82 protein-coding genes and 1 pseudogene are annotated in these 90,508 nt (G+C 72.9%); 55 read left to right on the top strand and 28 right to left on the bottom strand.

Going from position 1 to position 90,508, the window contains the following annotated elements; genetic code table 11:
• Nucleotides 1–89: 89 nt before the first annotated feature.
• On the bottom strand, nt 90–653 hold the full coding sequence (locus AB0L29_RS05465) for a YceI family protein (RefSeq protein ID WP_365823592.1): 564 nt from the start codon (nt 651–653) through the stop codon (nt 90–92).
• Nucleotides 654–754: 101 nt separating this feature from the next.
• Here AB0L29_RS05465 and AB0L29_RS05460 point away from each other — a divergent pair, with 101 nt between their 5' ends.
• The gene (locus AB0L29_RS05460; protein WP_365823590.1) at nt 755–1,618 is read left to right on the top strand and encodes a helix-turn-helix domain-containing protein; all 864 of its coding nucleotides are present in this window, start codon (nt 755–757) and stop codon (nt 1,616–1,618) included.
• Between the two features lie 175 nt (nt 1,619–1,793).
• On the opposite strand, the gene AB0L29_RS05455 is transcribed toward AB0L29_RS05460, so the two are convergent.
• Together AB0L29_RS05455 and AB0L29_RS05450 are read right to left on the bottom strand one after the other, a co-directional pair.
• Entirely contained in the window at nt 1,794–2,702 is a 909-nt protein-coding gene (locus AB0L29_RS05455) for a carbohydrate kinase (protein ID WP_365823589.1), read from the bottom strand.
• Nucleotides 2,699–3,748 carry a LacI family DNA-binding transcriptional regulator gene (locus tag AB0L29_RS05450; protein ID WP_365823587.1) on the bottom strand — a complete coding sequence of 350 codons (1,050 nt, stop codon included), beginning with the start codon at nt 3,746–3,748 and terminating at the stop codon, nt 2,699–2,701. Before AB0L29_RS05450 ends, AB0L29_RS05455 begins: the two co-directional genes overlap by 4 nt.
• A gap of 214 nt (nt 3,749–3,962) precedes the next feature.
• Between AB0L29_RS05450 and AB0L29_RS05445 the strand changes: the two genes are divergently transcribed.
• Nucleotides 3,963–4,382, top strand: a complete 420-nt coding sequence (locus AB0L29_RS05445) for a Rieske (2Fe-2S) protein (RefSeq protein ID WP_365823585.1) — start codon at nt 3,963–3,965, stop codon at nt 4,380–4,382.
• A gap of 56 nt (nt 4,383–4,438) precedes the next feature.
• Here the strand turns inward: AB0L29_RS05445 and AB0L29_RS05440 are convergent, their stop codons facing one another.
• Both AB0L29_RS05440 and AB0L29_RS05435 read right to left on the bottom strand, forming a co-directional pair.
• Entirely contained in the window at nt 4,439–5,386 is a 948-nt protein-coding gene (locus AB0L29_RS05440; protein ID WP_365823583.1) for a hypothetical protein, read from the bottom strand.
• 228 nt (nt 5,387–5,614) lie between these two features.
• On the bottom strand, nt 5,615–5,782 hold the full coding sequence (locus AB0L29_RS05435; RefSeq protein WP_365823582.1) for a hypothetical protein: 168 nt from the start codon (nt 5,780–5,782) through the stop codon (nt 5,615–5,617).
• Nucleotides 5,783–6,114: 332 nt separating this feature from the next.
• Here AB0L29_RS05435 and uvrC point away from each other — a divergent pair, with 332 nt between their 5' ends.
• From uvrC to pgi, 12 genes are all read left to right on the top strand, one after another.
• Nucleotides 6,115–8,181, top strand: a complete 2,067-nt coding sequence (gene uvrC, locus AB0L29_RS05430) for an excinuclease ABC subunit UvrC (protein WP_365823580.1) — start codon at nt 6,115–6,117, stop codon at nt 8,179–8,181.
• Entirely contained in the window at nt 8,178–9,179 is a 1,002-nt protein-coding gene (rapZ, locus tag AB0L29_RS05425; protein WP_365823578.1) for an RNase adapter RapZ, read from the top strand. The genes uvrC and rapZ overlap by 4 nt, the downstream gene beginning before the upstream one ends.
• Nucleotides 9,176–10,243 (top strand): uridine diphosphate-N-acetylglucosamine-binding protein YvcK, encoded by a 1,068-nt coding sequence (gene yvcK / locus AB0L29_RS05420; protein ID WP_365823576.1) that lies wholly within the window; start codon nt 9,176–9,178, stop codon nt 10,241–10,243. Before rapZ ends, yvcK begins: the two co-directional genes overlap by 4 nt.
• Complete coding sequence (gene whiA / locus AB0L29_RS05415) at nt 10,234–11,223, top strand: DNA-binding protein WhiA (protein WP_365823574.1); 990 nt, start codon at nt 10,234–10,236, stop codon at nt 11,221–11,223. Before yvcK ends, whiA begins: the two co-directional genes overlap by 10 nt.
• Nucleotides 11,224–11,376: 153 nt before the next feature.
• Entirely contained in the window at nt 11,377–14,331 is a 2,955-nt protein-coding gene (locus AB0L29_RS05410) for a M14 family zinc carboxypeptidase (protein ID WP_365823572.1), read from the top strand.
• A gap of 224 nt (nt 14,332–14,555) precedes the next feature.
• Nucleotides 14,556–15,563, top strand: coding sequence for a type I glyceraldehyde-3-phosphate dehydrogenase (gene gap, locus AB0L29_RS05405; protein WP_365823570.1), 1,008 nt, complete (start codon nt 14,556–14,558; stop codon nt 15,561–15,563).
• Nucleotides 15,564–15,699: 136 nt separating this feature from the next.
• Nucleotides 15,700–16,911: a phosphoglycerate kinase gene (locus AB0L29_RS05400; protein WP_365823568.1), complete on the top strand. Its 1,212-nt coding sequence runs from the start codon at nt 15,700–15,702 to the stop codon at nt 16,909–16,911.
• Nucleotides 16,912–16,917: 6 nt separating this feature from the next.
• Nucleotides 16,918–17,694, top strand: a complete 777-nt coding sequence (gene tpiA / locus AB0L29_RS05395; protein WP_365823566.1) for a triose-phosphate isomerase — start codon at nt 16,918–16,920, stop codon at nt 17,692–17,694.
• Between the two features lie 101 nt (nt 17,695–17,795).
• Nucleotides 17,796–18,026 carry a preprotein translocase subunit SecG gene (gene secG, locus AB0L29_RS05390; protein WP_365824058.1) on the top strand — a complete coding sequence of 77 codons (231 nt, stop codon included), beginning with the start codon at nt 17,796–17,798 and terminating at the stop codon, nt 18,024–18,026.
• Nucleotides 18,027–18,236: 210 nt separating this feature from the next.
• Complete coding sequence (locus AB0L29_RS05385) at nt 18,237–18,572, top strand: RNA polymerase-binding protein RbpA (RefSeq protein ID WP_360744526.1); 336 nt, start codon at nt 18,237–18,239, stop codon at nt 18,570–18,572.
• 135 nt (nt 18,573–18,707) lie between these two features.
• Entirely contained in the window at nt 18,708–19,976 is a 1,269-nt protein-coding gene (locus AB0L29_RS05380) for an MFS transporter (protein WP_365823564.1), read from the top strand.
• Between the two features lie 75 nt (nt 19,977–20,051).
• Entirely contained in the window at nt 20,052–21,704 is a 1,653-nt protein-coding gene (pgi, locus tag AB0L29_RS05375; protein ID WP_365823562.1) for a glucose-6-phosphate isomerase, read from the top strand.
• Between the two features lie 176 nt (nt 21,705–21,880).
• On the opposite strand, the gene AB0L29_RS05370 is transcribed toward pgi, so the two are convergent.
• From AB0L29_RS05370 to AB0L29_RS05360, 3 genes are read right to left on the bottom strand one after another with little or no spacing between them, the layout of a single operon-like run.
• Entirely contained in the window at nt 21,881–24,163 is a 2,283-nt protein-coding gene (locus AB0L29_RS05370; RefSeq protein ID WP_365823560.1) for an FtsX-like permease family protein, read from the bottom strand.
• A 56-nt stretch (nt 24,164–24,219) separates the two neighbouring features.
• The gene (locus AB0L29_RS05365) at nt 24,220–24,972 is read right to left on the bottom strand and encodes an ABC transporter ATP-binding protein (RefSeq protein WP_365823558.1); all 753 of its coding nucleotides are present in this window, start codon (nt 24,970–24,972) and stop codon (nt 24,220–24,222) included.
• Nucleotides 24,969–25,484: a PadR family transcriptional regulator gene (locus AB0L29_RS05360; protein ID WP_365823556.1), complete on the bottom strand. Its 516-nt coding sequence runs from the start codon at nt 25,482–25,484 to the stop codon at nt 24,969–24,971. Before AB0L29_RS05360 ends, AB0L29_RS05365 begins: the two co-directional genes overlap by 4 nt.
• Nucleotides 25,485–25,606: 122 nt before the next feature.
• Between AB0L29_RS05360 and AB0L29_RS05355 the strand changes: the two genes are divergently transcribed.
• From AB0L29_RS05355 to AB0L29_RS05335, 5 genes are all read left to right on the top strand, one after another.
• The gene (locus AB0L29_RS05355) at nt 25,607–26,878 is read left to right on the top strand and encodes an ABC transporter substrate-binding protein (protein ID WP_365823554.1); all 1,272 of its coding nucleotides are present in this window, start codon (nt 25,607–25,609) and stop codon (nt 26,876–26,878) included.
• Nucleotides 26,879–27,057: 179 nt separating this feature from the next.
• Nucleotides 27,058–28,695, top strand: a complete 1,638-nt coding sequence (locus AB0L29_RS05350; RefSeq protein WP_365823552.1) for a glycoside hydrolase family 13 protein — start codon at nt 27,058–27,060, stop codon at nt 28,693–28,695.
• Nucleotides 28,696–28,738: 43 nt separating this feature from the next.
• Nucleotides 28,739–30,064, top strand: a complete 1,326-nt coding sequence (locus AB0L29_RS05345) for an ABC transporter substrate-binding protein (RefSeq protein ID WP_365823551.1) — start codon at nt 28,739–28,741, stop codon at nt 30,062–30,064.
• A 1-nt stretch (nt 30,065) separates the two neighbouring features.
• On the top strand, nt 30,066–31,424 hold the full coding sequence (locus AB0L29_RS05340) for an ABC transporter permease subunit (RefSeq protein ID WP_365823549.1): 1,359 nt from the start codon (nt 30,066–30,068) through the stop codon (nt 31,422–31,424).
• On the top strand, nt 31,421–32,260 hold the full coding sequence (locus tag AB0L29_RS05335) for a carbohydrate ABC transporter permease (protein WP_365823548.1): 840 nt from the start codon (nt 31,421–31,423) through the stop codon (nt 32,258–32,260). Before AB0L29_RS05340 ends, AB0L29_RS05335 begins: the two co-directional genes overlap by 4 nt.
• A gap of 77 nt (nt 32,261–32,337) precedes the next feature.
• Here the strand turns inward: AB0L29_RS05335 and AB0L29_RS05330 are convergent, their stop codons facing one another.
• Both AB0L29_RS05330 and AB0L29_RS05325 read right to left on the bottom strand, forming a co-directional pair.
• Complete coding sequence (locus tag AB0L29_RS05330) at nt 32,338–33,192, bottom strand: NmrA family NAD(P)-binding protein (RefSeq protein WP_365823547.1); 855 nt, start codon at nt 33,190–33,192, stop codon at nt 32,338–32,340.
• Nucleotides 33,189–33,617, bottom strand: a complete 429-nt coding sequence (locus tag AB0L29_RS05325; RefSeq protein WP_365823546.1) for a nuclear transport factor 2 family protein — start codon at nt 33,615–33,617, stop codon at nt 33,189–33,191. Before AB0L29_RS05325 ends, AB0L29_RS05330 begins: the two co-directional genes overlap by 4 nt.
• Before the next feature lie 115 nt (nt 33,618–33,732).
• On the opposite strand from AB0L29_RS05325, the gene AB0L29_RS05320 reads away from it, so the two are divergent.
• Complete coding sequence (locus tag AB0L29_RS05320; protein ID WP_365823545.1) at nt 33,733–34,326, top strand: TetR/AcrR family transcriptional regulator; 594 nt, start codon at nt 33,733–33,735, stop codon at nt 34,324–34,326.
• Between the two features lie 83 nt (nt 34,327–34,409).
• Here the strand turns inward: AB0L29_RS05320 and pgl are convergent, their stop codons facing one another.
• From pgl to tkt, 5 genes are read right to left on the bottom strand one after another with little or no spacing between them, the layout of a single operon-like run.
• The gene (pgl, locus tag AB0L29_RS05315; protein WP_365823544.1) at nt 34,410–35,195 is read right to left on the bottom strand and encodes a 6-phosphogluconolactonase; all 786 of its coding nucleotides are present in this window, start codon (nt 35,193–35,195) and stop codon (nt 34,410–34,412) included.
• Nucleotides 35,192–36,301, bottom strand: coding sequence for a glucose-6-phosphate dehydrogenase assembly protein OpcA (opcA, locus tag AB0L29_RS05310; RefSeq protein WP_365823543.1), 1,110 nt, complete (start codon nt 36,299–36,301; stop codon nt 35,192–35,194). The genes pgl and opcA overlap by 4 nt, the downstream gene beginning before the upstream one ends.
• Nucleotides 36,298–37,821 carry a glucose-6-phosphate dehydrogenase gene (gene zwf / locus AB0L29_RS05305; protein WP_365823542.1) on the bottom strand — a complete coding sequence of 508 codons (1,524 nt, stop codon included), beginning with the start codon at nt 37,819–37,821 and terminating at the stop codon, nt 36,298–36,300. The genes opcA and zwf overlap by 4 nt, the downstream gene beginning before the upstream one ends.
• A 4-nt stretch (nt 37,822–37,825) precedes the next feature.
• Complete coding sequence (tal, locus tag AB0L29_RS05300) at nt 37,826–38,944, bottom strand: transaldolase (protein ID WP_365823540.1); 1,119 nt, start codon at nt 38,942–38,944, stop codon at nt 37,826–37,828.
• A 34-nt stretch (nt 38,945–38,978) separates the two neighbouring features.
• On the bottom strand, nt 38,979–41,066 hold the full coding sequence (gene tkt, locus AB0L29_RS05295; RefSeq protein WP_365823538.1) for a transketolase: 2,088 nt from the start codon (nt 41,064–41,066) through the stop codon (nt 38,979–38,981).
• 413 nt (nt 41,067–41,479) lie between these two features.
• Between tkt and AB0L29_RS05290 the strand changes: the two genes are divergently transcribed.
• The 3 genes from AB0L29_RS05290 to AB0L29_RS05280 all read left to right on the top strand — a co-directional run bounded on the left by AB0L29_RS05290 (nt 41,480) and on the right by AB0L29_RS05280 (nt 44,111).
• Nucleotides 41,480–42,433, top strand: coding sequence for a heme o synthase (locus tag AB0L29_RS05290; protein ID WP_365823536.1), 954 nt, complete (start codon nt 41,480–41,482; stop codon nt 42,431–42,433).
• 94 nt (nt 42,434–42,527) lie between these two features.
• Entirely contained in the window at nt 42,528–42,860 is a 333-nt protein-coding gene (locus AB0L29_RS05285; RefSeq protein WP_365823535.1) for a hypothetical protein, read from the top strand.
• 111 nt (nt 42,861–42,971) lie between these two features.
• Nucleotides 42,972–44,111 carry an amidohydrolase family protein gene (locus tag AB0L29_RS05280; protein WP_365823533.1) on the top strand — a complete coding sequence of 380 codons (1,140 nt, stop codon included), beginning with the start codon at nt 42,972–42,974 and terminating at the stop codon, nt 44,109–44,111.
• Nucleotides 44,112–44,330: 219 nt separating this feature from the next.
• Here the strand turns inward: AB0L29_RS05280 and AB0L29_RS05275 are convergent, their stop codons facing one another.
• The 3 genes from AB0L29_RS05275 to AB0L29_RS05265 all read right to left on the bottom strand — a co-directional run bounded on the left by AB0L29_RS05275 (nt 44,331) and on the right by AB0L29_RS05265 (nt 47,108).
• Nucleotides 44,331–45,338 carry a COX15/CtaA family protein gene (locus tag AB0L29_RS05275; RefSeq protein WP_365823531.1) on the bottom strand — a complete coding sequence of 336 codons (1,008 nt, stop codon included), beginning with the start codon at nt 45,336–45,338 and terminating at the stop codon, nt 44,331–44,333.
• Nucleotides 45,339–45,417: 79 nt separating this feature from the next.
• Nucleotides 45,418–46,134 carry an ABC transporter permease gene (locus AB0L29_RS05270; protein ID WP_365824056.1) on the bottom strand — a complete coding sequence of 239 codons (717 nt, stop codon included), beginning with the start codon at nt 46,132–46,134 and terminating at the stop codon, nt 45,418–45,420.
• A 50-nt stretch (nt 46,135–46,184) separates the two neighbouring features.
• Nucleotides 46,185–47,108, bottom strand: coding sequence for an ABC transporter ATP-binding protein (locus AB0L29_RS05265; protein ID WP_365823529.1), 924 nt, complete (start codon nt 47,106–47,108; stop codon nt 46,185–46,187).
• A gap of 232 nt (nt 47,109–47,340) precedes the next feature.
• On the opposite strand from AB0L29_RS05265, the gene AB0L29_RS05260 reads away from it, so the two are divergent.
• The 10 genes from AB0L29_RS05260 to AB0L29_RS05215 all read left to right on the top strand — a co-directional run bounded on the left by AB0L29_RS05260 (nt 47,341) and on the right by AB0L29_RS05215 (nt 55,471).
• A complete protein-coding gene (locus tag AB0L29_RS05260) occupies nt 47,341–48,081 on the top strand; it encodes an ArsR family transcriptional regulator (RefSeq protein ID WP_365823527.1) in 741 nt (246 codons plus the stop codon).
• Nucleotides 48,078–49,499, top strand: a complete 1,422-nt coding sequence (gene sufB, locus AB0L29_RS05255) for a Fe-S cluster assembly protein SufB (protein WP_365823526.1) — start codon at nt 48,078–48,080, stop codon at nt 49,497–49,499. Before AB0L29_RS05260 ends, sufB begins: the two co-directional genes overlap by 4 nt.
• A gap of 87 nt (nt 49,500–49,586) precedes the next feature.
• A complete protein-coding gene (gene sufD, locus AB0L29_RS05250; RefSeq protein WP_365823524.1) occupies nt 49,587–50,813 on the top strand; it encodes a Fe-S cluster assembly protein SufD in 1,227 nt (408 codons plus the stop codon).
• Nucleotides 50,810–51,130 carry a non-heme iron oxygenase ferredoxin subunit gene (locus AB0L29_RS05245; RefSeq protein ID WP_365823522.1) on the top strand — a complete coding sequence of 107 codons (321 nt, stop codon included), beginning with the start codon at nt 50,810–50,812 and terminating at the stop codon, nt 51,128–51,130. Before sufD ends, AB0L29_RS05245 begins: the two co-directional genes overlap by 4 nt.
• 7 nt (nt 51,131–51,137) lie before the next feature.
• Nucleotides 51,138–51,902, top strand: coding sequence for a Fe-S cluster assembly ATPase SufC (gene sufC, locus AB0L29_RS05240; RefSeq protein ID WP_365823520.1), 765 nt, complete (start codon nt 51,138–51,140; stop codon nt 51,900–51,902).
• The gene (locus tag AB0L29_RS05235) at nt 51,899–53,155 is read left to right on the top strand and encodes a cysteine desulfurase (RefSeq protein ID WP_365823518.1); all 1,257 of its coding nucleotides are present in this window, start codon (nt 51,899–51,901) and stop codon (nt 53,153–53,155) included. Before sufC ends, AB0L29_RS05235 begins: the two co-directional genes overlap by 4 nt.
• A 10-nt stretch (nt 53,156–53,165) precedes the next feature.
• Nucleotides 53,166–53,618 (top strand): Fe-S cluster assembly sulfur transfer protein SufU, encoded by a 453-nt coding sequence (gene sufU, locus AB0L29_RS05230; RefSeq protein ID WP_365823517.1) that lies wholly within the window; start codon nt 53,166–53,168, stop codon nt 53,616–53,618.
• Nucleotides 53,615–53,950: a metal-sulfur cluster assembly factor gene (locus AB0L29_RS05225; protein ID WP_365823515.1), complete on the top strand. Its 336-nt coding sequence runs from the start codon at nt 53,615–53,617 to the stop codon at nt 53,948–53,950. Before sufU ends, AB0L29_RS05225 begins: the two co-directional genes overlap by 4 nt.
• Nucleotides 53,951–54,131: 181 nt before the next feature.
• On the top strand, nt 54,132–55,121 hold the full coding sequence (gene dapD, locus AB0L29_RS05220; RefSeq protein WP_365823513.1) for a 2,3,4,5-tetrahydropyridine-2,6-dicarboxylate N-succinyltransferase: 990 nt from the start codon (nt 54,132–54,134) through the stop codon (nt 55,119–55,121).
• A 125-nt stretch (nt 55,122–55,246) separates the two neighbouring features.
• Nucleotides 55,247–55,471 (top strand): hypothetical protein, encoded by a 225-nt coding sequence (locus AB0L29_RS05215; protein ID WP_365823511.1) that lies wholly within the window; start codon nt 55,247–55,249, stop codon nt 55,469–55,471.
• A gap of 76 nt (nt 55,472–55,547) precedes the next feature.
• Here the strand turns inward: AB0L29_RS05215 and AB0L29_RS05210 are convergent.
• A pseudogene (locus AB0L29_RS05210) lies at nt 55,548–55,655 on the bottom strand (4-hydroxy-tetrahydrodipicolinate synthase); the annotation flags it as partial.
• A gap of 75 nt (nt 55,656–55,730) precedes the next feature.
• Between AB0L29_RS05210 and AB0L29_RS05205 the strand changes: the two are divergent.
• Genes AB0L29_RS05205 through AB0L29_RS05190 form a run of 4 tightly spaced genes read left to right on the top strand, consistent with a single transcriptional unit; the run spans nt 55,731 to nt 57,474 of the window.
• On the top strand, nt 55,731–55,916 hold the full coding sequence (locus AB0L29_RS05205; RefSeq protein WP_365823509.1) for a hypothetical protein: 186 nt from the start codon (nt 55,731–55,733) through the stop codon (nt 55,914–55,916).
• Nucleotides 55,913–56,662, top strand: a complete 750-nt coding sequence (locus tag AB0L29_RS05200; RefSeq protein WP_365823507.1) for a hypothetical protein — start codon at nt 55,913–55,915, stop codon at nt 56,660–56,662. Before AB0L29_RS05205 ends, AB0L29_RS05200 begins: the two co-directional genes overlap by 4 nt.
• Before the next feature lie 54 nt (nt 56,663–56,716).
• Nucleotides 56,717–56,953 (top strand): hypothetical protein, encoded by a 237-nt coding sequence (locus tag AB0L29_RS05195; protein WP_365823505.1) that lies wholly within the window; start codon nt 56,717–56,719, stop codon nt 56,951–56,953.
• 23 nt (nt 56,954–56,976) lie between these two features.
• The gene (locus AB0L29_RS05190; protein ID WP_365824054.1) at nt 56,977–57,474 is read left to right on the top strand and encodes a DUF3618 domain-containing protein; all 498 of its coding nucleotides are present in this window, start codon (nt 56,977–56,979) and stop codon (nt 57,472–57,474) included.
• 138 nt (nt 57,475–57,612) lie between these two features.
• Here AB0L29_RS05190 and AB0L29_RS05185 read toward each other — a convergent pair whose 3' ends face one another.
• On the bottom strand, nt 57,613–58,563 hold the full coding sequence (locus AB0L29_RS05185; protein WP_365823503.1) for a YihY/virulence factor BrkB family protein: 951 nt from the start codon (nt 58,561–58,563) through the stop codon (nt 57,613–57,615).
• Between the two features lie 112 nt (nt 58,564–58,675).
• Between AB0L29_RS05185 and AB0L29_RS05180 the strand changes: the two genes are divergently transcribed.
• Complete coding sequence (locus tag AB0L29_RS05180) at nt 58,676–59,380, top strand: hypothetical protein (protein WP_365823501.1); 705 nt, start codon at nt 58,676–58,678, stop codon at nt 59,378–59,380.
• Nucleotides 59,381–59,431: 51 nt separating this feature from the next.
• On the opposite strand, the gene AB0L29_RS05175 is transcribed toward AB0L29_RS05180, so the two are convergent.
• Nucleotides 59,432–61,270, bottom strand: a complete 1,839-nt coding sequence (locus AB0L29_RS05175; RefSeq protein WP_365823500.1) for an endonuclease/exonuclease/phosphatase family protein — start codon at nt 61,268–61,270, stop codon at nt 59,432–59,434.
• A 304-nt stretch (nt 61,271–61,574) separates the two neighbouring features.
• Here AB0L29_RS05175 and AB0L29_RS05170 point away from each other — a divergent pair, with 304 nt between their 5' ends.
• Nucleotides 61,575–63,017, top strand: coding sequence for a hypothetical protein (locus tag AB0L29_RS05170; protein WP_365823498.1), 1,443 nt, complete (start codon nt 61,575–61,577; stop codon nt 63,015–63,017).
• 384 nt (nt 63,018–63,401) lie between these two features.
• Nucleotides 63,402–63,995 (top strand): helix-turn-helix domain-containing protein, encoded by a 594-nt coding sequence (locus tag AB0L29_RS05165; protein WP_365823496.1) that lies wholly within the window; start codon nt 63,402–63,404, stop codon nt 63,993–63,995.
• Nucleotides 63,996–64,066: 71 nt separating this feature from the next.
• On the opposite strand, the gene AB0L29_RS05160 is transcribed toward AB0L29_RS05165, so the two are convergent.
• From AB0L29_RS05160 to AB0L29_RS05130, 7 genes are all read right to left on the bottom strand, one after another.
• The gene (locus tag AB0L29_RS05160; protein WP_365824052.1) at nt 64,067–65,302 is read right to left on the bottom strand and encodes a TerD family protein; all 1,236 of its coding nucleotides are present in this window, start codon (nt 65,300–65,302) and stop codon (nt 64,067–64,069) included.
• A gap of 332 nt (nt 65,303–65,634) precedes the next feature.
• The gene (locus AB0L29_RS05155; RefSeq protein ID WP_365823494.1) at nt 65,635–66,624 is read right to left on the bottom strand and encodes a zinc-dependent alcohol dehydrogenase family protein; all 990 of its coding nucleotides are present in this window, start codon (nt 66,622–66,624) and stop codon (nt 65,635–65,637) included.
• Nucleotides 66,621–67,487 carry a carbohydrate ABC transporter permease gene (locus AB0L29_RS05150; protein ID WP_365823493.1) on the bottom strand — a complete coding sequence of 289 codons (867 nt, stop codon included), beginning with the start codon at nt 67,485–67,487 and terminating at the stop codon, nt 66,621–66,623. The genes AB0L29_RS05155 and AB0L29_RS05150 overlap by 4 nt, the downstream gene beginning before the upstream one ends.
• Nucleotides 67,484–68,434 carry a sugar ABC transporter permease gene (locus AB0L29_RS05145; RefSeq protein WP_365823491.1) on the bottom strand — a complete coding sequence of 317 codons (951 nt, stop codon included), beginning with the start codon at nt 68,432–68,434 and terminating at the stop codon, nt 67,484–67,486. The genes AB0L29_RS05150 and AB0L29_RS05145 overlap by 4 nt, the downstream gene beginning before the upstream one ends.
• On the bottom strand, nt 68,431–69,801 hold the full coding sequence (locus AB0L29_RS05140) for a sugar ABC transporter substrate-binding protein (protein ID WP_365823489.1): 1,371 nt from the start codon (nt 69,799–69,801) through the stop codon (nt 68,431–68,433). Before AB0L29_RS05140 ends, AB0L29_RS05145 begins: the two co-directional genes overlap by 4 nt.
• A gap of 107 nt (nt 69,802–69,908) precedes the next feature.
• Nucleotides 69,909–70,691 carry a DeoR/GlpR family DNA-binding transcription regulator gene (locus AB0L29_RS05135; RefSeq protein ID WP_365823487.1) on the bottom strand — a complete coding sequence of 261 codons (783 nt, stop codon included), beginning with the start codon at nt 70,689–70,691 and terminating at the stop codon, nt 69,909–69,911.
• 324 nt (nt 70,692–71,015) lie between these two features.
• A complete protein-coding gene (locus tag AB0L29_RS05130; RefSeq protein WP_365823486.1) occupies nt 71,016–71,825 on the bottom strand; it encodes an NAD(P)-dependent oxidoreductase in 810 nt (269 codons plus the stop codon).
• 260 nt (nt 71,826–72,085) lie between these two features.
• Here AB0L29_RS05130 and AB0L29_RS05125 point away from each other — a divergent pair, with 260 nt between their 5' ends.
• From AB0L29_RS05125 to AB0L29_RS05055, 15 genes are all read left to right on the top strand, one after another.
• Nucleotides 72,086–73,027, top strand: a complete 942-nt coding sequence (locus tag AB0L29_RS05125; RefSeq protein WP_365823485.1) for a 5-dehydro-4-deoxyglucarate dehydratase — start codon at nt 72,086–72,088, stop codon at nt 73,025–73,027.
• Nucleotides 73,024–74,187 carry a hypothetical protein gene (locus AB0L29_RS05120; protein ID WP_365823483.1) on the top strand — a complete coding sequence of 388 codons (1,164 nt, stop codon included), beginning with the start codon at nt 73,024–73,026 and terminating at the stop codon, nt 74,185–74,187. Before AB0L29_RS05125 ends, AB0L29_RS05120 begins: the two co-directional genes overlap by 4 nt.
• 316 nt (nt 74,188–74,503) lie before the next feature.
• Entirely contained in the window at nt 74,504–75,121 is a 618-nt protein-coding gene (locus tag AB0L29_RS05115) for a TIGR03086 family metal-binding protein (RefSeq protein WP_365823481.1), read from the top strand.
• Nucleotides 75,122–75,569: 448 nt separating this feature from the next.
• Nucleotides 75,570–76,238 (top strand): GntR family transcriptional regulator, encoded by a 669-nt coding sequence (locus AB0L29_RS05110; protein WP_365823479.1) that lies wholly within the window; start codon nt 75,570–75,572, stop codon nt 76,236–76,238.
• Nucleotides 76,235–77,143: a dihydrodipicolinate synthase family protein gene (locus AB0L29_RS05105; protein ID WP_365823477.1), complete on the top strand. Its 909-nt coding sequence runs from the start codon at nt 76,235–76,237 to the stop codon at nt 77,141–77,143. The genes AB0L29_RS05110 and AB0L29_RS05105 overlap by 4 nt, the downstream gene beginning before the upstream one ends.
• Nucleotides 77,140–78,891 (top strand): L-arabinonate dehydratase, encoded by a 1,752-nt coding sequence (gene araD / locus AB0L29_RS05100; RefSeq protein WP_365823475.1) that lies wholly within the window; start codon nt 77,140–77,142, stop codon nt 78,889–78,891. The genes AB0L29_RS05105 and araD overlap by 4 nt, the downstream gene beginning before the upstream one ends.
• Nucleotides 78,892–79,013: 122 nt before the next feature.
• Nucleotides 79,014–79,946, top strand: coding sequence for a sugar ABC transporter permease (locus tag AB0L29_RS05095; RefSeq protein WP_365823473.1), 933 nt, complete (start codon nt 79,014–79,016; stop codon nt 79,944–79,946).
• A complete protein-coding gene (locus tag AB0L29_RS05090; protein WP_365823471.1) occupies nt 79,943–80,842 on the top strand; it encodes a carbohydrate ABC transporter permease in 900 nt (299 codons plus the stop codon). The genes AB0L29_RS05095 and AB0L29_RS05090 overlap by 4 nt, the downstream gene beginning before the upstream one ends.
• 193 nt (nt 80,843–81,035) lie before the next feature.
• Nucleotides 81,036–82,208 (top strand): Gfo/Idh/MocA family oxidoreductase, encoded by a 1,173-nt coding sequence (locus tag AB0L29_RS05085; RefSeq protein WP_365823469.1) that lies wholly within the window; start codon nt 81,036–81,038, stop codon nt 82,206–82,208.
• The gene (locus AB0L29_RS05080) at nt 82,205–83,047 is read left to right on the top strand and encodes a PmoA family protein (RefSeq protein WP_365823467.1); all 843 of its coding nucleotides are present in this window, start codon (nt 82,205–82,207) and stop codon (nt 83,045–83,047) included. The genes AB0L29_RS05085 and AB0L29_RS05080 overlap by 4 nt, the downstream gene beginning before the upstream one ends.
• Nucleotides 83,044–84,588, top strand: a complete 1,545-nt coding sequence (locus AB0L29_RS05075) for a family 43 glycosylhydrolase (protein ID WP_365823465.1) — start codon at nt 83,044–83,046, stop codon at nt 84,586–84,588. Before AB0L29_RS05080 ends, AB0L29_RS05075 begins: the two co-directional genes overlap by 4 nt.
• Before the next feature lie 408 nt (nt 84,589–84,996).
• The gene (locus AB0L29_RS05070) at nt 84,997–86,355 is read left to right on the top strand and encodes a sugar ABC transporter substrate-binding protein (protein WP_365823463.1); all 1,359 of its coding nucleotides are present in this window, start codon (nt 84,997–84,999) and stop codon (nt 86,353–86,355) included.
• A 186-nt stretch (nt 86,356–86,541) separates the two neighbouring features.
• The gene (locus AB0L29_RS05065) at nt 86,542–87,822 is read left to right on the top strand and encodes a pectate lyase (RefSeq protein ID WP_365823461.1); all 1,281 of its coding nucleotides are present in this window, start codon (nt 86,542–86,544) and stop codon (nt 87,820–87,822) included.
• 215 nt (nt 87,823–88,037) lie between these two features.
• The gene (locus AB0L29_RS05060; RefSeq protein ID WP_365823459.1) at nt 88,038–89,165 is read left to right on the top strand and encodes a pectinesterase family protein; all 1,128 of its coding nucleotides are present in this window, start codon (nt 88,038–88,040) and stop codon (nt 89,163–89,165) included.
• Complete coding sequence (locus AB0L29_RS05055; protein WP_365823457.1) at nt 89,159–90,250, top strand: dienelactone hydrolase family protein; 1,092 nt, start codon at nt 89,159–89,161, stop codon at nt 90,248–90,250. The genes AB0L29_RS05060 and AB0L29_RS05055 overlap by 7 nt, the downstream gene beginning before the upstream one ends.
• Nucleotides 90,251–90,508 lie beyond the last annotated feature (258 nt).

Below are 90,508 nucleotides of genomic sequence, written 5' to 3'. Positions count from 1 at the left end.
TGCGACCCCGCCCCCCCCCCCCGGGCGCCCCCCCCCCCCCCCCCCGGGGCCCCCCCCCCGCGTCGCCGTCCTGCCGGGCGTCCTTCCCGTCAGCCGTTCTTCGGCGCCACGAACTGCATGTCGAGCTGGATCTTCACCACGTCCCCGAGCAGACCGGGGGCGAAGTCCAGCCCGAAGTCGCTGCGCCGGATCTCACCCGTCGCCTCGAACCCGGCGTGCCGGCTGCCGTCCATGGGCACGTCGACCAGCCCGCCGAACTCCACGGCGAGCGTCACCGGGCGAGTGACGTCGCCGATGGTCAGCTCGCCCTCCATCGTCCAGTCCTCACCCTCCCCCGAGACGCGGGTGGAGCGGTAGGTCATCGTCGGGCGCCTGTCGACGTCGAGCAGGTCGGAGGCGCGCACGTGCGCGTCCCGGTCGGCGTTGCCGGTGTCGATCGAGGCCAGGTCGACGGTCGCGGACACCCGGACGTCCTCGGCCCTCTCCCCGACGGACAGCTCGGCCTCCACCCCGGTAAAACGCCCCCGCACCTTGGCGATGCCCAGGTGGCGGATGGTGAAGTTCACGGCGGAGTGCAGCGGGTCCAGGGCCCAGGTCCCCGGGGCGAGCGGCAGGGTGGTGGCGGTGGTGGCGGTGGTGGTGTCGTTCGTCATGCCCACCACCCTGAGGGCCCCGCAGCCCGTGAGGGAGACCGGCCCGAGCCTGGTAGTGACAGGGACACCCTTCCCGTGTACGGGCGTTGTACGTTCGGCGGGTGAGCGACAACGAGTTGGGCACCTTCCTGCGCACCTGGCGCGAAGCCGTCACCCCCGCCGAGGTCGGTCTGCCCACCGGTCCCCGGCGCCGCACCCCAGGCCTGCGGCGCGCCGAGCTGGCCACGCTCGCCGGCATCAGCGTCGAGTACCTCACCCGGCTCGAACAGGGCCGCGACCGCCACCCCTCCGCCCAGGTGCTCGGCGCCCTCGCCGACGCGCTGAACCTCTCCCTGCGGGACCGGATGCTGCTGCGCCGGCTGACCAAGGAGGCCGACGGCGGCGACCCGCTGATCTGCGCGGCGGCCCCGCCGCTCAGCCGCACCGCGCGCCCCACCGTCTTGGCCGTACTGGACCGCCTGGAACCCGCCCCCGCCGTCGTCCTCAACTGGATCGGCGACGTCCTCGCCCACACCACGGGGTACGAGCGGCTGGCCGGCCCGATCGGACTGCTGGACGCCGAGCGGCCCAACCTGCTGCGGTACCTGTTCACCGACGAGCGGGCCCGCCGCGCCTACCCGGACTGGGACCGGGTGGCCGACGACCTGGTCGCCCAGCTCCGGCACGAGGTCCCCCTGCGCGATCCCTACGTCGCCGAACTGGCCGACGAGCTGACGGTGACGGCGGGGGCGGAGTTCACCGACCGGTTCGCCGACCTGGCCGTGGCCCCGCGGCGGGTCGGCTCCCAGCGCATCGAGCATCCCGAGGCCGGCCCGTTGCGGCTGCTGCACGAGACGCTCGCCCTCCCCGAGGACGGCCAGCGCGTGGTCGTGCACCTCCCCGCCGACGACGCCACGGCCACCGCCCTGGACCGCCTCAACGGCCGCCGCCCGGGCGCGCTGCGTGCGGTGGGGGAGGCGGGCTGACCCATCGCGCGGCAGGCCGGGCCGTGCGGCACGTGCCCTGCCCGGGCGATCCGGTCCTCCTGGGACAGCGGACCCCGTCCGTGACCGCCGGCACACCTCGCGCCGGCCCCGGCCGTGCCGAGGCTGGCCGGGGCCGGCCAGCCTCGACCAGGCCCGGCCCGCGGCAGGTCCGGGGTCAGCCGTTCAGCTCGTGCGCGTACGGCGGCTCCGCCCCCGCGCGCGAGCAGGTGATCGCCGCCGCGCGTGCCGCGAAGCCCAGCAGCCCCGCCCAGCCGTCCGCGTCCAGCGCGGCCACCGCCCGCTCGCTGAGGGCGTCCCGCACCGCCAGCCCGTGCAGCAGTGCCGCGTTGACCGTGTCGCCGGCGCCGATCGTGTCCACGACCTCGACCCGCTCGCCCGGCACCCGGTACACGCCGCCGTCCCGTGTGAAGGCGGTCAGCCCGTCACCGCCCTGGGTGATCACGACCGCTGCCGGGCCGGCCGCCAGCCACTCCTGGGGCGTGCCGCCGAGCCACTGGGCGTCCTCCGCGGACAGCTTCAGCAGCGTCACCGACGGCAGCCAGCTCTTGAACCGGGCCCGGTAGGCGTCCGGGTCCGGTATCAGCCCGGCCCGGATGTTGGGGTCCAGCGCCGTGAACACGCCCTGCGCGGCCGCGGTGCGCATCATCTCCTCGTACGCGCTCGCCCCCGGTTCCAGCACGAGCGAGCAGGTGCCGAAGGAGATCGCGCGGGTGCCGGCCGGCAGCGCGGCAGGAGCCGTGAACAGCCGGTCGGCCGTCCCCTCCACGTAGAAGGAGTACGCGGCGGAGCCGTCCGTTCCGACCGAGGCCACGGCCAGCGTCGTCGGCTCCGGACCGCGCTGCACGCAGGAGACGTCCACGCCGGTCGCGCGCAGCCGGTCCAGGAGCGCCTCGCCGAAGGCGTCGTGCGACACCCGTGAGCAGAAGGCGGCGCGGGAGCCGAGCCGGCCCAGCGCCACCGCCGTGTTGTACGGGCCGCCGCCGAGCGCCGGCTTCAGGTCGGCCAGGGCACCCGTGCCCTGCGGTACGAGGTCGATGAGTGCCTCACCGGCGACGACGATCATGCGGACGTTCCTCTCTGGAGTCGCTCCGGCTGGTCGGGGCAGCCGCACGAGCTGCGGTGGACGAAGGCGCAGGGCAGCCGCACGGTCCGGGCGGGCCGGTCCGGCTCGGCGAGGCGGTCCAGCAGCACCTGGACCGCCCTGGCGCCGATGTCCCTGCTGGGCTGGGCGATCGCGGTGAGGCGGGGCGAGAACAGGTCCGCCCAGGTGAAGTCGTCGAAGCAGCACAGCGCGATGTCGTCGGGCACCGACAGGCCGCGGTCGCGCAGGGCCCGCAGCGCGCCGATGGTCATCGCGTTGTTGGCGGTGACCAGCGCGGTCGGCGGCGCAGCGAGGGACAGCAGGGCGGCGGTGGCCTGTTCGGCGCCCGCCGTCCGCGAGTCGCCGTGCGCCAGGAGCCGTGCGTCGAACGGCAGCCCGGCGGCCGTCAGACCCTGCCGGTACCCGGTGATCCGCTCCCGCGTGGTGCTCAGGCCGGGCCGTCCCGCCACCAGCCCGATCCGGCGGTGACCGAGGCCGGCGAGGTGGGTGACCAGCCGGGCCGTCGGCCCGGTGTTCTCGGCGCAGACCTGGTCGAGGCGCGGGGCGCCGTCCGCCGGGACGTCGACCAGCCGGTCCAGGAGCACGGCCGGTACCGCGTGCCGCCCGAGGTAGGCCAGGAGCCCGCGCGGATCGGCGGAGGGCGCGACGATCATGCCGTCCACACGGCGCTCGTGCAGGAGCTGGACGACCGTGCGCTCGTGCTCGGGATCGTCGTGCGGATCGGCGATGAGCAGGCTGTAGCCGTGCTCCAGGGCGCAGGCCTCGACGCCCTGGAGGATCTCCGTGAAGTACGGGTTGCTGATCGCCGACACGGCGAGCCCGATGGACCGGGTGCGGGAGGTCACCAGGGAGCGGGCGAGAGTGTTCGGGGTGTAGCCGAGCGCCTCGACGGCGTCCAGGACGGCCCGGCGGGTGTGCGGCAGCACCGGCCGCGTGCCGTTCAGCACGTGCGAGACGGTCGCCACGGAGACACCGGCGCTCCGGGCGACGTCGGCCATGGTGGCCATACCGCTCCCTCCTCCCGCTTGTCCCACTGCTCGTCCGGTCGTCCGGCTGCTCGTCGGCGCTTGCCGACTGGCCGGGACCGTACCGCATCCGGACGCGGACGTAAACGCTTACGCAAGCGTTTACGCCTCCCCGGCGCCCATTGACCCGCCCTCATCCGGAACGATCGCCGCCGGTATCGTCGGCACGCACCGCCGTCCGACCCGTGGAGACCCCATGCCCGGCCGACCCGTCGCGAGCCGCCGTACCGTCCTTCGAGGAGTGGCCCTCACGCCCGTCGCCGGGCTCGGTGCCACCGCCTGCTCACCCGGCGAAACCGGGCCCGCGCGGCCGACCGCGCCCGTCGACCTCGGGGCCGAGAGCGAGGTCCCCGAGGGAGGCGCCAGGCTGTACCGGGACCACAACGTCGTCGTCAGTCGGGGCGGGGACGGCACCCTCACGGCGTACAGCACGATCTGCACGCACGCGCGGTGCCCCGCCAACAGGCTGGAGGGGACGACCCTGATCTGCCCCTGCCACGGCAGCGAGTTCGACGCCACCACCGGCGAGGTCCTGCGGGAGCCGGCCACCGTCCCGCTGGCGAAGCTGCCCGTGCGGGTGAGCGGCGGCCGCATCGTCGCGGGACCGGACGCCTGACGCGCCCCGGCCGGGACGCCCCGCCGCCAGGGGCGCCCCGCGCCGGGACGGTCCGCTCACTCCCAGTCCCAGGCGATCCCGAGGAAACCGGACCGCACCCGTGGTTCGACGAGGTGCACCGAACAGTGCCGTCCGCTCAGCGCCAGCTCCTGGTGCCCGGTGCGCGGCGCCGCCGCCGAGTGCTGGGCGAACCGGTGACAGCGCGCCGGGAGCGCCCGCGCGTCGAAGCGCACCTGGAGCGCGTACTGACCGCCCGCGGAGCCGAACCCGCGCACGTACTCGTGCGCGACGCCGACGGTGCCGTCCTCGACGCCGTAGCGGAAGAGGAACGTCTCTCCGGCCCGCAGCCGGACATCGAAGAGCAGCTCGGCCACGAGCACTCCGGTGCCGTGGTGGCTGCGGACGCGTCCGGTGCGGCAGTTGTCCAGCGCGTGCACCGTCATGCGCTCCGGCGCCGAGCCGGGGTCGCCGTGGTGGACGGCCACGAAGCGGTCGACGCCGTCCCGGTGGGCGCGCACGATGTGGTGCGACTCGCGCTCCGCCAGCTCGCGGCGGGCCCCCACGCGGACCCGCTCGTGGTGCCCCAGCGTGTGCAGCCCCCCGTCCGGCGGGCAGTCCAGCTCGGCCAGCAGCCGCTCCAGGACGCCCGCGGCCTCCAGAAGGGAGCGGTAGGACCGGGCCGCGGGCCGCTGCCCCGCCGGCTGCTCCCCGGAGTCGGCGAGCAGCCGGATCAGGGACTCCTCCGGCAGGCGCAGGATCTCCTCCAGGGCCCGGACGGCCCGCAGCGACTCCGGGCGCCGGGGGCGCCGGGCGCCCTGCTGCCAGTAACTCAGGCTCGTGACGCCGACCCTCACGCCACGCCGCGACAGGTGGTGCTGCACGCGCTGCAACGGCAGTCCGCGGGCCGCGATCGCGGCCCGCAGGGCGACGTGGAAGGGGCCGCCACGCAGAGCCGAGTCCAGGTCCGCGGCGGCGGAGTCCGCGTGCTGTGCGGCGTGCGGCATGCGGGGGCCTCTCCGTGAAGGTCGACGACGGCTGGTCGGGCCGTTCGCACAGGTCGCCCGGGAGCGGCCGCCCCGCCGGCGCGGAGTGGGTCCTCCCCTGTGCACGCCGTCGTCCCGGGGTCCCGAGTCCCCCCGCATTGAAGCGCGTTGACGCAGCCCCGACAACACCGGGGACCCGACGGCGGCCTGCCCCTGCCGCCGTCCCGCCCCGGAGCGCGAGCCGCGCTTCTAGGAGTGCTCCGTGTCGTCCCGCCCCTCCGGCCGCGGGCGGAGGCGCTTGGCGCGCACTACGTCGGGGTCGCGCGGGTCGAGGGCTTCGCGCAGCGCGAAGGGCTCGTCCGTGTACCGGCGGGCACGGACCGGCCGCCGTGGTTTCTCGATCCGCATCCGCCGCATCCGAGCCGTCCTTCCGCCGGGACCGGCCGCTTCACCCCGAAGCGGCCGGTCCGCACCGACACCCTGTGTCCACCCCGTCACGCACGGCGCCCCAGGACGCCGATGTGCCGTCGTGGGTAGCGTCGTTCCCGCTTCCGCACGGGCGTAACCCCTAGGACGCGGGCGGGCTGCCGGGAGAACGGCACGGCGTGCGGGGCGGGAGGACCGACGGGGATCACGGACCGGGGGCGCCGGACCGGCCGGGTGACGCCGCCGCCCGCCCCCGCCGGGCGTCCCGGCGCACCGCCCAAGGGCCCGCCGGACTGTCGGTCCCCGCCAGTAGGGTGTGAGTCATGGCCGACCCCTCCAGCTACCGCCCCAAGCCGGGAGAGATCCCCGACTCGCCGGGGGTCTACCGGTTCCGTGACGAGCACCGCCGCGTGATCTACGTCGGAAAGGCGAAGAGCCTGCGCCAGCGCCTGGCGAACTACTTCCAGGACCTCGCAGGCCTGCATCCGCGCACCCGCACGATGGTCACCACGGCCGCGTCCGTGGAGTGGACGGTGGTCTCCACCGAGGTCGAGGCGCTGCAGCTGGAGTACTCCTGGATCAAGGAGTACGACCCCCGGTTCAACGTCAAGTACCGCGACGACAAGAGCTACCCCTACCTCGCGGTGACGATGAACGAGGAGTTCCCGCGCGTGCAGGTGATGCGCGGCCACAAGAAGAAGGGCGTGCGGTACTTCGGGCCGTACGCGCACGCGTGGGCGATCCGCGACACCGTCGACCTGCTGCTGCGCGTCTTCCCCGTCCGTACGTGCTCGGCCGGCGTCTTCAGGAACGCCGCCCGCACCGGCCGCCCCTGCCTGCTCGGCTACATCGGCAAGTGCTCCGCGCCCTGCGTCGGCCGGATCGGCGCCGAGGAGCACCGCGCGCTCGCCGGCGAGTTCTGCGACTTCATGGCCGGCCGCACGGGCACCCACATCCGCCGCCTGGAGCAGGAGATGACCCGGGCGGCCGAGGAGATGGAGTACGAGCGGGCCGCCCGGCTGCGCGACGACATCGAGGCCCTGAAGAAGGCCATGGAGAAGAACGCGGTGGTGCTCGCCGACGCGACCGACGCCGACCTGATCGCGGTCGCCGAGGACGAACTGGAGGCGGCCGTCCAGATCTTCCACGTACGCGGCGGACGCGTGCGCGGCCAGCGCGGCTGGGTCACCGACAAGGTCGAGGAGATCACCACCGGCGCCCTCGTGGAGCACGCCCTGCAGCAGCTCTACGGCGAGGAGACCGGCGACGCCGTCCCCCGCGAGGTCCTCGTGCCGGCCCTGCCCGACCCCGTCGAGCCCGTCCAGGAGTGGCTCGCCGGGCGCCGCGGCTCGGGCGTCTCCCTGCGCGTCCCGCAGCGCGGCGACAAGAAGGCCCTCATGGAGACCGTGCAGCGCAACGCCCAGCAGGCGCTCGCCCTGCACAAGACCAAGCGCGCCTCCGACCTGACCACCCGCTCGCGTGCCCTGGAGGAGATCGCCGAGGCCCTCGACCTGGACAGCGCCCCGCTCAGGATCGAGTGCTACGACATCTCGCACCTGCAGGGCGACGACGTGGTGGCCTCCATGGTCGTCTTCGAGGACGGGCTGGCCCGCAAGAGCGAGTACCGCCGCTTCCAGATCAAGGGCTTCCGCGGCCAGGACGACGTCCGCTCCATGCACGAGGTGATCACCCGCCGCTTCCGGCGCTACCTCGCCGAGAAGGAGAGGACGGGGGAGTGGGCCGACGACGGGGACGGCCCCCTCGCGGACGGCCTCACCGAGGAGGACGGCCGCCCCAGGAAGTTCGCCTACCCGCCCCAGCTCGTCGTCGTCGACGGCGGCGCGCCGCAGGTCGCGGCGGCGCGGCGGGCCCTGGACGAGCTCGGCATCGACGACATCGCCGTGTGCGGCCTCGCCAAGCGCCTGGAGGAGGTCTGGGTGCCCGGCGACGACGACCCGGTCGTCCTGCCCCGCACCAGCGAGGGCCTGTACCTGCTGCAGCGCGTCCGGGACGAGGCCCACCGCTTCGCGATCACCTACCAGCGCACCAAGCGCGCCAGACGCCTGCGCTCCAGCCCCCTGGACGACGTCCCCGGGCTGGGCGAGACGCGCAAGCAGGCGCTGCTCAGGCACTTCGGCTCGCTGAAGAGGCTGCGGTCCGCGACGGTCGACCAGATCTGCGAGGTCCCGGGCATAGGCCGCAAGACGGCCGAGACCGTCGCCGTGGCCCTCGCCCGGGCGGCCCCGGCCGCGCCCGCCGTGAACACGGCGACCGGAGAGATCATCGACGACACGGACGACACGGACGACGGGGCACCCGGGGTGACAGGTGTCCCGGGGGAGCCCGTACCCGCGGGCGCCCCGGAGGAACGACGGGGGCAGGAGACATGACCGAGCACGACACACGGCCCACCGCAGGGCGGGACCCCGCACCCGGGGAGACCCGCGAGGACCGGGCCCAGCACGCCGTCCACGACAACGGAGCACAGGTGAGTACGGGCAAGGAAACAGCCGGGGTGCCCGAGGCGGCCATCCCCGAGCTGGTGATCATCTCCGGCATGTCCGGAGCCGGGCGGTCCACGGCCGCCAAGTGTCTGGAGGACCTGGGCTGGTTCGTCGTCGACAACCTGCCGCCCGCGCTGATCCCCACCATGGTGGAGCTCGGCGCCCGCTCCCAGGGCAACGTGGCCAGGATCGCGGTCGTCGTCGACGTCCGCGGCCGCCGCTTCTTCGACAACCTGCGCGAGTCCCTCGCCGACCTCGACGGCCGGGGCGTCACACGGCGGATCGTCTTCCTGGAGTCCTCCGACGAGGCCCTGGTGCGCCGCTTCGAGTCGGTGCGCCGCCCGCACCCCCTGCAGGGCGACGGCCGCATCGTCGACGGCATCGCGGCCGAGCGGGAGCTGCTGCGCGAGCTGCGCGGCGACGCCGACCTGGTGATCGACACCTCCAGCCTCAACGTCCACGAGCTGCGCGCCAAGATGGACGCCCAGTTCGCCGGCGAGGAGGAGCCCGAGCTGCGGGCCACCGTGATGTCCTTCGGCTACAAGTACGGCCTGCCGGTCGACGCCGACCTCGTCGTCGACTGCCGCTTCCTGCCCAACCCGCACTGGGTCCCGGAGCTGCGCCCGTACACCGGCCTGAACGAGGAGGTGTCGGCGTACGTCTTCAACCAGCCCGGCGCCAAGGAGTTCCTGGACCGGTACGCCGAGCTCCTGCAGCTCGTTGCCACGGGCTACCGTCGGGAGGGCAAGCGCTACGTGACGATCGCCGTCGGCTGCACGGGCGGCAAGCACCGCTCCGTCGCCATGTCGGAAAGGCTCGCCGCCCGGCTCGCGGCCGAAGGCGTGGAGACGGTGGTCGTCCACCGGGACATGGGACGCGAATGACAGGACGTACTCCGCGGCTGAGCGGGCTGCGCCGGGTGGTGCACGAGGGGCGCGGCGGCCGGCCCGCCGAGTCCCGGGGCGGCAGACCGCGCCGCCGGGGCACCCAGCCCAAGGTCGTCGCCCTGGGCGGCGGCATGGGGCTGTCCGCCTCGCTCGCCGCGCTGCGCCGGATCACCGGCGACCTCACCGCCGTCGTCACCGTGGCCGACGACGGCGGCTCCAGCGGGCGCCTGCGCGACGAGCTGGGCGTCCTGCCGCCCGGCGACCTGCGCAAGGCGCTGGCCGCGCTGTGCGGCGACGACGACTGGGGCCAGACCTGGGCCCGGGTCATCCAGCACCGCTTCCAGTCCCGGGGCGAGATGCACGGCCACGCGGTCGGCAACCTGCTCATCGTCGCCCTGTGGGAGCAGCTCGGCGACCACGTCCAGGCCCTGGACCTGGTCGGCCGGCTGCTGGGTGCGCACGGGCGCGTGCTGCCCATGTCGGCCGTGCCGCTGGAGCTCCAGGCCCTGGTCAAGGGCCACGACCCGGACCGGCCGGACGACATCGGCACCGTCCGCGGACAGGCCAACGTCGCCCTCACCCCCGGCGAGGTCCAGTCCGTGCACCTCGTGCCGCACGACCCGCCCGCCGTCCCCGAGGCGGTGGCCGCCGTCCTCGACGCGGACTGGGTGGTGCTCGGCCCCGGATCGTGGTTCTCCTCGGTCATCCCGCACCTGCTCGTGCCCGAACTGCTGGACGCCCTCACCCAGACGAAGGCGCGCCGGGTACTCTCCCTGAACCTCGCCCCGCAGCCAGGAGAAACCGAGGGCTTCTCCCCGCAGCGTCATGTGGAGGTTTTGGGACGACACGCCCCTAAACTCGCCCTGGACGTGGTGCTGGCCGACGAGGCCGCCGTGCCCGACCGTGCCTCGCTGACCGAAGCCGCCAAGCGGCTGGGCGCCGCGGTCGAGCTGGCGCCGGTGGCCCGGACCGACGGGACTCCGAGGCACGACCCGGAGCTGCTGGCCGCCGCGTACGACCGTATTTTTCGTATGCATGGAAGGATCGGCCCATGGCGATGACGCCAGCGGTGAAGGACGAGATCTCCCGGCTCCCCGTCACCCGGACCTGCTGCAGGAAGGCGGAGGTCTCCGCCGTCCTGCGGTTCGCCGGCGGCCTCCACCTGGTGAGCGGGCGCATCGTGATCGAGGCGGAGCTGGACACCGCGATGGCGGCCCGGCGCCTCAAGCGGGACATCCTGGAGATCTTCGGCCACAGCTCGGAACTGATCGTGATGGCGCCCGGCGGACTGCGGCGCGGTTCGCGCTACGTCGTGCGCGTCGTGGCGGGCGGTGACCAGCTGGCCCGGCAGACCGGTCTGGTCGACGGCCGGGGCCGCCCGATCCGCGGCCTGCCCCCGCAGGTGGTCTCCGGGGCGACGTGCGACGCCGAGGCCGCCTGGCGCGGCGCCTTCCTGGCCCACGGCTCGCTCACCGAGCCCGGCCGTTCCTCCTCCCTGGAGGTGACCTGCCCGGGCCCCGAGGCCGCGCTCGCCCTGGTCGGTGCCGCCCGCCGGCTGTCCATCGCGGCCAAGGCCCGCGAGGTGCGCGGCGTGGACCGGGTCGTCGTCCGCGACGGCGACGCGATCGGCGCCCTGCTCACCCGGCTCGGCGCCCACGAGTCGGTACTGGCCTGGGAGGAGCGCCGGATGCGCCGCGAGGTGCGCGCCACGGCGAACCGGCTGGCCAACTTCGACGACGCCAACCTGCGCCGCTCCGCCCGCGCGGCCGTCGCCGCCGGCGCCCGCGTCCAGCGCGCCCTGGAGATCCTCGGCGACGACGTCCCCGAGCACCTGGCCGCCGCCGGCCGGCTGCGCATGGAGCACAAGCAGGCCTCCCTGGAGGAGCTGGGCGCGCTCGCCGACCCGCCGCTGACCAAGGACGCCGTCGCCGGGCGCATCCGCCGCCTGCTCGCCATGGCCGACAAGCGCGCCTGCGACCTCGGCATCCCCGGTACGGAGGCCAACCTCACCGAGGAACTGGCCGACAACCTCGCCGGCTGACCCGACACGCTCTCAAAACGCCGGTGCCGACGCCCGATCGGGTGATCGGCACCGGCGTCGTGCGTGTCGGTGAAGCGCCCTTGACTCGACCATGAACTGTCATGAGCCTGGCATTCAGTTCGCTGCCGTGGCGAACCCACGCAAGGGGAGTTCATGAGACGAAGAGCGAGATCGATCCTCGCCGTCGGCGCGCTCCTGCTCGGCGGAGCCGGCCTCGCGCCCGTCGCCCGGGCGCAACCGGGGCCTTCCGGCGGACCGGACGCGGAGGAGGTCCGGGTCTTCCGCGCCGACGTCACCCAGCAGCAGGTTCCCCTGCTGCTGGCGGCCGGCCAGGACGGTCACGAACTCGGTGAGCAGGTGCCCGACAAGGGCACGGCCACCGTCGAGGTCCACCTCACCGGGCGGCAGGCGAAGAAGCTGGAGAAGCAGGGCGTCGACCTTACCGAACACAGGCTGTCCGCCAGAGCCGAGGCCCGCGTGGAGGACGCCGCCGAGGGCGTGTTCCGCCCCTACGGCGGAAAGGGCGGCCTGAAGGAGGAGATCCTCCGGACCGCCCAGGAGAACCCCGGCCTCACCAAGGTCGTCTCCATCGGCACGACCGTCAAGGGCCAGGACATCCTCGCCCTGAAGCTCACCAAGGGCGCCAAGAGGTCCGAGGACGGTTCCAAACCCTCCGTCCTGTACCTGTCCAACCAGCACGCGCGCGAGTGGATCACGCCGGAGATGACCCGGCGCCTGATGCACCACTACCTGGACAACTACCGGACCGACAAGCGCGTCAGGAAGATCGTCGACTCCACCGAGCTGTGGTTCGTCCTGTCCGCCAACCCCGACGGCTACGACCACACGTTCACCGGCGACGACAACCGCCTGTGGCGCAAGAACCTGCGGGACGTCAACGGCGACGGCGTCGTCGGCACGGGCGACGGCGTCGACCTCAACCGCAACTTCGCCTACAAGTGGGGCTACGACGACGAGGGTTCGTCCCCCCACCCCACCAGCCAGACCTACCGCGGCGCCGCTCCCAACTCCGAGCCGGAGACCCGGGCGCTGGACGCCTTCGAGAAGCGGATCGGCTTCACGTACGGCATCAACTACCACTCCGCCGCCGAACTCCTCCTGTACGGCGTGGGCTGGCAGGTGGCCACGCCCACCCCGGACGACGTCCTCTACCGGGCGCTCGCCGGCACGCCCGGCGCCCCGGCGATCCCGGGCTACCACCCGCAGCTCTCCTCCGAGCTGTACACCACCAACGGCGAGGCGGACGGGCACGCGGCGAACGTCAACGGCATGGCGATGTTCACGCCGGAGATGTCGACCTGTCAGACCGCCTCGGAGGCCGACCCGGACGACGAGTGGAAGGCGTCCGACTGCCGCTCCATCTTCACGTTCCCGGACGACGAGAAGCTGATCCGGCAGGAGTTCGCCAAGAACGTCCCGTTCGCGCTCTCCGTCGCCGAGACCGCCTCCCACCCCGACCGGCCGTCCTCGGCCGTCGGCCTGGACGCCGCCGACTTCACCCCGGCCGCGTTCCCGGTGTCGTACTCCCGCGGCGCCGGCCAGGAGGTCTCCGTCGTCGTCCGCAAGGCGGTGCGCGACAAGGAGCTGAAGTACCGCGTCGACGGCGGCCGCGTGAGGGGCGCGGCGCTCAGGCCCTGGAAGGGCGGCGAGACGTTCGGCGGTGAGGACGACCTCTACTTCGGCGAGTACCGGGCCGAGGTCGGGGACGGCGAACCCGGTGACGAGGTCGAGGTGTGGTTCACCGGCAGGACCGGGAGCGGCAGGAAGGTCTCCAGCGGGCACTTCACGTACACCGTGGCCGAGCGGCCCCGCGCGGACGTCCTCGTGGTCGCCGAGGAGGGCGCGACCGCCGCGCAGGCGCAGACGTACGTCGACGCGCTCGGGGCCGACGGCCGCAAGGCGGTCGTCTGGGACGTCGCCGAACAGGGCGCGCCCGACGCGCTCGGCGTGCTGAGCCACTTCGGCACCGTCGTCCACTACACGGGCGCGAGCGTCCCCGGCGTCGCCACCCAGCTCCGGCTGCGGGCCTTCCTCAACGAGGGCGGCAAGCTCGTCGAGGCGGGCGAGCAGGCCGGCGGCAGCGTCGACCTCGGCGGCGGCACCCTGTCGGACGACTTCGCCCAGTACTACCTGGGCGCCTACACCCGGACCTCCACCCCGGGGGCCGGCGGCTTCACCGGTTCCGGGAAGCTCGGCGGCTTCACCGGCGCGCTCGGCGACGCGCCCGGCAACCCGCTGGACGAGGCCGGCACCTACGGCGTCACCTCCGACGAACTGCCCGCCGACCGGTTCCCGCAGTTCGCCAGTGCGGGCGCGGGCCGGTTCGCCGGGACGGCCGACCCGTACGGGCCCTACGCGGGCGCCTCCATGGCCGCCGCCGTGCACACCGACGACGCCTACAAACGCCTCACCCGCACCATCGACCTCACGGGGGTGAGCGCGGCCGACGAGCCGGCCCTGCGCACCCGGCTGCTGTGGGACACCGAACCCGGCTACGACCACGCGCTGGTCGAGGCCCGCACGGCCGGGGCCGACGACTGGACCACCCTCCCGGAGGCGGGCGGCGCCACCGGCACCGCCGTCCCGCGGGAGTGCTCGGCCGGGTTCTACGTCGGTGAGCACCCCTGGCTGAAGCGCTACCTGACCGTCACGCGGGACGGCTGCACCGCGACCGGCACCACCGGCGCGTGGCACAGCCTCACCGGTGCCTCCGGCGGCTGGCAGCAGGTGAGCTTCGACCTGAGCGCCTACGCGGGCAGGACGGTCGAGGTCTCCCTCGGCTACGTCACCGACCCGGGCACCGGCGGCCGCGGCGTCCTCGCCGACGACGCCTCGCTCGTCATCGGCGGCACGGCGAGGGAGACCGAGGGCTTCGAGACCTCCCTCGGCGCCTGGAAGCCGGCCGGACCGCCCGCGGGCAGCCCGGCCGTACTGAAGGACTGGACGCGCACCGGAGCGCTGTTCCGCACCTACGGAGCGGTCACCACGGACGACACCGTGCTGCTGGGCTTCGGCCTGGAGCACGTCCCCTCCGCGGCCGGCCGGAAGGCGCTTCTCGCCAAGGCGCTCGCGGCCTTGGAGGAGTGACCCCGCCGGTCAACCTCCGCTGACCTCCCGTAGCGAGAACGAGTGATCAGGCCCTCCGGTCCGGGCGGTCCGCACCCTACTGACGGGTACGGACCGCCCTGCCGGGTATGGGACATCTCGATGTCACTCCCGGGCCCCCGGGGAGGTAGGGTCGGGGGTGGTCGGGGACATCCCATACAGCTCGCCGGCATCCTGAGCCGGCGTACCAACGAGGAGATCGGTTCGTGACGATCCGCGTAGGCATCAACGGCTTTGGCCGCATCGGTCGTAACTACTTCCGCGCGCTGCTGGAGCAGGGTGCAGACATCGAGATCGTGGCTGTCAACGACCTGGGTGACACCGCGACCACCGCCCACCTGCTGAAGTACGACACCATCCTGGGCCGCCTCAAGCAGGAGGTCTCGCACACCGAGGACACCATCACCGTCGACGGCAAGACCATCAAGGTCCTGTCCGAGCGCAACCCCGCCGACATCCCGTGGGGCGAGCTGGGCGTCGACATCGTCATCGAGTCGACCGGCATCTTCACCAAGAAGGAAGACGCCGAGAAGCACATCGCCGGCGGGGCCAAGAAGGTCATCATCTCCGCCCCGGCGAAGAACGAAGACGTCACCATCGTGATGGGCGTCAACCACGACACCTACGACGCGGCCAACCACCACGTCATCTCCAACGCCTCCTGCACCACCAACTGCGTGGCGCCGATGGCCAAGGTCCTCGACGAGAACTTCGGCATCGTCAAGGGCCTGATGACGACGGTGCACGCGTACACGAACGACCAGCGCATCCTGGACTTCCCGCACAAGGACCTGCGCCGCGCGCGTGCCGCCGCCGAGAACATCATCCCGACCACCACGGGTGCCGCGAAGGCGACCGCGCTGGTGCTGCCGCAGCTCAAGGGCAAGCTGGACGGCATGGCCATGCGCGTCCCGGTCCCGACCGGCTCGGTCACCGACCTCGTCGTCGAGCTCTCCCGCGAGGTCACCAAGGAAGAGGTCAACGCCGCCTTCCAGAAGGCCGCCGAGGGCGAGCTGAAGGGCATCCTCGAGTACACCGAGGACCCGATCGTCTCCTCCGACATCGTCAACGCCCCGGCGTCCTGCACCTTCGACTCCTCCCTGACCATGGTCCAGGAGGGCAAGAACGTGAAGGTCATCGGCTGGTACGACAACGAGTGGGGCTACTCCAACCGCCTCGTCGACCTCACGGTCTTCGTTGGCGACCAGCTCTGATCGAATAGAGCGGGCCTCGATGTGAGGGCAGGGCTCGGGCAGCGCACGGCAGCGCTGCCCGAGCCCTGACTCGCGTGCGAGCCCTGTTCGATCACGAGCGCTTCCGAGCGATCACGAGTCCTCTCCAGGAGTCCCCATGAAGACGATCGACGAACTCCTCTCCGAAGGCGTCGCGGGCAAGCGTGTCTTCGTCCGCGCCGACCTCAACGTGCCGCTCGACGGCACCACCATCACCGACGACGGCCGCATCCGCGCCGTGCTGCCCACCGTCAAGGCCCTCGCCGACGCGGGCGCCCGCGTGATCGTCGCCTCGCACCTGGGCCGCCCCAAGGGCGCCCCGGACCCGGTCTTCTCGCTCGCCCCGGCAGCCGCCCGCCTCGGCGAGCTCCTCGGCACCGACGTCGGGTTCGCCGAGGACACCGTCGGCGAGTCCGCCACCTCCACGGTCTCCGCCCTCGCCGACGGCCAGGTCGCCGTCGTGGAGAACCTGCGCTTCAACCCGGGGGAGACGAGCAAGGACGACGCCGAGCGCGCCGCCTTCGCCGACCGGCTGGCCGGCCTGGCGGACGTCTACGTCGGCGACGGCTTCGGCGCGGTGCACCGCAAGCACGCCTCGGTCTTCGACCTGCCCAAGCGCCTGCCGCACTACGCCGGATACCTCATCACCACCGAGGTCGGCGTCCTGAGGAAGCTCACCGAGGACGTCCGGCGGCCCTACGTCGTCGCGCTCGGCGGCGCCAAGGTCTCCGACAAGCTCGCCGTCATCGACCAGCTGCTCGGCAAGGCCGACCGCCTCCTGATCGGCGGCGGCATGGCCTACACGTTCCTCAAGGCCAAGGGCTACGAGGTCGGCAGGTCCCTCCTGCAGGAGGACCAGATCCCGGCCGTCCAGGAGTACATCGAGCGCGCCGAGAAGACCGGAGTCGAGCTGGTCCTGCCCGTCGACGCGCTGGTCGCCGCCGACTTCCCGGACCTGAAGACCAAGGCTCCGGCCCACCCCACGACCGTCGCCGCGGACGCCATCCCCGCCGACCAGGAGGGGCTGGACATCGGCCCCGAGACCCGCAAGCTGTACGCCTCGAAGCTCGCCGACGCCGCCACCGTCTTCTGGAACGGTCCCATGGGCGTCTTCGAGCACCCCGACTACGCCGAGGGCACCAAGGCGGTCGCCCAGGCCCTCCTCGACGCCCCGGGCTTCACCGTGGTCGGCGGCGGCGACTCCGCCGCGGCCGTCCGCACCCTGGGCTTCGACGAGCAGGCATTCGGCCACATCTCGACCGGTGGCGGCGCCTCCCTCGAATACCTCGAGGGCAAGACGCTCCCCGGCCTCGCCGCACTGGAGGACTGACCCCGCATGACCACTCGCACGCCGCTGATGGCGGGCAACTGGAAGATGAACCTCAACCACCTCGAGGCCATCGCGCACGTCCAGAAGCTCGCCTTCGCCCTCGCGGACAAGGACTACGAGGCCGTCGAGGTCGCCGTCCTGCCGCCCTTCACCGACCTGCGCTCCGTGCAGACCCTGGTCGACGGTGACAAGCTCCGCATCAAGTACGGCGCCCAGGACATCTCGGCGCACGACGGCGGTGCCTACACCGGCGAGATCTCGGGCCCGATGCTGGCCAAGCTGAAGTGCACGTACGTGGTCGTCGGCCACAGCGAGCGCCGCCAGTACCACAACGAGACCGACGAGATCGTCAACGCCAAGGTCAAGGCCGCCTACAAGCACGGCCTGACCCCGATCCTGTGCGTCGGCGAGGAGCTGGAGGTCCGCGAGGCGGGCCACCACGTCACGCACACGCTCGCCCAGGTCGAGGGCGGCCTGAAGGACCTCCCGGCCGAGCAGGCCGAGTCGGTCGTGATCGCCTACGAGCCGGTGTGGGCCATCGGCACCGGCAAGGTCTGCGGCGCCGAGGACGCCCAGGAGGTCTGCGCCGCCGTCCGCGGCAAGATCGCCGAACTGTACTCCCAGGAGGTGGCCGACAAGGTCCGCATCCAGTACGGCGGCTCGGTCAAGTCCGGCAACGTCGCCGAGATCATGGCGCAGGCCGACATCGACGGCGCCCTGGTCGGCGGTGCCTCGCTGGACGCGGACGAGTTCGTCAAGATCGTGCGCTTCCGTGACCAGTGAGTAGGCCGTAGACGCGATCCGTCGTACCCTTGCGGGGTCCAGCAGTGCGCTGGGCCCCGCGTCGTCCGTCAGAATCCGAGGAAGTTGGTCCAGCCGTGATTATGGGGTTCTCGATCGCCCTGATCGTCTTCAGCCTGCTGCTGATGCTGCTGGTGCTGATGCACAAGGGGAAGGGCGGCGGCCTCTCCGACATGTTCGGTGGCGGCATGCAGTCGTCCGTCGGCGGCTCCTCGGTCGCCGAGCGCAACCTCGACCGGATCACCGTGGTGATCGGTCTGCTGTGGTTCGCGTGCATCATCGTGCTCGGCATCCTGATGAAGGCGAACAACTGATCCGCACGGACAATCCGCACGCATTCGCACGTAAGGCCCCATGTTCGGTACGCGCAGCTGAGCGCGGCCTATCATGGGGCTTGCGTCTGGATGTGGGGGGCGGTAACTCCAATCACTGGACGCGCGTTGGGCCTTACGTAGACTGAGGCGCTCGCGGCGAAGCGGAACGCCGACTCGCTTCGCGGCACCATCACGCAGGGAGTTACGACCGTGGCAAGTGGCAACGCGATCCGGGGAAGCCGGGTCGGGGCGGGGCCGATGGGCGAGGCCGAGCGCGGCGAGTCCGCGCCGCGGCTGCGCGTCTCCTTCTGGTGCTCCAACGGGCACGAGACACAGCCGAGCTTCGCCAGCGACGCGCAGGTGCCCGAAACCTGGGACTGCCCCCGCTGCGGCTTTCCGGCCGGGCAGGACCAGGACAACCCGCCGGACCCGCCGCGCACCGAGCCCTACAAGACGCACCTGGCCTATGTGCGGGAGCGGCGCAGCGACGCGGACGGCGAGGCGATCCTCGCCGAGGCGCTCGCCAAACTGCGGGGTGAGATCTAGGAGTTGAGCGATCGGCCGGGCTGCGAAAGACACCTGGCCGGAGCCGTTCCCCGCGCCGCCCGCCGGCCGGCCGCGGACCGATTGTCAGTGGTGCCCTCTACGGTTTGTGCATCGGGCGGACCGTGAGGGGGAGTTGTGGCGACGGTGGACACGGCTGCTGCGGCCGCGCCCGCATGGCGCGGGGGGTTCGGCCGGCTGTGGAGCGCGGACGTCCTGTCCGGCTTCGGTGACGCGTTACGCACCGCCGCCCTGCCCCTGCTGGCCGTGACACTGACCGACGAACCGCTGCTCGTCGCGTCCGTCACCGCCTGCGGCCATCTGCCCTGGCTCGTCTTCGGTCTGCTCGGCGGCGCCCTCGCCGACCGCGTGGACCAGCGGCGCGCCATGTGGATCGTGGACACCGTACGCGGGCTGCTGGTCGCGGGCTTCGCGGTGGCCGTCGCGCTCGGGCAGGCCTCGATCGCCCTGCTCGCCGTGCTGGCCTTCACCCTCACCACCCTGCAGACCCTGTTCGACAACGCCTCCACCGCCCTGCTGCCCGCCCTGGTGGGCCGTGCGGCGCTCGGCAGCGCCAACGCGCGCCTGATGACCGGCCGGCGCATCGCGGGCGGTCTGCCGGCCGGGGCCCTGGTGCCGCTGCTGCTGGCGGCGGGGGCCGCCCTGCCCTTCGCCGTCGACGCCGTCACCTTCCTCCTGGCCGCCGCGCTGGTCGCCTCCCTGCGGACCCGCGCGCCCGGGCGGAAACCGGGACCGGCGGGCAGCACCCTGCGCCGGGAGATCGCCGAAGGGCTGCGGACCCTGGCGCGGGACCGGGTGTTGCGCGGGCTGTGCGCGGCCACGGCCCTGTGCAACATCGGCATGGGTGCCCTCGTCGCCACCCTCGTGGTCCTGGTGACCGACTGGCTGGACGCCGGCAACGCGGGATACGCGGCGGCCATGACCGCGTACACCGTCGGCGGCCTCGCCGGCGGAGCGGCCAACCGCCGGTTCGCCGCCCGCCTGGGGCAGCTGCGGGCGGTGCTCGTCGCCGGCGTGGTGCAGGTCGCCGCGCTCGTCGTGACGGGTTCGGTCCGTACGCTCGGGGCGCTGGTGGCCGCCATGGCCGTCTTCGGCTTCATGGGCATGGTGTGGAACGTCAACACGACCACGCTGATGCAGCAGCGCAGCCCCGCCGCGATGCTGGGCCGGGTCGCCTCGGCCCACCGGACCCTGTCGGTCGCCGGGGCGCCCGCGGGCGCGCTGCTCGGCGGGGCCGCCGCCACCGCCTGGGGGGCCAACACCCCGGCGCTGCTCGCGGCCGCGTTCTTCGTGCTGTCCGTCGCCGTGCTGATACCCGCGGGCCGGCCGGACGTACCTGTTGTCGTGCCGGACGACGGCGCCACGACAGCTCACGTCCACCGCTGATCAATTAGGTTGGGACCGGCAGCGGGGCAGGTACGCAGCAGTACAGGCAGGCAAGGAAGAAGGCTGAAGTCCGAGATGAACGCAGACGGCCGTACCAGGCTCAACCAGATGCCCGAGTGGACCGCTCTGGCCAAGCACCGCGAGGAGCTCGGCGAGGTGCGACTGCGCGAGCTGTTCGCCGCCGACCCCGGCCGCGGCACCGCGTACACACTCCGGGTCGGTGACCTCTACGTCGACTACTCCAAGCACCTGGTCACCGACGAGACGTTGCGGCTGCTGCGCGAGCTGGCCGCCGCCACCGACGTGTTCGGGCTGCGCAACGCCATGTTCCGCGGCGAGAAGATCAACACGACCGAGAACCGCGCCGTGCTGCACACCGCCCTGCGGGCGCCCCGGGACGCGGTGATCGAGGTCGACGGCGAGAACGTCGTGCCGGGCGTGCACGCGGTCCTCGACAAGATGGCCGACTTCGCCGACCGGGTCCGCTCCGGTGCGTGGACCGGCCACACCGGCAAGCGCATCCGCACCGTCGTCAACATCGGCATCGGCGGCTCCGACCTGGGCCCGGCGATGGCCTACGAGGCGCTGCGCGCCTACACCGCGCGGGAGTTGACCTTCCGCTTCGTGTCGAACGTGGACGGCGCGGACCTGCACGAGGCGGTCCGCGACCTGGACCCGGCGGAGACGCTGTTCATCATCGCCTCCAAGACCTTCACCACCATCGAGACGATCACCAACGCCACCTCCGCACGCACCTGGCTGCTGGACGCGCTCGGCGAGGAGGCCGCCGTCGCCAAGCACTTCGTCGCGCTGTCGACCAACGCGGAGAAGGTCGCCGGGTTCGGCATCGACACGGCCAACATGTTCGAGTTCTGGGACTGGGTCGGCGGCCGCTACTCCTACGACTCCGCGATCGGCCTGTCCCTGATGATCGCCATCGGCCCGGACCGCTTCCGGGAGATGCTCGACGGCTTCCGCATCGTCGACGAGCACTTCGCCAACGCCCCCGCCGAGGCCAACGTGCCGCTGCTGCTGGGCCTGCTGGGCGTCTGGTACGGCAACTTCCACGGCGCCGAGTCGCACGCGGTGCTGCCCTACTCGCACTACCTGTCCAAGTTCACCGCCTACCTCCAGCAGCTCGACATGGAGTCCAACGGCAAGTCGGTGCGGCGCGACGGGCAGCCGGTGGACTGGCAGACCGGGCCGGTGGTGTGGGGCACGCCGGGCACCAACGGGCAGCACGCCTACTACCAGCTCATCCACCAGGGCACCAAGCTCGTCCCGGCGGACTTCATCGGCTTCGCCGAGCCGGTCGCCGAGCTGAGCGACGGACTCAGGGCGCAGCACGACCTGCTGATGGCGAACTTCTTCGCGCAGACGCAGGCCCTCGCCTTCGGCAAGACGCCGGAGGAGGTGCGGGCCGAGGGCGTGCCCGAGGAGCTGGTGCCGCACAAGACGTTCCGGGGCAACCACCCCACCACGACCATCCTGGCCACCGAGCTGACCCCGTCGGTGCTCGGCCAGCTCGTCGCCCTCTACGAGCACAAGGTGTTCGTGCAGGGCGCGATCTGGGACATCGACTCCTTCGACCAGTGGGGCGTCGAACTCGGCAAGGTGCTCGCCAAGCGCGTCGAGCCCGCCCTGACCGAGGGCGCCGAGGTGCCCGGCCTCGACCCGTCCACGGCCGCCCTGGTGGCCGCGTACCGGGAGCTGCGCGGCCGGCGGTGAGGGACCGGGCCGGGAGGCGGGCGGGGCGCCGTCCGCTTCCCGGGCACCCCCGGCGATCACGACAGCCGTGTCCCGGGGCAGGACGACGCGGCCCCTCACACGGCAGTCGGCCGGACCGCGAAGCCGCCGGTCGCCCGCCGTACCGGCCGCCCGGCGGACGAGCGGTCGCCAGCCGCTCAGGCGACCGCCGTCAGCGTGTCGGCGAGGCGGCGGCGGGCCGCGCGTGTCGCCGGCAGGGCGGCCAGGGCACAGGCACCCAGTACGGCGGCCGTACCGAGGAGGAGCAGGAGAGTGGGGGAGGGGCCCTGGGCGATCCCCGCGCCGATGCCGCTCGAACGGCCCTGGGCGTCGATCAGCCAGCGGGCCAGGGGCAGGCCGAGGGCCGTGGCGGCGAGCACGGCGGCCAGGGTCGTGCAGCCGGTGGCCGTGACCGTGATCGCGGTGATCTGGCGGGGGGACAGGCCGATCGCCTTCAGGGCGAGCAGGTCCCGTTCGCTCTCGCGGACGGCGCCGCCGATCGCGGTCAGCAGCTCGATGAGGCCGATGAGGGCGAGGACGGCGATCAGGCCGACGACGACACCGCGCAGCGGGGAGAGACCGTCGGCCGGGTTGGTCACGGGGTGCACGTCCAGGTGGCCGCGGCCGGCCGCGGCCAGGCGCCCGGCGACCTCGTGCGGGTCGGCGCCGGGGTCCAGGCGGACCTGGTGAAGGGTGGGGCGCAGACCGGGATCGTTCTCGCGGAGGGTGTCCAGGGAGGTGGAGACGACCCGGCCGGCGTTCTCCGGCTCGATGCTGCGGCCCACGATGTGCAGGATCTGCGGCCGGTCGCCGACGGTCATCCGCACCCAGTCGCCGACCCGCACGTCCAGCAGGTCCAGCAGCCCCTGCCCGGCCACCGCCTCGTCGGGCCCGCGCGCGGGGCGGCCCTCGGCCAGGGTGTAGGGGTAGGGCTCCTCGCGGGTGCCGAGGCCGCGCAGGGCGATGGTCGCCGTCTGGCCCGGGACCAGGGCGGCGACCTCGACGCCCGGGTAGGCGGCGGCGACCTGCGGGTCGCGCTCCAGCAGAGTGCGGGCGTCCCGGTCGCTCAGACCGGCGTCGGCGTGGACCGACAGCGCGGTCGGCAGGCCCATCTGCTCGGGCCTGCCGTGGAAGCGGTCGATGGTGGTCCACGCGCTCATCGCGACCACGATCAGCAGCAGCGGCAGGGCCAGCCGGGCGACCGTGGCCAGCGACCGGGGGCGGCGCGTGAACGCCTTGTGCCAGCCCAGGACCAGCGCGGGCGGCACCCGCGTCCCCAGCGCCCGGCGTGCCGCGCCGGACAGCCGTCCGCCCGCCGGCGCCGCGGGCCTGGGCACCGGCACCGGCGGCACCCGGCCCGCCCGCCAGGCCGCCAGCCCGGTCGTGGCACCGATGAACAGCACCGCACCCACCGGCACCGCGAACAGCGCCACCGTCTGTCCGGGCAGTCCCTGCCACACGCCGACCGCATCCCCGAGCCGCCCCGGGATCCGGCTGCCCAGCGCCTCGGTCAGCGCGGCGGCGGCCACCGCGCCGAGCAGGGCGTACGCCAGGTGCTGGAGCAGGAAGACGCGGACGACCTGGCCGGGCGTGAAGCCGATCGCCTTCAGGACGGAGATGTCCCGCAGGTGGCCGCGGATGCGGGTGCCGATCGCGCCGTGCACGGCGAACCCGGCGGCGGCCAGCGCGCCCAGCCCGAACAGGCCCAGCACCTGCCCGAGCAGCCGGGTGTCGCCCTGCGCCTCGGCCCGGGCCTGCTTCCAGGTGGAGACCTCGTCGATCGCTCCGGCGCCCAGCACGGTCACCGCGCGCTGGACGGCGTAGTCGGTGTCGTCGGGGTCGGTCAGGCGCAGCCCGATCACCTGCCCGCCGGGGTCGGGCACGGCGGAGGGCAGGGTCCAGACCAGCCCCGGCTGCTCGCCCGGCCGGTAGCGCGGCTCGGCGCTGTCGGCGATGCCCACGACGGTCAGCCGCCGCGCGGTGCCGGGCAGGGTGAGCGGGTCGCCGGGCTGGGCGAGCAGCGCGCGGGCCAGCCGGCTCTCCAGGACCACGCCGTCCGGGGCCGCGGGGTCCAGCCAGTGCCCGGAGGTGAGCAGCGGGCGGCCGACCCGGGGCCGGTGCGGGGTCCCGCGCAGTTCGGCGGAGGCGCGGCTGCCGCGCGAGGCGACGGCGGCCGAAGCGGTGGGGTAGGGGCCGGCGACGGACTCGACGCCGTCCAGCGAGGCCAGTCTGCCCGCGTCGGCGGCGGCGTCGGTGTGCAGCCAGACGTGCGCGCCGCGCGCCTGGGTGAAGACGCGCTGCCAGGGGTTGGTGGCATACCCGAACAGGGCGGCGGCGAGCAGCAGGGACACGACGATGCCCGCGGTGGCGAGGACGAGGAACAGCGCCTCGCCGCGGTGCGTGCGCAGATCGGAGTGCGCCCAGCGCAGGGTGGCTCGCACGGCGTCAGCCCCTGCCCCTCGGCGCGTGGACGGCGCGCTGGTCGTACACCCGCATGTCAGTCCCTGAGCTCCAGCACCCCGGACGTCCCGGAGCGGCGCGGCGGCGTGCCGCCGTCCAGGTGCGCGTCGTCGGCGATCCGCCCGTCGAAGAAGCTGATCACCCGGTCCGCGGCGCTCGCCAGCCGGGCGTCATGGGTGACCAGCAGGATCGTCTGGCCGCGCTGGTGGAAGCGGGACAGCAGCCGCATCACCTCGCGGGTGCCCTTGCTGTCCAGGCTGCCCGCGGGCTCGTCGGCCAGCAGCAGCGGCGGATGGTTGACCAGGGCCCGGGCGAGCGCCACCCGCTGCTGCTCGCCGCCGGACAGCTCGCCGGGCATGCCGCGTTCCTTGCCGGCGAGGCCCAGCTCGGCCAGCAGCCGCTCCCGCTCGGCGCGCGCCCGCTTCGGCGGGACCCCGGCGAGCAGGGCGGGCAGCTCCACGTTGTCGGCGACGGACAGGTTCGACACGAGGTTGAAGAACTGGAAGACGATGCCGATGCGCTTCCTGCGCTCCACGGACCAGCGGGCCTCGCTCCAGGCGTCGGTGCACTCGCCGTCCAGCCAGATGCTGCCGCCGTCCGGCCGCTGGAGCCCGCCGAGCAGGTGCAGCAGCGTCGACTTGCCGGCGCCGGAGGGGCCGGTGACGGCCACGAACTCGCCTCGCGTCACCGACAGGTCGACCCCGCGCACGGCGGGGACGGGCGCGCCCTCGCCGTGGTGCGTCTTGACCAGGCCCCGGGCGCGCAGCACAGGAGCGGAACCCTCGCTCACTCCAGCTCCTCCAGCTCTTCCTGGCACCGCTCCAGCCAGTCGAGGTCGGCCTGCAGGTGCAGCATCGCGCCCTCGATCAGCAGATGGGCGATGCGGTTGTCCCGGTCTTCGGCGGCGGCCAGCTTCGACAGCTGCCGCATGGTGTTCAGGTACTGGCGCCGCTGCTTGTTGATGAGGGCGATCTGGTCGGCGAGACCGGTCTGCGGGGCGAGGGCCAGTTTCATGAAGAACTCGTCCCGTACCCGCGGCTCGTCCTCGGGCTCCTCGAACCAGGTGCGCAGCGCCTCACGCCCGGCGTCGGTGAGGTGGTAGACCTTCTTGTTGGGCCGGCTGGACTGCTCGACGTCCTCGCCCTCGATCAGCCCCTGCTTCTCGAGGCGGCCGAGGGTGACGTAGACCTGGCCGACGTTCGGCTGAGGGTACGCGGAGCCCAGCAGTTGCTCAAGGTCCTGCTTGAGCTCGTAGCCGTGGGCCGGGCCGCGGGCGAGGAGTGCCAGGAGGGGCAGGCGCACGCGTGCAGTCCTCCTGTCCTCGTATATGTGTGCCAGGCCCTAGTATCGCCCATACCTAACAGGTATACATGGCCTCTGACCCCGGGCGACGGCGCCCGTGGCCGGTGTACAGGGAGGAACCTATGCGGTGGATACGTGCCGCGGGTAGGGGCCTCCTCGTTCTCGTGGTGGTCCTGGCCGGTTACGTCGCCTCCGGCGCCCAGGCGCGGGAGGGCGCCGAGGGCGGGCGCGGGCCGCTCACGCTCGCCACCGCCGGGGACCTCACCGGCTATCTCGGGCCCCTCCTGGAAGGCTGGAACCGCGCTCACCCCGACGAGCGGGTCACCCTCGTCGAGCTGCCCGACTCCGCCGACGAGACCCGTGCGCAGATGGCCACCGACCTGCGCGGCGGCGACCGCAGCCGCTTCGACGTCCTCAACATCGACGTCAACTGGACCCCGGAGTTCGCCGCGGCGGGCTGGATCCGGCCGCTGCCCCGCGACCGCTTCCCCCTCGGCGCCTTCCTGCCGCCGGTCGTCGGCACGGCGACCTACGCCGGCCGGCTCTACGCCGTCCCCTACGTCACCAACGCCGGCCTGCTCCTGTACCGCAAGGACGTCCTGGCCAAGGAGGGCCTCCCGCCGCCGCGCACCTGGGCCGAACTGGAGCGGCAGGCCAGGACCGTCGCCCCGGAGTACGGGCTGGACGGCTACGCCGGCCAGTTCCTGCCGTACGAGGGCCTCACCGTCAACGCGGCCGAGGCCGTCTACTCGGCGGGCGGCACGATCCTCGGCGACGAGGGCGAGCGCGTCACCGTCGACTCCGCGGCGGCCCGGGAGGGCATCGGGTTCCTCGCCCGGGGCGTCCGCGAGGGCTGGATACCGAAAGAGGCGCTGACGTACAAGGAGGAGGAGTCCAAGCAGGCCTTCCAGGACGGCCGGCTGCTCTTCCTGCGCAACTGGCCGTACGCCTACGTCGGCGCCTCCGCCGAGGGCTCGCGGGTCGCCGGGAAGGTCGGCGCCGTACCGCTGCCGGGGCCGGACGGGCCGGGGACGAGCGTCCTGGGCGGCTCCAACCTGGCCGTCAGCACGCACGCGCGGCACCCCGACTCGGCCGCGCGTCTGATCGCGTACCTGACCAGCGAGCGCGTCCAGCGCCAGGTCCTCACGCGCGGCGCCCTGCCGCCCGTACGGGCCGCGCTGTACGACGATCCCGGGCTGGTGCGGAAGTTCCCCTACCTGCCGACGCTGCGCGAGAGCGTGCTCGCCGCCGCCCCGCGCCCCAAGAGCCCGCACTACGGCCAGGTCAGCCTGGCGGTGCAGGCGGTCGTGCACGACGCGATGACCGGGCGGCAGACGCCCGAGGCCGCGGTGCGGCGGCTGGCGCGCGAGCTCGCCGCGATCTCACGCCGCTAGACCCTTCCTGGTTACCTGTTAGGTAACACGGACGTCTCATCTAGGCGCGAAGTGTCCGTATAGGTCCGCATATTGCCTGGTCAACTCCTGGAAAGCTTCTGTACGTTCATTGACACCCTCGCGACACCCCTACTTAACATGCATGCATAACCACTAGCACGCACAGACAGGTCGACGGGGTGAGTCTCAAGCGCATCGGCACCCACCACTGGTGGCGCGACGCAGTGATCTACCAGGTGTACGTCCGCAGCTTCCTGGACAGCACCGGTGACGGCATCGGCGATCTCGCCGGAGTCCGTGCGGGGCTGCCGTACCTGAAGAAGCTCGGCGTCGACGGGATCTGGCTGAGCCCCTTCTATCCCTCGCCGCAGCACGACCACGGCTACGACGTCGCCGACTACTGCGACGTCGACCCGCTCTTCGGCGACCTCGCCGAGTTCGACCTGCTGATCGCCGCCGCCCGCCGGCTCGGCATCAAGGTGCTGCTGGACATCGTCCCGAACCACTGCTCCAGCGAGCACCCCTGGTTCCGCGAGGCGCTCGCCTCGCCGCCCGGCAGCCCGGCCCGCGCCCGCTTCCACTTCGCCGACGGCCGCGGCCCCGGCGGCAGCGAGCCGCCCAACAACTGGCACGCCATGTTCGGCGGTCCGGCCTGGAGCCGGGTGACGGAGGCCGACGGGCGGCCCGGCCAGTGGTACCTGCACATGTTCACGCCCGAGCAGCCGGACTGGAACTGGCGCAACCCCGAGATACCCGCCGAGTTCGACCGGATCCTGCGCTTCTGGCTGGACCGGGGCGTGGACGGCTTCCGCATCGACGTCGCCGCCGGCCTGTTCAAGCACCCCGGCCTGCCCGACTCCCCGGACCCCGAGGCCGACGCCCGCACCCGCGACTCGGTCAACCCGCTCGCCTGGAACCAGCCCGAGGTGCACGACGTGTGGCGCCGCTGGCGTTCCCTCTGCGAGGAGTACGCCGCCCGCGACGGCCGCGAGCGCCTGCTGGTCGGCGAGGTGTCCGTCCCCAACGCCCGCGAGCACGCGAAGTACGTCCGCCCGGACGAGCTGCACCAGGCCTTCTTCTTCGACCTGCTCAGCGCCCCCTGGGACCCGGACGCCTTCCGCAAGGTCATCTCCGAGGCCATGCAGGACATCGCCGGCACGGGCTCCACGGTCACCTGGGTCCTCAACAACCACGACCAGGTCCGCACCGTCACCCGCTACGGCGAACCCACCCCGCAGGGCAGCGGCCTCGGCGCCGCCCGGGCCCGGGCCGCCGCTCTGCTGATGCTGGCGCTGCCCGGCGCCGCGTACATCTACCAGGGCGAGGAGCTGGGCCTGCCCGAGGTCGTCGACCTGCCCGACGACGTGCTCACCGACCCGATCTTCCGCCGCACCGGCAGCCGGGCCCGGATCCGCGACGGCTGCCGGGTGCCGCTGCCCTGGTCGGGCCAGGCCTCCCCGTTCGGCTTCACCTCCGGCGCGCAGAGCGCCAAGCCGTGGCTGCCGCAGCCGGAGTACTTCGCCGAGTACGCCACCGACCGGGCCCTGGCCGACACCCGCTCCTTCTGGCACCTGTACCGCGACGGCCTCCAGCTGCGCGCCGCGCTGCCCCAGCTGGGCGAGGGCACGCTGCGCTGGCTGGACACCCCGCCCGGCGTCCTGGCCTTCGTCCGCGGCGACGACCTGGTGTGCGCCGTGAACTTCGGCACCGCCCCCACGCCCGCGCCGGTCCCCGGCACCCCGCTGCTGTCCAGCGGCCCCTGCGAGCCCGGGGTGCTGCCCGGCTCGACGGCGGCCTGGTGGATCGGCGACAGCTGAGCCCGTCCACGTCACCTCCCCACCCACCGAAGGGACATCAACGATGATGCGACGACGTACCACCCTGCTCACGAGCTGCACCGCCCTGGTCCTGGCGCTCGGCGCGACCGCCTGCGGCGGCGGCCCGGTCACGGCCGGCGGCGGCGACAAGGCGCTCGGCGGCCAGACGGTCACCGTGGCCGGTGTCTGGTCCGGCACCGAACAGAAGAACTTCCAGAAGGTGCTGGACGCCTTCACCGAGAAGACCGGCGCCAAGACGCAGTTCGTGTCCACCGGGGACAACGTCTCCACCGTCATCGGCAGCAAGATCGAGGGCGGCAACGCCCCCGACGTCGTGATGGTCCCGCAGGTCGGCGTGTTGAAGCAGTTCGCGAAGAACGGCTGGCTCAAGCCGCTGTCGAAGAAGACCCAGCAGGCGGTCGACGCCAACTACGCGGGCGTCTGGAAGGACTACGGCAGCGTCGACGGCACGCTGTACGGCCTGTACTTCAAGGCCGCCCACAAGTCGACCGTCTGGTACAGCCCCGACGCCCTCGCCCAGGCGGGCGTCAAGCCGCCGAAGACGTACGACGAGATGCTGAAGGCCGGGCGGACCGTCTCCGACTCCGGGCTCGCCGCCTTCTCGGTCGCCGGGCAGGACGGCTGGACGCTCACCGACTGGTTCGAGAACGTCTACCTCTCCCAGGCCGGGCCCGAGAAGTACGACGCCCTCGCCGCGCACGAGCTGAAGTGGACCGACGCCAGCGTGGTCGAGGCGCTCACCACGCTCGGCAAGCTCTTCAAGGACAAGCAGCTGATCGCGGGCGGTCAGAAGGGGGCGCTGAACACCGACTTCCCGGGCTCGGTGGAGAAGGTGTTCGGGCCGAAGGCCGAGGCCGGCATGGTCTACGAGGGCGACTTCGTCGCCGGCGTCGCCAAGGACCAGTTCGGGAAGAAGATCGGCGAGGACGCCGACTTCTTCCCCTTCCCGGCGGTGGACGGCGGCAAGGCGCCGGTGGTCAGCGGCGGTGACGCGGCCGTCGCCCTGAAGGACGGCAAGAACCAGAAGGCGGCCCAGGCGCTCCTGGAGTACCTGGCGACGCCCGAGGCCGCGGCCGTGTGGGCCGAGGCGGGCGGCTTCCTGTCCCCGAACAGGAAGCTCGACCTCGCCTCCTACGGAGACGACGTCACCCGTGCCACCGCCGAGTCGCTCGTCGCGGCCGGGGACTCGGTCCGCTTCGACATGTCCGACCAGGCCCCGGCGGCCTTCGGCGGCACCAAGGGCGCCGGCGAGTGGAAGCTGCTGCAGGACTTCCTGCGCGACCCGTCGGACCCCAAGGGCACCGCGGCGAAGCTGGAGGCCGCGGCGGCGAAGGCGTACCGGGGCTGACATGGCAGCGACGCTCGTGAAAGAGGCGAGCCCTCCGGCCGCCGCTGGTGCCGGCCCCGCCCGGCGCCCGCGGCGGCGCGGACGGATCATCGCCGTGCTGTTCGTGCTCCCCGCGCTCCTCCTGCTGGGCGCGCTGGTCGTCTACCCCGTCCTCTTCTCCGTCGGCCGCAGCTTCTTCGACGCCTCCGGCACCCGGTTCGTGGGCGGCGAGAACTACGCCGAGATGTTCCGGGACCCGGCCACGCTCAAGGCCATCCGCAACACGGCCGTCTGGGTCGTCGTCGCGCCGACCCTGCTGACCGGCCTCGGCCTGATCCTGGCCGTCCTGGTGGAGAAGGTCCGCTGGGCCACCGCCTTCAAGCTGCTGCTGTTCATGCCGATGGCGGTGTCCTTCCTGGCCGCCGGGATCGTCTTCCGGCTCGCCTACGACGAGGACCCGGACAAGGGCGTGCTGAACGCCGCCGTGGTCTCCGTCCACGACGCCTTCCAGGGCACCTCCTCCTACCCGACGGCCCGGGCCCGCGACGGCCAGGGGCTGACGAAGGAGGCGGACGGCTCGTACCGGACGAGCGCGGCCGTGTCGCCCGGGGACGCGGTGGCGCTGGGCCTGGTCGGCGTCCAGCCCAGGGACCTGCCCGGCGGCGCCGAGTCCGCGTACCCGGCCGCCACCCGGAAGGCCGGCTCCGGTGAGCTCCGCGGCGTCGTCTACCTGGACTTCACCCCCGGCGGCGGAGGGGAGCAGGGCAGGGTCGACCGGCGGGAGAGCGGCCTGCCGGAGATGAAGGTGGAGGCCGTGCGCGACGGCAGGACGGTCGCCTCGACGACCACCGCGTCCGACGGCTCCTTCCGCTTCGGGGACCTCGCCGACGGCTCGTACACCGTCAGGCTGCCCGCCTCGAACTTCGCGCCGCCCTACGAGGGCGTCTCCTGGCTCGGCCCGACGCTCGTCACCCCGGCGATCATCGGCGCGTACCTGTGGATCTGGACCGGCTTCGCCATGGTGCTGATCGGAGCGGGCCTGTCGACCCTGCCGCGGGACGCGCTGGAGGCGGCGCGGATGGACGGGGCGAACGAGTGGCAGATCTTCCGCCGGATCACGGTCCCGCTGCTCGCCCCGGTGCTCACGGTCGTCTTCGTGACCCTCGTGATCAACGTGATGAAGGTCTTCGACCTCGTCTACATCATCGCGCCCGGGCCCGTGCAGGAGGACGCGACCGTCCTCGCGACGCAGATGTGGCTGGTGTCGTTCGGCGGCGGCAACAACCAGGGGCTCGGCAGCGCGCTCGGTGTGCTGCTCCTGCTGCTGGTGGTCCCGGCCATGGTCTTCAACGTCCGCCGCTTCCGAAGGAGTCAGCGATGAACGCCGTCCGGCGCCACCTGGGCAACGGGGTCGTGCAGGCCTTCCTCGTCGTGGTCGGCCTGGTGTGGATGACACCGCTGGCGGGGCTGCTGCTGTCCTCGCTGCGGTCCGCCGAGGACACCGCGAAGGGCGGCTGGTGGACGGTGTTCACCAGCCCCGGCCAGCTGTCCTTCGACAACTACTCGGCGCTGCTGGAGAACGCGGGCATCACCCAGGCCTTCTGGAACACGGTGCTGATCTCGGTGCCGACGACCGTGCTGGTCGTCGTCGTCGCGGCACTCGCCGGGTACGCCTTCGCGTGGCTGGACTTCCCCGGGCGGGACGCGATCTTCCTGCTGGTGGTGGCGCTGCTGGTGGTGCCCGTCCAGATCGGCCTGCTGCCGGTCGCCAAACTCTTCGGCCAGCTGGGCCTGTTCGGCACGATCCCGGGCGTGGTCCTCTTCCACGTGGCCTACGGCCTGCCCTTCGCGGTGTTCCTGCTGCGGAACTACTTCGCCGAGATGCCCAAGGAGATGCTGGAGGCCGCCCGGATGGACGGCGGCAGCGAGTGGCGCATCTTCACCCGGCTGGTGCTGCCCGTGGGCCGGCCGGCGATCGCCTCGCTGGCCATCTTCCAGTTCCTGTGGGTGTGGAACGACATGCTGGTGGCGCTGCTGTTCGCGGACAGCTCCTCCCAGCCGCTGACCGTGGAACTCCAGTCGCAGATCCGGCAGTTCGGCAGCAACATCGACGTGCTGGCCCCCGGGGCGTTCGTGTCGCTGATCGTGCCGGTGGTGGTGTTCTTCGCCTTCCAGCGGCACTTCGTGCAGGGCGTGATGGCGGGGTCGGTGAAGTAGCCGGGGTTCCGGGCCGCGCCCGCCGGGCTTCCGGGCCGCCGTCCGCCGGGTCGGCGGGCGGCGGCCCGGACCGCCGTTCAGGCTGCCGTCCGCAGCGCCACGGCCCGTTCCACATGGGCCCGGAAGCTGCGCGGCGGACGCCCCAGGAGGCGCTGGACGGTGTCGGTGACGCGGTCCTCGGCCCCCTCGGCGATCGCCCGGTCCAGGCCGGCGAGCACGGCGGCGAACTCGGCGGGCATGTCCAGTGCCAGGCGCTCGCGCATCTGCTCGTACGTCAGTTGCCGGTGGGTGACGCTGCGCCCGGTCACCTCGGTGAGGACGGCGGCGACGTCGCCGTAACTCAGGGCCTGCGGACCGGTGACGACCAGGTCGGTGTCCGGGGAGCGGTCGGCGGTCAGCGCGTGCGCGGCGACGGCCGCGATGTCGTCGGCGTCGACGAAGGCCACCCGGCCCTCGCCCGTCGCGGTCGTGATCGTGCCCTGCTCGCGGATGGCGCGCGCGTGCATGTGGTCACCGGTGAAGTTCTGCATGAACCACGACGGCCGCAGGACCGCCCACTCGTCGAACAGGGCGGGCAGGGCCTGGTGCACCTGTCCGACCGCCGGACCCCCGGCCGGGATCGCCGAGGAGCTCAGCAGGACGGCCCGGCGCACCCCGGCGGCCCGGGCCCGCTCCAGGAACGGCAGCATGACGGCGGCCGGGTCCGCGCAGGCGAGCGGCGGGACGAGGTAGACGCGGTCCGCGTCGCCCAGGGCCGCCTCGTGGGTGGAGGCGTCGTACCAGTCGAAGCGCACGGCCGCGGCACCCGCGACGGGGACGGCGCGGCGGCTCGCGGCCCTGACCCGGTGCCCTTCCGCGGTGAGCAGGGAGGTCACGCGGCTGCCGGTGGTCCCGGTGGCGCCGACGACCAGCGTGGCGGCGGAGTCGGTCACCGGTCGCTCCCCGCGAAGTCGGCCGCGCCGTCCCGGGGGACGGCGAGCGGGTTCCAGTAGTCGCGGTAGTGCGTGATGCGGCCGTCGGAGACCGTCACGACGGCGATGTACGTCATGTCGTAAGGGTCTCCGGTCTTCACCAGCCGCCCGACCCCGCGCATCTCGACCACGACGGTCCGCGGATCGTCGGTCCGGTGGATCTTCAGGTCGGGAACGTCCTGGAGATCGATGTGCTCGGGCCAGGCCCGCATGTACGCGGCGACGGCGGCCTTGCCCTCCAGCCGCTTCGGCCACCCTTCGGGCGCGAAGGGGAATTCGAAGACGCCGTCGTCGTCCCACAGGTCGACCCAGGCGGGGATGTCCTTCTCGAGCAGCAGCCGCAGGCCGTGGCGGTAGAGGTCGGCCGGTTGCGTGGGCGTGGTCATGGTTTCCCTCCGATACGATGCGGACCAGTGGTCCGCTTGACCAATGATACGGACTCGCGGTCCGTTTAATCAAGATGCGGACCCGTGGTCCGTTTGAATGGATCGGAGGAGACCCGTGCCCGAACGCAAGCCCCGGGCGGACGCCCTGCGCAACCGCGAGGCCGTCCTGGCGGCGGCCGACCGCCTCTTCGCCGCGTGCGACCGCCCCGAGGACGTCACCATGGCCGACATCGCGGCCGCGGCCGGCGTCGGCAAGGGCACCCTCTTCCGCGGCTTCGGCGACCGCACCGGCCTGATCCGCGCGCTCTACGAGGCCCGCCTCGAACCGGTCCGCCGGGCCATCACCGACGGCCCCCGCCCGCTGGGACCGGACACGCCCCCGGCCGAGCGCGTCCCCGCCCTGCTGGACGCCGTCCTGTGCTTCAAACTCGACCACCGGCACCTGTCACTGGCGCTGGAGGGAACGGGCTCCGACAGCCCCTACCGCGCGGAACACTACGACTGGTGGCACGCCACCCTGCGCGACGTGGTGGAGCAGCTGCCCGGCTTCCCCGACGGCGACTTCACCGCGCACGCCCTGCTCGCGGCCGTCCGCGCCGACCTCGTCGACCACCTGGCCGGCCGGCGGCAGATGTCCCGCGAGCGCCTCCGGGCCGACCTGGCCGCCTTCACCGCCCGCGTGCTGGGCGGAGGGGACCCCACGCCGTGAGGGCGGGAACGCGAAGCGGCCGGACGGTCCGGGGATCTGCCCGGACCGTCCGGCCGCTGCCGGCGTTCAGCCCGCCTCGGCGCTCACGCGGACGCCGGTGGATACAGCGACCTCGGCAACCGCGAGGCCGCCGCCGCGTCCAGCAGCCACAGGGTGCGGGCACGGCCGTACGCGCCCGCCGCCGGGGCCTGGATCTCACCCGCGCCCGACAGGGCGATCGCCGCGGCCCGCGCCTTGTCCTCGCCGGCCGCCAGGAGCCACACCTCGCGTGCGGCGCGGATGGCCGGGAGCGTGAGGGTGATCCGGGTCGGCGGGGGCTTGGGCGCACCGCGGACGCCGACCACCGTGCGCTCCGTCTCCCGGACGGCCGGGAGCTCGGGGAACAGCGACGCGACGTGCGTGTCCGGGCCGACGCCCAGCATCAGGACGTCGAACACCGGCACCGGGCCGTGGTTCTCGGGACCCGCCGCCCGCGCCAGTTCGTCCGCGTACGCGGCCGCCGCCGCGTCCACGTCCTTGCCGTACGGGCCGTCCGAGGCGGGCATGGCGTGCACGCGCCCGGGATCCAGCGGCACCGCGTCCAGCAGCGCCTTGCGGGCCTGCGTGACGTTGCGCTCCGGGTCGCCCTCCGGGAGGAAGCGCTCGTCCCCCCACCACAGGTCCAGCCGCGACCAGTCGACGGCGTCCCGGGCGGGCGCGGCGGCCAGCGCGGCCAGCAGGCCGTTGCCGTTGCGGCCGCCCGTCAGGACCACGGACGCCGAACCCCGCGAGGCCTGCGCGTCCACGATCCGCGTGATCAGCCGGGCCGCCGCGGCCTGCGCCATCAGCTCCTTGTCGCGGTGCACGACCAGCTGCGGTGCCGTGCTCACTTCGACGCCGCCTTCCGCACCGGCTCCGGCGTGGGCGCCTCCTGCTTCACCGGCTCCTCCGCCGTCGCCTCCTGCGCGGGTGCTTTCGCAGCGGCCTCGACGGGATGAGGGACCGCGACCGGTTCGGCGTCACCCGGTTCTCCTTTGGGCGCCGCCTCCCGCGGCTCCCCGGGAGCCGCGTCGGTCCTCAGCCGCTCCACCCCGTACCGCAGCGCCGAGGCGTACGTGTCGTCCGGGTCCAGCCGCCGCAGCTCCTCCGCGATCAGCTCGGCCGTGTCACGCCGCTTGAGCGCCACCGCGCGGTCGGGCTGGCCCTGGATGGAGAGGGTGGCCAGGGAGCCGTCGGCGCGGTCCAGGGTGATCGGGCCGCAGTCGGTGTCCATGCGGACCGCCGTCAGACCGGGGCCGCCGGACAGCGAGCGCTTCACCGGGACGTCCAGGCGGTCCGCGAGCCACATCGCCAGCAGCTCGCAGCTCGGGTTGAACTCCTCGCCCTCCACCTCGACGGCCTTCACCTGGCAGGTGACCTGGTCCAGGGCCGCGGCCAGCATCGAGCGCCAGGGCGTGATGCGGGTCCACGACAGGTCCGTGTCACCGGGGGTGTAGGCCTTGGCCCGGGCCGCCAGCTCGCGGACCGGGTGCTCCGAGGCGTAGGTGTCGGTGACGCGGCGCTGGGCGAGGGCGCCCAGCGGGTCGCTCGCCGGGTCGAGCGGCGCGTTGACCGGCCACCACACCACCACCGGGGCGTCCGGCAGCAGCAGCGGCAGCACCACCGACTGGGCCTGGTCGACCACCTCGCCGTACAGCCGGAGCACCACCGTCTCGCCGGTGCCCGCGTCCGCGCCCACCCGGACCTCCGCGTCCAGGCGGGACTGCGTGCGGTCGCGGGGCGAGCGCGAGACGCGCTTGACGACCACGAGCGTGCGCGAGGGGTGCTCGTGCGCGGCGTCGTTCGCGGCCTTCAGCGCGTCGTAGGCGTTCTCCTCGTCCGTCACGATGACCAGCGTGAGCACCATGCCGACCGCCGGTGTGCCGATCGCCCGGCGGCCCTGCACCAACGCCTTGTTGATCTTGCTGGCCGTGGTGTCCGTGAGGTCTATCTTCATGGCCGGCGCCAGCTCCGTCCGTCTCGCTCGAGCATTTCGTCCGCCTCGACGGGGCCCCAGGTACCGGCCTGGTACCGGGCGGGCCTGCCGTTCTTGTCCCAGTACTCCTCGATCGGGTCGAGGATCTTCCAGGACAGCTCGACCTCCTCGGTGCGCGGGAAGAGGTTCGAGTCGCCGAGCAGGACGTCGAGGATGAGCCGCTCGTACGCCTCCGGGCTGGACTCGGTGAAGGACTCGCCGTAGGCGAAGTCCATGGAGACGTCCCGGATCTCCATCGAGGTGCCGGGCACCTTGGAGCCGAAGCGGACGGTGACGCCCTCGTCGGGCTGGACGCGGATGACGATCGCGTTGGAGCCCAGTTCCTCGGTGGCCGTGGTGTCGAACGGGGAGTGCGGGGCGCGCTGAAAGACGACCGCGATCTCGGTGACGCGGCGGCCCAGGCGCTTGCCGGTGCGCAGGTAGAAGGGGACGCCCGCCCAGCGGCGGTTGTCGATGTCCAGCTTGATCGCGGCGTAGGTGTCGGTCTTGGAAGCCGGGTCGATGCCCTCCTCCTCCAGGTAGCCGACGGCCTTCTCGCCGCCCTGCCAGCCGGCCGTGTACTGGGCGCGCACGGTGTCGCGGCCCAGGTCCTTGGGCAGCCGCACGGCCCCGAGCACCTTGGTCTTCTCCGCGGCCAGCGCGTCCGCGTCGAAGGAGGCCGGCTCCTCCATCGCGGTGAGCGCCATCAGCTGCAGCAGGTGGTTCTGGATGACGTCCCGCGCGGCGCCGATGCCGTCGTAGTAGCCGGCCCGGCCGCCGATGCCGATGTCCTCGGCCATGGTGATCTGCACGTGGTCCACGAAGGACCGGTTCCAGATCGGCTCGAACATGGTGTTGGCGAAGCGCAGCGCCAGGATGTTCTGGACGGTCTCCTTGCCCAGGTAGTGGTCGATGCGGAAGACCTGGTCCGGGGCGAAGACCTCGTGCACGATCGCGTTGAGCTCCTCGGCCGACTTCAGGTCGTGCCCGAAGGGCTTCTCGATGACCGCGCGCCGCCAGGAGCCGTTCTTCTGGTCGGCCAGCCCGTGCTTCTTCAGCTGCTGGATGACGACCGGGAACGCGGACGGCGGCACCGAGAGGTAGAAGGCGAAGTTGCCGCCCGTGCCCTGCGCCTTGTCCAGCTCCTCGATCGTCGAGCGCAGCCGCTCGAACGCGTCGTCGTCGTCGAAGGTGCCCTGCACGAAGCGCATGCCCTGGATGAGCTGCTGCCAGACCTCCTCGCGGAAGGGGGTGCGGGCGTGCTCCTTGACCGCGTCGTGGACCTCCTGCGCGAAGTCCTCGTTGGCCCACTCGCGGCGGGCGAAGCCGACGAGCGAGAAGCCCGGCGGCAGCAGACCCCGGTTGGCGAGGTCGTACACGGCGGGCATGAGCTTCTTGCGTGACAGGTCGCCCGTGACGCCGAAGATGACCAGACCCGACGGCCCCGCGATACGCGGGAGCCGTCGGTCGGCGGGGTCACGCAGCGGGTTGCCGCTCGACACCTGTTCAGCCCTCCGAGGGGGCGAGGCGCTTCAGCTCGGCCTCGGTCGACTTCAGCAGCTCGTCCCAGGACGCCTCGAACTTCTCGATGCCCTCGTCCTCCAGCAGCTTCACCACCTCGTCGTACTTGATCCCCAGCTTCTCGACGGCGTCGAGGTCGGCCCGGGCCTGCTCGTACGTGCCGGCCACGGTGTCGCCGGTGATCTCGCCGTGGTCCTCGGTGGCCAGCAGGGTGGCCTCCGGCATGGTGTTGACCGTGTTCGGCGCGACCAGCTCGGTGACGTACATCGTGTCGCTGTACGCCTTGTCCTTCACGCCGGTGGAGGCCCACAGCGGACGCTGCTTGTTGGCGCCCGCCTTCTCCAGCGCGCTCCAGCGGTCGGAGGAGAAGACCTCCTCGTACGCCTGGTAGGCCAGGCGCGCGTTGGCGATGGCGGCCTTGCCGCGCAGCGCCTTGGCCTCGTCGGTGCCCAGCGCGTCGATCCGCTTGTCGATCTCGGTGTCGACGCGGGAGACGAAGAAGGACGCCACGGAGTGGATCTGCGAGAGGTCCAGGCCCTTCTCCTTGGCCTTCTCCAGGCCGGAGAGGTAGGCGTCCATCACCTTGCGGTAGCGCTCCAGCGAGAAGATCAGCGTGACGTTGACGCTGATGCCCGCGGCGATCGTCTCGGTGATGGCCGGCAGGCCCGCCTCGGTGGCCGGGATCTTGATGAGGGTGTTCGGGCGGTCCACCAGCCAGGCCAGCTGCTTGGCCTCGGCGACCGTGGCCCGGGTCTTGTGGGCCAGGCGCGGGTCGACCTCGATCGACACACGGCCGTCCTGGCCGCCGGTGGCGTCGAAGACCGGGCGCAGGATGTCGGCGGCGTCGCGGACGTCCGCCGTGGTGATCATGCGGATGGCCTCTTCGACCGTCACCTCGCGGGCGGCGAGGTCGGCGAGCTGCCGGTCGTAGCCGTTACCCTCGGAGATCGCCTTCTGGAAGATCGTCGGGTTGGTGGTGACGCCCACGACGTGCTGCTGGTCGATCAGCTCGGCGAGGTTGCCGGACGTGATCCGCTTGCGCGACAGGTCGTCCAGCCAGATCGCGACGCCCTCCTCGGAGAGGCGCTTGAGTGCGTCTGTCATGGAAATTCCATCTCCTACGTGTCGTATGTGAGCGTCAGCGCCGGGCGGCGGCGATCGATTCCCTCGCCTTGTCGGCGACGTTCTCGGCGGTGAAGCCGTACTCGCGGAAGAGCACCTTGCCGTCCGCGGAGGCACCGAAGTGCTCCAGCGAGACGATGCGGCCGGCGTCTCCCACGTACTTGTGCCAGGTGAGGCCGATCCCGGCCTCGACCGCGACGCGCGCCCTCACGGACGGCGGCAGGACGCTGTCCCGGTACCCCTGGTCCTGCTGCTCGAACCACTCCACGGACGGCATCGACACCACCCGCGTGGGCACGCCGGCGCTCTGGAGCTGCTCGCGCGCCTCGACGGCGACGTGCACCTCCGAGCCGGTGGCGATCAGGATCACCTCGGGCTCGCCGCCCTCGGCCTCGAACAGCACGTAGCCGCCCCTGGCCGCGTCCTCGTTGGGTTCGTACGTCGGCACGCCCTGGCGGGTGAGGGCCAGACCGTGCGGCTGTCCCTTGCCGAACTCCTTCGTCCAGCGCCTGAGGATCTCGCGCCAGGCGATCGCGGTCTCGTTGGCGTCGGCCGGGCGCACGACGTTCAGGCCGGGGATGGCGCGCAGGCTGGCCAGGTGCTCGACGGGCTGGTGGGTCGGGCCGTCCTCGCCCAGGCCGATGGAGTCGTGCGTCCACACGTACGTCACCGGCAGGTGCATCAGCGCCGACAGCCGCACCGCGTTGCGCATGTAGTCGGAGAACACCAGGAACGTGCCGCCGTAGATGCGGGTGTTGCCGTGCAGCGCGATGCCGTTCATCTCCGCGGCCATGGAGTGCTCGCGGATGCCGAAGTGGATCGTGCGGCCGTACGGGTCGGCCTCCGGCAGCGGGTTGTCCGCCGGCAGGAACGACGAGGTCTTGTCGATCGTGGTGTTGTTGGAGCCCGCGAGGTCGGCGGAGCCGCCCCACAGCTCGGGGATCACCGCGCCGAGCGCCTGCAGGACCTTGCCGGACGCGGCGCGCGTGGCGACCGCCTTGCCGGGCTCGAAGACCGGGATCTTCTCCTCCCACCCCGTGGGCAGCTCGCCGGTCGCGACGCGGTCGTACTCGGCGGCGCGCTCGGGGTTGTTGTCCCGCCACTGCTGGAAGGACTTCTCCCACACGGCGCGGGCCGCCTGGCCGCGCTCGACCGCCTTGCGGGTGTGGGCGATGACCTCCTCGGACACCTCGAAGGTCTTCTCCGGGTCGAAGCCGAGGACGCGCTTGGTGGCCGCGACCTCGTCCTCGCCGAGCGCCGAGCCGTGCGCGGCCTCGGTGTTCTGCGCGTTCGGGGCGGGCCAGGCGATGATCGAGCGCATCGCGATGAACGACGGCCGGTCCGTGACCGCCTTGGCCCGCTGGATCGCCTCGAAGATCGCCTGCGGGTCGAGGTCGCCGTTCTCCTTCGGCGCCACGCGCTGCACGTGCCAGCCGTAGGCCTCGTACCGCAGGGCGGTGTCCTCGGAGACGGCCGTCTCGGTGTCGCCCTCGATCGAGATGTGGTTGTCGTCCCACAGCAGGATCAGGTTGCCGAGCTTCTGGTGCCCGGCCAGCGAGGACGCCTCGGCGGAGATGCCCTCCTGGAGGCAGCCGTCACCGGCGATGCAGTAGACGAAGTGGTCGAACGGGGACTCGCCGGGGGCGGCCTCCGGGTCGAACAGGCCGCGCTCGTAGCGGGCGGCCATCGCCATGCCCACCGCGTTGGCGACGCCCTGGCCCAGCGGGCCGGTGGTCGTCTCCACGCCCGTGGTGTGGCCGTACTCCGGGTGGCCGGGGGTCTTCGAACCCCAGGTGCGGAAGGACTTCAGGTCGTCCAGCTCCAGGCCGAAGCCGGCCAGGTACAGCTGGGTGTAGAGGGTCAGGGACGAGTGTCCGGCGGACAGCACGAAGCGGTCGCGCCCGACCCAGTCGGCGTCCGACGGGTCGTGCCGCATCACCTTCTGGAAGAGGGTGTAGGCGGCAGGCGCCAGGCTCATCGCCGTACCCGGATGGCCGTTGCCGACCTTCTGTACGGCGTCGGCGGCCAGGACGCGCGCGGTGTCGACGGCCCGCTGGTCCAGCTCGGTCCATTCAAGGTCTGTGGTGGTCGGCTTGGTGCTCACCCTGGGTCAGGGCTCCTCTCCACATGTCGGATGCCGGTGACTGCGCCCACCGGCTGCCGGCCTTCTGACGTCGGCCGGCCGCTGTCGAGCCTACCCCCGGAAGCACGTGCGTCTTCGTGCGTCGTCCCAGACTGGCGGGCCTCTTCGGAATGCGCCTCCCGGCCGGGGCGTACCGCGTTCGACACCTGAATACGGACCCGCTCATCCGGGTGCTCAATCGAGCTCCGGCGCGCCCGTCGGAAGCCCCTCCCGCCGGTGTCGCCGCAGCCCGTCGCGCCCTTGCCGCGAAGGCCCCGCCAACACGACCCCACCCCCGCGGATGTCCGGGTCTGGGCAACGTCTACAGTGGCGTGGTACGCGCGAGCCTTTACCGGCCATTCACACGGGAGGCTCGCTGGGATGTCTCTGTAGGGGTGTGCGTGACGGCCGTTGAATCCCGTCCAGCGGGGGTGCTCGGGACCAGTGAGCGCCCGACCCACCGGCCGTTCGGGGCCCGAGTCAAGGCGTTCGTGGCTCTCACCAAGCCGCGGATCATCGAGCTGCTGCTGATCACCACCGTCCCGGTGATGTTCCTCGCGCAGCAGGGCGTTCCCGACCTGACGCTGGTGCTGCTCACCTGTGTCGGCGGATACCTCTCCGCGGGCGGCGCGAACGCGCTCAACATGTACATCGACCGCGACATCGACGCGCTGATGGACCGCACCGCGCAGCGCCCGCTGGTCACCGGCATGGTCAGCCCGCGCGAGTGCCTGGCCTTCGGCATCGCGCTGGCGGTCGTCTCGACCCTGCTGTTCGGCCTCACCGTCAACTGGCTGTCGGCCTGGCTCGCCCTCGGCGCGCTGCTGTTCTACGTCGTCGTCTACACGATGATCCTCAAGCGCCGCACCTCGCAGAACATCGTCTGGGGCGGCATCGCCGGCTGCATGCCGGTGCTGATCGGCTGGTCGTCCGTCACGAACTCGATGTCCTGGGCGCCGGTCGTCCTCTTCCTCGTGATGTTCTTCTGGACGCCGCCGCACTACTGGCCGCTGTCCATGAAGGTCAGGGAGGACTACGCGCGCGTGGGCGTGCCGATGCTGCCGGTCGTCGCCTCCAACAAGGTCGTCGCCCGGCAGATCGTCGTCTACAGCTGGGTGATGGTCGCGGTCTCGCTGCTGCTGACCCCGCTCGGCTACACCGGCTGGTTCTACACCGCGGTCGCGCTGGCCGCGGGCGGCTGGTGGCTGTGGGAGGCACACGCCCTGCAGAACCGGGCGAAGGCCGAGGTCACGGGCGTGAAGCTGAAGGAGATGCGGCTGTTCCACTGGTCCATCACCTATGTGTCGCTGCTGTTCGTGGCGGTGGCGGTGGACCCCTTCCTGCGCTAGAAGTCCCCGCGGTCCCGTGCCGGGCGGGGTGCGTGGCCAAGGCCACGCACCCCGCCCGTCGCCGTTTGATCTACCCGTCGGTAGCATCCTGGTCATGGCAGACACGCAGCAGGTCGACCCGAAGGCCGAGCGCACGGCGGCCCGGCTCGCCAAGCAGATCAGCTCCTTCTCCAAGGCGCACGGAGGGGCCGAGGGCCAGGTGGCCCACCTCGGGCAGCGCGGCGCCCGGATCGTGCTCGTCGGCGCGGACGGCGGCTGGGGCGACCTGGTGGCGCCCTCCTGCGAGATCGCCGAGAAGGCGGTGGAGAAGGCCGGCATCACCCGCCACGAGGCCTTCGACGGCGAGTTCGCGGCGAGGGTGAGGACCGGACCGTACGAGTGGAGCCGCATGGCGGGCATCCAGGTGGGCGGGCCGAGGAACGGCTGACGCCCGCCCGTCGACCGGGAGAGGCGCGTCAGGCCAACACCTGGCACCCGGTTCACCCGTTAGGTCCTGCAGGAGGCCGTAGAGGCGCAGGGTCCGTCACGGGGAGCCCGGATGATCGAAACGCCGTCCCTCGTGGACCAGTACTGCCACGGCGTGCTGCGCACGGAGCTGGGCCTGGGCACCTTCGAGGCCCAGCTGGCCCGCACCGAGGGCCCGCCCGCGCCGGGCACGACGCTGTTCGACACCCAGACCGGGTTCGCCGTGCGCCGCTGGTGCCCGCCGCTGCTCGGCCTGGAACCGCACTGCCCGCCCGCCCGCTATCTGGCCCGGCGCCGCGAACTGAGGGTCCCGGAGTCGGGCCGCAGGCTGCTGCGCGGCAGCGGCATCACGACCTACCTGGTCGACACCGGCCTGCCCGGCGACCTCACCGGCCCCGCCGAACTGGCCTGCGCCGGGGCCGCCGAGGCGCGCGAGATCGTCCGCCTGGAGCCGCTGGCCGAGCAGGTCGCCGACACCTCCGGCACGGTCGGGTCGTTCCTGGCCAACCTCGCCGAGTCGGTGCACGCGGCCGCCGCGGACGCCGTGGCCTTCACGTCCGTGGCGGGCGTACGGCACGGCCTGGCGCTCGCGCCGGAGCCGCCGGGGCCGGGGGAGGTGCGGGGCGCGGCCGGCCGGTGGCTGGCCGGGCGCGGGGCCGGCGGGGAACTGAGCGACCCGGTGCTGCTGCGGCACCTGCTGTGGACCGCGGTCGCCTCGGGCCTGCCCCTGCAACTGCACGCGGGCCTCGGCGCGCCGGGGCCGCGCATCGACCGCACCGACCCGGTCCTGCTGACCGACTTCGCCCGGGCCACGGCGGGCCTGGGCACCGACCTGGTCCTGCTGCACGGCTACCCGTACCACCGCCACGCCGCCCACCTCGCCGGCCTCTTCCCGCACGTCCACGTCGACTCGGGCGCCGCCCTGGTCCGCGCCGGCGCCCGCGCCGCGACCGTCCTCGCGGAGATCCTGGAACTGGCCCCCTTCGGCAAGATCCTCTTCTCCACCGGCGCGCGGGGACTGCCGGAGCTGCACGTGGTCGGGGCGTGCCTGTTCCGCGAGGCACTGGGGCGGGTCCTCGGCACCTGGGTCGCCGAGGGCGCGTGGTCGCTGCCGGACGCCCAGCGGGTGGCGCAGATGCTGGCGGCGGGGAACGCAAGGCGGGTGTACGGGCTCAGCCGGGCCCCCGGCCCGGCGGACCTCCGGCCCCGCTAGGACCTGTCGTCCCGGGACAGCACTACTGGGGTCTTTCGGTTCGGATCAGGCCGGGCTCGCGGGGCCCTCGCGGGGCCCGGCACCGCGCCTCGCCGCGTCGTCGCCGGCTGCCGGGGCTTTGCCACGGCGCCCTCCTCCGCCTCACGACGCACGGCACCGGACCCCGCTCCCTGATCCGGCCCGATCCGCCCTGATCCGCCCTGATCCGAACGGAAGACCCTATGCCGTCGCCGGCGTGGCCTCGGCCGCGGAGTCCGGGACGGCGGCCACCGTCCGGGAGCGTTCGCGCAGCGACAGGAGCACCCGCAGCACCCAGATCCACATCACGGCCGAACCGAGCATGTGCAGACCGACCAGGATCTCGGGGAGGTCGGTGAAGTACTGGACGTAGCCGATGGCGCCCTGGGCGAGCAGGATCAGGAAGAGCTCCCGGGTGCGGCTCAGCGGGTCCCTCGGCGCGTCCACCGCCTTCAGCACGAACCACAGCGCGAAGGTCAGCGTCACCACGATCCACGCCAGCACGGCGTGCAGCTTGCTCACCGTCTCCCAGTCGACCGGCATCCGCTCGACCTCACTGGAGTCGCCCGCGTGCGGGCCCGCGCCGGTGACGACCGTGCCGACCAGGATCAGCAGCACGGCGGCCGCGACCAGGAACCACACCAGCTGCTGCACGGACCGGCCGACCAGCGGGCGCGGCGCCGCGTCGCCCTCCCCCGTGCGCTGCCACATCACCGTGGCGACCGCGATCAGCGCCGACGTCGCCACGAAGTGCGCCGCGACCGTGTACGGGTTGAGGCCCACCAGCACCACGATGCCGCCGAGCACCGCGTTGCTCATCACGATCCAGAACTGCGCCCAGCCCAGCCGGGTCAGGTCGCGCCGGTACGGCTTTTGCGAGCGCGCGGCGACGATCGCCCAGCCGACGGCGGCGCACAGCACGTACGTCAGCAGGCGGTTGCCGAACTCGATCGCGCCGTGGACGCCCATCTCGGCGGTCGAGGTGAGCGAGTCGTCGGTGCACTTCGGCCAGGTCGGGCAGCCCAGGCCCGAGCCGGTGAGCCGTACGGCACCGCCGGTGACCACGATGATCACCGACATCACGAGCGAGGAGAGGGCCGCCCGCCGGACCGTCCGGGGGGCCGGGGTCCAGCGTTCGGCGATGAAGGCGAGCGGGTTGCGCAGGGCCGCCACGGCGTCGGCGCGGGTCACGTTTGGCACGCGCTCCATGGTAGGCGGCGGCTTGTGCACGCGTTCACGAGGGTCGCCCGGCCCCGCTCCCGGCCCGGTCGCGCGAGCGCGCGTGACCTCACTCCCAGCGGAAGAACCGCCCGGCGGCCGCCAGTCCCGCGACCGCCCAGACGGCCAGGATGCCCAGGTCGCCCCAGGGCACGCCGGCCCCGTGCTGCAGGACGTCCCGCAGGCCGTCCGACAGCGCCGAGACGGGCAGCAGGCCCAGCACGTCCTGCGCGCCGGAGGGGAACTTGTCCAGCGGCACGACGATCCCGCCGCCGACGAGCAGCAGCAGGAAGACGAGGTTCGCGGCGGCCAGCGTCGCCTCGGCCTTGAGCGTCCCCGCCATCAGCAGCCCCAGTCCCGAGAAGGCCGCCGTCCCCAGGAGCAGGAGCAGCAGCACGGCGAAGGGGCCGCCGTGCGGCGACCAGCCCAGGGCGAAGGCGATCGCCGTCAGCAGGGCGATCTGGAGCACCTCGGTGACCAGCACCGACAGCGTCTTCGCGGTCATCAGGCCCCAGCGGGGGAGCGGGGAGGAGGCCAGGCGCTTCAGCACCCCGTACCGGCGCTCGAAGCCGGTCGCGATGGCCTGCCCGGTGAACGCCGTCGACATCACCGCGAGCGCGAGGACGCCCGGCGCGAGGAAGTCCACCGCCTCGCCCGCACCGGTGTCCACGATGTCCACCGTGCTGAAGAGCACCAGCAGCAGGGTCGGGATCACCACCGTCAGCAGCAGCTGCTCGCCGTTGCGCAGCAGCATCCTCGTCTCCAGCGCCGCCTGGGCCGCGATCATGCGGGGGAGGGGCGCGGCACCCGGCTTCGGGGTGAACGTACCGGTGGCGGTCACGAGCGCAGCTCCTTGCCGGTGAGTTCGAGGAACACGTCCTCCAGGGTGTGCCGCTCCACCGAGATCCTGTCCGGCATCACCCCGTGCTGGGCGCACCAGGACGTGACCGTCGCGAGCAGTTGCGGGTCGACCTTTCCGGTCACCCGGTACGAACCCGGGGCCAGCTCGGCGGCCGAGCAGTCGGCGGGCAGGGCCTTGAGCAGCGAGCCCACGTCCAGGCCCGGCCGGCCGCCGAAGCGCAGCGTGTTCTCGGCGCCGCCGCGGCACAGCTCCTCCGGGGAGCCCTGGGCGATGACCCGGCCCGCGTCGATGATGGCCACGTCGTCGGCGAGCTGCTCGGCCTCGTCCATGTAGTGGGTGGTGAGGATGACGGAGACGCCGTCGGCGCGCAGGTCGCGCACCAGGTCCCAGGCGGCGCGGCGGGCCTGCGGGTCCAGGCCGGCGGTCGGCTCGTCCAGGAACACCAGTTCCGGGCGCCCGACCACGGCCATCGCCAGCGCGAGCCGCTGCTGCTGGCCGCCGGACAGGCGCCGGTACGCCGTACGGCCGCAGGAGCCGAGCCCGAGGCGTTCGACGAGCGCGTCCACGTCGAGCGGGTGGGCGTGCAGCCTGGCGACGTGGCGGAGCATCTCGTCGGCCCGCGCGCCCGAGTAGACGCCGCCGGACTGGAGCATCACGCCGATCCGGGGCCGCAGCTCGCGGGAGTCCCTCACCGGGTCGAGGCCCAGGACGCGCACCGTGCCGGAGTCCGGCCTCCGGTAGCCCTCGCAGGTCTCGACCGTGGTCGTCTTGCCCGCCCCGTTGGGGCCGAGCACGGCGGTCACGCCCGGGCGGGCCACCAGGTCGAGCCCGTCCACCGCGGTCTTCGTGCCGTACCGCTTCACCAGGGCCTGGACCTGGACCACGGGCTCACTTCGCATGGTCCAGAGTCTAGGGACGCGGGCAGGGGTGCGGGCGGGCGGGTTCGGGAACCGCTCCTTCCGGGGCCGGTGGGCCGACGGTGGGCCCGGCTCGTCGGACGGCCGCCGCCGGACCGGTCGGTCAAAGATCGTTTCCGCAGGTCACCTTAGGTATGCCTAAGTGACGCACGGCACCATCGGGTGATCCGGACGCCGCTTGCCCGGCCCGAAGGAATTACGCAACAATGGCGTTGTGAAAAACGTCGGCGCGGCCCCTCAGGAGGAACTCGCGACCGGGGAGCGGTCCACCCGCAACCGGGTCGCGCGGTCGATCCTGGACCACGGGCCGTCGACCGTCGCCGAGCTCGCCGAGCGGCTGGGCCTCACCCAGGCGGCCGTACGCCGGCACCTGGACGCCCTGGCCGCCGACGGTGTCGTGGAGGCCCGGGAACGCCGGGTCTACGGCGCGCGCACGCGCGGGCGGCCCGCGAAGGTGTTCGCGCTGACGGACTGCGGGCGCGACGCCTTCGACCAGTCCTACGACAAGCTCGCCGCGGACGCGCTGCGCTGGATCGCCGAGCGCGAGGGCGGCGGCGAGGCCGTCGCCGCCTTCGCCCGCGCCCGCATCGCCGCCCAGGCCGGCGCCTACCGCAAGGCGGTCGAGGCGGTCGCCCCGGAGAAGCGGGCGGAAGCGCTGGCGAAGGCCCTGAGCGCGGACGGGTACGCTGCTACGGCGCGCAGCGCGCCCCACCCCCAAAAGGGCGAGCAGCTCTGCCAGCACCACTGCCCGGTCGCCCACGTCGCCGAACAGTTCCCGCAGCTGTGCGAGGCCGAGACGGAATTCTTCGCCGAGCTCCTCGGCACGCACGTGCAGCGGCTGGCGACCATCGCGCACGGCGACGGCGTCTGCACGACGTTCATCCCGAAGGCGTCGCACACCCCGAAGACCACCCACAACGCATCTGCAAGCACGGCCGGGAGGAACCCCGCATGACTCTCCCCACGGAGACTGCCCACCCCGAGCTCGAGGGCCTGGGCAAGTACGAATACGGCTGGGCCGACCGGGACGAGGCCGGTGCGTCGGCGCGTCGCGGCCTGGACGAGGACGTCGTCCGGGACATCTCCGCGAAGAAGAGCGAGCCGGAGTGGATGACCAAGCTCCGCCTCAAGGGCCTGCGCCTGTTCGAGAAGAAGCCCATGCCGAACTGGGGCTCGGACCTGTCGGGGATCGACTTCGACAACATCAAGTACTTCGTGCGCTCCACGGAGAAGCAGGCGGAGTCCTGGGAGGACCTGCCCGAGGACATCAAGAACACGTACGACAAGCTCGGCATCCCCGAGGCGGAGAAGCAGCGCCTGGTGGCCGGTGTCGCCGCCCAGTACGAGTCCGAGGTCGTCTACCACCAGATCCGCGAGGACCTGGAGGAGCAGGGCGTCATCTTCCTGGACACCGACACCGCGCTGAAGGAGCACCCGGAGCTCTTCAAGGAGTACTTCGGCACCGTCATCCCGGCCGGCGACAACAAGTTCGCCGCGCTGAACACCGCCGTGTGGTCCGGCGGCTCCTTCATCTACGTGCCGCCGGGCGTGCACGTGGAGATCCCGCTCCAGGCCTACTTCCGCATCAACACGGAGAACATGGGCCAGTTCGAGCGGACCCTGATCATCGTCGACGAGGGCGCCTACGTGCACTACGTCGAGGGCTGTACGGCGCCGATCTACAAGTCGGACTCGCTGCACTCCGCGGTCGTCGAGATCATCGTCAAGAAGAACGCCCGCTGCCGCTACACGACCATCCAGAACTGGTCGAACAACGTCTACAACCTGGTCACCAAGCGCGCCGTGGCCTACGAGGGCGCGACCATGGAGTGGATCGACGGCAACATCGGCTCCAAGGTGACGATGAAGTACCCGGCCGTCTACCTGATGGGCGAGCACGCCAAGGGCGAGACCCTGTCCATCGCCTTCGCGGGCGAGGGCCAGCACCAGGACGCCGGCGCCAAGATGGTCCACATGGCCCCGAACACCTCGTCCAACATCGTCTCCAAGTCGGTGGCGCGCGGCGGCGGCCGTACCTCCTACCGCGGTCTGATCGAGATCGGCGAGGGCGCCCCGGGCTCCAAGTCCAACGTGCTGTGCGACGCGCTGCTCGTCGACACGATCTCCCGCTCGGACACCTACCCCTACGTGGACGTCCGCGAGGACGACGTGTCCATGGGCCACGAGGCGACCGTCTCCAAGGTCTCCGAGGACCAGCTCTTCTACCTGATGAGCCGCGGTCTGAGCGAGGACGAGGCGATGGCGATGATCGTGCGCGGCTTCGTCGAGCCGATCGCCAAGGAGCTGCCCATGGAGTACGCGCTGGAGCTCAACCGGCTGATCGAGCTGCAGATGGAGGGCGCGGTCGGCTGACCACCGGCCAGGGGCGGCCCGGGCGCCGCCCCGCCGCCCCCTGCCCAGCCCCTTCTCACGCAACGGAAAGCGAGCACTACGACAGCCATGGCTGAGGCTCAGAACTCCCCTACCTCCGGCGTCGCCACGGCGGGGGGACCCCCACCGGTCGGCTCCACGACCGCCGGTGCCATCGCGGTCGCCGCCGAGGCGGACTCGACCGTCGCCACGCGCATGAGCGCGCCGGCCTCCTTCGACGTGGCGGACTTCCCCGTCCCGCACGGCCGCGAGGAGGAGTGGCGGTTCACGCCGCTGGAGCGGCTGCGCGGCCTGCACGACGGCACCGCCGTCGCCACCGGCGAGGGCGTGAAGGTCGAGGTCCAGGCCCCCGAGGGCGTCACCGTCGAGACGGTCGGCCGCGACGACGCGCGGCTGGGCAGGGCGGGCACCCCGGTGGACCGCGTGGCCGCCCAGGCGTACTCCGCCTTCGAGAAGGCCTCCGTCGTGACCGTGCCGAAGGAGACCGTCCTCACCGAGCCGATCCGCATCGCGGTGCACGGCCGGGGCGGGACCGCCTACGGCCACCAGGTGATCGAGCTGGGCGCCTTCGCCGAGGCCGTCGTCGTCATCGACCACACCGGTGACGCGGTGCTCGCCGCCAACGTCGACTACCTCCTGGGCGACGGCGCCAAGCTGACCGTCGTCTCCGTCCAGGACTGGGACGACAAGGCCGTGCACGTCGCCCAGCACAACGCCCTCGTGGGCCGCGACGCCTCCTTCAAGTCGGTCGTCGTGACCTTCGGCGGCGACCTGGTCCGGCTGCACCCGCGCGTGACGTACGCCGGTCCCGGCGGCGAGGCCGAGCTGTTCGGCCTGTACTTCACCAACCGGGGCCAGCACCAGGAGCACCGCCTCCTGGTCGACCACAACGTCCCGCACTGCAAGTCCAACGTCGTCTACAAGGGCGCCCTCCAGGGCGACCAGGCGCACGCGGTGTGGATCGGCGACGTGCTCATCGAGGCCAGGGCCGAGGGCACCGACACGTACGAGATGAACCGCAACCTGGTCCTCACCGACGGCGCCCGCGTCGACTCGGTCCCCAACCTGGAGATCGAGACCGGCGAGATCGTCGGCGCCGGCCACGCCTCCGCCACCGGCCGCTTCGACGACGAGCAGCTCTTCTACCTCATGGCCCGCGGCATCCCGGAGTACGAGGCCCGCCGCCTGGTGGTCCGCGGCTTCTTCGCCGAACTGGTCCAGCAGATCGGCGTGCCGGACATCGAGGAGCGCCTGATCGCCAAGATCGAGGAGGAGCTGGAGGCGTCGGTCGGATGACGTCCTTCGTACGCGCCTGCGGAGTGAGCGAGCTGGAGGAGGACACCCCGAAGCGGGTGGAACTCGACGGCACGCCCGTGTCCATCGTGCAGACCGGGGGCGAGGTGTTCGCGATCCACGACATCTGCTCGCACGCGAACGTCTCGCTGTCGGAGGGCGAGGTCGACGACTGCCACATCGAGTGCTGGCTGCACGGCTCGCGCTTCGACCTGCGCTCCGGCAAACCCGACGCCCTTCCGGCGACGCGTCCCGTCCCCGTATACCCCGTCAAGATCGAAGGGGACGACGTGCTCGTCTCCCTCACCCAGGAGTCCTGAGGCACCCATGGCAACGCTTGAAATCCGAGACCTGCACGTCACCGTCGAGGTCGAGAACGGCACTAAGGAGATCCTCAAGGGTGTCGACCTGACCGTGAAGCAGGGCGAGACGCACGCCATCATGGGCCCCAACGGCTCGGGCAAGTCGACCCTCGCCTACTCCCTCGCGGGTCACCCCAAGTACACGATCACCGGCGGCACCGTCACCCTCGACGGCGAGGACGTCCTGGAGATGTCCGTCGACGAGCGCGCCCGCGCCGGCCTGTTCCTCGCCATGCAGTACCCGGTCGAGGTCCCCGGCGTCTCGGTCTCCAACTTCCTGCGCACCTCCGCCACCGCCATCCGCGGCGAGGCCCCCAAGCTGCGCACCTGGGTGAAGGAGGTCCGGGAGGCCATGGAGCGCCTCAACATGGACCCCGCCTTCGCCGAGCGCAACGTCAACGAGGGCTTCTCCGGCGGTGAGAAGAAGCGCCACGAGATCCTCCAGCTGGAGCTGCTCCGGCCGAAGGTCGCGATCCTCGACGAGACCGACTCCGGCCTCGACGTCGACGCGCTGCGGGTCGTCTCCGAGGGCGTCAACCGGGTCCGCGAGACCGGCGAGGTCGGCACCCTGCTGATCACGCACTACACGCGCATCCTGCGCTACATCAAGCCCGACTTCGTCCACGTGTTCTCGGCCGGCCGCATCGTCGAGTCCGGCGGCGCCGAGCTCGCCGACAAGCTGGAGGAAGAGGGCTACGAGGCATACACGAAGGGTGGCGTATCCGCGTGACACAGCTGCCGGGCCTCCTCGACACCGAGGCGATCCGCAAGGACTTCCCGATCCTCGACCGGGTGCTCCACGACGGCAAGAAGCTCGTGTACCTGGACAACGCGGCGACCTCGCAGACGCCGCGCCAGGTCCTCGACGTGCTCAGTGAGTACTACGAACAGCACAACGCCAACGTGCACCGCGGCGTGCATGTGCTGGCCGAGGAGGCCACGGCGCTGTACGAGGGCGCGCGGGACAAGGTCGCGGAGTTCATCAACGCGCCCAGCCGCGACGAGGTGATCTTCACCAAGAACGCCTCGGAGTCGCTGAACCTCGTGGCGAACATGCTGGGCTGGGCCGACGAGCCCTACCGCGTGGACTCCGAGACCGAGATCGTCATCACGGAGATGGAGCACCACTCCAACATCGTGCCGTGGCAGCTGCTCGCGCAGCGCACGGGCGCGAAGCTGAAGTGGTTCGGCCTGACCGACGACGGCCGCCTCGACCTGTCGAACATCGACGAGGTCATCACGGAGAAGACGAAGATCGTCTCCTTCGTGCTGGTGTCCAACATCCTGGGCACGCTCAACCCGGTCGAGGCGATCGTGCGCCGTGCCCAGGAGGTCGGCGCGCTGGTCTGCGTCGACGCCTCCCAGGCCGCTCCCCACATGCCGCTGGACGTGCAGGCCCTGCAGGCCGACTTCGTGGCCTTCACCGGCCACAAGATGTGCGGCCCGACCGGCATCGGCGTGCTCTGGGGCCGCCAGGAGCTGCTGGAGGACCTGCCGCCGTTCCTCGGCGGCGGCGAGATGATCGAGACGGTGTCGATGCACTCGTCGACGTACGCGCCCGCCCCGCACAAGTTCGAGGCGGGCACCCCGCCGATCGCGCAGGCGGTCGGCCTGGGAGCGGCGATCGACTACCTGAACGCGATCGGCATGGACAGGATCCTCGCCCACGAGCACGCGCTCACCGAGTACGCGGTGAAGCGGCTGGCGGAGGTCCCCGGCCTGCGGATCATCGGCCCCACGACGGCCGAGGACCGCGGCGCGGCCATCTCCTTCACCCTCGGCGACATCCACCCGCACGACGTGGGCCAGGTCCTCGACGAGCAGGGCATCGCGGTCCGCGTCGGCCACCACTGCGCGCGGCCGGTCTGCCTCAGGTACGGAATTCCCGCGACCACGCGGGCGTCGTTCTATCTGTACTCCACGCCGGCCGAGATCGACGCGCTGGTCGAGGGGCTGGAGCACGTACGGAACTTCTTCGGCTGAAGGGCTGGTCGTGAAGCTTGACTCGATGTACCAGGACGTCATCCTGGACCACTACAAGAACCCTCACGGGCGTGGTCTGAGGGATGGCGACGCCGAGGTGCACCATGTGAACCCCACGTGCGGCGACGAGATCACGCTGCGCGTGAAGTACGAGGGCACGACCGTCGCCGACGTCTCCTACGAGGGCCAGGGCTGCTCCATCAGCCAGGCGAGCGCCTCCGTCCTCAACGAGCTGCTGGTCGGCAAGGACCTGTCCGAGGCGCAGAAGATCCAGGAGACCTTCCTGGAGCTGATGCAGTCCAAGGGCCGGATCGAACCCGACGACGCGATGGAGGACGTCCTGGAGGACGCGGTCGCGTTCGCCGGTGTCTCCAAGTACCCGGCACGGGTCAAGTGCGCGCTGCTGAGCTGGATGGCGTGGAAGGACGCGACCGCCCAGGCCCTCGAAAGGAAGACGGCATGACCGACACCGCTGAGATGAAGCCGGTCTCGGAGGAGGAACTCCGCGAGGCCCTGATGGACGTCGTCGACCCCGAGCTGGGCATCGACGTCGTCAACCTCGGCCTGATCTACGGCATCCACATCGACGGGGACGCGAACATCGCCACCGTCGACATGACCCTGACGTCCGCGGCCTGCCCGCTGACGGACGTCATCGAGGACCAGGCCAGGTCCGCCACGGACGGCCTGGTCAAGGAACTCCGCATCAACTGGGTCTGGATGCCGCCGTGGGGCCCTGACAAGATCACCGACGAGGGGCGGGAGCAGCTCCGGGCGCTGGGCTTCAACGTCTGAGACCCCCTCGTACGGCCCTGCGGCGGCCCCCGGCCTGACACGGCCGGGGGCCGCCGCCGTCCCCGGGCGCGGACCGGTGCCGTGGCGCGCAAGGGCACCACCGGGCCGGGCCGCCGCCCGGCACATGAGACGTGCCGCCACCGGTTCGCACCCGCGGGCGGCGTCACGTTAGGTTGCCCTCATGACCGACACGACTGCTCCTCGCACCACCGGCGCCGTGGCCGCCGGCCTCGCCACGATCGCCGCCGACGGCACCGTCCTCGACACCTGGTTCCCCGCGCCGGAACTCGTCGCCGAGCCCGGCCCCTCCGGCACCGAGCGGCTGTCCGCCCGGCAGGCCGCGGAGCTGATCGGCGCGGGCGCGACCGCGGCGATCGGCCCGGACGCCCGCCGCGGCGTCGAGGTCGTGGCGGTCCGCACGGTCATCGCCTCGCTCGACGACAAGCCGATCGACACGCACGACGTCTACCTGCGCCTGCACCTGCTCTCGCACCGCCTGGTCAAGCCGCACGGCCAGAGCCTGGACGGCATCTTCGGCCTGCTGGCCAACGTCGCCTGGACCTCGCTCGGCCCGGTCGCCGTCGACGACATCGAGAAGGTCCGCCTCAACGCCCGCGCCGAGGGCCTGCACCTCCAGGTGACCTCGATCGACAAGTTCCCGCGCATGACGGACTACGTCGTCCCCAAGGGCGTCCGCATCGCCGACGCCGACCGGGTCCGCCTCGGCGCGCACCTCGCCGAGGGCACCACCGTCATGCACGAGGGCTTCGTCAACTTCAACGCGGGCACCCTCGGCACGTCGATGGTCGAGGGCCGGATCTCCGCCGGTGTCGTGGTCGGCGACGGCTCGGACATCGGCGGCGGCGCCTCCACGATGGGCACGCTGTCCGGCGGCGGCAACGTCATCATCTCCATCGGCGAGCGCTGCCTGGTGGGCGCCGAGGCGGGCGTCGGCATCGCGCTCGGCGACGAGTGCGTCGTCGAGGCCGGCCTGTACGTCACCGCCGGCACCCGCGTCACCCTGCCCGACGGCCAGATCGTCAAGGCCCGGGAGCTGTCCGGCGCCTCCAACATCCTCTTCCGCCGCAACTCGGTCACCGGCACGGTCGAGGCCCGGCCGAACAACGCGGTCTGGGGCGGTCTGAACGACGTGTTGCACAGCCACAACTGACCAGCCCGGCGGCCCCGGCCGGCACGTAAGGATGATCCGGCGTGACCTCGCGGTGGTTCGGTCCGATGAACAGGTGGACGTGGTGTCCGATCAGACGCCGAACCGACCGGACGAAGGGCTGGGACATGAGGAACGAGCGGACGAGGGCCGTGGCGCGGTGGCTGACCGGGGCGGGTGCCGCCGCGGTGGTGTGCTGGCTGCCGGCGGGGACCGCGCACGCCGACGAGACCAACACCGCCTCGCACAACGGTCCGCGGATCGGCCTGGTCAACGTCGGCCAGGTCGACGACCCGATGGAGGACGTGCTGGAGCACACGCTGCTGTTCGGCGACGGCTACCGCTGGGGCTGAGCCGCCGCACCGACGGGCCGGGGCCCGTACCGCGCACCCGCGGTACGGGCCCCGGCCCGTGTCCGCTCGGCCCCCGCGCCGTGCCGCCCGCGCCGAAGGCCTCCGGGACGGCCCGCACCCGGTCCGGGACCACGTTCGCGACCGCGCTGACGCAGTCGGCCCCGCCCACCGCGTACAGGGCGAGGCCGCGTTCTGCCGGCGGCCGCCCGCCGGGGGCGGCGGGCCGCCCTGTGTGCAACCCGGTCCCGGATGGGTCACCATGGCCATGACGGTCACCGAACGACGGCATGTCATGGGAGGCGTCATGAAGCTCGGCAAGGCACTGGCCACCGGGGTCGCGCAGGAGCAGGAGCAGCCGCAGGCCCACGAGGAAGAGCCCGGCATCCCCGCCGAGGACCGGCGGACCGAGGCGGCGGCGCCCGAAGAGGCTCCGGTCCCCCGATGAGGCTGCGGCTCCCGCAGGAACGCCCGACGGAGCCGCCGACCGGATACAAGATCGCCCACCCGGTGCTGTCCCAGGACGGCACCCGGGCCGGGTTCACCGGTGTGTCGCTCGGCGGCGCGCTGCCGTACGGAGTCCTGGCCGACGCGTCCTGCGTCTACGGGCTGCGGCACAGGGCACCGCACCGCCGCTGCGACTGCGGCTTCCACTGCGTGCACGACCGGTCGGCGGCCGAGGCGCTGCTGTGCACGGCCGGCCACCGGACCGCCGTGCTGCTGGAGGTCGCGGTCCTCGGCTCCTACATCCGCTTCGAACGCGGGTTCCGCTACGCCCGGCAGCGGGTGCGCAGCGTGACCGTCGGACCGTGTGCCTGCGGTGCGGCGGCGGTGGCCCTGGCCGACGCCGGCTGGGGGCGGCCGGGCTGGCGGGCGCTGGCGCCCTCCTGCGCGGGGTGCCTGCGGGGACGGGCGTCGGTGTCGCCGGCCGGGTTCGCGCGGCTGGCGGGGGACGGGGTGCGGGTGGTGCCGGCGCGGACCGGGCCCGCGGGGAGCGTGGCCCGGGACGGTACGGGGCCCGCGGGGAGCGTGGCCTGGGACGGTACGGGGTCCGGTGGGGCGGACACCGGTGAAGGGTTCGGGGTCGCGGAGCTCGTCGCCGAGGCGGCTCTGCTGCAGGCCCGGCTCGACTGGTTCCAGACCCAGCTGGCCCGGTTGGGTGAGCGTGGACCCGGCGGGGCCGCGCAGGGGTAGCCGGGGCGGGGCCCGGGTACCCGGCCGGTCCGGACCGAGAGGAGGCGGAACGCCGTGACCCGGAGCACGTACGACGGGGCCGTTCACGACGGGCGCCACCGCGTGGGCGAGCCCTTCGGGCAGGCCGCGGAACAGCCCTCCGGGCCCGGACGGCAGGAAGTGGCGCTCGCGCCGGCCGGCACGGCGGTGGTGACCGGCCGGAGCCGGCCGCGCCGCACCTCCCTTGCCCGGGCAGGCCGTCGCGGCATCGAGGCCGACGTCGAGGAGATCAGGGAAGGGACGCATCGATGACGGACGCGACGGGCCCGGACGCGATGAGCGGGGGCGCGACGAAGGGCGGCGGTCCGGCCGGGCAGGCCGGGGCCGGTGGGGCCAAGGGCCCCGACGAGTTGCAGCAGCAGATCGAGCGGACGCGCAGCGACCTCGGCGACACGGTCGAGGAGCTGGCGGGGAAGATGGACGTGAAGGGCCGGGCGCGGGCCCGGGCCGCCGACCTCAGGGACAAGGCCGGGGCGATGACGGTGCAGTTGCGCAGCAGCGCGGCGCAGGCCGGTCACACCGTGCAGGACAAGGCGGCGCAGGCGGGCCACCGCGTGGAGCACGGCGTGACCGCGCCGGTGCGGACCGTCGTGCGGGCCGGGAGGCGTCATCCACGATCGGTGCTGGTCGCCGGGGTGGCGGCGGGCGCGGCGGTCGTCGCGGCGGGGGCGCTGCGGTGGCGGCACGCTGTGTACGCCGGGTACGGCAGGTACGCCGGGCACGGGGTGTACGGCAGGTACGCCGGGTACGGGCGGCACCGCCGGCGCCGCTGACCCGTGTGGTGCGGCCCCGGCCGGGTGTGACCGGCCGGCCGGGGCTTCGACGTGCGCGGGTGCCCGCGGCGACGGGGTGCCCGCGGCGGCCCGGGCGGGGTGGCCCGGCAGCCGTCCCGCACCGCCTCGGGGCGGGGGTCAGTGCCCCTTCGCCGCACGGAGCCGCGGGGGCCACTTCCGGGTGTCCCGCGGCTCCACGTACGGTTCCTCCGTCGGGGGACGCCCGTGGGCGATCGCCCGTTCCCGGGCCAGTTCCGCGTCGAACTCCAGGCCCAGCAGGATCGCCAGGTTGGACAGCCACAGCCACACCAGGAAGACGATGGCGCCGGCGAGGGTGCCGTACGTCCTGTTGTACGTGCCGAAGTGGGCCGCGTAGACGGCGAAGCCGGCGGAGGCGACCAGCCAGATCACCGTGGCCAGGACGCTGCCCGGGGAGATCCAGCGGAAGCCGCGGCCGCGGACGTTGGGGGCCGCCCAGTACAGCAGGCCGATCATCAGGGCCACCAGGAGCAGCAGGACCGGCCACTTGGCGACGCCCCACGCCGCGATCGCCGCGTCGCCGAGACCGATCGCCGTGCCCGCCCGCTCGGCCAGGGGGCCGGTGAACACCACGATCAGGGCGCTCGCGGCGAGCATCAGCATCAGGGCCACGGTCAGCACCAGGCGCAGGGGTGTGAGCTTCCAGACCGGGCGGCCCTCCGGCAGGTCGTAGACCGCGTTGGAGGTGCGGATGAACGCGGCGACGTAGCCGGATGCCGACCACAGCGCGAAGAGCAGGCCGAGGACGGCCAGGACGCCGCCCGTGCCGCCGCTGTCGCCCAGCTGGACCACCGCGTCGTGCAGGATGTCCCTGGCCGGGCCCGGCGCCAGGTCCCCCGTGTTGTCGAGGATCCTGTCCGTGGCGCGCCGTCCCACCACGCCCAGCAGGGAGACCAGCACCAGCAGGGCCGGGAACAGCGACAGGACGCCGTAGTACGTCAGCGCGGCCGCGCGGTCGGACAGTTCGTCGTCCAGCAGCTCCTTGAACGTGCGGTACGTCACCGCCCGCCACGACCGTGCGGGCAACCGGCTGGGGCCGTCCTTGTCCATGACCAGGAGGGTGTCCCGAATTCCCGTGCGCAATCTCCCACTTGACCTGAATCTCGGTTGAGGTCGCACGGTGGTGGATGCACGTGTTCGTCATCGAGGAGCGGAGGTACGAATGACCCGCCGTACGACCGAACATCCCGACCTCACCGACGCCCGGGTCCTCGCGCCCTTCTTCAGCACCTGGCGGGTGGGCACGCCCGAGCGGCAGCGGGAGACCGTCGAGGCGATCGGGCGGACCTGGGAGCGCCGGCCGTGGCCCACGGACGACCTGGCGGGGTATCACATCTACGCCGGGCACGACGGATCCACCCTGATGCACTACTCGCAGTGGAGGAGCGAGCAGGGGTACGAGTCGTTCGTGAAGGCGCACCGGCAGGAGCGGGTCGACGAGATCGACACCGCGGTGCCGGGCATCGAGCGGGTCAGGATCGACCGGTACCGGCGCTACCGCAGCCGCGAGCGCGCGGTGGACGACGCCCGTGTGCCGGGGCTGATCATGGCCGTGCGCATCGACTTCGAGGAGGGGGCGGCCGAGGAGCGGCGCGACTGGGTGGACCTCGTGCTGAAGGCCCTGGCCGACGACCCCGAGGGGCACCGCGGGATGATCTCGGCCCACTTCCACCTCAGCACCGACGGCAGCCACGTCCTGAACTACGCCGAGTGGGAGAGCGCCCGTGCCTACGACGAGGCGTGGGAGGCCCCGGGCGAGGGCATCGGGTCGCCGACCGGGCTGTGGGACCGGGTGCGGACCCATCCGGGGGTGCGGGCGTTCACCGGCCACCGGTACACGCACGCCCTCGGGCTCGTGCCCGGGTGACAGCCCGGCGGGGCCGGCCGGCCGCGGCGGCCGGCCGGCCCCGGGCGTGCGCTACGGGCGGAAGCGCAGGACCTGCGGGTCGTGGTCGCTGATCTGGTCGTGGAACTCCGCGTTGATGTGCACGCTGTCGTAGTCGAGGCCGCAGCCGCGGCGGATCGAGGGGCTGACCAGGATCTGGTCGAGGACCTGGCTGTTGCCCTGGTACGTGTAGCTGTACCGCTCGCTCCTGGGCAGCGACTTGACCGCCGACCACAGCTCGCCGTCGCCCTCGAGGATCTTCGCGGTCTCGGAGAACTCGAAGTCGTTGATGTCGCCGAGGGCGATGACGTCCGCGTTCTTCTGGACGGCGAGGACGTCCCCGACGAAGGCGTTGACCAGGGCGGCCTGTTGGTGGCGCTGGGTCTCCGAGCTGCGGGCCGGGGGCTGGTACTGCGAGGTCAGGCCCTGGTCGCCGCCCTTGGAGTTGAAGTGGTTGGCGATCACGATGACCGTGCGGCCGCGGAAGACGAACTCGCCGGCCAGCGGCTTGCGGCTGTTCTTCCAGGCCTCCTCGGCCGGGGCGACGCGCCCGGGCGAGACGGTCAGGGCCGCCCTGCCGCGCACCCGGGTCACGCCGACGGCCGTGGTGGCGTCACCGCCCGCGCGGTCGGTGAAGGAGACCCGCTGCGGGTTGAAGAGGAACACCTGGCGGATGTTGCCGCCGGGCTCGCCGCCGTCCGCGTCGTCGGCGGGGTCGATGCCGCGCCAGTCGTAGCGTGGGCCGCCCGCCGCCACGATCGCCTCGATCAGCCCGCCCACCGTCCGGCCGGCGGTGACCACGCCGTCGTCGGTGGCGCCGTTGTCGTCCTGGATCTCCTCCAGGGAGACGATGTCGGGCGACTTCAGGTTGTCCACGATCGCGGCGGCGTGCGCGGCGAAGGTGTCGTCGGAGGGGTCGAGGTTCTCGACGTTGTAGGTCGCCACCGCCAGCTCGCCCTGCTTCTGCCCGCGGGTCGTCTCGCGTTCCAGGCCGCCGCTTTGCAGGGCGCCGAGCTCGTTCGCGACGAGGGTGTAGCCGCCGAACTGGTTGTAGTCCAGCGGGCCCGCGGTGGTGCCGGTGAGGGTGTCGCCGACGTTCGCCTCCGGGAAGCCGGCGGCCGGGCCGAGGGACTGGACCTGCAGGCGGCCGGTGTTCTGGGCGTCGTAGGAGCCGTAGACCGTGCCGCCGCGGCGGCTGGGGTTCTCCCGCGGCTTCACCGTGACCCACAGCTCGGTGTACGGGTCGGTGGCGCCGACCACGCGGGCGTCGGCGACCCGGACGTTCATGCCCTCCAGGGACTCGTAGAAGTCGAGGGCGTACCGGGCCGGCCGCAGGCGCAGGCCGTTGACCGAGCCGTTCGCGGCCGGGTCGCCGGACGGGGTGTAGGCGTCCGGGACGGACCGCGCGTCCACGGCCGTCGCCGCGGGGACGGGGTGGCCGCCGGAGACGACCGTGAACGTCGGCCGGGTGATCTCGGTCAGCGACTGGTTGCCGGAGGAGGCGCCGCCGGGGACGTACTCCGCGACCGTGCCGGAGACCGCGACCAGGTCGCCGACGGCCACGCCCTTCGGCGCCGAGTTCGTGAAGACGAAGACGCCCTCGCTGGTGGCCGGGTCGGCGTCCGGGGCCGGGTCCTGGATCCAGAAGCCCTTCGACGAGCCGTAGGTGCGGATGCCGGTGACGACGCCGGTCACGTCCGTGACCTGCTGGCCGGCGTAGGGCGATGTGCGGGTGCTGCCCTGGATGTCGTGGACGCGCACGGAGTCGGCGTGCGCGGGCGTGGGGAGGACGACCAGCTGGGTGGCCGCCGCCGCGGAGCACACGGCGGCGACGGTGAGCGCGGCGAGGCGCGCGGACGACTTGCTCGGCAAGGGAGTTCCCTCCGGGGACGTGACGGACGCCGGGACGGGGGTGGAGCCGGACGGTGGGAGCCGCGCCCTGTGGTGCGGCGCGGCGTGCGTAGGAAGACGGTGGACGCCGGACGGTGCGTGGGGTGATCCGGTGAACAGGTGTCCGCCGACTTCTACGCGCGTCAATCTCCAGCTTGGTCCGGCCACTTGTCAAGGTTCGGGCCAGGTACGTCCACCCACGGGGAGATGAAGCGGGCGGCATGGGTGGAAACCCGTCTAGGCTGAGCGGGCGAGTCGTACGAAGGCGTCCTAGGAGAAACAGCCGATGTCAGACAGCTCCCCCCTGCCGCCGGTGCTGCTGCACCCCGAAGCGGAGCTGGCGCGCGACGCCCTGTCCACGCCCCTGCTCTCCCGGGCCGCGCGGCTGGCCCGCTGGGCGGGCCCGGACACCCGGGTCGACGCCGGGGGCGGGCTCGTCGACGAGCAGCTGCCGGCGGCGGCCGAGGCGCTCGGTCTGAGCGGGGAGGACGCCGAGGCGTACGCGAGCGAGGCGTGGCGGGTCGCCGTGGACACCGGCCTCGTCGAGGTCGTCGACGAGGAGGAGGGCACCGTGGCGGCGGGCGGGGACCTCGCGCTGCTCACCGAGGGCTCGCCGCAGGACGTCCTCGGGGTGTGGCTGGGCGCCCTGGAGACCGTGCTCGCCGACGCGAGCGTGCCCGGCCTGGAGGGCCTGGCCGACGCGGTCGCCGCCGGCGGGAGCGGCCTCTCCTCCCTCGGCTGGGACCCGGAGGCCGAGGCGGAGTTCCTCGACGGGGTGCTCGGGAACCTCTACCTGCTCACCGTCGGCGGGGAGGCGCCCGGCGGGGCGCCGGTGCCGCTGCCGGCGCTGGCCGCGTCGGTGATCGTCCCCAGCGGCATGGGCGAGCCCACCAACGACGTCCTGGAGCAGGTGTCGGACGCGATGATGCGGCTGGACGAGCAGTTCCGGATGCTGGAGCCGGTGGGGCTCGTGGAGTACCAGCCGGTCGACGAGGCGCTGATGGCGGAGGCCGACGGCACCGGCTCCGCCGCGGCGGAGCCGGCCGCGCCCGTCGACGACACCGACGTCTCCCGCTACGGCATGGTGCGGCTGACGCCGCTCGGGCTGTACGGGCTGCGCTCCCGGCTGCTGGAGGCCGGGTTCGAGGCGCCCGCGGTCGGGGACCTCGCCGACAAGGGGGCCGACGCGCTGCTCGACGGCACGGCCGCGTTCCCGCCGGCGGTGGCGCAGGCCGAGACCGAGCAGTGGCTGGCGCGCCGCGAACCCCTCGCCGCGGTACGGGAGTTGCTGGCGGCGGCGCGCGGCTCGGACGCCGGTGCTCCGCTGCGCCGGCTGCGCTGCCAGCAGGCGCTGTCGCTGGTCGGCGCGTCGGCCGAGCCGGCGCTGCGGGAGGTCCTCGACGACGCCGAACTGGGCGGGCTCGCACGGGTGTGGCTGACCGAGCACGGGGCGTCCGACGTACCGGCGCCCTCCCAGGAGATGGTCTTCTGGCTGACCGTCGACACGCTCGCCGCGCAGCTCGCCGCCGAGGGCAACTCCGAGGAACTGCGCGCGCTGGCGCAGGGGCTGGCCCGGCAGCACAGCGGGTTCTTCGACACCGTCTGGCGGGTCGATCACCCGGCCACGGCGGAGGTGCTGGAGGCGATGGGGCGGCTGCACCCGGACAAGAGGATCGCGAAGGAAGCGCGGAAGGCGGCGTTCAAGGCGCGCTCCCAGCAGGGAGGGTGAGAGGGCGCCCGCGTCCGGGACGCCGGCGTTCCGAGGCCGCCGAAGCGCCGCGGGAGCCGAACGGCCGGACACGGCGCGGTGCCCGAAGCGGTGATCGACTCGCTCGCCCGTCCCGCGGCACGCGCTCCTGGAGGGCGGTCGCCCCGCGGGCGGCGGACGCGGACCTCGTCGCGTCCGGACGGACGGTGCCCCTGCCCGAGGCCACCCGGGACGCCGGCCGGCCCGGAGCGGGCGGGGCCGCCCGGGCCGGGCCTGGCCCGCACCGCGAGGGGGGCGCGGGCCACGCCCCGCACCCGCCCACCGGTGTGCCCCGGTGTCCCGCCTGCGCCGCCGGCGTCCTCGATAACATGCGGGCAAGGGCCCCGGTGTGCGAGGAGTTGCTGGATGACGCGGGTCAGGGCCATGCGCGCGGACGCCCGGCGCAACCACGACCGGTTGCTGAGGGCGGCGGTGGAAGCCTTCGCCGAGCACGGGGAGGGCGCCTCGCTCGACGACATCGCCAAGCGGGCGGGGGTCGGCTCCGGCACGCTGTACCGGCACTTCCCGACGCGCCGGGCACTGCTGGAGGCCGCGTACCTCGACCGGATCGAGGCGGTCGCGGCGCGCGCCGACGAGCTCGCCGCACGACTGCCGCCCGGTGCGGCGCTGCTGGAGTGGCTGACCGAACTCGCTGCCGGGATGATCCAGGTCCGCGGGCTGAAGGCCCTGCTCGGCTCGGCCGTGACGGACGCCGGCCCGGCCGCGGCCCCGGCCTGCGGCGACTGCGTGAAGAGCGCGGCGGCGCGGCTGGTCGGGGCGGCACAGCGGGAGGGGACGCTGCGGCCCGACGTCGACCCGGTCGACGTGCTGCGCCTGGCCCACGGCGTGGTCACGGCGTCGGAACTGGCGGACGGGGAGGGCCGGCACATCCGCCGGTATCTGACGTTGCTGACGGAGGGGTTGCGGCCGGGCGCCGGGCACCGCGCGCCGGGCGCCTGAACGCCGGGCGCCCCCGGGCGGGGGCGCCTTCGGGATCGTACGGGCGCCGCGGCACCCCGGCCGCCGTCCCGCTACAGCGCCTGGGCGGCCGGCTTCACCATCCCGCGGACCGTGCGCGACTTCACGAAGTCGCCCATCGCCGTCATCTCCCACTCGCCGGAGAACTGCCGGATGAGCTTGGCCATCATCACGCCCGTCTGCGGCTCGGCACTGGTGAGGTCGAAGCGGACGAGCTCCTCGCCGGTGGTGCCGTCGAGCAGCCGGCAGTAGGCCTTGGCCACCTCGGTGAACTTCTGGCCGGAGAAGGAGTTGACCGTGAAGACCAGGCCCGTGACCTCCTGCGGGAGACGGCCGAGGTCGACCGTGATCACCTCGTCGTCTCCGCCGCCCTCGCCCGTGAGGTTGTCGCCGGAGTGCCGGATCGCGCCGTTCACGATCTGCAGCTTGCCGAAGTAGCAGCTGTCGATGTGGTTGCGCTGCGGGCCGTAGGCGATGACCGAGGCGTCCAGGTCGATGTCCTTGCCGCGGTACGCCGGTTCCCAGCCCAGGCCCATCCTGATCTGGGAGAGCAGCGGACGGCCGCCCTTGATCAGGGAGACGGTCTGGTTCTTCTGGAGGCTGACGCGGCCCTTGTCGAGGTTGATCTTCCCGGTGCCGGCGCCGGGAGCGGCGGCGGGCGCGGCCGGGGAAGCCGCCGGGGCGGCGGAAGGCCGGACGGCGGCCGGGGGAGGGGTGGCCGGCCGGGGCGGAGCGACCGGCTGCGAAGGGGCGGCCGGCTGGGAAGGGGCGGCCGGCTGGGGGGCGGCCGGGGCCGGTTCCTCCACCGTGACGCCGAAGTCGGTGGCGATGCCCGCCAGGCCGTTGGCGTACCCCTGGCCGACGGCGCGGGCCTTCCACTGGCCGTTGCGCAGGTAGATCTCGATGATCACCAGAGCGGTCTCGGAGCCGAGCCGCGGGGGCGTGAAGGTGGCCAGGACGGACTGGTCGTCCGCGTTGCGGACGGTGGCCGTCGGCTCGATGCCCTGGAAGGTCTGCCCCGGGGCGTCCGGGCTCGCGGTGACGACGATCTTCTCGATGCCGGGCGGGACGGCGGTCGTGTCGACCGTGATCGCGTCGGGGGCCGTGCCGCCGCCCGGGCGGTACGTCACGCCCGGGCCGGCCGGCTGGTTGTAGAAGATGAAGTCGTCGTCGGAGCGCACCTTGCCGTCGGCGGTGAGCAGCAGGCCCGATACGTCGAGCCGCACCGGGGCGGCGACGTCCACCGTCACGCGGGCGGCGGACAGGGGGATGTTCGAGCCGGGGGTCATAGCTGTCATGCAGGGTGAACGAGCGGGGCCGTTTTACCGTTCCCTTACCCTGCGCCCGATCGGGCCGGCGCCGGCCGTGAGGACGGCCGGCGCCGGAGGTCCCGGCCCCCGTGCGAAACCGTGCCGCGCGGGGGCCGGGAGGGGCCGCGGGGCGGCCGTGGCGGGCGATGCGGACGGTGCCGCCCGCGTGGACCGCGCAGGCGGCACCCTGGGGAGGGGCATGCCCGCGACGGCAGGGACGGGGGCTGCGGGAGCGGACACCACGCGGTGCCCGCTCCCGCAGCCCCGCCCGTCCCGTCCTCGAGGGCCCGCGCCCCGCGGCGCGGACGCGCCTAGGGCACGACCACGATCTTGCGGCCCACCCCGGCCGCGAACTGCTCCAGCGCCTCGGGGTAGCGCTCCAGCGGCACGCGGTCGCTGATGAAGACCTCGGGATCCAGCACCCCGTTCGCGAACAGCTCCGCCGCCCGCTCGAAACTGTGCAGGACCGCCATCGAACCGGTGATGGTGATCTCCTGGTTGTAGATGCGGTACGGGTCGATCGTCACGCGCGTCGCGTAGTCGGCGACCCCGAACTGCAGGAACGTTCCCGCCTTGGCCACCCGCTCCAGGCCGTCCTGGATCGCCGCCGCGTTGCCGGTCGCGTCGACGACCACGTCCCAGCCCTGCGGGCGGTCCAGCTCGTCCGCGCTGGTGGCCGACGCCGACACGCCCAGCCGGCGGGCCGTCTCCAGCCGTGCCGGGTTGACGTCGACCACGTCCACGCTGGCCGCGCCCGTCCGCTTGGCCAGCTCCAGCATCATCAGGCCCATCGTGCCGGAGCCGTAGATCAGCACGTGCGCGCCCAGGCGGGAGTTGAGCACGTCGTAGCCCCGCACCGCGCAGGACAGCGGCTCCACGAGGGCCGCGTCCTGGGTGCGGACGTGCTCGGGGAGCTTCACGCAGTTCGCCACCGGGGCCAGCGCGTACTTCGCCGCGCCGCCCGCCGTCGTCACGCCGATCGCCGCCCAGCGCTCGCACATGTTGTTGTGGCCGTCGCGGCAGTAGCGGCACTCGTAGCAGTACAGGGACGGGTCCACCGCGACCCGGTCGCCGATCGCCAGCTCCGTGACCTGGGTGCCGACACCGACCACCTCGCCCGCGAACTCGTGCCCCGGCACGATCGGCAGCTTCGGGGCGAACTCGCCCTGGAGGATGTGCAGATCCGTCCCGCACAGTCCGCAGGCCGCGACCTCGACGACGACCTCGCGCGGCCCGGGCGTCGGGTCCGGGACCTCGGCGACGACGGCCCGGCCCACGGACTCGATGACGGCGGCCTTCATTTCACGGCTCCCAACGACAGGCCCTGGACGAGTTTGTCCTGGGCGGCGAACCCCGCGGCGAGCACCGGCAGGGAGATGACGAGCGACGCGGCGCACACCTTCGCCAGGAACAGGCCCTGGCTGGTGATGAAGCCGGTCAGGAAGACGGGGGCGGTCTCGGCGACGACGCCCGTGAGGACCCGGGCGAAGAGCAGCTCGTTCCAGCTGAAGATGAAGCAGATCAGCGCCGTCGCCGCGATCCCGGGCAGGGCGATGGGGGCCACCACGCGCCACAGGATCGTCGGCAGTTTCGCGCCGTCGATCTGCGCCGCCTCGATGATCGCGGTCGGCACCTCGGAGAGGAAGGACTGCATCATCCACACCGCGATCGGCAGGTTCATGGCGGTGTAGAGGATGACCAGCGTCCAGACGTTGTCGAGCAGGCCGGCGTTCTTGGCGAACAGGTAGATCGGCAGCAGGCCCGCCACCAGCGGCAGCATCTTGGTCGACAGGAAGAAGAACAGGACGTCGGTCCACTTCTTCACCGGCCGGATGGACAGCGCGTACGCGGCGGGCAGCGCGAGGAGCAGCGTCAGCAGCGTGGAGGCGACCGAGGCCGTCGCCGAGTTGATCAGGGGCGGCCAGGGGCTGGCGCCGCCGTTCAGCCCGAAGAACTGGCGGTAGCTGTCCAGGGTGAGGGAGGCGGCGAGGGAGGGCGGGTTGGTCGCCGCGTCCGCCTCCGAGTGGAAGGACGTCAGGACCATCCACAGCAGGGGCAGCACGAACAGCAGGCCGGCCAGCCACGCGGTGACCCCCACGGCGGCGCCCCGGAGCCGTCCGCCGGGCCGGGTGCGCCGCGGGGCGGCGGTGGTGAGAGTGGTCATCCGCGGGACGCCTCCTCACGGAACAGGGACGACACCACGCGCAGCGCGAAGGTCGCCAGGACGATCGAGCCGATGACGACGATGACGCCGGCCGCCGAGGCGAGACCGTTCTCGTGCGCCTGGTAGAAGGTCTGGTAGATGGTGTACGGCAGGTTGGCGGTGCCCAGGCCGCCGGAGGTGATGGTGTACACCGCGTCGAAGTTCTGCACGATGTAGATCGAGCCGAGCAGCACGCCCAGTTCGAGGTAGCGGCGCAGATGCGGCAGGGTGATGTGGACGAACACCTGCCAGTCGCCGGCGCCGTCCATCCGGGCCGCCTCGACCAGTTGCGGGTCGCGGCTCTGCAGTCCGGCGAGCAGGATCAGCATCATGAACGGGGTCCACTGCCAGATCAGCGAGGCCTCGACCGCCGCCAGCGGCATCTCGGAGATCCAGTCCGGCTGGGGCGCCCCGTCCCCTCCGATCGCGTGCAGGATGCCGTTGAACAGGCCGTACTCGGGGTTGAACAGCACGTGCTTCCACAGCAGCGCGGCGGCGATCGGCACCAGCAGGAAGGGCGCGATGAGCATCGTGCGCACGGCGGCCCGGCCCCGGAAGCGGCGGTCCAGCAGGAGCGCCAGCAGCAGTCCGAGCACCAGGCTGACCAGCACCACCGTGACGGTCAGCAGCACGGTCGTCCACACGGACTTGCGCAGCTCGGGCGTGCTGAGGACCTCGGAGTAGTTGGCGAGGCCGGCGAAGTGGCGCTGGTCCGGGTACAGCGCGTTCCAGTCGTAGAACGAGATGACCAGGGTCGCCACGAAGGGCAGCTGCGTCACCGCGATCATGAAGATCAGGGCGGGCAGCAGGGGGGCACGGGTGGCCCACGCGCGCAGGCGGCCCGGCGGCCGGGCCGCCTGCCGCGCGGGGGCGGCGGCGACCCGGGCGGGGGGAGTCGTGACGGTCATGATTCCTCGTACTTCTCGGCGACGGCCTCGGCGAGCCGCTGCGCCTTCTTCAGCGCGCTGTCCACGGACTGCCGGCCGGCGATGGCGGAGCTGATCTCCTGGGAGACCTTGGTGCCCAGGTCGGTGAACTCGGGGATGCCGACGAACTGGATGCCGGGCGCGGGCCGGGGCTGCACGCCCGGGTTCTCCGGCTTGGCGCCGGCGATGGCGTCCCGGGTGACGTCCGCGAAGGCGCCCGCCTCCTTGCGGTACTGCGGGATGTCGTAGGTCGACGCGCGCTTGCCGGCCGGCACGTTGGCCCAGCCGATCTTCTCGCCGACGAGCTTCTCGTACTCCTTGCCGGAGGCCCAGGAGATGAACTTCCAGGCGTTCTCGGCGTTCTTGGACGCCTTCTGGACGCCCCAGGCCCAGGTGTAGAGCCAGCCGGAGCTGTCGGTCTTCTCGACCGGGGCCGGGACGTAGCCGATCTTGCCCTTGACCGGGGAGCCGTCGGCCTCCAGGGAGCCGGCGCCCGCCGTGGCGTCGTACCACATGGCCGTCTTGCCCTGGGTCATGTTGTTCAGGCACTCGGCGTAGCCGGCCTGGGCGGCGCCCGCCTCGCCGTGCTTGCGGACCAGGTCGACGTAGAACTGCGTGGCCTCCTTGAACTCCTTGGAGTCCAGCCGCGCCGTCCAGTCCTTGTCGAACCAGGTGCCGCCGAAGGTGTTGACCACCGTGGTCAGCGGGGCCAGGACCTCGCCCCAGCCGGGCAGGCCGCGCAGGCAGATGCCCTTCATGCCGGACGCGGACCCGTCCACCTTCGCCGCCAGGTCGGCGACCTGCTTCCAGGTGGGCTTGGCGGGCATGGTCAGGCCCTCCTTCTCGAAGACGTCCTTGCGGTACATCAGGAAGGAGGACTCGCCGTAGAAGGGCTGGCCGTAGAGCTTGCCGTCCTCGCCGGTGAGGGCCTGCGTCATCGGGGGGAGGATGTCGTCCTGGTCGAAGGCGGTGTCCTTCTCGACGTAGGAGTCCAGGGAGTGGAGCCACCCGTTCTTGGCGTAGATCGGGATCTCGTAGTTGCTGAGCGTGGCGACGTCGTACTGGCCCGCCTGGTTGGCGAAGTCCTGGCTGATCTTGTCCCGGACGTCGTTCTCCGGGAGGACGGTGAAGTTCACCTTGATCCCGGTGTCCTTGGTGAAGTGGTCGGCGGTGAGCTTCTGCAGCTCCACCATCTGCGGGTTGTTCACCATCAGGACGTTGAGGGAGTCGCCGCCGGAGGAGGCGGACCCGCCGGCGCCCGAGCAGGCGGTGAGCAGCGGGGTGAACAGCGTCCCTACGGTGGCCACGGCGATCAGGGTGCGTGGCGCTCGTCGGCTCTGGGGTCGCATGCGGTGCTCCTGGATATATGCGGATAAAGGGGACTGTCGCGGGTGGGAGGGGTCTTCGAGGGGGTGTCCGGATCCGTGTGTGCGGTGCGCCGTGGCCGGCCCGGGCCTCAGACGCGGATGACCTGGGGTCCCAGGAGGGAGTAGCGGTGGGCTTCGGCCGAGGGCAGCAGCGTGCTCGTGACGATCGCCTCCAGCGCGCCGACCTCGGCGAACCGGCAGAAGCTGACCGCGCCGAACTTGGTGTGGACACCTGCGAACACGGTGCGCCGCGCGGATCGGATGGCCTGCGCCTTGACCTCGCTGACGGCCGGGTCGGGGGTGGTGAGGCCGTGTTCGCGGGAGATGCCGTTGGCGCCGATGTACGCCAGGTCGATGACGAAGCCGGCGAGCATCTTCGTGGTCCAGTGGTCGACCGTCGCGAGGGTGCCGGAGCGGACCCGGCCGCCCAGCAGCAGGACGCTGGCGTTCTCGGCCTCGGCGAGCGAGCCCGCGACCGGCAGGGACGCGGTGACCACGGTCAGCGGCCGGTCGCGCGGCAGGGCCTCGGCGATGAGCTGCGGGGTGAAGCCCTCGTCGACGAAGACCGTCTCGGCGTCCCCGATCAGCTCGGCCGCGGCGGAGGCGATCCGGCGCTTCTCGGGCACGTGGCTGGTGGCGCGGAAGGAGAGCGTCGTCTCGAAGCCGGCGCTCTCCACGGGGTAGGCGCCGCCGTGGGTGCGGCGGAGCAGGCCGTGGTCCTCCAGGACGCGCAGGTCGCGCCGTACGGTCTCCTTGGCCACGCCCAGGTCGTCGGCGAGCGCGGTGACGTCGACCGAGCCGCCGGCCCGCGCGAGACGCAGGATCTCGCGCTGGCGTTCCTCGGCGGTCCTCACCGTCTTCGCCGTCGTCATCGCCGACACCCGCTCCCTGACGTGATCCGGGCCCGTCCGCCTCCGGGGCGTCCGAGCCGATGCTGCCCGTTCGGGCCCGGTGGGGCCCGTGGGGGAAGTTCTACAGCGGAGATGCGGTGCTGACCAGGTCTGTTGCGAAGTCGATGCTGCCCGTTTCTGCCCGTTCTGCTGAAGGGGGGCCCGTCTGGGACCTGCGATACCGTGGGTCGGTGCGTGAGATCGGGCATCGCGGATGCCCGAATGCGGGAGCGGGCGGGCCCGTTTGCTGCCCGCCCGCTCCCGCGAACGCTCGTTTTCCGCCGTCCCGGCCGGATCGGTGCCGGGTCAGTGGGGCCAGATCGGCGGGTCGGTCACGAAGTGTCCGCCGAGGCGGGCGTGCGCCGGGTTCCCGGGGTCCAGCTCCCCCTGCTCGGCGACGAGTTTTCCGGCGTACGGCTCGGAGTCGTCCTGCGGCTCGTAGCCGAGCGCCCGGGCGGAGGACAGGTCCCACCACAGGCGGGTGTTGGCGGAGGAGCCGTAGACGACGGTGTGGCCGACGTGCTCGGCGGTCAGGGCGGCGTGGAAGAGGCGGGCGCCGTCGGCGGGGCTCATCCACACCGAGAGCATGCGCACGCTGGTCGGCTCGGGGAAGCAGGAGCCGATCCGCACGGAGACGGTCTCCAGGCCGTGCTTGTCCCAGTAGAGCTGGGCGAGGTCCTCGCCGAAGGACTTGGACAGGCCGTAGAAGGTGTCGGGGCGGCGCGGGGTGTCGACCGGGATGAGCGGGTCGCCCTCCCGGGGGCGCGGGGTGTAGCCGACCGCGTGGTTGGAGGAGGCGAAGACGATGCGCCGCACGCCCTCCTCGCGGGCCGCCTCGTAGAGGTGGTAGGTGCCCTCGATGTTCGCCTTGAGGATCTTCTCGAAGGGGGCTTCCAGGGAGATGCCCGCCAGGTGGATGATCGCGTCGACGCCCCGGACGGCCTCGCGCACGGCCTCCCGGTCGGCGAGGTCGGCGGTGATCGCGTCCGGTTCGCCCTCGACGGGCCGCAGGTCGAACAGGCGCAGCTCGTAGCCGTACCCGGGGAGCAGGTCCCGCATCAGGGTGCCGAGCCCGCCGGCGGCGCCGGTGAGCAGAACGGTGCGGGGAGCGGGCATCCTCGGGTCTCCTTGACTCGGCGGTGACTCGGCGGTGACTCGGCGGTGTGCACCTGGACGGTTGTGCATATGAGTGCACCGCATTCATATGCGTGGACACGGTAGGGAGCCGTGGCGTGACCCGTCAAGAGTGCCGTCCGGGCGGTGAATCCGCTGGTGTGTCGCGAGTGGGCCCGCTTGACCGGCCTCGCGGTGGCACCTTAGCGTGAACGTGTTCAGAAATATAGACGCAGATCATGAATATGGAACCGGGAGAGCCCGTGACGCCAGCCCCTCTCGCCGCTCGACTCCGTATCCCCAGCGGGCCGCTGTTCTTCCCGGTCACCGCCTACGGCCCCGACGGCTCCGTGGACCTCGACGTCTGCCGCACCCACGTGAGGCGCGGGATCGAGGCCGGTGCCGCCGCCGTCTTCGCCTGCTGCGGCACCGGGGAGTTCCACGCGCTCGCCCCCGAGGAGTTCCAGGCGTGCGTACGGGCGGCCGTCGAGGCGGCCGAGGGACGCGTACCGGTCGTCGCGGGCGCCGGATACGGCACCGCGCTCGCCGTGCACTACGCCCGCCTCGCCGAGGAGGCCGGGGCGGACGGGCTGCTCGCCATGCCCCCGTACCTCGTCGTCGCCGCGCAGGAGGGGCTGCTGCGGCACTACCGGCAGGTGGCCGCCGCGACCTCCCTGCCGGTCGTCGTCTACCAGCGCGACAACGCCGTGTTCACCCCGGAGACCGTCGTCGCGCTGGCCCGCACCGACGGGATCGTCGGACTCAAGGACGGGCTGGGCGACCTGGAGCTCGTGCAGCGGATCGTCAGCGCCGTCCGCACCGAGGCGCCGGGCGACTTCCTCTACTTCAACGGACTGCCGACCGCCGAGCAGACCCAGCTCGCCTACCGCGGCATCGGCATCACGCTCTACTCCTCCGCCGTGTTCTGCTTCGCGCCGGAGATCGCCGTCGCCTTCCACCAGGCCCTGGAGGCCGGGGACGAGACCACCGTCCGGCGGCTCCTGGACGGCTTCTACCGGCCGTTCGCCGACCTGCGCGCCCAGGGCCGCGGCTACGCCGTCTCCCTGGTCAAGGCGGGGGTACGGCTGCGCGGGCTCGACGTGGGCGAGGTGCGGCCCCCGCTGCACGAGCCGGCCGAGGACCATGTCAAGCAGCTCGCCCAGGTGATCGAGCGCGGGTACGCGCTGCTGGAGGAGGCCCCGTGAAGGCGTCGGCGTTCGTCTATCCCTGGGACGTCGACGGGGACCCGGAGGCACCCGGGCGGATCGCCGCGCTCGGCGTGGCACAGGTGACGCTCGCCGCCGCCTACCACTCCACGCGCGCGCTGACGCCCCGCCACCCGCGCCACCGGGTCGTCACCGCCGAGCACGCCGCCGTGCTGTACCCGGCGGACGAGCGCTGGGACGGGCGGACGCTCCGCCCGTACCCGGCCGGCGACTGGGCGCCCGGGGACGCCTTCGGCGCGGCGGCCGGCGCGCTCGCGGACGCCGGTCTGGAGGTGCACACCTGGGTCGTGCTCGCGCACAACTCCCGCCTGGGCGCCGAGCACCCGCACACCTCGGTCGTCAACGCCTACGGCGACCGCTACCCGTGGGCGCCCTGCATCGCGCAGCCCGCCACCCGCGCCTACCTCGTCGACCTGGCGGCGGAGGCGGCGGTACGGCCCGGCGCGCGCGGCACCGAGCTGGAGTCCCTCGGCTGGTACGGCCTCCAGCACCTGCACGCCCACGACAAGACCGGCGGGGTCGGCCTCGGGGACGCCGGGCAGTACCTGATGTCCCTGTGCTTCTGCCCGGACTGCGGGCAGGGCTACGGCCGGCACGGCCTGGACGCGGGCGAGCTGGCCGCCGCCGTACGCGCCGCGCTGGAACCGGTGTGGCGGGGGGCGCCCTCCGACGGGGGCTGGACGGGCGTCGAGAAGCTCCTCGGGCAGACGAGGGCCGCCGCCACGCGCGCCTGGCGCGACGAAACGGCCCGCACCCTGCAGGAGGCGGCCGTGCGCGCGGTGCGCGAGGCCGCGCCCGAGGGGTTCCAGGTGCTGCTGCACGCGGACCCGGTGTCGTACCACTGCGGCGCGAACGCCGGCGTCGACCCCGCGCACATCCTGTCCGTCGCGGACGGCGTCGTCGTGCCCTGCACGGGCGGCGCGCAGGCGCTGACGCCGTTCGCGCGGCAGGGCCGCGCGGCGGCCGTCATCGCCGCGAACCTCACCGTCGTCTCCGGCATGGGCGGCAGCCCGGGCACGCTCGCGGCGGACGCGGCGCGGGCCCGCGGGCTCGGCGCCACCGAACTGCGGCTGTATCACGCCGGGCTGGCGTCGGACGGCGACCTGGAGGCGGTGCGCGCGGCACTCGCCGGACTCTGAGACCCCCGCGGCAGCGGGCGGCCGTCACCGGCAGGGCCAGGCCGAGGACCACCGGCACGGGCCGGTGGCCGGCCGGTTCCACCGCGGCCGCCCCCGGCCGGCGGCGGCCCGCGGGCGGCCCGGGCCCGTCCTCCCGTGCGCGCGGCACGGTCCGGGTGCCTTGGCCCGGGTGCTTGTCGTGCCCGTTCGTTGTGGTGCCGAGGGCCCGGGGCGGGGACCGGTCGATTCCGATGGAGACGGGCACCCCGGCCGATGAGTTCCGCGGACGCCGTCGGTCTGTCCTTCAGGAGCCCGCCTTTTTTCTGAGGAGCAGCGGATGACCGGCACCACCGACACCACCAGCACCACCGGCACGATCCTCGACCTCGGACCGCAGGCGGCGATCGTGGCGCGCCTCGCCGCGGCCGTCGCCGACGAGCGGCTGGCGGACGCGACACCCTGCCCGCGGTACGCGGTGCGCCACCTGCTGGGCCACCTGGCCGGGCTGGCCGTCGCCTTCCGCGACGCCGGGCGCAAGGACCTGGGCCCCACGACCGACACCAGCCCGGACACCACCGTCCCGGACGTCGGACCGGGCTGGCGCGAGGAACTGCCCAGGGTCCTGGAAGAACTGGCCGGGGCGTGGCGGGACCCGGCCGCCTGGACCGGCACGACCCGCGCCGGGGGCGTGGAGCTGCCCGGCGAGGTCGCCGGCGCCGTCGCGGCCGACGAACTGGTCGTGCACGGCTGGGACCTGGCCCGCGCGACCGGGCAGGACTACGAGCCCGACCCGGCCGCGCTCCGGGCGTCGTACGCCTTCCTGGCGGCGGCCGTCGCCGATCCCGGCCGCGACGACATCTTCGGACCCGTCGTCCCGGTCCCGTCCGGCGCGCCGCTGCTGGACCGGGTGCTGGGGCTGAGCGGCCGGGACCCGGGCTGGACGCGGCCCGTGTGAGGCGGGGCGGCGGTACCTTCGCGAAGTTGCGGTGGCACAGCAACGTCGGGAGTCCGGGGCGGGCTCGTGCACGGCGGGCCCGCCCCGCCCGTCCCCCTCCCGCGCCAAGCCCCGGCCGGATCCGCCCGCCCCGTCGGCCCGCTCCCGTGCAAGACCGGCACCGGCACACGTCGCGAAGGCGAACGGGATCCGCGGGCCCGCCCGAGGCGCGGGGGCGCCGGCCCGCCCCGCCCCTCCGCGCGGCCCCGCCCCGCCCCTCCGCGCCGGTCCCGCGCGGCGCGGCCGGCCGGCGACCTCGACTTCCTCCGTCGGAGGCATTGACGAAGCACGGAGCCGCTCCTACGGTCGTCGCGTCGTACTTCGTACGTCATATATGAGACGCGATACATGAGATCGGATACACGTGATCCGACCTGCTGACGTGATCCACGAGATCCGAGAGGCGCGCATGACCTCTGTGCCCACGCCGATCCCCTCCCGCACGCAGTTCGTGCTGGAGGAGATCAAACGCCGCATCCTGACCGGGCGCCTGACGCCGGGCCAGGCCCTGGTCGAGACCGAGCTCGCCGCGCAGTTCGGGGTGTCCAAGACCCCGGTGCGCGAGGCGCTGAAGACCCTGGCCGGCACCGGACTGGTCGTGATGAGCCAGTACAAGGGCGTCACGGTGCGCATGGTGGACGCCGACATGGCGCGCGAGGTCTACGACGTGCGGCTGCTGCTGGAGCCCGAGGCGCTCAGGCGCGCCGTGCGCCGCGGGGCTTCCCTGGACGCGGCCCGCTCCGCGCTGGCCCGGGCCGACGCGGCCACCGACACCGCCGAACGCTCGCTCGCCAACCGGGAGTTCCACCGCGCCCTGTACCTGCCGTGCGGCAACCCGCTGCTCGGCCGGATGCTCGACGAGGTCCGCGACCAGGCCGCCCTGGTCTCCGCCGTCGCCTGGGCCGCCGACCCGTCCTGGGAGCGGGAGGCCGGCGAGCACCGGGAGATCCTGCGGCTCGCCCTCGACGGGGACGCGGACGGCGCGGCGCGCGCCCTGCACGCCCACATCGCGTCGTTCGTCGAGCGGGCCTTCCCCTCCGCGCAGGCCGGGCCCCGGGGAGAGGACGGTCCGGCATGACGACGACGTTCGAGACCCAGCGCACGGCCCTGGCCGACGTGGTGGCCATCCCGGTCACCCCGTTCGCCGAGGACGGCTCGGTCGACCGGGACACCTACCGGACCCTGCTGCGCCGTCTCCTCGACGGCGGCATCACCACCCTCACCCCGAACGGCAACACCGGCGAGTTCTACGCCCTCACGCCCGAGGAGCGCCGCCTGGTCACCGAGCTGACCGTCGAGGAGGCCGGCGACCGGGCCGTGGTCCTGGCCGGCGTCGGGCACGACGTACCCACCGCGGTGGCCTCCGCCCGGCACGCCCGGCGGCTCGGCGCGCAGATGGTGATGGTCCACCAGCCCGTCCACCCGTACGTCTCCCAGGCCGGCTGGGTCGACTACCACCGCGCCATCGCCGAGGCCGTTCCCGAGCTCGGTGTCGTCCCCTACATCCGCACCGCGCAGCTCACCGGCGCCCGTCTCGCCGAACTCGCCGACGCCTGCCCGAACGTCGTCGGCGTGAAGTACGCCGTCCCGGACGCGGCCAGGTTCGCCGCCTTCGCGCGGGACGCGGGACTGGACCGGTTCGTGTGGGTCGCCGGGCTCGCCGAGCCGTACGCCCCCTCCTACTTCTCCGCGGGCGCCACCGGCTTCACCTCGGGCCTGGTGAACGTCGCCCCGGCCGTCTCGCGGAACATGATCGACGCGCTGCGCTCCGGCGACTACCCGGCCGCCATGAAGGTCTGGGAGCAGATCCGCCGCTTCGAGGAGCTGCGCGCCGCCAACGGCTCCGCCAACAACGTCACCGTCGTCAAGGAGGCACTCGCCTCGCTCGGGCTGTGCCGCCGCGAGGTCCGCCCGCCGAGCAAGCCGCTGCCCGAGACCGAGCGCGCCGAGGTCGCCGCCATCGCCGCCGGGTGGTCCATATGACCGGTGCGACTCCGCCGCGCAAGCGCCCCGAGGAGCTCAGGAGCCACCAGTGGTACGGCAGCGGCGTCGCGTCGGGGCTGCGCTCCTTCAGCCACCGCGCCCGCACCCGCCAGCTCGGCTACCTGCCCGAGGAGCACCTCGGCAAGCCCGTCGTCGCGATCCTCAACACCTGGTCCGACATCAACCCCTGCCACGTCCACCTGCGCGAGCGCGCGCAGGCCGTGAAGCGCGGGGTGTGGCAGGCCGGGGGCTTCCCGCTGGAGTTCCCCGTCTCCACCCTCAGCGAGACCTTCCAGAAGCCGACCCCGATGCTCTACCGCAACCTCCTCGCCATGGAGACCGAGGAACTGCTGCGGTCGTACCCGGTCGACGGCGCCGTACTGATGGGCGGCTGCGACAAGTCCACGCCCGCCCTGCTCATGGGGGCCGCGTCCGTGGACCTCCCGGCCGTCTTCGTCCCGGCCGGCCCGATGCTGCCGGGCCACTGGCGCAACGAGGTGCTCGGCTCCGGCACCGACATGTGGAAGTACTGGGACGACCGCCGCGCCGGCCTCATCGGCGACTGCGAGATGCAGGAACTGGAGAGCGGCCTGGCGCGCTCGCCCGGGCACTGCATGACGATGGGCACGGCGTCCACGCTCACCGCCGCCGCCGAGGCGCTCGGCGTGACCGTCCCGGGTGCCTCCAGCATCCCGGCCGTCGACTCCGGACACGACCGGATGGCCGCCGCGGCGGGGCTCAGGATCGTCGAACTGGTCCACCGGGACCGGAAACTGAGCGACATCCTCACCCCGGAGGCCTTCGAGGACGCGGTGACGACCGTCCTCGGCCTCGGCGGCTCGACCAACGCCGTGATCCACCTGATCGCCATGGCGGGCCGCGCGGGGGTGAAGCTCACCCTGGACGACTTCGACCGCATCGCGCGCACGGTCCCGGTGCTGGCCAACGTACGGCCCGGCGGACGGACGTACCTCATGGAGGACTTCCACTTCGCGGGCGGCCTGCCCGGGTTCCTCTCCCGGATCCCGGACCTGCTGCACCTGGAGCGGCCCACCGTCTCGTACGACACCCTGCGCGAGCAGCTCGCCGGTGCGCGGGTGCACGACGACGACGTGATCCGGCCCCGGGACAACCCGGTCGCGAGCGAGGGCGGGGTCGCCGTGCTGCGCGGCAACCTGTGCCCGGACGGCGCGGTCATCAAGCACATCGCCGCCGAGCCGCACCTGCTGAGGCACACCGGCCCCGCGGTCGTCTTCGACGACTACCGGACGATGCAGCGGACCATCAACGACCCCTCGCTCGGCATCACCCCCGAGCACGTGCTGGTGCTGCGCAACGCCGGCCCCAAGGGCGGTCCGGGCATGCCCGAGTACGGGATGCTGCCCATCCCCGACCACCTGCTCAGGCAGGGCGTGCGGGACATGGTCCGCATCTCCGACGCCCGGATGAGCGGCACCAGTTACGGCGCGTGCGTGCTGCACGTGGCGCCCGAGTCGTACGTCGGCGGACCGCTGGCGCTGGTGCGCGACGGAGACCTCATCACCCTGGACGTCGAGGCCCGCACCCTGCGCCTCCACGTGGACGACGAGGAGCTCCGGCGGCGCAGGGCGGCGTGGACGCCGCCGCCCACGCGCTACGAGCGCGGCTACGGCGCGCTCTACAACGACCAGATCACCCAGGCGGACACCGGCTGCGACTTCGAGTTCCTCGCCCGGCCGGGCCGGGTGCAGGACCCGTACGCGGGTTGAATCGACGCGCCTCGCGCGATCTTCCCGGCGCGCCCCCCTGAACAGGAAGAAAGCGCTTCACCCCGGCAGGTCCCGCTCCACCCGCTCGCGAACGCACGACGTACGAGAAACGGAGAACAGTCATGGCCCAAGCCGCAGCCGTGGCGAAACCGCCCGCGCCACCGAGGCGGCGCCGTGCCTCCGCCACGCCGCGCAGGCTCCCCTACCTGCTGATCGCCCCGGCCGCCCTGCTCATGCTGGGCTTCATCGCCTACCCGGTCGTCAGCGTCTTCTACTACAGCCTGCGGAACTACAACCCCACCAAGCCGTGGCGCAACGGCTACGCGGGCTTCGAGAACTTCACCGAGATCTTCACCAGGGACCCGCTGTTCTGGGACACCCTGGTCTTCAGCGCCAAGTGGGTCCTCGTCGAGGTCGGCCTCCAGCTGCTGTTCGGTCTCGCGCTGGCGCTCGTCGTCAACCAGACCTTCGCGGGCCGGGCGCTGGGGCGCGCCCTGGTGTTCTCCCCGTGGGCGGTCTCGGGCGTCCTGACCTCCGCGATCTGGGTGCTGCTGTACAACTCGCAGACGGGCGTCACCCGTTACCTGGCCGATCTGGGCCTCGGCTCCTACGGCACGAGCTGGCTGTCGGACACCTCCACCGTCTTCCCGGCGGCGATCGTCGCCGACCTGTGGCGCGGTGTGCCCTTCTTCGCCATCCTCATCCTCGCCGACCTCCAGTCCGTCTCGAAGGACCTGTACGAGGCGGCCGAGGTGGACGGGGCGAGCAGGCTCAAGCAGTTCTGGCACATCACGCTGCCGCACCTGAAGGACGCCATCATCCTGTCCACGCTGCTGCGCGCGGTGTGGGAGTTCAACAACGTCGACCTGCTCTACACGCTGACCGGCGGCGGACCCGCGGGTGAGACCACGACCCTGCCGCTGTACATCGCCAACACGTCCGTGGAGTCCCACGACTTCGGTTACGCCTCGGCCCTGACCACGGTGGCGTTCGTGATCCTGCTCTTCTGCTCGATGGTCTACCTGCGGCTGAGCAAGTTCGGAGGCGACAAGTGATCACCAAGGAGGCCACCGCGGCCGCCCCCGCCCCCGCGCGCCCCGCCCCCGAGCCGCCGCGGCCGGCCCGGGGGCGCCGCCGGGCCTGGGACGAGGCCCCCCGCTGGCAGATCTACCTGCCGCTGTCGGTCTACCTCGTCTTCACCCTGATCCCGTTCTACTGGATCCTGCTGTTCGCCCTGCGCCCGGCCGGTTCGACCTCGCTGGTGCCCTGGCCGGTCACCTTCGACCACTTCGAGAAGGTGTGGACCGAACGCGGCTTCGGCACCTACTTCGGCAACAGCGTGCTCGTCGGCCTCGCCACCCTCGTCATGACGACGGTCGTCGCGCTGGCCGGCGGCTACGCCCTCGCCCGGTTCGACTTCAAGGTCAAGAGGGCCTTCATGCTGGGCCTGCTGTGCTCCCAGTTCGTGCCGGGCGCGCTGCTGCTGGTGCCGCTGTTCGAGATCTTCGCCGAGCTGCAGATGATCAACTCGCTGGGCAGCGTCATCCTCGCCGAGACGGTCTTCCAGCTCCCGCTGTCGATGATCCTGATCGGCAACTTCATCAAGAACGTGCCGTACTCCCTGGAGGAGGCCGCCTGGGTCGACGGCTGCAACCGGCTGACGGCCTTCCGGATCGTCGTGCTGCCGCTGCTGCGGCCGGGTCTGATCGCCGTCGGCTCCTTCGCCTTCGTGCACTCCTGGAACCACTTCCTCTTCGCCCTGATGTTCCTCAACAACCAGGACAAGCAGACCATCCCGGTCGGCCTGAACACCCTGATGAGCGCGGACAGCGTCGACCTGGGCGCCCTGGCCGCCGGCGGCATCATCGCGGCCGTCCCGGTCGTGGTCGTGTTCGCCTTCATCCAGAAGTGGCTGATCACCGGGTTCAGCGCGGGGGCGGTGAAGGGATGAGGGACCGTCACCTCACCGCGAGGAACGCCCTGCCGGGGGGCCGGCGCGCGCCCGGGCGGGCCCGGGGGCGGGAGGCCGGCCGCGCGGCCCCGCCCGCGCACCACGGCCGGACGCCCGCGCCGCACGGCGGGGCCGGCGGCGCCCGGCGGGCGGGCCGCGGGACCGCGGACGGCGCGGACGGCGGGAGGATCCGATGACCCCGAACGCCACCCCCCTGCCCGTCGTCCTCGCCGGCGCCCGCGGCCACGGCCGCTGGCACGTCGAGAACATCCGCCGCCTGCAGCGCGAAGGGCTCGTCCGGCTGGCCGGCGTCTGCGAGCTGACCCCGCTGGGCGAGGAGGAGCTCGCCGGCCTGGGCGGGCCCGAGCAGTCCGCCGACTTCGGCGCCCTGCTGGAGTCGACCGGTGCCCGGATCGCCGTGATCTGCACACCGATCCCGACCCACACCGGCCTGGCGCTGACCGCTGCGGAAAAAGGCGTGCACATCCTGCTGGAGAAGCCGCCCGCCCCCTCCTACGCCGAGTTCCGCCGCATGGCCGACGGGGTCGCCGAGGCCGGCGTCGCCTGCCAGATCGGCTTCCAGTCGCTGGGCTCGCACGCCGTGCCCGCCATCCGCGAGCTGGTCGCCCAGGGCGCGATCGGCCGGCTGACCGGGATCGGCGGGGCCGGGGCCTGGGTGCGCGACGAGGCCTACTTCCGGCGGGCGCCCTGGGCGGGCAGGCGGCGCCTGGACGGCGCCGACGTGATCGACGGGGCGCTGACCAACCCCCTCGCGCACGCCGTCGCCACCGCGCTCGCGCTCGGCGGCAGCACCCGCGCCGAGGACGTCACCGGCATCGAGACCGAACTGCTGCGCGCCAACGCCATCGAGTCCGACGACACCTCCTGCGTCCGGATCGGCACCGCGCAGGGCCACCCGGTCACCGTCGCCGCGACCCTGTGCGCCGAGCGGGCCGACGAGCCGTACGTCCTCGTGCACGGCAGCAGCGGGCGGATCACCTTCTGGTACAAGCAGGACCGCGTGCTGCTCCAGCGCGCCGGCCACGGCCCGGAGGAGACCGGCCACGGCCGCACCGATCTGCTGGAGAACCTGGTCGCGCACCTGACCACCGGGGCGGACCTGCTGGTCCCCCCGGACGCCACCGGCGCCTTCATGAAGGTCGTGGAGGCCGTCCGGCAGGCCCCCGACCCGACGCCGCTGCCCGGCACCGCCTGGCACCGGATCCCCGGCGAGAACCGCAGGGTCGTGCCCGGCATCGACGCACTGGTCGCGGCCGCCGCCGACACCCTCTCCCTCTACTCCGAGCTGGGCGCCCCCTGGGCGCGCCCCGCGCGGCACCGCCAGAAAGAGGTGAGCACCCGATGACCGACGACTCCACGGTCCTGCGCGTCGCGGGCCGCCCGGTCGGCCGGTACGTCACCCGGCCGGAGCTCCCGGCGCGCCTGTCCCCGCGCCCCTACCTGCACCCCGTCACCACCCTGGCCGGCACGGCGGTCACCGAGCTCGGCCCCGCCGACCACGCACACCACCTCGGCGTCGGTGTCGCCGTTCCCGACGTCGAGGGGCACAACTTCTGGGGCGGACGCACCTTCGTACGCGACCGGGGCCCGACCGAGCTGGACAACCACGGCGCGCAGCGGCACGCCGGCTTCCGGCTGCGCGACCCCGACGGCTTCGTCGCGGAGCTGCGCTGGGTGGCCGCCGGAGCCGAGCTGCTGCGCGAGCGCCGCACGGTGGCCGCCACGGAACTCACCGGGACGGCCTGGGCGCTGGACCTCACCTTCTCCCTCACCAACGTCACCGGAACGACGCTGACGATCGGCAGCCCGGCCACCAACGGGCGCCCGGGGGCGGCCTACGGCGGCTTCTTCTGGCGGGCCCGCAAGGAGGCCGAGGCCCCGCGGGTGTTCACCGCCGACGCGGAGGGCGAGGCGCGGGTGCACGGCGGACGGGCCGACTGGCTGGCGCTCGCCGGCTCCACCTGGACGCTGGTCTTCGCCGGGGCGACGGACGCCACCCGCCGGGACCCGTGGTTCGTGCGCGCCACCGAGTACCCGGGCGTGGGGTCGTCGCTGGCGCACCACGAGCGGCTGCCGGTCGCCCCCGGCGACACCCTCGTCCGCCGGGTCGTCACCGTCGTCGCCGACGGGCGCCTGGACCGGGAGACGGCCGCCGCCCTCGTCCGCAGGGCGGTGAGCGCGTGACCGCGCGGACGTACCGCAACCCGGTCCTGAACGCCGACTGGTCCGACCCGGACGTCGTGCGCGTCGGCGACGACTTCTACCTGACCGCCTCCAGCTTCGGCCGGGTCCCCGGCCTGCCGCTGCTGCACTCCCGCGACCTGGTCAACTGGACCCTGGTGGGGCACGCCCTGCAACGCCTGGAGCCGGCGGCCGAGTTCGCCCGGCCGCGGCACGACCGCGGCGTGTGGGCCCCGTCCCTGCGCCACCACGACGACCGCTTCTGGATCTTCTGGGGCGACCCCGACCAGGGCGTCTTCCAGGTCAACGCCCCCGGGATCCGGGGCCCGTGGACCCGCCCCCACCTGCTGAAGCGGGGCAAGGGCCTGATCGACGCCTGCCCGCTGTGGGACGAGGAGACGGGCGAGGCCTATCTGGTGCACGCCTGGGCCAGGTCGCGGTCGGGCGTCAAGAACCGCCTCACCGGCCACCGCATGAGCCCGGACGGCACCGCCCTGCTCGACGAGGGCACGGTGATCGTCGACGCCGACCGCATCCCCGGCTGGTTCACCCTCGAAGGCCCCAAGCTGTACAGGCACGACGGCTGGTTCTGGATCTTCGCGCCCGCCGGGGGAGTGGAGACCGGCTGGCAGGGCGCCTTCCGCTCGCGCGGCTTCTTCGGGCCCTACGAGGAGAAGGTCGTCCTGGAGCAGAAGGACACCGACGTCAACGGGCCGCACCAGGGCGGCTGGGTGCGCACCCCCGCGGGCGAGGACTGGTTCCTGCACTTCCAGCAGCGCGGCGCCTACGGCCGGGTCGTGCACCTGCAGCCGATGCGCTGGGGCGCGGACGGCTGGCCGGTGCTCGGCGACGAGGGCGCCCCCGTCACCGAACACCGGCGGCCGGACCTGCCGCCGCAGCCGCCCGCGGCGCCCGCCACCGACGACGACTTCCCCGGCGGGCGGTACGGACCGCAGTGGCAGTGGACGGCCAACCCTCCCCCGCTCCCGGCCTCACCCGGGCGGGGGGACCCCCACGACGGCTGGACCACCCGGCACTCCGGGGACGGGCTCAGGCTGACCTGCGTCCGCTCGGCCGACGCCCACGACCTGCGCAGGCTGCCCAACGTCCTCACCCAGCGGCTGCCGGGCACGCCCTGCGCGGCCGAGGTGGAGCTGCGCCTGGACAGCGGGGAACCGGGCGCCCGGGCCGGACTGGCGGTCCTCGGGGACGCCTTCTGCTGGATCGGGCTCCAGCGGGGCGCGGACGGCACCGCGCACCTCGTCCACCGGTTCGCCGAGACGGTGGCCGAACGGGAACGGGACGCCGGCCATCCGCGGCTCGCCCCCCAGGGGCGGGCGCGGCTGCGCGTCGAGATCGGCGCCGGGGCACGCTGCCGCTTCTCCTCCGACACCGGCGACGGCTTCCGTCCCTCCGGCCAGGTCTTCGCCGCCACCCCGTGGCGCTGGGTCGGTGCCCTGCTCGCACTGTTCGCCCTCGCACCCGCCGGCCAGGGGCACGCCGGCGCGGCCACGTTCACGCACTTCCGGATCACACCCTCCTGAGACCGCCCGCAGGCCCGTGGGGAGCCGCCATGACGCACCACCGGAGCAAGCGCTTGCCGAGACCGGGGCACGGCACGGCCGTGGCCGCCGCTCCCCGCCGGACGGACCGGCCGCACGGCTTCGCCTCCCTCGCCGGCGGCACCGCCGACGGGGCCCTTACCGTCACCGGCCGGGCCTCGTCCGCCCGATGCAGGGCGGCGCCCGGGCCCCGCCACCACGGGCCGGGCGCGGCGCCGAGGGCCCGCCCGCCGCGCCCGGGCGGCGCCCGGGCGGCGCCCGGTCGGCCCCGCACACCGTCACGGACCGCCTGCGCGGGCCGGGCGCCGCACCCGCTACTGAGGGCCGCGGGCCCGCACGGACCCCCGTACCTCCACCTCTCCGTTGGATCCAGAAGAAGAGAGCCGACCAATGAAGATCAGCATTCTCAGGAGCAGCACCGGCAGACGCCGGACACCGGCCGCCGTCGCCCTGGGCGCCGTGCTCGCGCTGACCGCCACCGCCTGCGGTGACGACGGCAGCGGCGGGGGCGGTGACGAGGGCGCCGAAGGCAGCGGCAAGGGAAAGATCGTCTTCTGGGACAACAACGGCGGTGTCCGCACCGGGATCTGGAAGGAGATCATCGCCGACTTCGAGAAGGCCAACCCGGACATCGACGTCCAGTACGTCGGGATCGCCTCCACCGAGTACCAGTCCAAGGTCGACACCGCCATCCAGGGCGGCGGTCTGCCGGACGTCGGCGGTGTCGGCGCGGCGATGCTCGCCGGTTTCGCCGCGCAGGGCGCGCTGGAGCCGCTGGACGACCGGTTCGGCGCGTCGTCGCTGAGCGGCGGACTCAACAAGGACATGGTCGAGTCGCTGAAGGCCGCCGGCGGCGACGACAAGCTGTACTCGGTCCCGACCTCCGCGAACAACGGCGTCCTGTACTACCGCACCGACCTGTTCGAGAAGGCGGGCCTGGACGAGCCGACGACCTGGGACCGGTTCTACGAGGCCGCCGAGAAGCTCACCAGCAAGGGCAGGAACGAGTTCGGGTACACCATCCGCGGTGGCGCCGGTTCCATCGCCCAGGCGCTGGACGCGATGTACGGGCAGTCCGGCATCACGTCCTTCTGGGACTCCAGCGGCGAGAAGACCACGGTCAACGACCCGAGGAACGTCGAGGCCCTGGAGAAGTACGCCGGGCTCTACAAGAAGGTCACCCCCGCCGCCGACCTGAACAACGACTTCACCAAGATGGTCGCGCAGTGGGACTCCGGCACGATCGGCATGCTGAACCACAACCTGGGCTCCTACCAGGACCACGTGAAGGCGTTCGGGGCCGACGGGTTCCGGGGCATCCCGCAGCCGACCGGACCGGACGGCAAGCGGGTCCAGGTCTCCAACCCGGTGGACGGGCTGGGCCTGTTCAAGAGCTCCAGGAACAAGGAGGCCGCCTGGAAGTTCATCGAGTTCGCCCTCTCCCACGAGGAGAACTCGAAGTTCAACGAGTCGGCGGGGCAGGTGCCGGCGAACCTGGACGCGGCGAAGGACCCGTGGATCGAGAAGGCCGAGCCGACGAAGCTGGCCGCGCAGGCGCTGAGCGACGGCTCGACCACGATCGTGCAGCTGCCGTACTACCTGCCCGACTGGAACACCATCTCCAAGGCGGACAACGAGCCGAACTTCCAGAAGGTGCTGCTCGGGAAGATGAGCGCGAAGGACTTCCTGGACACGATGGCCGGGCAGCTGAACGAGGCGCAGGCCGAGTGGAACCAGCAGAACGGATAGGCGCCCCGGGTTCCGCCGCGGGACGGCCCGTGCTCCGCGGACCGTCCCGCGGCGGGACGCGCGGTTCCCCGCGCCCCCGAGGACCTCCCCGGGCCCCGGCCACCTGGCCGGAGGCCACCGCGCGACACCCCGACGAAGAAGGAAGAGAGCCGCACCGTGAACGCACATGTATGGCATGGGCATGCCATGAAAAGGGCCGTCGTGCTGGCCGGCTGCACCGCCCTGGTGCTGTCCCTGGCCGACACCGGCGCCCGGGCCGGCGGCCGCGACCCCGGCCGCGAGGTCCTCGGCGCGCGCGACGGCTGGGCCTCCGAGGGCACGGGCACGACGGGCGGTTCGGCCGCCGACGCCGCGCACGTCCACACGGTCACCACCTGGGAGGAGTTCCGGACCGCCCTCCGGGACGGCGGATCCGCGCCCAGGATCATCAGGGTCAAGGGCATGATCGACGCCGTCTCGCAGGGCTGCGAGGCGTTCGAGGCCGAGGGGTACGACTTCCGCAAGTACCTCGCCGCCTACGACCCCGCCGTCTGGGGCCACGACACACCGGTCAGAGGCGAGCAGGAGGACCTGCGGGCCGCCTCCGCCGCCCGGCAGGAGGCGGCCGTCACGGCGGACGTCCCCGCCGACACCACCATCGTCGGCGTCGGGAAGCGCTCCGGCATCCGCGGCGGCAGCCTCCGGATCAAGGGCGTCGACAACGTCATCGTCCGCAACCTGACCATCGAGGCCCCGGTCGACTGCTTCCCCCAGTGGGACCCGACCGACGACAACGGGACCGGCGCCTGGAACTCCGAGTACGACGGCGTGGTCGTCCACGGCTCCGCCCACGTGTGGATCGACCACAACACCCTCACCGACGGCCGGTACCCCGACAGCGGCCTGCCGGCCTACTTCGGCAAGACCTACCAGCGGCACGACGGCCTGCTCGACGTCGTACGCGGCGCCGACCGGGTCACCGTGTCCTGGAACTCCTTCCGGGACCACGACAAGACCATACTGATCGGCAACAGCGACGGCGCCGCCGCCACCGACACCGGGAAGCTGAGGGTCACCCTCCACCACAACCGCTTCGAGGGGATCGTCGAGCGGGCGCCGCGCGTGCGGTTCGGTCAGGTCGACTCGTACAACAACCACTTCGTGGTCACCAAGGACCAGAAGTGGGGCTACGTGTACGGCATCGGCAAGGAGTCCCGGCTCGTCGCCGAGCACAACGCCTTCACCCTGGCGCCGGGGATCAGCCCGGCGAAGATCTTCAAGAAGTGGAGCGAGGCGCCGGTCACCGCCGGGAACAACCACGTCAACGGCAGGATCGTCGACCTGGTCGCCGTGCACAACGCGGAGATCCCGGCCGAGACGCTCCGGTCCGGCGCCGGCTGGACCCCGGCCCTGCGCACCGAGGTGGACCCGCCGAGGGCGGTCCCGGGCATCGTCGGTGCCCGCGCGGGCGCCGGACGCGTGTGCTGACGTTCCCCCGAACCGGCCGGGGCGGCCCGCCCCGCACCCCCGGCCGGGGCGGCCCGCCCCGCACCCCCGGCCGGGGCGGCCCGCCCCGCACCTCCGGCCGGGCCGCGCCCGCCCCGGCCACCGGCCCGCCTCGATCCGCCCCGGCCACCGGTCCACCCCGATCCGGCCACCGGTCCCCCCGCCCCGCACGAGTCGCACCGCCAAGGAGCAGCCGCATGCGCTCGCAGCCCCACCGCCCCCTGTCCCGCCGGTCCCTCCTCGTCGCGGGCGCCGCAGCGGGCGCCGCGTCCGGCCTCGCCCCGGGCCCCGCGTGGGCCGGCGCCCGGCCCCGCCCGTTCGGCCGGTTCGGTTCGCCGGCCGACCGCCGGGACCCGGGGACCCTGTACGTCCACCCCGCGGGCGCCGGCGACTTCACCACGGTCGCCGCCGCCGTGGCCGCCGCTACGGGGACCGGCCGCACCCTGGTCATCGCCCCGGGCGTCTACCGGGAGACGGTCGCCGTCGACGCCGGCCGCACCGGGATGACCTGGATCGGCGCCTCCGGCAACCCCCGGGACGTCGTCGTCGTGTACGACAACGCGGCCGGCACCCCCAAGCCCGGCGGCGGCACGTACGGCACCACCGGATCGGCCACCACCACCGTCCGGGCGGACGGCTTCACCGCCCGCTGGATCACCTTCGCCAACGACTGGCTGCGCGCCGACCACCCGGACGTCACCGGCACCCAGGCCGTCGCGATCAAGGTGCAGGGCGACCGCTCGGCCTTCCACCACTGCCGCTTCCTCGGCCACCAGGACACCCTCTACGCCGACTCCCTCGCCCTGACCGCCTTCGCCCGCCAGTACTACTCCCACTGCTACGCCGAGGGAGACGTCGACTTCGTCTTCGGCCGGGCCACGGCGGTCTTCGAACACTGCCACTTCCGGACCCTGGACCGCACCGACCTGGACGGCGCCCCGTACGGTTTCGTCTTCGCGCCCTCCACGGCGGGCGCCAACCCGCGCGGCCACCTCGTCACCGGCAGCCGCGTGAGCAGCGAGGCCCCCGACGGCCACTACAAGCTGGCCCGCCCCTGGGTGCCCGGCTCCGACCGCACCGCCCGGCCGATGCTCGTCGTCCGGGAGACGTGGCTGGGCCCCGGCATCGACGCGGTCGCGCCCTACGCCGCCATGTCGGACGCCTTCCCCTGGCAGGACCAGCGGTTCGCCGAGTACCGCAACACCGGCCCGGGCGCGGTCGTCACCGTCCCCGGGAACCGGCCGCAACTCACCGCGGAGCAGGCCGCGTCGGCGACCCGCGCGGACTGGCTCGGCGACTGGCGGCCGTGGAAGGAGGCGTGCTGAGCGGGCTCGTCGGGGGAAACCTGCCCGGCTTCCACGCCGTCCTGAAGGACGAACTGACCTTCCCGCTCGCCTGGGGGACCTCACCGGTCCGCGACTTCCGGGCCTGGCGGCGCGCCGCCCGGGCCACCGTCGAGGAACACCTGCTCGTCGGACGGCAGGACGGCACCCCCTACGCCCCCGAGTACACCGGTCTCTCCCGAGGCGACGGGTACACGCGGGAGCTGGTGACCGTCTCCCTCACCCGCTACGAACGCGTCCGCGGCGCCCTGCTCACCCCGCGCGGCCCGGGGCCCTTCCCCGCCGTCCTGCTCCTGCACGACCACGGGGCCAGGTTCGACATCGGCAAGGAGAAACTCGTCCGGCCCTGGTACGACGACACCCGCCTCGCCTCCGCGCGGGCCTGGGCCGACCGGTGCTTCAGCGGCCGGTTCGTCGGCGACGAACTGGCCCGGCGCGGCCATGTGGTGCTGTGCCTGGACGCCCTCGGCTGGGGCGACCGCGGGCCTGTCGCCTACGACCAGCAGCAGGCCCTGGCGAGCAACCTCCACCACCTCGGCTCCTCCCTCGCCGGGCTCATGGCGCGCGAGGACGAGCGCGCCGCCGCCTTCCTCGCCGGCCTCGACCGGGTGGACCGGCGCCGGGTCGCGGCCGTCGGGTTCTCCATGGGCGCCTACCGCGCCTGGCAGACCGCCGCGCTCAGCGACCACGTCGCGGCCGCCGCGAGCGTGTGCTGGATGACCGGTCTGAAGGAGATGATGGTGCCCGGCAACAACACGCTGCGCGGGCATTCGGCGTACTGCACGCTCCACCCCGGGCTCGCCCGGCACCTGGACATTCCCGACGTGGCGAGCATCGCCGCACCCAGACCGATGCTGTTCTTCCACGGCGGGCGGGACCCGCTGTTCCCCGCCGACGGCGTGCGCGTCGCGCACGACAGACTGCGTGCCGTCTGGCGTTCGCGCCACGCCGGGGAACGGCTGCGGCTGAAGACGTGGCCGGACCTCGGCCACGTCTTCACCGACCGCATGCAGGACGAGGTCTTCGCCTGGCTGGACGAGGTCCTCGCCGGTCCCGCGCGGGCCTGACCGGCTCCGTGGACGACGCACGCGCCGAGCGGGCCGGGCCCGCCCCTGTGCCACCGGCACCCCGGCCGTCCGGCCGGCCGGCGCCACGGCCGCGTACACGGCGCGCGGGGCGGACGGTCCACCGCCGCCGCGGCGTCCCGACGAAGGGGTCCACGGCCCTCGGCGCCGCCGTGCGCGGGCGCCGCGCGGGAACGCCCCCGCGGCGGCCCCGGCCGGCCACCTGCGCCTCACTGGATCCGGCGCTCCGGCTCCTCTTCC

The organism is Streptomyces sp. NPDC052701 (assembly GCF_040678355.1).
Classification (GTDB): Bacteria; Actinomycetota; Actinomycetes; order Streptomycetales; family Streptomycetaceae; genus Streptomyces.
The sequence above is the reverse complement of the archived record's forward strand: the minus strand, read 5'-3'. Positions and strand labels throughout refer to the sequence as shown.

Coding starts and splice junctions, on each gene's coding strand:
- AB0L29_RS05465 (WP_365823592.1), bottom strand. CDS start 653: ATGACGAACGACACCACCACCGCCACCACCGCCACCACCCTGCCGCTC.
- AB0L29_RS05455 (WP_365823589.1), bottom strand. CDS start 2,702: ATGATCGTCGTCGCCGGTGAGGCACTCATCGACCTCGTACCGCAGGGC.
- AB0L29_RS05450 (WP_365823587.1), bottom strand. CDS start 3,748: ATGGCCACCATGGCCGACGTCGCCCGGAGCGCCGGTGTCTCCGTGGCG.
- AB0L29_RS05445 (WP_365823585.1), top strand. CDS start 3,963: ATGCCCGGCCGACCCGTCGCGAGCCGCCGTACCGTCCTTCGAGGAGTG.
- AB0L29_RS05440 (WP_365823583.1), bottom strand. CDS start 5,386: ATGCCGCACGCCGCACAGCACGCGGACTCCGCCGCCGCGGACCTGGAC.
- AB0L29_RS05435 (WP_365823582.1), bottom strand. CDS start 5,782: ATGCGGCGGATGCGGATCGAGAAACCACGGCGGCCGGTCCGTGCCCGC.
- uvrC (WP_365823580.1), top strand. CDS start 6,115: ATGGCCGACCCCTCCAGCTACCGCCCCAAGCCGGGAGAGATCCCCGAC.
- rapZ (WP_365823578.1), top strand. CDS start 8,178: ATGACCGAGCACGACACACGGCCCACCGCAGGGCGGGACCCCGCACCC.
- yvcK (WP_365823576.1), top strand. CDS start 9,176: ATGACAGGACGTACTCCGCGGCTGAGCGGGCTGCGCCGGGTGGTGCAC.
- whiA (WP_365823574.1), top strand. CDS start 10,234: ATGGCGATGACGCCAGCGGTGAAGGACGAGATCTCCCGGCTCCCCGTC.
- AB0L29_RS05410 (WP_365823572.1), top strand. CDS start 11,377: ATGAGACGAAGAGCGAGATCGATCCTCGCCGTCGGCGCGCTCCTGCTC.
- AB0L29_RS05400 (WP_365823568.1), top strand. CDS start 15,700: ATGAAGACGATCGACGAACTCCTCTCCGAAGGCGTCGCGGGCAAGCGT.
- tpiA (WP_365823566.1), top strand. CDS start 16,918: ATGACCACTCGCACGCCGCTGATGGCGGGCAACTGGAAGATGAACCTC.
- secG (WP_365824058.1), top strand. CDS start 17,796: ATGGGGTTCTCGATCGCCCTGATCGTCTTCAGCCTGCTGCTGATGCTG.
- pgi (WP_365823562.1), top strand. CDS start 20,052: ATGAACGCAGACGGCCGTACCAGGCTCAACCAGATGCCCGAGTGGACC.
- AB0L29_RS05355 (WP_365823554.1), top strand. CDS start 25,607: ATGCGGTGGATACGTGCCGCGGGTAGGGGCCTCCTCGTTCTCGTGGTG.
- AB0L29_RS05345 (WP_365823551.1), top strand. CDS start 28,739: ATGATGCGACGACGTACCACCCTGCTCACGAGCTGCACCGCCCTGGTC.
- AB0L29_RS05340 (WP_365823549.1), top strand. CDS start 30,066: ATGGCAGCGACGCTCGTGAAAGAGGCGAGCCCTCCGGCCGCCGCTGGT.
- AB0L29_RS05335 (WP_365823548.1), top strand. CDS start 31,421: ATGAACGCCGTCCGGCGCCACCTGGGCAACGGGGTCGTGCAGGCCTTC.
- AB0L29_RS05325 (WP_365823546.1), bottom strand. CDS start 33,617: ATGACCACGCCCACGCAACCGGCCGACCTCTACCGCCACGGCCTGCGG.
- opcA (WP_365823543.1), bottom strand. CDS start 36,301: ATGAAGATAGACCTCACGGACACCACGGCCAGCAAGATCAACAAGGCG.
- tal (WP_365823540.1), bottom strand. CDS start 38,944: ATGACAGACGCACTCAAGCGCCTCTCCGAGGAGGGCGTCGCGATCTGG.
- AB0L29_RS05285 (WP_365823535.1), top strand. CDS start 42,528: ATGGCAGACACGCAGCAGGTCGACCCGAAGGCCGAGCGCACGGCGGCC.
- AB0L29_RS05280 (WP_365823533.1), top strand. CDS start 42,972: ATGATCGAAACGCCGTCCCTCGTGGACCAGTACTGCCACGGCGTGCTG.
- AB0L29_RS05275 (WP_365823531.1), bottom strand. CDS start 45,338: ATGGAGCGCGTGCCAAACGTGACCCGCGCCGACGCCGTGGCGGCCCTG.
- AB0L29_RS05270 (WP_365824056.1), bottom strand. CDS start 46,134: ATGATCGCGGCCCAGGCGGCGCTGGAGACGAGGATGCTGCTGCGCAAC.
- AB0L29_RS05265 (WP_365823529.1), bottom strand. CDS start 47,108: ATGCGAAGTGAGCCCGTGGTCCAGGTCCAGGCCCTGGTGAAGCGGTAC.
- sufB (WP_365823526.1), top strand. CDS start 48,078: ATGACTCTCCCCACGGAGACTGCCCACCCCGAGCTCGAGGGCCTGGGC.
- sufD (WP_365823524.1), top strand. CDS start 49,587: ATGGCTGAGGCTCAGAACTCCCCTACCTCCGGCGTCGCCACGGCGGGG.
- AB0L29_RS05245 (WP_365823522.1), top strand. CDS start 50,810: ATGACGTCCTTCGTACGCGCCTGCGGAGTGAGCGAGCTGGAGGAGGAC.
- sufC (WP_365823520.1), top strand. CDS start 51,138: ATGGCAACGCTTGAAATCCGAGACCTGCACGTCACCGTCGAGGTCGAG.
- AB0L29_RS05225 (WP_365823515.1), top strand. CDS start 53,615: ATGACCGACACCGCTGAGATGAAGCCGGTCTCGGAGGAGGAACTCCGC.
- dapD (WP_365823513.1), top strand. CDS start 54,132: ATGACCGACACGACTGCTCCTCGCACCACCGGCGCCGTGGCCGCCGGC.
- AB0L29_RS05215 (WP_365823511.1), top strand. CDS start 55,247: ATGAGGAACGAGCGGACGAGGGCCGTGGCGCGGTGGCTGACCGGGGCG.
- AB0L29_RS05205 (WP_365823509.1), top strand. CDS start 55,731: ATGGCCATGACGGTCACCGAACGACGGCATGTCATGGGAGGCGTCATG.
- AB0L29_RS05200 (WP_365823507.1), top strand. CDS start 55,913: ATGAGGCTGCGGCTCCCGCAGGAACGCCCGACGGAGCCGCCGACCGGA.
- AB0L29_RS05190 (WP_365824054.1), top strand. CDS start 56,977: ATGAGCGGGGGCGCGACGAAGGGCGGCGGTCCGGCCGGGCAGGCCGGG.
- AB0L29_RS05185 (WP_365823503.1), bottom strand. CDS start 58,563: ATGGACAAGGACGGCCCCAGCCGGTTGCCCGCACGGTCGTGGCGGGCG.
- AB0L29_RS05180 (WP_365823501.1), top strand. CDS start 58,676: ATGACCCGCCGTACGACCGAACATCCCGACCTCACCGACGCCCGGGTC.
- AB0L29_RS05170 (WP_365823498.1), top strand. CDS start 61,575: ATGTCAGACAGCTCCCCCCTGCCGCCGGTGCTGCTGCACCCCGAAGCG.
- AB0L29_RS05165 (WP_365823496.1), top strand. CDS start 63,402: ATGACGCGGGTCAGGGCCATGCGCGCGGACGCCCGGCGCAACCACGAC.
- AB0L29_RS05160 (WP_365824052.1), bottom strand. CDS start 65,302: ATGACCCCCGGCTCGAACATCCCCCTGTCCGCCGCCCGCGTGACGGTG.
- AB0L29_RS05155 (WP_365823494.1), bottom strand. CDS start 66,624: ATGAAGGCCGCCGTCATCGAGTCCGTGGGCCGGGCCGTCGTCGCCGAG.
- AB0L29_RS05150 (WP_365823493.1), bottom strand. CDS start 67,487: ATGACCACTCTCACCACCGCCGCCCCGCGGCGCACCCGGCCCGGCGGA.
- AB0L29_RS05145 (WP_365823491.1), bottom strand. CDS start 68,434: ATGACCGTCACGACTCCCCCCGCCCGGGTCGCCGCCGCCCCCGCGCGG.
- AB0L29_RS05140 (WP_365823489.1), bottom strand. CDS start 69,801: ATGCGACCCCAGAGCCGACGAGCGCCACGCACCCTGATCGCCGTGGCC.
- AB0L29_RS05135 (WP_365823487.1), bottom strand. CDS start 70,691: ATGACGACGGCGAAGACGGTGAGGACCGCCGAGGAACGCCAGCGCGAG.
- AB0L29_RS05130 (WP_365823486.1), bottom strand. CDS start 71,825: ATGCCCGCTCCCCGCACCGTTCTGCTCACCGGCGCCGCCGGCGGGCTC.
- AB0L29_RS05115 (WP_365823481.1), top strand. CDS start 74,504: ATGACCGGCACCACCGACACCACCAGCACCACCGGCACGATCCTCGAC.
- AB0L29_RS05110 (WP_365823479.1), top strand. CDS start 75,570: ATGACCTCTGTGCCCACGCCGATCCCCTCCCGCACGCAGTTCGTGCTG.
- AB0L29_RS05105 (WP_365823477.1), top strand. CDS start 76,235: ATGACGACGACGTTCGAGACCCAGCGCACGGCCCTGGCCGACGTGGTG.
- araD (WP_365823475.1), top strand. CDS start 77,140: ATGACCGGTGCGACTCCGCCGCGCAAGCGCCCCGAGGAGCTCAGGAGC.
- AB0L29_RS05095 (WP_365823473.1), top strand. CDS start 79,014: ATGGCCCAAGCCGCAGCCGTGGCGAAACCGCCCGCGCCACCGAGGCGG.
- AB0L29_RS05085 (WP_365823469.1), top strand. CDS start 81,036: ATGACCCCGAACGCCACCCCCCTGCCCGTCGTCCTCGCCGGCGCCCGC.
- AB0L29_RS05080 (WP_365823467.1), top strand. CDS start 82,205: ATGACCGACGACTCCACGGTCCTGCGCGTCGCGGGCCGCCCGGTCGGC.
- AB0L29_RS05070 (WP_365823463.1), top strand. CDS start 84,997: ATGAAGATCAGCATTCTCAGGAGCAGCACCGGCAGACGCCGGACACCG.
- AB0L29_RS05065 (WP_365823461.1), top strand. CDS start 86,542: ATGAAAAGGGCCGTCGTGCTGGCCGGCTGCACCGCCCTGGTGCTGTCC.
- AB0L29_RS05060 (WP_365823459.1), top strand. CDS start 88,038: ATGCGCTCGCAGCCCCACCGCCCCCTGTCCCGCCGGTCCCTCCTCGTC.